General features: G+C 69.1%; 109 protein-coding genes and 1 tRNA gene (1 of these 110 cut by a window edge). 41 read left to right on the plus strand and 69 right to left on the minus strand.

Annotated elements, in window-relative coordinates:
- Positions 1 to 276: 276 nt before the first annotated feature.
- Positions 277 to 353 (minus strand) — tRNA-Ile (locus BDK63_RS04710).
- Between the two features lie 145 nt (positions 354 to 498).
- Here BDK63_RS04710 and BDK63_RS04715 point away from each other — a divergent pair.
- Positions 499 to 1164, plus strand: a complete 666-nt coding sequence (locus tag BDK63_RS04715; RefSeq protein ID WP_343065273.1) for a hypothetical protein — start codon at positions 499 to 501, stop codon at positions 1162 to 1164.
- Between the two features lie 2 nt (positions 1165 to 1166).
- Here BDK63_RS04715 and BDK63_RS04720 read toward each other — a convergent pair whose 3' ends face one another.
- Positions 1167 to 2138 (minus strand): arsenic resistance protein, encoded by a 972-nt coding sequence (locus BDK63_RS04720; RefSeq protein WP_183330223.1) that lies wholly within the window; start codon positions 2136 to 2138, stop codon positions 1167 to 1169.
- Positions 2131 to 3966 (minus strand): ABC transporter ATP-binding protein, encoded by a 1836-nt coding sequence (locus BDK63_RS04725; RefSeq protein WP_183330224.1) that lies wholly within the window; start codon positions 3964 to 3966, stop codon positions 2131 to 2133. The genes BDK63_RS04720 and BDK63_RS04725 overlap by 8 nt, the downstream gene beginning before the upstream one ends.
- A 195-nt stretch (positions 3967 to 4161) precedes the next feature.
- Here BDK63_RS04725 and BDK63_RS04730 point away from each other — a divergent pair, with 195 nt between their 5' ends.
- The 6 genes from BDK63_RS04730 (at position 4162) to BDK63_RS04755 (ending at position 12525) form a co-directional block, all read left to right on the plus strand.
- Positions 4162 to 6339, plus strand: coding sequence for a TonB-dependent receptor domain-containing protein (locus BDK63_RS04730; RefSeq protein ID WP_183330225.1), 2178 nt, complete (start codon positions 4162 to 4164; stop codon positions 6337 to 6339).
- Between the two features lie 178 nt (positions 6340 to 6517).
- Positions 6518 to 7432 carry a LysR family transcriptional regulator gene (locus BDK63_RS04735; RefSeq protein ID WP_183330226.1) on the plus strand — a complete coding sequence of 305 codons (915 nt, stop codon included), beginning with the start codon at positions 6518 to 6520 and terminating at the stop codon, positions 7430 to 7432.
- Between the two features lie 71 nt (positions 7433 to 7503).
- Positions 7504 to 8379: an AEC family transporter gene (locus tag BDK63_RS04740; protein ID WP_183330227.1), complete on the plus strand. Its 876-nt coding sequence runs from the start codon at positions 7504 to 7506 to the stop codon at positions 8377 to 8379.
- Between the two features lie 95 nt (positions 8380 to 8474).
- A complete protein-coding gene (locus BDK63_RS04745; RefSeq protein WP_246385832.1) occupies positions 8475 to 9641 on the plus strand; it encodes a PQQ-dependent sugar dehydrogenase in 1167 nt (388 codons plus the stop codon).
- Positions 9638 to 11125, plus strand: coding sequence for a sensor histidine kinase (locus BDK63_RS04750; protein WP_183330228.1), 1488 nt, complete (start codon positions 9638 to 9640; stop codon positions 11123 to 11125). Before BDK63_RS04745 ends, BDK63_RS04750 begins: the two co-directional genes overlap by 4 nt.
- The gene (locus BDK63_RS04755) at positions 11122 to 12525 is read left to right on the plus strand and encodes a sigma 54-interacting transcriptional regulator (RefSeq protein ID WP_183330229.1); all 1404 of its coding nucleotides are present in this window, start codon (positions 11122 to 11124) and stop codon (positions 12523 to 12525) included. The genes BDK63_RS04750 and BDK63_RS04755 overlap by 4 nt, the downstream gene beginning before the upstream one ends.
- Before the next feature lie 195 nt (positions 12526 to 12720).
- Here the strand turns inward: BDK63_RS04755 and BDK63_RS18630 are convergent, their stop codons facing one another.
- On the minus strand, positions 12721 to 13086 hold the full coding sequence (locus BDK63_RS18630; RefSeq protein WP_183330230.1) for a hypothetical protein: 366 nt from the start codon (positions 13084 to 13086) through the stop codon (positions 12721 to 12723).
- Positions 13087 to 13191: 105 nt separating this feature from the next.
- Complete coding sequence (locus BDK63_RS04765) at positions 13192 to 13524, minus strand: hypothetical protein (RefSeq protein WP_183330231.1); 333 nt, start codon at positions 13522 to 13524, stop codon at positions 13192 to 13194.
- 356 nt (positions 13525 to 13880) lie between these two features.
- Between BDK63_RS04765 and BDK63_RS04770 the strand changes: the two genes are divergently transcribed.
- The 5 genes from BDK63_RS04770 to BDK63_RS04790 all read left to right on the plus strand — a co-directional run bounded on the left by BDK63_RS04770 (position 13881) and on the right by BDK63_RS04790 (position 19310).
- Positions 13881 to 15131: a quaternary amine ABC transporter ATP-binding protein gene (locus BDK63_RS04770; RefSeq protein ID WP_183330232.1), complete on the plus strand. Its 1251-nt coding sequence runs from the start codon at positions 13881 to 13883 to the stop codon at positions 15129 to 15131.
- Between the two features lie 5 nt (positions 15132 to 15136).
- Positions 15137 to 15970 (plus strand): ABC transporter permease subunit, encoded by an 834-nt coding sequence (locus BDK63_RS04775; protein WP_183330371.1) that lies wholly within the window; start codon positions 15137 to 15139, stop codon positions 15968 to 15970.
- A 77-nt stretch (positions 15971 to 16047) separates the two neighbouring features.
- Complete coding sequence (locus BDK63_RS04780) at positions 16048 to 16920, plus strand: glycine betaine ABC transporter substrate-binding protein (protein ID WP_183330233.1); 873 nt, start codon at positions 16048 to 16050, stop codon at positions 16918 to 16920.
- Positions 16921 to 17174: 254 nt separating this feature from the next.
- A complete protein-coding gene (locus BDK63_RS04785; RefSeq protein ID WP_183330234.1) occupies positions 17175 to 17600 on the plus strand; it encodes a universal stress protein in 426 nt (141 codons plus the stop codon).
- Between the two features lie 51 nt (positions 17601 to 17651).
- Complete coding sequence (locus tag BDK63_RS04790; RefSeq protein WP_183330235.1) at positions 17652 to 19310, plus strand: BCCT family transporter; 1659 nt, start codon at positions 17652 to 17654, stop codon at positions 19308 to 19310.
- Positions 19311 to 19386: 76 nt separating this feature from the next.
- Here the strand turns inward: BDK63_RS04790 and BDK63_RS04795 are convergent, their stop codons facing one another.
- The 3 genes from BDK63_RS04795 to BDK63_RS04805 form a co-directional block, all read right to left on the minus strand.
- The gene (locus tag BDK63_RS04795; RefSeq protein ID WP_183330236.1) at positions 19387 to 20109 is read right to left on the minus strand and encodes a 3'-5' exonuclease; all 723 of its coding nucleotides are present in this window, start codon (positions 20107 to 20109) and stop codon (positions 19387 to 19389) included.
- A 3-nt stretch (positions 20110 to 20112) separates the two neighbouring features.
- On the minus strand, positions 20113 to 22026 hold the full coding sequence (locus BDK63_RS04800; protein WP_183330237.1) for a DUF294 nucleotidyltransferase-like domain-containing protein: 1914 nt from the start codon (positions 22024 to 22026) through the stop codon (positions 20113 to 20115).
- Positions 22027 to 22174: 148 nt separating this feature from the next.
- A complete protein-coding gene (locus BDK63_RS04805) occupies positions 22175 to 22558 on the minus strand; it encodes a DUF4168 domain-containing protein (protein WP_183330238.1) in 384 nt (127 codons plus the stop codon).
- Positions 22559 to 22867: 309 nt separating this feature from the next.
- On the opposite strand from BDK63_RS04805, the gene BDK63_RS04810 reads away from it, so the two are divergent.
- Positions 22868 to 23800, plus strand: coding sequence for a DMT family transporter (locus tag BDK63_RS04810; protein ID WP_221202523.1), 933 nt, complete (start codon positions 22868 to 22870; stop codon positions 23798 to 23800).
- On the opposite strand, the gene fdhF is transcribed toward BDK63_RS04810, so the two are convergent.
- The 8 genes from fdhF to BDK63_RS04850 all read right to left on the minus strand — a co-directional run bounded on the left by fdhF (position 23760) and on the right by BDK63_RS04850 (position 35641).
- Entirely contained in the window at positions 23760 to 26738 is a 2979-nt protein-coding gene (fdhF, locus tag BDK63_RS04815; protein ID WP_183330239.1) for a formate dehydrogenase subunit alpha, read from the minus strand. The two genes, BDK63_RS04810 and fdhF, sit on opposite strands and share 41 nt — an antisense overlap.
- A 10-nt stretch (positions 26739 to 26748) precedes the next feature.
- Positions 26749 to 28467, minus strand: a complete 1719-nt coding sequence (locus BDK63_RS04820) for an NADH-ubiquinone oxidoreductase-F iron-sulfur binding region domain-containing protein (protein WP_183330240.1) — start codon at positions 28465 to 28467, stop codon at positions 26749 to 26751.
- A gap of 159 nt (positions 28468 to 28626) precedes the next feature.
- Positions 28627 to 29025, minus strand: coding sequence for a RidA family protein (locus BDK63_RS04825; protein ID WP_183330241.1), 399 nt, complete (start codon positions 29023 to 29025; stop codon positions 28627 to 28629).
- 26 nt (positions 29026 to 29051) lie between these two features.
- On the minus strand, positions 29052 to 29819 hold the full coding sequence (locus BDK63_RS04830) for an Ldh family oxidoreductase (RefSeq protein WP_183330242.1): 768 nt from the start codon (positions 29817 to 29819) through the stop codon (positions 29052 to 29054).
- A complete protein-coding gene (locus tag BDK63_RS04835) occupies positions 29816 to 31576 on the minus strand; it encodes a hypothetical protein (protein WP_183330243.1) in 1761 nt (586 codons plus the stop codon). Before BDK63_RS04835 ends, BDK63_RS04830 begins: the two co-directional genes overlap by 4 nt.
- Positions 31569 to 33158 carry a BCCT family transporter gene (locus BDK63_RS04840; protein WP_183330244.1) on the minus strand — a complete coding sequence of 530 codons (1590 nt, stop codon included), beginning with the start codon at positions 33156 to 33158 and terminating at the stop codon, positions 31569 to 31571. Before BDK63_RS04840 ends, BDK63_RS04835 begins: the two co-directional genes overlap by 8 nt.
- Positions 33159 to 33198: 40 nt before the next feature.
- Positions 33199 to 34191 (minus strand): dipeptidase, encoded by a 993-nt coding sequence (locus tag BDK63_RS04845; RefSeq protein WP_183330245.1) that lies wholly within the window; start codon positions 34189 to 34191, stop codon positions 33199 to 33201.
- Between the two features lie 10 nt (positions 34192 to 34201).
- A complete protein-coding gene (locus BDK63_RS04850) occupies positions 34202 to 35641 on the minus strand; it encodes an aldehyde dehydrogenase family protein (protein WP_183330246.1) in 1440 nt (479 codons plus the stop codon).
- A gap of 94 nt (positions 35642 to 35735) precedes the next feature.
- On the opposite strand from BDK63_RS04850, the gene BDK63_RS04855 reads away from it, so the two are divergent.
- Complete coding sequence (locus BDK63_RS04855; protein WP_183330247.1) at positions 35736 to 36641, plus strand: LysR family transcriptional regulator; 906 nt, start codon at positions 35736 to 35738, stop codon at positions 36639 to 36641.
- On the opposite strand, the gene mtgA is transcribed toward BDK63_RS04855, so the two are convergent.
- The 3 genes from mtgA to BDK63_RS04870 all read right to left on the minus strand — a co-directional run bounded on the left by mtgA (position 36623) and on the right by BDK63_RS04870 (position 39490).
- Complete coding sequence (gene mtgA / locus BDK63_RS04860; RefSeq protein WP_183330248.1) at positions 36623 to 37327, minus strand: monofunctional biosynthetic peptidoglycan transglycosylase; 705 nt, start codon at positions 37325 to 37327, stop codon at positions 36623 to 36625. The genes BDK63_RS04855 and mtgA overlap by 19 nt on opposite strands.
- A gap of 120 nt (positions 37328 to 37447) precedes the next feature.
- Positions 37448 to 38305 (minus strand): S-formylglutathione hydrolase, encoded by an 858-nt coding sequence (gene fghA / locus BDK63_RS04865; RefSeq protein ID WP_183330249.1) that lies wholly within the window; start codon positions 38303 to 38305, stop codon positions 37448 to 37450.
- A 75-nt stretch (positions 38306 to 38380) separates the two neighbouring features.
- Entirely contained in the window at positions 38381 to 39490 is a 1110-nt protein-coding gene (locus tag BDK63_RS04870) for an S-(hydroxymethyl)glutathione dehydrogenase/class III alcohol dehydrogenase (RefSeq protein ID WP_183330250.1), read from the minus strand.
- Between the two features lie 127 nt (positions 39491 to 39617).
- On the opposite strand from BDK63_RS04870, the gene BDK63_RS04875 reads away from it, so the two are divergent.
- From BDK63_RS04875 to BDK63_RS18525, 3 genes are read left to right on the plus strand one after another with little or no spacing between them, the layout of a single operon-like run.
- A complete protein-coding gene (locus BDK63_RS04875) occupies positions 39618 to 40565 on the plus strand; it encodes a LysR family transcriptional regulator (protein ID WP_183330251.1) in 948 nt (315 codons plus the stop codon).
- A gap of 45 nt (positions 40566 to 40610) precedes the next feature.
- Positions 40611 to 40976, plus strand: a complete 366-nt coding sequence (locus tag BDK63_RS04880; RefSeq protein WP_183330252.1) for a hypothetical protein — start codon at positions 40611 to 40613, stop codon at positions 40974 to 40976.
- A 6-nt stretch (positions 40977 to 40982) separates the two neighbouring features.
- Positions 40983 to 41393, plus strand: coding sequence for a c-type cytochrome (locus BDK63_RS18525; RefSeq protein ID WP_183330253.1), 411 nt, complete (start codon positions 40983 to 40985; stop codon positions 41391 to 41393).
- 15 nt (positions 41394 to 41408) lie between these two features.
- On the opposite strand, the gene BDK63_RS04890 is transcribed toward BDK63_RS18525, so the two are convergent.
- The 8 genes from BDK63_RS04890 to BDK63_RS04925 form a co-directional block, all read right to left on the minus strand.
- Positions 41409 to 42215 (minus strand): ABC transporter permease, encoded by an 807-nt coding sequence (locus tag BDK63_RS04890; protein WP_183330254.1) that lies wholly within the window; start codon positions 42213 to 42215, stop codon positions 41409 to 41411.
- The gene (gene ccmA, locus BDK63_RS04895) at positions 42206 to 42973 is read right to left on the minus strand and encodes a heme ABC exporter ATP-binding protein CcmA (RefSeq protein WP_183330255.1); all 768 of its coding nucleotides are present in this window, start codon (positions 42971 to 42973) and stop codon (positions 42206 to 42208) included. The genes BDK63_RS04890 and ccmA overlap by 10 nt, the downstream gene beginning before the upstream one ends.
- Positions 42970 to 43977, minus strand: coding sequence for a PQQ-dependent catabolism-associated beta-propeller protein (locus BDK63_RS04900; protein ID WP_183330256.1), 1008 nt, complete (start codon positions 43975 to 43977; stop codon positions 42970 to 42972). Before BDK63_RS04900 ends, ccmA begins: the two co-directional genes overlap by 4 nt.
- Entirely contained in the window at positions 43965 to 45176 is a 1212-nt protein-coding gene (locus tag BDK63_RS04905; RefSeq protein WP_183330257.1) for an ABC transporter substrate-binding protein, read from the minus strand. The genes BDK63_RS04900 and BDK63_RS04905 overlap by 13 nt, the downstream gene beginning before the upstream one ends.
- Before the next feature lie 74 nt (positions 45177 to 45250).
- Positions 45251 to 45904 (minus strand): hypothetical protein, encoded by a 654-nt coding sequence (locus BDK63_RS04910; RefSeq protein WP_183330258.1) that lies wholly within the window; start codon positions 45902 to 45904, stop codon positions 45251 to 45253.
- Positions 45901 to 46743, minus strand: a complete 843-nt coding sequence (locus tag BDK63_RS04915; protein ID WP_183330259.1) for a quinoprotein dehydrogenase-associated putative ABC transporter substrate-binding protein — start codon at positions 46741 to 46743, stop codon at positions 45901 to 45903. The genes BDK63_RS04910 and BDK63_RS04915 overlap by 4 nt, the downstream gene beginning before the upstream one ends.
- Positions 46744 to 46794: 51 nt before the next feature.
- Positions 46795 to 47274: a c-type cytochrome gene (locus BDK63_RS04920; RefSeq protein WP_183330260.1), complete on the minus strand. Its 480-nt coding sequence runs from the start codon at positions 47272 to 47274 to the stop codon at positions 46795 to 46797.
- A 103-nt stretch (positions 47275 to 47377) separates the two neighbouring features.
- The gene (locus BDK63_RS04925; RefSeq protein WP_183330261.1) at positions 47378 to 49201 is read right to left on the minus strand and encodes a methanol/ethanol family PQQ-dependent dehydrogenase; all 1824 of its coding nucleotides are present in this window, start codon (positions 49199 to 49201) and stop codon (positions 47378 to 47380) included.
- 352 nt (positions 49202 to 49553) lie between these two features.
- On the opposite strand from BDK63_RS04925, the gene pqqA reads away from it, so the two are divergent.
- The 7 genes from pqqA to gfa all read left to right on the plus strand — a co-directional run bounded on the left by pqqA (position 49554) and on the right by gfa (position 56286).
- Positions 49554 to 49625, plus strand: a complete 72-nt coding sequence (gene pqqA, locus BDK63_RS04930; protein WP_119023712.1) for a pyrroloquinoline quinone precursor peptide PqqA — start codon at positions 49554 to 49556, stop codon at positions 49623 to 49625.
- Between the two features lie 104 nt (positions 49626 to 49729).
- Entirely contained in the window at positions 49730 to 50659 is a 930-nt protein-coding gene (pqqB, locus tag BDK63_RS04935; RefSeq protein ID WP_183330262.1) for a pyrroloquinoline quinone biosynthesis protein PqqB, read from the plus strand.
- Between the two features lie 73 nt (positions 50660 to 50732).
- Positions 50733 to 51506 (plus strand): pyrroloquinoline-quinone synthase PqqC, encoded by a 774-nt coding sequence (gene pqqC / locus BDK63_RS04940; RefSeq protein ID WP_183330263.1) that lies wholly within the window; start codon positions 50733 to 50735, stop codon positions 51504 to 51506.
- Positions 51506 to 51793: a pyrroloquinoline quinone biosynthesis peptide chaperone PqqD gene (gene pqqD, locus BDK63_RS04945; protein ID WP_183330264.1), complete on the plus strand. Its 288-nt coding sequence runs from the start codon at positions 51506 to 51508 to the stop codon at positions 51791 to 51793. Before pqqC ends, pqqD begins: the two co-directional genes overlap by 1 nt.
- The gene (gene pqqE / locus BDK63_RS04950) at positions 51786 to 52937 is read left to right on the plus strand and encodes a pyrroloquinoline quinone biosynthesis protein PqqE (RefSeq protein ID WP_183330265.1); all 1152 of its coding nucleotides are present in this window, start codon (positions 51786 to 51788) and stop codon (positions 52935 to 52937) included. The genes pqqD and pqqE overlap by 8 nt, the downstream gene beginning before the upstream one ends.
- The gene (locus tag BDK63_RS04955; protein WP_183330266.1) at positions 52934 to 55486 is read left to right on the plus strand and encodes an insulinase family protein; all 2553 of its coding nucleotides are present in this window, start codon (positions 52934 to 52936) and stop codon (positions 55484 to 55486) included. The genes pqqE and BDK63_RS04955 overlap by 4 nt, the downstream gene beginning before the upstream one ends.
- 68 nt (positions 55487 to 55554) lie before the next feature.
- Complete coding sequence (gene gfa, locus BDK63_RS04960) at positions 55555 to 56286, plus strand: S-(hydroxymethyl)glutathione synthase (RefSeq protein ID WP_246385836.1); 732 nt, start codon at positions 55555 to 55557, stop codon at positions 56284 to 56286.
- A gap of 94 nt (positions 56287 to 56380) precedes the next feature.
- Here the strand turns inward: gfa and BDK63_RS04965 are convergent, their stop codons facing one another.
- From BDK63_RS04965 to BDK63_RS04985, 5 genes are all read right to left on the minus strand, one after another.
- Positions 56381 to 57364, minus strand: coding sequence for a branched-chain amino acid ABC transporter permease (locus tag BDK63_RS04965; RefSeq protein WP_183330267.1), 984 nt, complete (start codon positions 57362 to 57364; stop codon positions 56381 to 56383).
- A gap of 2 nt (positions 57365 to 57366) precedes the next feature.
- Positions 57367 to 58254 carry a branched-chain amino acid ABC transporter permease gene (locus tag BDK63_RS04970; protein ID WP_183330268.1) on the minus strand — a complete coding sequence of 296 codons (888 nt, stop codon included), beginning with the start codon at positions 58252 to 58254 and terminating at the stop codon, positions 57367 to 57369.
- Positions 58255 to 58312: 58 nt separating this feature from the next.
- Complete coding sequence (locus BDK63_RS04975; protein WP_183330269.1) at positions 58313 to 59533, minus strand: ABC transporter substrate-binding protein; 1221 nt, start codon at positions 59531 to 59533, stop codon at positions 58313 to 58315.
- 71 nt (positions 59534 to 59604) lie between these two features.
- The gene (locus tag BDK63_RS04980; protein ID WP_221202524.1) at positions 59605 to 60351 is read right to left on the minus strand and encodes an ABC transporter ATP-binding protein; all 747 of its coding nucleotides are present in this window, start codon (positions 60349 to 60351) and stop codon (positions 59605 to 59607) included.
- The gene (locus BDK63_RS04985; RefSeq protein ID WP_183330270.1) at positions 60348 to 61121 is read right to left on the minus strand and encodes an ABC transporter ATP-binding protein; all 774 of its coding nucleotides are present in this window, start codon (positions 61119 to 61121) and stop codon (positions 60348 to 60350) included. Before BDK63_RS04985 ends, BDK63_RS04980 begins: the two co-directional genes overlap by 4 nt.
- A gap of 438 nt (positions 61122 to 61559) precedes the next feature.
- Between BDK63_RS04985 and BDK63_RS04990 the strand changes: the two genes are divergently transcribed.
- Positions 61560 to 62216 carry a hypothetical protein gene (locus BDK63_RS04990; protein WP_183330271.1) on the plus strand — a complete coding sequence of 219 codons (657 nt, stop codon included), beginning with the start codon at positions 61560 to 61562 and terminating at the stop codon, positions 62214 to 62216.
- 103 nt (positions 62217 to 62319) lie between these two features.
- On the opposite strand, the gene rpoD is transcribed toward BDK63_RS04990, so the two are convergent.
- Positions 62320 to 64170: an RNA polymerase sigma factor RpoD gene (rpoD, locus tag BDK63_RS04995; protein WP_183330272.1), complete on the minus strand. Its 1851-nt coding sequence runs from the start codon at positions 64168 to 64170 to the stop codon at positions 62320 to 62322.
- A 25-nt stretch (positions 64171 to 64195) separates the two neighbouring features.
- Between rpoD and BDK63_RS05000 the strand changes: the two genes are divergently transcribed.
- The gene (locus BDK63_RS05000; RefSeq protein WP_183330273.1) at positions 64196 to 64402 is read left to right on the plus strand and encodes a hypothetical protein; all 207 of its coding nucleotides are present in this window, start codon (positions 64196 to 64198) and stop codon (positions 64400 to 64402) included.
- Positions 64403 to 64410: 8 nt separating this feature from the next.
- On the opposite strand, the gene dnaG is transcribed toward BDK63_RS05000, so the two are convergent.
- A complete protein-coding gene (gene dnaG / locus BDK63_RS05005) occupies positions 64411 to 66252 on the minus strand; it encodes a DNA primase (protein ID WP_183330274.1) in 1842 nt (613 codons plus the stop codon).
- 154 nt (positions 66253 to 66406) lie between these two features.
- Positions 66407 to 66622, minus strand: a complete 216-nt coding sequence (rpsU, locus tag BDK63_RS05010) for a 30S ribosomal protein S21 (protein WP_016416934.1) — start codon at positions 66620 to 66622, stop codon at positions 66407 to 66409.
- Positions 66623 to 66887: 265 nt separating this feature from the next.
- On the opposite strand from rpsU, the gene tsaD reads away from it, so the two are divergent.
- A complete protein-coding gene (tsaD, locus tag BDK63_RS05015; protein WP_183330275.1) occupies positions 66888 to 67916 on the plus strand; it encodes a tRNA (adenosine(37)-N6)-threonylcarbamoyltransferase complex transferase subunit TsaD in 1029 nt (342 codons plus the stop codon).
- Here tsaD and plsY read toward each other — a convergent pair.
- Positions 67913 to 68500, minus strand: coding sequence for a glycerol-3-phosphate 1-O-acyltransferase PlsY (gene plsY, locus BDK63_RS05020; RefSeq protein WP_425485932.1), 588 nt, complete (start codon positions 68498 to 68500; stop codon positions 67913 to 67915). The two genes, tsaD and plsY, sit on opposite strands and share 4 nt — an antisense overlap.
- A 182-nt stretch (positions 68501 to 68682) precedes the next feature.
- Between plsY and folB the strand changes: the two genes are divergently transcribed.
- Positions 68683 to 69048, plus strand: a complete 366-nt coding sequence (gene folB / locus BDK63_RS05025; RefSeq protein WP_183330276.1) for a dihydroneopterin aldolase — start codon at positions 68683 to 68685, stop codon at positions 69046 to 69048.
- Positions 69048 to 69563, plus strand: a complete 516-nt coding sequence (gene folK / locus BDK63_RS05030) for a 2-amino-4-hydroxy-6-hydroxymethyldihydropteridine diphosphokinase (RefSeq protein ID WP_183330277.1) — start codon at positions 69048 to 69050, stop codon at positions 69561 to 69563. The genes folB and folK overlap by 1 nt, the downstream gene beginning before the upstream one ends.
- A gap of 160 nt (positions 69564 to 69723) precedes the next feature.
- On the opposite strand, the gene BDK63_RS05035 is transcribed toward folK, so the two are convergent.
- From BDK63_RS05035 to BDK63_RS05070, 8 genes are all read right to left on the minus strand, one after another.
- Positions 69724 to 70872, minus strand: a complete 1149-nt coding sequence (locus BDK63_RS05035; protein WP_183330278.1) for a tRNA nucleotidyltransferase/poly(A) polymerase-related protein — start codon at positions 70870 to 70872, stop codon at positions 69724 to 69726.
- 3 nt (positions 70873 to 70875) lie between these two features.
- A complete protein-coding gene (glpE, locus tag BDK63_RS05040; protein ID WP_183330279.1) occupies positions 70876 to 71199 on the minus strand; it encodes a thiosulfate sulfurtransferase GlpE in 324 nt (107 codons plus the stop codon).
- Positions 71200 to 71234: 35 nt separating this feature from the next.
- A complete protein-coding gene (locus BDK63_RS05045; RefSeq protein WP_183330280.1) occupies positions 71235 to 72053 on the minus strand; it encodes a symmetrical bis(5'-nucleosyl)-tetraphosphatase in 819 nt (272 codons plus the stop codon).
- Between the two features lie 34 nt (positions 72054 to 72087).
- A complete protein-coding gene (apaG, locus tag BDK63_RS05050) occupies positions 72088 to 72483 on the minus strand; it encodes a Co2+/Mg2+ efflux protein ApaG (RefSeq protein WP_425485933.1) in 396 nt (131 codons plus the stop codon).
- Positions 72480 to 73301, minus strand: a complete 822-nt coding sequence (gene rsmA, locus BDK63_RS05055; RefSeq protein ID WP_183330281.1) for a 16S rRNA (adenine(1518)-N(6)/adenine(1519)-N(6))-dimethyltransferase RsmA — start codon at positions 73299 to 73301, stop codon at positions 72480 to 72482. The genes apaG and rsmA overlap by 4 nt, the downstream gene beginning before the upstream one ends.
- A gap of 159 nt (positions 73302 to 73460) precedes the next feature.
- Complete coding sequence (pdxA, locus tag BDK63_RS05060) at positions 73461 to 74510, minus strand: 4-hydroxythreonine-4-phosphate dehydrogenase PdxA (RefSeq protein ID WP_183330282.1); 1050 nt, start codon at positions 74508 to 74510, stop codon at positions 73461 to 73463.
- Positions 74510 to 75166, minus strand: coding sequence for a SurA N-terminal domain-containing protein (locus BDK63_RS05065; RefSeq protein WP_183330283.1), 657 nt, complete (start codon positions 75164 to 75166; stop codon positions 74510 to 74512). Before BDK63_RS05065 ends, pdxA begins: the two co-directional genes overlap by 1 nt.
- Positions 75167 to 75213: 47 nt before the next feature.
- A complete protein-coding gene (locus BDK63_RS05070) occupies positions 75214 to 77649 on the minus strand; it encodes an LPS-assembly protein LptD (RefSeq protein WP_183330284.1) in 2436 nt (811 codons plus the stop codon).
- 171 nt (positions 77650 to 77820) lie between these two features.
- Here BDK63_RS05070 and BDK63_RS05075 point away from each other — a divergent pair, with 171 nt between their 5' ends.
- From BDK63_RS05075 to BDK63_RS05085, 3 genes are all read left to right on the plus strand, one after another.
- The gene (locus tag BDK63_RS05075; RefSeq protein WP_183330285.1) at positions 77821 to 78837 is read left to right on the plus strand and encodes an aminoglycoside phosphotransferase family protein; all 1017 of its coding nucleotides are present in this window, start codon (positions 77821 to 77823) and stop codon (positions 78835 to 78837) included.
- Positions 78834 to 79508: an N-acetylmuramate alpha-1-phosphate uridylyltransferase MurU gene (gene murU / locus BDK63_RS05080; protein WP_183330286.1), complete on the plus strand. Its 675-nt coding sequence runs from the start codon at positions 78834 to 78836 to the stop codon at positions 79506 to 79508. The genes BDK63_RS05075 and murU overlap by 4 nt, the downstream gene beginning before the upstream one ends.
- 190 nt (positions 79509 to 79698) lie before the next feature.
- The gene (locus tag BDK63_RS05085) at positions 79699 to 80118 is read left to right on the plus strand and encodes an OsmC family protein (RefSeq protein WP_183330287.1); all 420 of its coding nucleotides are present in this window, start codon (positions 79699 to 79701) and stop codon (positions 80116 to 80118) included.
- Positions 80119 to 80192: 74 nt separating this feature from the next.
- Here the strand turns inward: BDK63_RS05085 and coq7 are convergent, their stop codons facing one another.
- The 6 genes from coq7 to phaR form a co-directional block, all read right to left on the minus strand.
- Entirely contained in the window at positions 80193 to 80837 is a 645-nt protein-coding gene (gene coq7 / locus BDK63_RS05090; protein ID WP_183330288.1) for a 2-polyprenyl-3-methyl-6-methoxy-1,4-benzoquinone monooxygenase, read from the minus strand.
- Positions 80838 to 81007: 170 nt separating this feature from the next.
- Positions 81008 to 81349, minus strand: coding sequence for a histidine triad nucleotide-binding protein (locus BDK63_RS05095; RefSeq protein ID WP_183330289.1), 342 nt, complete (start codon positions 81347 to 81349; stop codon positions 81008 to 81010).
- Between the two features lie 32 nt (positions 81350 to 81381).
- Entirely contained in the window at positions 81382 to 82254 is an 873-nt protein-coding gene (locus tag BDK63_RS05100; protein ID WP_183330290.1) for a phosphoribulokinase, read from the minus strand.
- The gene (locus tag BDK63_RS05105; protein WP_183330291.1) at positions 82254 to 82694 is read right to left on the minus strand and encodes an acyl-CoA thioesterase; all 441 of its coding nucleotides are present in this window, start codon (positions 82692 to 82694) and stop codon (positions 82254 to 82256) included. Before BDK63_RS05105 ends, BDK63_RS05100 begins: the two co-directional genes overlap by 1 nt.
- 45 nt (positions 82695 to 82739) lie before the next feature.
- Positions 82740 to 84032 (minus strand): phosphoribosylamine--glycine ligase, encoded by a 1293-nt coding sequence (gene purD / locus BDK63_RS05110; RefSeq protein WP_183330292.1) that lies wholly within the window; start codon positions 84030 to 84032, stop codon positions 82740 to 82742.
- 161 nt (positions 84033 to 84193) lie between these two features.
- Positions 84194 to 84646, minus strand: a complete 453-nt coding sequence (gene phaR, locus BDK63_RS05115) for a polyhydroxyalkanoate synthesis repressor PhaR (protein WP_183330293.1) — start codon at positions 84644 to 84646, stop codon at positions 84194 to 84196.
- A 142-nt stretch (positions 84647 to 84788) separates the two neighbouring features.
- Between phaR and BDK63_RS05120 the strand changes: the two genes are divergently transcribed.
- Entirely contained in the window at positions 84789 to 85502 is a 714-nt protein-coding gene (locus BDK63_RS05120; RefSeq protein ID WP_183330294.1) for a 16S rRNA (uracil(1498)-N(3))-methyltransferase, read from the plus strand.
- Positions 85503 to 85528: 26 nt separating this feature from the next.
- Here BDK63_RS05120 and rloA3 read toward each other — a convergent pair whose 3' ends face one another.
- From rloA3 to BDK63_RS05180, 12 genes are all read right to left on the minus strand, one after another.
- Positions 85529 to 86086, minus strand: coding sequence for a retropepsin-like aspartic peptidase RloA3 (rloA3, locus tag BDK63_RS05125; RefSeq protein ID WP_425485934.1), 558 nt, complete (start codon positions 86084 to 86086; stop codon positions 85529 to 85531).
- A gap of 118 nt (positions 86087 to 86204) precedes the next feature.
- A complete protein-coding gene (locus tag BDK63_RS05130; protein WP_183330295.1) occupies positions 86205 to 87476 on the minus strand; it encodes a lytic murein transglycosylase in 1272 nt (423 codons plus the stop codon).
- A gap of 196 nt (positions 87477 to 87672) precedes the next feature.
- A complete protein-coding gene (locus tag BDK63_RS05135) occupies positions 87673 to 88149 on the minus strand; it encodes a DUF3429 domain-containing protein (RefSeq protein ID WP_183330296.1) in 477 nt (158 codons plus the stop codon).
- 11 nt (positions 88150 to 88160) lie between these two features.
- A complete protein-coding gene (locus BDK63_RS05140) occupies positions 88161 to 89570 on the minus strand; it encodes a DASH family cryptochrome (RefSeq protein WP_183330297.1) in 1410 nt (469 codons plus the stop codon).
- Entirely contained in the window at positions 89567 to 89740 is a 174-nt protein-coding gene (locus tag BDK63_RS05145) for a DUF2256 domain-containing protein (RefSeq protein ID WP_343065275.1), read from the minus strand. The genes BDK63_RS05140 and BDK63_RS05145 overlap by 4 nt, the downstream gene beginning before the upstream one ends.
- Positions 89741 to 89867: 127 nt before the next feature.
- Positions 89868 to 90272 (minus strand): monovalent cation/H(+) antiporter subunit G, encoded by a 405-nt coding sequence (gene mnhG / locus BDK63_RS05150; RefSeq protein WP_183330299.1) that lies wholly within the window; start codon positions 90270 to 90272, stop codon positions 89868 to 89870.
- Positions 90265 to 90534 carry an MrpF/PhaF family protein gene (locus BDK63_RS05155; protein WP_183330300.1) on the minus strand — a complete coding sequence of 90 codons (270 nt, stop codon included), beginning with the start codon at positions 90532 to 90534 and terminating at the stop codon, positions 90265 to 90267. The genes mnhG and BDK63_RS05155 overlap by 8 nt, the downstream gene beginning before the upstream one ends.
- 21 nt (positions 90535 to 90555) lie before the next feature.
- Positions 90556 to 91029, minus strand: a complete 474-nt coding sequence (locus BDK63_RS05160; protein ID WP_183330301.1) for a Na+/H+ antiporter subunit E — start codon at positions 91027 to 91029, stop codon at positions 90556 to 90558.
- Entirely contained in the window at positions 91026 to 92600 is a 1575-nt protein-coding gene (locus BDK63_RS05165; protein WP_183330302.1) for a Na+/H+ antiporter subunit D, read from the minus strand. Before BDK63_RS05165 ends, BDK63_RS05160 begins: the two co-directional genes overlap by 4 nt.
- On the minus strand, positions 92597 to 92944 hold the full coding sequence (locus BDK63_RS05170) for a Na+/H+ antiporter subunit C (RefSeq protein ID WP_183330303.1): 348 nt from the start codon (positions 92942 to 92944) through the stop codon (positions 92597 to 92599). Before BDK63_RS05170 ends, BDK63_RS05165 begins: the two co-directional genes overlap by 4 nt.
- 33 nt (positions 92945 to 92977) lie before the next feature.
- Positions 92978 to 93409, minus strand: coding sequence for a Na+/H+ antiporter subunit B (locus tag BDK63_RS05175; protein ID WP_183330304.1), 432 nt, complete (start codon positions 93407 to 93409; stop codon positions 92978 to 92980).
- A complete protein-coding gene (locus BDK63_RS05180) occupies positions 93402 to 95732 on the minus strand; it encodes a putative monovalent cation/H+ antiporter subunit A (protein WP_183330305.1) in 2331 nt (776 codons plus the stop codon). Before BDK63_RS05180 ends, BDK63_RS05175 begins: the two co-directional genes overlap by 8 nt.
- A gap of 395 nt (positions 95733 to 96127) precedes the next feature.
- Here BDK63_RS05180 and BDK63_RS05185 point away from each other — a divergent pair, with 395 nt between their 5' ends.
- Genes BDK63_RS05185 through BDK63_RS05210 form a run of 6 tightly spaced genes read left to right on the plus strand, consistent with a single transcriptional unit; the run spans position 96128 to position 102010 of the window.
- Entirely contained in the window at positions 96128 to 98938 is a 2811-nt protein-coding gene (locus BDK63_RS05185) for a monovalent cation/H+ antiporter subunit A (RefSeq protein WP_183330306.1), read from the plus strand.
- Positions 98938 to 99279: a Na+/H+ antiporter subunit C gene (locus BDK63_RS05190; protein WP_183330307.1), complete on the plus strand. Its 342-nt coding sequence runs from the start codon at positions 98938 to 98940 to the stop codon at positions 99277 to 99279. The genes BDK63_RS05185 and BDK63_RS05190 overlap by 1 nt, the downstream gene beginning before the upstream one ends.
- Positions 99276 to 100817 (plus strand): monovalent cation/H+ antiporter subunit D, encoded by a 1542-nt coding sequence (locus BDK63_RS05195; protein ID WP_183330308.1) that lies wholly within the window; start codon positions 99276 to 99278, stop codon positions 100815 to 100817. Before BDK63_RS05190 ends, BDK63_RS05195 begins: the two co-directional genes overlap by 4 nt.
- On the plus strand, positions 100814 to 101311 hold the full coding sequence (locus BDK63_RS05200) for a Na+/H+ antiporter subunit E (RefSeq protein WP_183330309.1): 498 nt from the start codon (positions 100814 to 100816) through the stop codon (positions 101309 to 101311). Before BDK63_RS05195 ends, BDK63_RS05200 begins: the two co-directional genes overlap by 4 nt.
- Positions 101305 to 101574 (plus strand): K+/H+ antiporter subunit F, encoded by a 270-nt coding sequence (locus BDK63_RS05205; RefSeq protein ID WP_183330310.1) that lies wholly within the window; start codon positions 101305 to 101307, stop codon positions 101572 to 101574. Before BDK63_RS05200 ends, BDK63_RS05205 begins: the two co-directional genes overlap by 7 nt.
- Before the next feature lie 10 nt (positions 101575 to 101584).
- Complete coding sequence (locus tag BDK63_RS05210) at positions 101585 to 102010, plus strand: Na+/H+ antiporter subunit G (protein ID WP_183330311.1); 426 nt, start codon at positions 101585 to 101587, stop codon at positions 102008 to 102010.
- A gap of 45 nt (positions 102011 to 102055) precedes the next feature.
- Here the strand turns inward: BDK63_RS05210 and hemH are convergent, their stop codons facing one another.
- The gene (hemH, locus tag BDK63_RS05215) at positions 102056 to 103156 is read right to left on the minus strand and encodes a ferrochelatase (protein ID WP_183330312.1); all 1101 of its coding nucleotides are present in this window, start codon (positions 103154 to 103156) and stop codon (positions 102056 to 102058) included.
- Positions 103157 to 103271: 115 nt separating this feature from the next.
- On the opposite strand from hemH, the gene BDK63_RS05220 reads away from it, so the two are divergent.
- Together BDK63_RS05220 and BDK63_RS05225 are read left to right on the plus strand one after the other, a co-directional pair.
- Positions 103272 to 104885, plus strand: a complete 1614-nt coding sequence (locus tag BDK63_RS05220; RefSeq protein WP_183330313.1) for a cryptochrome/photolyase family protein — start codon at positions 103272 to 103274, stop codon at positions 104883 to 104885.
- Positions 104882 to 105280 carry a thiol-disulfide oxidoreductase DCC family protein gene (locus BDK63_RS05225; RefSeq protein WP_183330314.1) on the plus strand — a complete coding sequence of 133 codons (399 nt, stop codon included), beginning with the start codon at positions 104882 to 104884 and terminating at the stop codon, positions 105278 to 105280. Before BDK63_RS05220 ends, BDK63_RS05225 begins: the two co-directional genes overlap by 4 nt.
- A gap of 31 nt (positions 105281 to 105311) precedes the next feature.
- Here BDK63_RS05225 and BDK63_RS05230 read toward each other — a convergent pair whose 3' ends face one another.
- From BDK63_RS05230 to rpsR, 6 genes are all read right to left on the minus strand, one after another.
- Entirely contained in the window at positions 105312 to 105614 is a 303-nt protein-coding gene (locus BDK63_RS05230) for a DUF6482 family protein (protein ID WP_183330315.1), read from the minus strand.
- A gap of 122 nt (positions 105615 to 105736) precedes the next feature.
- Positions 105737 to 106030 carry a hypothetical protein gene (locus tag BDK63_RS05235; protein WP_183330316.1) on the minus strand — a complete coding sequence of 98 codons (294 nt, stop codon included), beginning with the start codon at positions 106028 to 106030 and terminating at the stop codon, positions 105737 to 105739.
- A 102-nt stretch (positions 106031 to 106132) separates the two neighbouring features.
- Entirely contained in the window at positions 106133 to 107521 is a 1389-nt protein-coding gene (dnaB, locus tag BDK63_RS05240; RefSeq protein ID WP_183330317.1) for a replicative DNA helicase, read from the minus strand.
- A 196-nt stretch (positions 107522 to 107717) separates the two neighbouring features.
- Positions 107718 to 108164 (minus strand): 50S ribosomal protein L9, encoded by a 447-nt coding sequence (rplI, locus tag BDK63_RS05245; protein ID WP_183330318.1) that lies wholly within the window; start codon positions 108162 to 108164, stop codon positions 107718 to 107720.
- 15 nt (positions 108165 to 108179) lie between these two features.
- Positions 108180 to 109028, minus strand: a complete 849-nt coding sequence (locus BDK63_RS05250) for a YybS family protein (RefSeq protein ID WP_183330319.1) — start codon at positions 109026 to 109028, stop codon at positions 108180 to 108182.
- 12 nt (positions 109029 to 109040) lie between these two features.
- A protein-coding gene (gene rpsR / locus BDK63_RS05255; protein ID WP_023004506.1) for a 30S ribosomal protein S18 crosses the window boundary here: on the minus strand, positions 109041 to 109186 show its 3' portion. 82 nt of this gene lie beyond the right edge of the window; 146 of the gene's 228 nt are visible here — the last part of the coding sequence; the start codon falls outside the window, past its right edge; the stop codon is at positions 109041 to 109043.

Here is a 109186-nt window from a genome sequence, read left to right on the forward strand (position 1 = left end):
AGGTTAGTTCGTTCATGGCGTCCTCCAATGATCAGAGGTCACCAGTGTGGCCGGCGCCAGTCAGTTCTAGAAGATGGGGTTGCTGGAGCGCTTACGAAAGTCTTGGCAGTAGTCGGCCAGCCTGTCTTGCGGATGACGGCTTTCCAGCTACCAGAAGGGGTCTTAACAATGGTGGCCATGAAAATCTCCAGGGGGCTGAAGGATCGGCACTGTACCGAAACTGTACCCTTGGACCATGGGACTCACCAGCAAGAATTGCTAACTAGCTGATTTTAATGGTGGGCCCAGCTGGACTCGAACCAGCGACCAAGGGATTATGAGTCCCCTGCTCTAACCAACTGAGCTATAGGCCCTTTCAAGGAAGGTGCGGCAGAGCGCCGGCGTATGATAGCGAATGGCGATGAAGGTGGCCATAGCCCTCGCGCCGCTCGCGCCTCCATGGCACCTTCTCCCTCCGCCGTGGTCTTCCTTGGGCCCGCCCCTTCTGGAGATCCGCCGGTGCCACTTCGTTCGCTTGCCCGCTCTCTTTTCCGCTCTCTTTTCCGCTCTCTTTTCCGCTCTCTTTTCCGGACCTCCGCCCTGAGCGCTGGCCTGGTCGCCCTGCTGGCTGCACTCCTGGCTGCCCTTCCGGCAGCGGCCGCCGCCTGGGAGCTGGACCCGGCCCAGTCACGGGTCGCCGCCACCGTGGTGCAGATCGCCCCCGAGGGCCCCATTCCCCGCCAGCACGAGGTGCGCCGGCTGACCGGCGCCGCCGAGGCGGACGGCACCCTGGTGCTGCCGCTGCGGCTGGCCCAGAGTGACGTCATCGAGCGCATGGGGCCGCTGCCGCCCTGGCTCTCGGGCTTCACCGAGCGCCCCATGGCCACCCTCACCACCCGCTTCCCGCCGGCGCGCCTGGAGCGGCTGGCCGTGGGCGAGTCGCTGGTGGAGGTGCTCACGCTCTCGGTGCAGACCGGCAACAGCACCCGAACGGAGCCCCTGGCGGTGCGCTTCACCCGGGAGTCATCTGCGCGTGTGCGGGTCACCAACGCCGAGCGGGTGGCCCTGGACGGCCGCGAGCTGATGGCCGACCCCACCCTGCGCTCGGTGATGCTGCTGCTCGGCTACGAGCAGATCGGCGACGAGGTACCGGTGAGCCTGGATGCGGTGCTGGTCAGGCGCTGAGGTCAGGGTGGCACCGAGCCGCGGCCGGGAATCAGCCGGCCCGGCACCCAGCGCAGGAAGGCCACCATGCCGAAGAGCTCCACCAGCGACTGGAAGACGATCACCACCACGGCGGCCTGCCAGGCCTCGGGCAGCGCCAGGGCGATAGGCAGGACCACGAAGGAGTTGCGGGTACCGAAGCTGAAGGTGAGCGTCCTGGCCGCCGGGGGCGTCAGCCCGAAGGCGCGCCCCAGGCTTCGGCCCAGCAGCGCGGCCAGCAGCAGGTAGGCCACGAAGAGTGGCAGCACCTGCAGCAGTACCCCGCTGACCCCTTCCATGCCGGCGACCTGGGTGGCCGCGATGACCAGCAGCACCGCGGCGAGCAGCGGCACCGGCAACCAGCCCAGCCCCGCCACCAGGCGACGGGCCCCGGGGCGGTGCCTGGCCAGGCATTCGGTCAGCCAGGCCGCTGCCAGCGGGGCGAGGATCAGGCCGGCGAAGGCGGAGAGCAGCGGCCCGCTGATGGCGACCCGGGCCCAGTCGGCCCCCAGGAAGAGCCAAAGGTAGGCCGGAAGGGTCACCAGCTGGAGCACCAGCAGCAGCGGCGTGGCGGCGATGGCGCGCCCGGCGTCACCGCGTCCCAGGTGGGTGAAGCTGATGAACCAGTCGGTGCAGGGCACCAGCAGCACCAGCAGCACCCCGACCTGGACGGCGGGCGCCAGGGGCAGCAGGACCACCAGGCTTCCCACCGCCAGGGGCAGGATCAGGAAGTTGCCGAGCACCAGCGCCGTGGCGAAGCGCCAGTCCTGCGCCGCCAGGCCGAGCCGGCCCAACGGCACCTGGGTGAAGGTAGCGTAGAGCAGCAGGCCGAGCAGCGGCCAGAGCCCCCCTTCCAGAAGCCCGGCGGCCTCGGGGCGACTCAGCCCCAGGCCGAGTCCGGCCAGGATTGCCGCCAGGTAGACCCAGACCTGATGGCGCTCCAGCGCCTCATGCACGGGTGGCGTCGCCCTCGGCGAGGTCCGCCGTCAGCGCCCCGGTCTGCACCCGCCACTGGGCGGCGTAGCGGCCGTCGGTCTCGAGCAGCGTCTCGTGGCTGCCGCGCTCCACCACCCGGCCGCCCTCGATCACCACGATCTCGTCGGCGTGGACGATGGTGGAGAGGCGGTGGGCGATCATGATCACGGTTCGGCCGTGACCGATGCGCCGCAGGGAGCGCTGGATGGCGGCCTCGGTCTCGTTGTCCACGGCGCTGGTGGCCTCGTCCAGCACCAGGATGGGCGGGTCCTTGAGCAGCGCCCGGGCCAGCGACAGCCGCTGGCGCTGGCCGCCAGAGAGGCGAATGCCCCGCTCCCCCACCGGGGTGTCGAGCCCCCGGGGCAGCGCCTGGATAAACGCCCAGGCCTCGGCGGTGCGTGCCGCCTCGATGATCTCGGCTTCCGCGGCGTCCGGCTTCCCGTAGGCGATGTTGTCGCGAACGCTGCCCTCGAACAGGTAGACGTCCTGGCTGACCAGGCCGATGGCGCCGCGCAATGAGGCGAGGCTCACCCCGTCGATGGGCTGGCCGTCGATACGCACCCGCCCGGCGCTGGGGTCGTAGAAGCGCAGCAGCAGCTTGATCAGGGTCGACTTGCCGGAGCCGGTGGCGCCCACCAGCGCCAGCGTATTACCGGCCGGCACCCGGAGGCTGACGTCATCCACCCCCACCTCGCTCGCCGCATAGCGAAAGCTCACCCCCTCGAAGCTCACCTCGCCGCGCAGCGGCTCGGCCAGCGGCGTGGTGGCATTGTCGCGCACGGTGATGGGCACCGCCAGCAGGTCGAGGATGCGCCGGGTGCTGGCCATGGCACGTTCGAACAAGTCGATCACCTCGGCCAGGCCCGTCAGCGGCCAGAGCAGGCGCTGGGTGAGGAACACCAGCACCCCGTAGGCGCCCACGTTGAGGTCGCCGCGCAGGGCGAGCATGCCGCCCACGGTGAAGGTGGCCAGGAAGCCGGCGAGGATCGCCATGCGGATCACCGGGATAAAGGCCGAGCTGACCCGGATCGCCCGGCGGTTGGCCTCCACGTAGGCCTCGCTCACCTCGCGCAGCCGCGCCGCCTCCCGGGCCTCGCTGGTGAAGCTCTTGATGGTGGCGATGCCGGCCAGGTTGTTGGAGAGCCGGCTGGCGAGATCCCCCACCTTCTCGCGCACGTCGGCGTACAGCGGCCCCGCCTTGCGCTGGAAGAAGAAGGCGCCCCAGATGATCAGCGGGATCGGCGTGAAGGCGAGCAGCGCGATCAGCGGCGAGATGACGAAGAACACCGCCCCCACCGCCACCACGGTGACCCCCACCTGGATCAGCGAGTTGGCGCCACCGTCCAGGAAGCGCTCCAACTGGTTGACGTCGTCGTTCATGGTGGCGACCAGCTGCCCCGAGCTCTTCGACTCGAAGTAGGCCATGTCGAGGCGCTGGGCGTGCTCGTAGGTGTCCAGGCGCATGTCGGCCTGGAGCCGCTGGGCCAGGTTGCGCCACAGGATCTTGTAGAGGTATTCGAAGATCGATTCGCCGGCCCAGATGAAGAAGGTGAGCACGGCCAGCATCAGGATCTGTTCCTGCGCCGACTCGAAGCCCAGCCGCGCCACGAAGCTGCGCTCCTGGTTCACCACCACGTCGATGGCCACGCCGATCAGGATCTCCGGGGCGATATCGAAGAGCTTATTGATGATCGAGCAGCTGGTGGCGGCGATGATCCGCCGGCGATAGCCGCGGGCATAGCGCAGCAGGCGCACCAGCGCCTGGAAGCTGTTGGGCGAGGCGGTAGAGGGTGAGGCAGGGGTCGTCATGGGGATTCCTTGTGCTCAGCTCGCGAAGCATAGCCGAGGGCGCCCGCCCCCGGCCAATGTCCCCGGCGGCCGGGAGGAGCCGCGGTGTTGCAGGTTCGGCAACGCGTTGTTGCGTGCCCGGGGCTGTTCGGCGGGGAACTCGGCGGCCTAGAATCCTCGCCGCAACTGAGAATCAGACTCATTCAAGAGGATAACATGTCGCCTGCTCGCCAGCCCCGCCCCGCTCATCCCCTTCGGCCAAACGCCCTGGCCAGCGCCGTCGCCCTGGCCGCCGTTGCCACCCTCCCCGCCTGCCCCCCCGCGGCCCAGGCCGAGGAGAGCTCGCGCCTGGACAATATCGTGGTCACCGCGGCCGGCTTCGAGCAGGCCATGGCCGAGGCGCCGGCCAGCATCGCGGTGGTCACCCGGGAGGCGCTGGAGCAGAAGCGGGTCAGCAGCATTGCCGATGCCCTGCGCGACGTGGAGGGCGTCGACGTGGGCGGTCAGGTGGGCAAGACCGGCGGGCGCAACATCAGCATCCGCGGGATGCCCAGCGACTACACCCTGATCCTGATCGACGGACGCCGCCAGAACACCGCCGGCAGCGTGACGCCCAACGGCTTCGGCGAGACCGCCACCAGCTTCTTCCCGCCGGTCTCGGCCATCGAGCGCATCGAGGTGATCCGCGGCCCGATGTCGACCCTCTACGGCTCCGACGCCATGGGCGGGGTGATCAATATCATCACCCGCAAGGTTGGCGACGAGTGGAGCGGGTCGGTACAGGCCGAAGGCACCTTCAACGAGCACGAGGCCTTCGGCGACAGCCGCGAGACCAGCGTCTATGCCACCGGCCCGCTGATCGAGGAGACCCTGGGGCTGCAGGTTCGCGGGCGTCTCTTCGAGCGCGATGCCTCGAACCTCACCTATACCGAGGCGGATGGCACCGAGGTGCCGGTCAGCCAGCGCGGCCCAAGCCCCGTCGAGGGGGAACTCTACAGCCTGGGGGCCAGGCTGACCCTGACCCCCGGCGAGGATCACGAGCTGTGGCTCGACGTCGAGACCAGCCGGCAACGCTTCGACAACGACGACTGCCAGCTGGGCACCCTGGACGGCCGTGATCGCACCTGCGCGCCCGACCCGGGTGTCGCCAACGGCTATGCCGACGAGCTGCGCTTCGAGCGGGACCAGGTCGCCATCGGCCATACCGGGCGCTTCGCCGCGGGCACCCTGGAATCGAGCCTGATGCGCAATACCACCGAGACCACGGGACGCACCATCCCCGGCACCCTGAGGCAGCCCTATGCCGGCTTCCCCGGCATCGTGGGCGGCGATGATCGCGAGCTCGAGACCACCAACACCGTGCTCGACAGCAAGTTCACCCTGCCCCTGGGCGACCATATGGCGACGATCGGCGGCCAGTGGATGGACTCGGCGCTCACCGACGGCCTCGCCACCGAGGCATTCTCGCAGACCACCTGGGCCCTGTTCGCCGAGGACGAGTGGTGGCTGGCCGAGGACTGGGCGCTGACCCTGGGCGGCCGCTATGACCACCACGACGCCTTCGGCAGCCAGTTCAGCCCGCGCGGCTACCTGGTGTGGAGCGCCAGCGACGACTGGACCCTGAAGGGCGGCGTCAGCCGCGGCTACAAGACGCCGTCGCTCAACGACCTGCACGACGGCATCAACGGGGTGACCGGCCAGGGCACCATCCTGACCATCGGCAACCCCGACCTGAAACCGGAAACCAGCACCAGCAGCGAGCTCGGCGCCCAGTACGACAACGGCGGGGGCTTCATGGCCAGCGCGACGCTGTTCCACAACCGCTTCGACGACAAGATCGCCGCCGGCCCGGACATCGTGGTGAGCGGCGACCCGCGGATTCCCGACGGCGTCTACGCCCAGGACATCAACATCGACGAGGCCGAGACCCGGGGCCTCGAGCTCGCCACCCGCATCTCTCTGTCGGAGCGTGTCAACCTGAGCGCCAACTACACCTGGACCGACAGCGAACAGAAGAGCGGCGCCCAGCGAGGCGAGCCGCTGACCGACACCCCGGAGCACGCCGTCAACGGCACCCTGCGCTGGCAGGCCACGGACCGCCTCAGCACCTGGCTCGCCGGCGAGTACCGCAGCGAGCGCTATCGCGACCGCGAGCGGGTGCGCGGCGCGGCGTCCTACGCCGACCTGGGCGACTTCTCCTCCTATGCACTGTTCCATCTGGGCGGCAGCTATCGGGTCACCGACGCCTTCACGGTCAGCGCCACGCTCCAGAACCTGTTCGACAAGGATTTCGTCGACTACCGCGCCTACGATGGGGGCGCCAGCTACGGGAACGTCTACGCCAACAGCGAGGAGGGCCGTCGGCTGTGGCTCTCCGCCCGCTACGCGTTCTGAGCCTGGCGCCGTCGCCCAACGGCCCCGTTCGTTCCCGCGCCTTCGCTCCGACACCGCACCGCCGGGGCGTTTGCCTGCCGAGGAAGTCATGAGGCTCGGCGACAAATGCCAATGATTTTCATCCGCATGATTGGCTGGCATACTGCCGAGCCAAGGACACCTGCCAACGGTCGCTGCCATGCACGACTTCGACGAACTCAACGCCTTCGCTGCCGTCATGGAATCGCGCAGCCTGACCCGCAGCGCCCGCGAGCTGGGGCTGGCCAAGTCGACCCTGAGCCGGCGCATCAGCCAGCTGGAGGGCCGGCTGGGGCAGCCGCTGCTGCGTCGCCAGGCCAACCGGCTGATTCCCACCGATGCCGGCCTGGTGTTCCATGACTACTGCCGGGACCTGCTGGCCCTGGCGGAGCGCAGCCGGGCGGCCCTGGAGGCGCTGCGCGAGGACGTCAGCGGCGAACTCACCCTCGAGGCGCACTGCGCCCTGGCGCGCTGCTGGCTGGCGCCGGTGGTCACCGATTTCATGACGCAACACCCGGACGTGGCGCTGACCCTGCGCACGCGCGAGACCCTGCCCGAGTCGCCGGACAGCCATGGCGTGCATGTCTGGCTGGGGGCGGCACCGGACATCGGGCTGCGCCAGGAGCCACTGGGCGCCCTCACCCGTGGCCTCTATGCCCACCCCGACTACCTGGCACGCCATGGCTCGCCCCGACACCCCCGGGAGCTGGCCCACCACGCCTGGATCGACCTGCTGGGCAACAGCCGGGGGGGGTTGAGGCTTAGCCATCCCGAGGCGGGCGGCTTCGACTTCCAGCCCCCCCGCTCGCGGCTGCGCGTCGACCTGCCGGTGCTGCACCTGGACGCCATCGCCCGCGGCCAGGGGCTCGGCGTCCTGCCCCACTGGCTCGCCGAGCGACGCGAGGCGGCCCATCCCGGCCAGCTGGTCCGCTGCCTGCCCGAGTGGCAGCCCGCGCCGCTCCCGGTCACCCTGCTCTACGCCTTCGGCCACCAGCCGCGGCGGGTCACCGCCCTGCTCGACTGCCTGCGCCGGGCGGTTCCCGAGGCGTGGCGGGTGCCGGCCCGGGCTGCCTGAGCCCCCTGGCGCTTGCCAGCCTGTCCGTCAATTCAGGACAATGGCGCGCCGCGTCCCACAAGGAAGACCCGATGATCGCCGAACTCTTCGCCGTGATGGCGCCAGTACTGGCCGGCGCCGGCCTGGGCTATACCTGGATCCGCCTGGGCCATCCCTACCCGGTGGAGTTCGTCACCCGGCTGGTCTTCAACATCGGTACGCCGGCGCTGGTGCTCGCCTCGCTCTCCGGCGCCGACATCGACGCCGGCAGCTTCGGCCGTACCATGCTGGCCACCGCCCTGGTGATCACGCTGATGGCCGGCATGGCCTTCGTGCTGGCCCGGCTGCTGCGCCGCGACTGGCGGGTACTGCTGGCCCCCACCATGTACCCCAACACCGGCAACATGGGCCTGCCGGTGGTGCTCTACGCCTTCGGCAGCGCCGGCTTCGTGTTCGGTATCACGGTGATGGTCACCGTCTCGCTGTTCCAGTTCACCGTGGGCTCGATCATGGCCAGCCGGGGCAACCCGCTGAAGACCCTGGTGAAGACGCCCACGGTCTACGCCATCCTCATCTCGCTGGCGCTGCTGCTCACCGACACCGACCTGCCGCTGTGGCTCGACAACAGCGTCGACCTGATCTCCGGCTTCACGGTGCCGCTGATGCTGATCACCCTGGGGGTCTCGCTGGCCAGCATCCAGGTGAGAAGCCTGAAGTCCGGCATCGGCTTCAGCCTGCTGCGCATTCCCCTGGCCGCCGGGATAGCCTGGGGCATCGGCACCCTGCTGGCCCTGCCGCCGATGGCACTGAGCATCCTGGTGCTGCAGATGAGCATGCCGGTGGCGGTGTTCAACTACCTGTTCGCCCAGAAGGCCGGTCGCGAGCCGGAGTACACCGCCAGCCTGGTGTTCTGCTCCACGCTGCTCTCGCTGGTCTACCTGCCGATCCTGCTGGCCGTGCTGATGTAGCCATCGGGAGACAGGGAACGCCCCGCCCCCCTCGGAGTCCCTAGCTGTTGCAAGGCCCATCGCGGGAACCCGATACCGACAAGGGGGAGAACGGAATGCCTGCCAACCTCATGAGACTGCCCGCCGCGCTGCTGCTGGGCGGCCTGGTGGTCGGCGGCCAGGCGCTGGCCGCCGAGACCCTGCCCGAAATAACCGTCGAGCGGATCGAGACCGAGCACCACGACCTGCGCCTGGAGCGCATCGCCTCCGGCCTGGAGCACCCCTGGGCGGTGGCCCCGCTGCCCGACGGTCGCTTCCTGGTCAGCGAGCGCCCCGGGCGCCTGGCGCTGATCGACACGGCCGGCGAGGTCACCCACCTCGACGGCGTGCCCGACGTCAGCGCCAACGGCCAGGGCGGCCTGCTCGACGTGGTGCTGCATCCCGGCTATGGCCAGGGGGATAGCGAGCACGACTGGCTCTACGTCACCTGGAGCCAGGCCGGCAACGGCGGCACCGCCACCACCCTCTCCCGGGCGCGGCTCGACGGCGATGCCCTGGTGGACGTGGAAACGCTCTTCGTCCAGGACCGCTTCTCCGCCCCCGGGCGCCACTACGGCTCGCGCCTCGCCTGGCTGCCCGACGGCACCCTGCTGATGAGCATCGGCGACCGCGGCCGCCAGCCGCCCCGCGCCCAGGATCGCGGCGACCACGCCGGCAGCGTGCTGCGCCTCACCGAGACCGGCGGGGTGCCGGACGACAACCCCTTCGTCGACGATGATGGCGCCCTGGACGCGCTCTACAGTCGCGGCAACCGCAACATCCAGGGCATGACCGTGGCCGCCGACGGCCGGGCCTGGGCCACCGAGCACGGCCCCCTGGGCGGTGACGAGCTCAACCTCATCGAGGCCGGCGAGAACTACGGCTGGCCGGAGGTGAGCCTGGGCGTTGACTACTCGACCCGCCGGCCCATCGGCGAGGCGTCGCTGCCCGGCATGCGCGATGCCGTCCATGTCTTCGACGACCGCTTCGCCCCCTCGGGGCTGGCGGAGGTGCAGAGCGAGCGCTTCCCCGCCTGGCAGGGCGACCTGCTGGCCGGCGGCCTGCGCAGCGAACTGCTCCGGCGCCTGACCCTCGACGGCGACCGGGTGGTCGGCAACGAGGTGATCCTCGACGGCGAGATCGGCCGCATCCGCGATGTCCGCCAGGGCCGCGACGGCGCCCTCTACCTGCTCGACGACTCGCCCCGGGGCAGCCTCTACCGGCTGGTGCCCGCCGACGGATGAGGCTGCGCAACACGATCATCCTGACCGTGCTGGTGCCGCTGTTCCTGATCCTGGTGGTCTTCAGCCTGGTGGCGATCAAGGCGCTGGAGGAGAACGTGCGCTCCAAGCTGCAGACCGAGGTGCAGATCATCACCCACGCCATCGGCACCTCGCTGGGGCATGCCATGGCCGGCGCCTCCCCCGAGTCGATGCAGGAGACGCTGCACTCCGCCTTCTCCTTCCACCGCATCTACGGCGCCTACGTCTTCGCCCCCGATGGCGAGGAGATCTACGGCCTGGGGCTCGGCGAGGCGCTGTTCGAGCCCGAGGACATCCGCGCCGTGGTCGAGGCGGGCGAGCTGACCGGCGACTACCGCCAGCACGACGGCTGGACCTACTACTCGGCACTGATGCCCCTGACCACGCCGGAGGGCGAGGTTCGCGGGGTGCTGCAGGTCAACCGGCTCAACACCGGCATCGAGAACTACACCGGCTTCATCAGCCTGCTCGCCGGCGGGGTCTTCGTGATCGGCGCGGGGGGCATCGTGTTCAGCATCTGGTGGGGGTTCCGGCGCCATATCGAGCGGCCGCTCAATCGCCTGCTGGAGGTGATGGCGCGGGTCGAGGGCGGCGACCGGCGCCAGCGCGCCGCGGTCGGCGGGCCCCAGGAGTACCGCCGCCTGGCCTCGGCCCTCAACGGCATGCTCGATGCCATGGCCGAGAAGGATGCCGACATCGAGACCCGCCGCCTCAACGAGATCGCCCTGGAGAAGCGGCTGCGCAAGTCCCACAAGCTGGCCGAGCTGGGCGTGCTGGCCGCCGGGGTGGCCCACGAGATCGGTGCGCCGCTGACCGTGATCAACGGCCAGGCCCAGCGCCTGGCGCGCCGCGAGGTGATCGGCGACGACGAGCGGACCCGCCTCGGCCGCATCCGCCGCGAGGTGGAACGCATCGTCGAGATCGTGCGCCAGCTGATGGAGCTGGGCCGGCGCCACAACGTCGAGAAGGAGTGGCTGGCCCTGGACGACCTGGCGGCCTCGGCCGTCGCGCTGGTCGAGGAGGCGCTGGAGCGTCGGGGCATGCGCCTGGAGCTGGACCTGCCCGACCCGCCGCCCCGGCTGCTGGCCAACGGGCAGCAGCTGACCCAGGTGCTGACCAACCTGCTGGTCAACGCCACCCAGGCCGAGACGGTTCACCGGATCCGCCTGCGGGCCCGCCAGGAGGAGGACCGGCTGCACCTGTGGTTCGAGGATGACGGCCCCGGCATCGCCGAGGCCGACAAGGCCCGGGTGTTCGACCCCTTCTTCACCACCAAGCCGGTGGGCCAGGGCAGCGGCCTCGGCCTCTCCATGGTCCACCGCATCATCAATGACCACGGCGGGACCATCGGCGTCTTCGACAGTGCGCTCGGCGGCGCCGGCTTCGAGATCGTCCTGCCCCTCGATGACCGCCTCCAGGACGAGACGGCATCCCACGACACCGACCCGAGAGGACGCACCACGTGACCCGGAAGGACCCCGCTCTCCCCTGCCCCATCCTGATCGTCGAGGACGACCCGGCCATCCTCGAGCTGCTCGAGGAGGAGCTCCAGGAGGCCGGCCATGACACCCTGGGCGTCGGCAGCGCCGAGGAGGCCATCGCCACCCTGAGCCACAGCGAGGTGGCGATGGTGATCAGCGACGTCCGCCTGCCCGGCATGAGCGGCATGCAGCTGCTGGAGCAGTTGCGCGCCGAGGGTAGCACGGTGGGCTTCATCGTCATCACCGCCTTCGGCACCATCGACCAGGCCGTGGAGGCGCTGAAGATCGGCGCCGACGACTTCCTGACCAAGCCGCTGGACCTGGAGAACGTCCACGAGGCGGTCTATCGGGTGCGGGAGCATCGCCGGCTGGCCGCGCGCTTCCAGCAGGCGTCGCCACCCGGCCACTTCCACGGGATCATCGGCGAGAGCGAGGCGATGCAGTCGCTGTTCCACGATGCGGCGCGCCTGGCCAGGAGCGATGCCCCGATCCTGGTGCTCGGCGAGAGCGGCACGGGCAAGGAGCTGCTGGCCCGGGCCATCCATGCCGAGAGCCCGCGGGCCGAGGGTCCCTTCGTGGCGATCAACTGCGCCAGCATCCCGGCCGAGCTGATGGAGAGCGAGTTCTTCGGCCACGTGAAGGGCGCCTTCACCGGCGCCAGCGACGCCCGCGACGGGCTCTTCCAGTCCGCCCGCGGCGGCAGCCTGTTCCTCGACGAGATCGGCGAGATGTCACCGGGGCTCCAGGCCAAGCTCTTGCGTGCCCTGCAGGAGAAGACGGTACGCCCGGTGGGGGCGGAACGCGAGGAGCCGGTGGACGTGCGGATCATCGCCGCCACCCACCGCGACCTGGAGCAGGAGATCGAGGCCGGCAACTTCCGCAGCGACCTGTTCTACCGGCTGGAGACCTTCTCGCTGCGCATCCCGCCGCTGCGCGAGCGCGAAGGCGACCTCGAGCGGCTGGTCACCGCGCTGATCGACAAGCATGCCGGCGCCCAGGAGAAGCGCCTGGCGCGCATCGAGCCCGCCGCCCTCCAGGCGCTGCTGGCCTACCCCTACCCGGGCAACGTCCGCGAGCTGGAGAACGCCATCATGCGCGCGGTGACGCTGGCCGAGGCCGGCGAGATCCGCCATGCCGACCTGCCGGAGCGCATCCGCGGGCATGCGGCGGAGCGGCGACGCGACACCGGCGAGGCGCTGGCCGGCCAGCTGGTGGCCAGCGCCCCGGCCCAGGCCTGGCCGAGCCTCGAGGACGTGGAGAAGCGCTATATCCGCAAGGTGCTGGAGGCCACCGGCGGCAACAAGCGGCGCACCGCCGACATCCTGGGCATCGCCCGGCGCACCCTCTACCGCCGCCTCGAGGAGGGCGAGCCCGGCGAGCCGTGAGGCCTCCGGTCTCGGGTCTCGGGTCTCGGAAGAAGGGCGCCATGGGCAGCCGCGCAGAAAAACGCCCTTGCCGTGGGGCAAGGGCGGAAGGGGCGTCAAACGGCCGGCGAAGGCTGAGGGGGATAGCGGCGGGATCGCCGGCCGCGCCATGCGACGCCAGGGGAACATCAAGAAGCACCAACGCTCACCGGAAGCTTACCAGCTGCTGTCCTGGCCCTCGGGCTCCTCGTCGAGCATCGGGTCCTGGGACGGGTCGGTCTGGGTCTCGCCGCTGGGCATCGGCTCGGTGCCGCCGCCGAAGCCGGGCTCATCGGCCGGGGCGCCGGGTTCCGCCGGGCTGGCCGGATCGGCCGGGGCCGCGGGGTCGGCCATGGGGTCGCTGGCGGCAGGGTCTGCCGGCGCGGCCGGATCGGCCGGGGCCGCGGGGTCGCCCGGCTGGGTGGTGGCGGCCGGGTCCTGGGCCTGCGGGTCATGCATGTCGGCAACGGCCAGCGGACCGGTCACGAGGCCAAAGGCCACGCCGAGAATGCCGAGTGCCTTGAGGGATTCCTGGGTCTTCATCCTGCACCTCCATTTCGCGGGATATCGCGGTTGTCGCGAGTGATTGACCGCCGCCGATGGCGGTCGTGGACAAGAACGAGTCGGCTCATCGGTTGGGCGAGCCGGTCACAGGCTGCCGGCTTCCTCGTCCTCCATCATCGGTTCCTGATCGGCCATGGGGTCGTCCATCGGATCGTCGCCCATGCCGCCGCCTTCCATGCCGCCCTCATCCATCGGGGCCGACTCCATCGCGGGGTCCTGGTCCATGGCGGGGTCATCTCCCATCGGCGGCTCCTGGGCCGGCTCCTCCATCGGGGCCTGCTGCTCCATGGGGGGCGGCTCGTCGTCGTTGCCGCACCCGGCCAGCGCCAGGCTGCCCAGCGTCATCGCGGTGATTGCCGCCAGGGCGCTCAGTCGACGACGCCTGCCTTGACGATGATTCAACGGGTCTTGGCTCATTCGGGGTCTCCCTCCCTCCATGTGGTATCAACCAGTGACTGCAGGCGCCGTGCCATCCATGCCAAAATGAAAATAAGCAATTATATATCAATAGCTTGGGATCAACCCTCGGGCGCCCGCCGGCCCCCTGCGGGCCCGGCCGGGGGTGGTGAAAAATGGCACATGGGAACGCCCTGACACACCCGGCGCCACCGGCGGCGGCCCGTCCGTTAAGTTGAATGATCATTCAAGAATCCGTAGGGTAGGTAACCTTTCGCACCCGTCAACGCTGCCGCCTGCCTGCCAGGCTGGTGCGGCAGCGCATCGCATACGACGCCTCCTGCGTCGCGCCAGGGGCTGACAGAAAGGCATCGCCAATGAACGAGAACCGAAACGTCAAGATTCGGGTTCGCAACCTGAGCAAGGTCTTCGGCAGCCACCCGAAGAAGGCGCTCGAACTGCGCAACCAGGGCCTCAAGCGCCCGGAGATCTTCGAGAAGACCGGCCAGACACTGGGCCTCTCCCACATCGACTTCGACGTCTACGAGGGGGAACTGCTGGTGATCATGGGCCTGTCGGGCTCGGGGAAGTCGACCCTGATCCGCTGCCTCAACCGGCTGATCGAACCGACCGAGGGGGAGATCGTCATCGACGGCGAGGACATCCCGACGCTCGACACCAAGGCGCTGCTCGAGTGCCGCCGCCGCCACTTCTCCATGGTGTTCCAGAACTTCGCCCTCTTCCCCCATCGCACCGTGCAGCAGAACGCCGAGTTCGGCCTGGAGATCCGCGGCGTTCCCACCGAGGAGCGCGGCGAGACCGCCCGCCATGCCCTGAAGCAGGTCGGCCTGGAGGGCTGGGAGGACGCCTACCCCAACCAGCTCTCCGGCGGCATGCAGCAGCGCGTCGGCCTGGCCCGGGCGCTGGCCAACGATGCCAGCGTGCTGCTGATGGACGAGGCCTTCTCGGCCCTGGATCCGCTGATCCGCGGCGACATGCAGCAGGAGCTGCTCGAGCTGCAGAATCGCATGCAGAAGACCACCGTCTTCATCACCCACGACCTGGACGAGGCGCTGACCATCGGCGACCGCATCATCCTGCTCAAGGATGGCGAGATCGTGCAGATCGGCACCCCCGAGGAGATCCTCACCCGCCCCGCCGACGACTATGTCCGTCGCTTCATCGAGGGCGTCGACAAGTCCCGCATCCTCACCGCCGAGCACGCCATGCGTCCGGTGCGGGCCACCGCCCGGGAGGGCGACGGCCCGCGCACCGTGCTGCGCCGCATGCACGAGCACAACCTGGACTCCATCTACGTCACCGGCCGTGACCGCCGCCTGCACGGGCTGCTCGAGGTGGACGCCGCCCAACAGGCCGCCCAGCAGGGGCAGGACACCATCCGCGAGGCCATGACCCAGGACTTCCGCCGCGTGACGCCGGACGAGCCGATGCACAACCTCTTCGCGATGTTCAGCGAGAAGGGCTTTCCCATCGCGGTGGTGGACGACGACCAGCGGCTGCTGGGCGTAGTGGTCAAGGGCGCCGTCCTCGATGAGCTGGCCCAGGCCGCCGAAGCGGCCCCGACGGCAGACGCCGACAACGACACCGCAGCGGCAGGAGAACAGTAATGGCGATCGAATTTCCGCGCATTCCGCTGGGCCAGTGGATCGAGGGTGGCCTCGACTGGCTGACCAGCGAGTACTCCGTGGTGACCCGCGGCATCTCACGGGTCACCCAGACCGGTATCGACGGGCTCAACGACGCCCTGATGTGGCTGCCCGAGTGGGGCCTGATGGCGATCCTGGCCGCGATCTGCTGGAGGGTGGCCAACCTGCGCCTGGCCATCGGCGCCGTGGCTGGCCTGGCGGTGATCTGGAACCTTGGGCTGTGGAACCCGATGATCGAGACCCTGACGCTGGTGGTGATCGCCACCCTGGTGGCGGTGACCATCGCCATCCCGGTGGGCATCGCCGCGGCGCTCTCCGAGCGGCTCTACCGCGGCATCATGCCGGTGCTCGACTTCATGCAGACCATGCCCGCCTTCGTCTACCTGATCCCGGCGATCCCGTTCTTCGGCATCGGCTCGGTGTCGGCGATCTTCGCCACGGTGATCTTCTCCATGCCGCCGGCGATCCGCTTCACCACCCTGGGCATCCGCCAGGTGCCGGTGGAGCTGATCGAGGCCGCCGACGCCTATGGCGCCACGCGCCGCCAGAAGCTGCTCAAGGTGCAGTTGCCGATGTCGCTGCCCACGGTGATGGCCGGCATCAACCAGACCATCATGCTGGCCCTCTCCATGGTGGTGATCGCCGCCATGATCGGCGCCGATGGCCTGGGCAGCGAGGTGTGGCGGGCCATCCAGCGGCTGCGCCCGGGGGACGGCTTCGAGGCCGGCATCGCCGTGGTGATCCTGGCCATGCTGCTCGACCGCCTGACCCAGTCACTCCGCAAGCAGCGCAAGTCCTGAGCGTTGAGCGCCGGCCTTGAAACCGCCGGTCGCCACCCTCAGGGTATTAAGTTGAACATCAAGAGAAGGGGAACACGATGAAGAAGCACCCGCTGAACCGTCGCATCCGTCTCGCCGGCCTGGCACTGGCCACCGGCGCCGCCCTCACCGCCGGCGCCGCCCAGGCGCAGGACAAGGGCACCGTTCACCTGGCCTACGTGGAGTGGTCCTCCGAGGTCGCCTCCACCAACGTGGTCCGCGCCGTGCTCGAGCAGGCCGGCTACGAGGTCAACATGACATCGCTCTCCGCCGCCGCCATGTGGCAGGCCATGGGCAGCGGCGATGCCGACGCCATCGTGGCCGCCTGGCTGCCCACCACCCACGCCGACTACCTCGACCGCGTCAGCGACGACGTCGAGGACCTGGGCGTGAACCTGGACGGCACCAAGCTCGGCCTGGTGGTGCCCGCCTACAGCGACGTCGAGACCATCGCCGACCTCAATGACCATGCCGACGCCTTCAACGGCGAGATCATCGGCATCGACCCCGGCGCCGGCCTGATGAGCCTGACCGAGGAGGTCATCGACACCTATGACCTCGACCTGCGCCTGCGCAGCGGCAGCGGCGCCACCATGACCGCCGCCCTGGCCAGCGCCATCGACAACGAGGAGAACATCGTCGTCACCGGCTGGACGCCCCACTGGAAGTTCGCGCGCTTCGACCTCAAGTACCTCGAGGATCCGCAGGGCGTCTACGGCGGTGCCGAGCAGATCCACACCATCGTGCGCCAGGGCCTGGCCGACGACATGCCGGAGGCCCACGCCATCCTCGACGCCTTCGAGTGGACGCCGGAGCAGATGGGCGAGGTGATGCTGATGAACCAGGAAGAGGGCTCCGACCCCTACGAGAACGCCAAGCAGTGGGTCGAGGAGAACCAGGACATCGTGGCGTCCTGGCTCGGCGAGAGCTGAGGTCCATAACGGCCCGCGCGGGCCGGTGAGCAGGGGGAGGCACTCTCGGGTGCCTCCCCCTTTGCGTGGTCCCGCCGCACCCGATTGTGCCGCAGCGCCTGGCCGGGGTCGGGAATTCGCCTCCCGCACTCAAGCTGCGTACAATTATGGTACAAGTATCGTGAAGGGTCGTTGAATCCTCGCCCTGAAGTGGGACTACGCTTCAATACGCGACCTTTGCGCCGCATCATCGCAGCCAAGAGGGAAACGACGTCATGTACAGCAAGATCATGGTGCCGATCGACCTGGCACACATCCCGTTGATCGAGCCCACCCTGCAGACGGTGGCGGACCTGGCGCAGCACTACAACGCCGAAGTGTGCTACGTCGGGGTGACCGCCAATACCCCGGGCAGCGTGGCCCGCACTCCCCAGGAGTTCAGCCAGAAGCTCGAGGCCTTCGCCCAGGAGCGGGCCAAGGTCCATGGCCAGCCGGTCAGCACCCACACCATCGTCAGTCCCGATCCCATCGCCGACCTCGATGACGACCTGATCCAGGCGATCAAGGACGTGGGTGCCGACCTGGTGGTCATGCCGACCCATCCACCGAAGCATATCGACGTGATCATGCCGTCCCACGGCGGCAAGGTGGCCACCCACACCGACGTCTCGGTGTTCCTGGTGCGCCCGACCAAGGGGTAGACCGACCACCCCGGATCCACATTACGACGCTACGCAAGGGAGAGAGCCACCATGGCCAATGACGAGAACGCCAACGAGAAGCCAACGGCTTCCGAGGGCATTCCCGCCCCGGAGGGGGCCGCCAACCTGATCGACACGGACTACGTGATCGGCCAGGACAACATCACCGCTTCCCCCCTGGGGATCGACGTGGACCTGCACGGCAAGGTCTTCATGTTCTCCTCGATCGTGATCCTGCTGTTCGTGATCCTGACGCTGGCCCTGCAGGATCAGATGGAGCCGATCTTCAACAGCATGTTCAGCTTCCTCACCACCAACCTGGGGTGGGTGTTCTTGCTGGGCGCCAACGTCTTCGTGCTGCTGGCGCTGGTGCTGATCTTCACCCCCCTGGGCCGCGTGCGCATCGGCGGCGCCGACGCCACGCCGGACTTCGGCTACGCCGGCTGGTTCGCCATGCTGTTCGCCGCCGGCATGGGCATCGGCCTGATGTTCTACGGGGTGTCGGAGCCGCTGGGCCACTACGGCACCGCCCTGGGGGGGATCTCCCTGGGCGAGGATGGCCTGCGCACCGACTGGGCCCCGCTGGGCGGTGCCGAGGGTGACCAGGCCGGCGCCATCTCGCTGAGCATGGCCGCCACCATCTTCCACTGGGGCCTGCACCCCTGGGGCGCCTATGCCATCGTCGGCCTGTCGCTGGCGATCTTCGCCTTCAACAAGGGCCTGCCGCTGACCATGCGCTCGATCTTCTACCCGATCCTGGGCGAGCGCGTGTGGGGCTGGCCGGGGCATGTGATCGACATCCTGGCGGTGTTCGCCACCCTGTTCGGCCTGACCACCTCGCTGGGTATCGGCGCCACCCAGGCGGCCGGCGGCCTCAACTACCTGTTCGGCATTCCCTCGGGCGACGCCACCCTGGTGCTGCTGATCCTGGGTATCACCCTCGTGGCGCTGGGCTCGATCATGCTTGGCGTCGACAAGGGCGTTCAACGCCTGTCGCAGATCAACATGAGCCTCGCCGCCCTGCTGCTGCTGTTCGTGATCCTGGTCGGCCCGACGCTGATGATCGCCACCGGGGTGGTCGAGAACCTGATCGGCTACGTGACGCACCTGCCGGCGCTCTCCATGCCCTTCGGGCGCGAGGACGCCAACTTCAGCCAGGGCTGGACGGCCTTCTACTGGGCCTGGTGGATCGCCTGGTCCCCCTTCGTCGGCATGTTCATCGCCCGGGTCAGCCGCGGTCGCACCGTGCGCGAGTTCCTGATCTCGGTGCTGTTGATCCCCACCCTGGCCTCGGTGGTGTGGATGACGGCCTTCGGCACCACCGCCATCGACCAGGTGATCAGTGACGGCATCACCGAGGTGCAGGATGCCGCCCTGGAGCTGCAGCTCTTCACCATGCTGGAGTACCTGCCGCTGACCGCCATCACCTCCTTCGTCGGCATCGTGCTGGTGGTGGTGTTCTTCATCACCTCGTCGGACTCCGGCTCGCTGGTGATCGACTCCATCACCGCCGGCGGCAAGGTCGACGCTCCCAAGCCCCAGCGCGTGTTCTGGGCACTGATCGAAGGGGCCCTGGCCATCGCCCTGCTGCTGGGCGGCGGCCTCGCCGCCCTGCAGACGGCGGCGCTGACCACCGGCCTGCCCTTCACCCTGGTGCTGCTGGTGGGCTGCTACGCCATCATCAAGGGGCTGATGAGCGAACCTCGCTGATCCCGGCTCCTCGACGTTCCACAAGGGCGGCCTGCGGGCCGCCCTTCCTGTTGGCGGACCGAACCGCCCGAAGGCCTCAGCTCCACAGCTCCCCGACCGGGGTGTCGGGCGAGTAGTGGGCGGCGATCTGGGCCTGCAGCAGCTCGGCGGTGGCCAGGGCATCGACCAGGGCATGGTGGCCCTGGTAGGGCGGCAGCCCGTAGCGCTCGCGGCTGTTGTGCAGGCGGATCGACACCGGGGGACGGCCCATCCAGCGGCGCAGCCGCGCCAGCACCGACTGGCGGTGGCGGCGCGCCTCCAGCGACATGGTGTCGATCACCGGAAAGCGCAACCCCTCACCCAGGCGGGCCTGCACCGCCGAGTCCAGGAAGGGCCGTTCGATCTGGCGGTAGTGCACCACCACCAGGCGGCCGGCCAGGGCCTCGAACAGCGCGGGCAGGATCGCCTCCAGGTCCGGGGCATGCTCCACCTCGGCGTGGGTGATGCGGTGCAGGGTCACCGACTGGCGATTCAGCGGGCGCGGCGGCCGCACCACCCAGTAGTGGCGGTCGGCCAGGCGGATGCGCGCCAGGCTGAAGGGCACCAGGCCGATGCTGACGATGGCGTGCCGGCGCGGGTCCAGGCCGGTGGTCTCCATGTCCATGGCCACCAGCGGCACCTCGCCGATGGGCGTGTCCGGGGCCGGGCAGCCGGCGGCGAAGTAGCCCTCGAGAAGCGGATGCTGGACCCGTGTGGCCCGGTCGGCCAGGTACTCGGGCCAGGTGGGGACCTGGCGACGGCGGGGGGGAAGGACAAGCATGGGCTAGCCCGGCCGGGGCCGGCCCGCGGCCGGCATGGGGTAGCGGAACTTGAGGAACTTCTGGGCGTTGCTGAGCACCTGGAATGCATCCTTGAGGGTGTGCCGCTCGGCGTCGGAGACGTTCTCGGGCTCGATGTTGTTGTCCGGCGAGCGCTCGTGCTGCAGGTCGATCACCTGGTGGCGAATCCGCGCCATGGCCAGGAATTCCAGGGCATAGCGCAGCTTGTCACTCACCCCCGGCGCCAGCAGCTGGGTGCGGTCGATGTCGTCGAGCCGCTCGAAGCTGTTCTGGGCCCGGGAGCCACAGGCCAGGGCGTGCACCCGGATCAGGTCGGTCAGCGGCGCGGTGCCGCGGCGCTTGAGATTGATCGAGTTGTTGTGCTTTCCGTCCTTCTCCATCACGAAGGTGCGGAAGAACCCCAGCGGCGGCGTGCGGTTGAGCGCGTTGCGCCCCATGGCGGCCAGGAAGCGCGGACTCTGCGGGGCCTGCTCGGCCACCAGGTCCTGGAGCTGCTCAACGAAGCGGTTCTCGCCGTGCACGACGTCCAGGTCGAAGAAGATCGAGCTGTGCAGCAGCCGCTCCGGCGTGGGGTTGGCGATCCAGTCCCGGAAGTAGCCTTTCCACACCGAGAGCGGCTGCCGCCAGCGCGAGTTGGTGGCCATGATGTCGCCCGTGCAATAGGTGTAGCCACAGGCATGCAGGCCGTCGCTGACGATCCTGGCCATCTCCAGGAAGTAGTCGTCGTGGCGGTCGGGATCGAAGTCGTCGGCCAGCACCAGGGCATTGTCCTGGTCGGTGACGATGGACTGCTCGTTGCGCGCCATGGAGCCCATGGCCATGAAGCAGTAGGCCACCGGCGGCGGCCCCAGCGCCTCCTCGGCGAGCTCCAGCAGGCGCCGGGTGAAGCTGCGGCCGATGGTGGAGAGGGCGCTGCCGATCATCCGCGAGTCGGCACCATCCTCCACCATGCGCACGAAGGCGGCGCGCACGTCCGGCGCCAGCTTGGCGAGGCCCTCGGTCGTGGACTGGTTGAAGATGTTGCTGACCAGGTAGAGGCTCGAGTGGGTCTCGTAGCGGATGATGTCGGAGAGGTGGACGATGCCCACCGGATGGCGGCGGTGCATCACCGGCAGGTGGTGGATGTTGTTGCGCAGCATGGTGAGCATCGCCTCGTGCACCGACTCGTCGGACTGGATCGCCACCAGCCGGTCGCCCACGATCTCCCCCACCGGCGTCTCGGGGCCGCGCCCCTGGGCCACCAGGCGGCGGAAATCGCTGTCGGTGAGGATGCCACGCACCTGCCAGGCGCGCTCCTCGCTGTCGCGGAAGGTGTAGCGGGGGTTGTCGCCGGGCTCGTCCAGCACCAGCACCGCCGAGGCGCCGAAGTCGCCGACCAGGCGCGCGGCCTCCTGGACGCTGGTGGTCGCCTCCACCATCACCGGGTAGCGGGTCAGCAGCTTGCGCACCCGGGTGATCATCATGTCGTTCTGCTTCTTGTGCTGCTCCACCGCGGACTCGAGGCGCGGGCGCTCCAGCTCGACGAAGTCGGCGAAGTGCTCGTCCTCCTCGCAGAGCCGCTGGAACAGCGCCTCGGGGATGAAGTAGATCAGGGTGTCCTCGAGGGCCCGGGCGGGAAAGCGCACCCGGTGGTTACGCAGCAGGCTGAAGTGGCCGAAGATGTCGCCCTCGCCCAGGCGGTTGTAGAGGTCGCCGTTGCGGCGATAGACCTCCACCGCCCCGCTGCGGATGTAGCCCAGCTCGTGGATCTCCCGGTCGAGGAGCAGGATGTCGGTGCCTGCCTTGTAGTAGGCCACCTCCACCTCGCCGGCCACCGCATCGAGCAGGTCGTCGGAGATGCCATCGAAGGGCGGGAAGCGCCCCATGTGCTGGCGGATCTCCAGCAGTTCGACTTCCATGTGTCACGCTCCCGGCGTCAGGTGGCTCGCTGAGCCAAGTCTGGAAGCTCGCCGGGGCGCTGTAAAGCCGGCGCCCATGCGAAAACGGCCACCCCGAGGAGTGGCCGTTCGCGCTGCCGATGGGAGTCGGCGTCAGGGAGTGACCGTCTTACGACTGGGCCATCTCCTGGACGCGCTGCATCAGCTCGGGATCCTGCTGGATCGCCTGGCCGATGGCGTTGAAGGTATCCACGTCGAGGCCGCTGTCCTCGACCACCTCGACCATCCTGTCGTTGGCTTCCATGCGCACTTCCTGCTGGGAGGCTTCATCCTCGGCGGCGTGCAGGCGCTCGGTATACTCCTGGGAGATCACGGCGATCTCCTGGGAGGCATCGGCGAACTGCTGCAGCTGCTGATCGGAGAAGTCCTGGGCGGGAGCGGCAGCCTGCGGCTGTTCGGTGGCTGCGGCCGGGTCCTGCTGGGCGTGGGCGGCGGCGGACATCAGGCCGGCGCTGAGCAGGGCAGCCGAGAACAGTGCAGTCATCCGTTTCATGAATACCTCCAGGGTGTTGCGTGTGTGTGACCAGTGTGACGACCTCGGGCGCCCCGCGTTCAGAATTTTCGTGTAAAAGTTGGCAACGGAAGGCATCTCTTTCCTTACAGGCGTTGGCATCTTGCGACAGGGTAAGCCACCACTCCGCCGCGAGGCCCGTCATGCCAGGCCCTGCCGGGTCAGCCACATGATGCAAACGCGATGCATTACGCTGCGAAGAAAGTGGCCCGTCCCGAGGGGGACTTTGCGAAACCCGGCCGGCGCAGTATCGTCAGGGGCTCTCTGGAACCCCTGACCTGGACGTCTGCCATGCCTGCCACCCCCTCCTCCCGGATGGCCACCCTGTGGCTCGCCGCCATGCCGCTGCTGTTCGTGGCGCTGTGGAGCACCGGCTTCATCGGTGCCAAGTTCGGCCTGCCCTACGCCGAACCCTTCACCTTCCTGTTCATCCGCTTCGCCCTGACCCTGGCGCTGCTGGTGCCGCTGGCCCACTGGCTCTCGGGCGAGTGGCCGCGGGGCGCGCGGCTGTGGGGGCATATCGCCGTCTCCGGCCTGCTGGTGCATGGCGCCTACCTGGGCGGGGTCTTCTATGGCATCTACCTGGGCATGCCGGCGGGGCTCGCCTCGCTGCTGGTCGGCCTGCAGCCGCTGCTCACCGCCGCCCTGGCCGGCCCGCTGCTCGGGGAGCGGCTCTCGCTGGCGCAGTGGCTGGGGCTGGCGCTGGGGCTGGTGGGCATCACCCTGGTGCTGGGCAGCAAGCTGGACCCCGGCGAGGCGCTGTTCCAGGGCTTCGGCCTGGGCGCCCTGGCCGCGGTGAGCGTCGCGCTGGCGGGCATCTCCTGCGGCACCCTCTACCAGAAGCGCTACTGCACCGGCATGCCGCTGCTCTCCGGCACCGTGGTGCAGTACCTGGCCGCCGGGATCCTGCTGGGGATCGGTGCCCTGCTCTTCGAGGAGCGCAGCGTGGAGTGGACGCCCACCTTCCTGCTAACCCTGGGCTGGCTGGTGCTGGTGCTGTCGATCAGCGCCATCCTGCTGCTGATGGCGCTGATCCGGCGGGGCGAGGCGTCCCGGGTGGCCAGCCTCTTCTACCTGGTGCCGCCGGTGACGGCGCTGCAGGCGTGGTGGCTGTTCGACGAGCGGCTGCCCCTGCCGGCGCTGGCCGGCATGGCCATCGCCATCGCCGGCGTGGTGCTGGTGGTCAGGGGGAAGCCGGCGACAGGCGGCAGGCCGCGTACTTGAACTCCGGGATCTTGCCGAAGGGGTCCAGGGCCGGGTTGGTCAGCAGGTTGGCCGCCGCTTCCACGTAGGCGAAGGGCACGAAGACCATGCCCTCGGGCATGCCCGGGTCGACTCGCGCCGCCAGGGTGATCGCGCCGCGCCGGGTGGTGATGGTGATCGGCGTGCCAGGCGCCACGCCGAGCCGGTGCAGCTCCCCCGGCGACAGGCTGGCCGACGCCTCGGGCTCGAGCGCGTCGAGGACGCTGGCCCGCCGCGTCATGGCGCCGGTGTGCCAGTGCTCCAGCTGGCGCCCGGTGGTCAGCACCGTGGGGTAGTCGGCGTCGATCGGCTCGTCCGGCGGCAGCGGCCGGGTGGGCGAGAACGTCGCCCGGCCGCCAGCCCGGGGGAAGGCGTCGGAGAACACCACGTCATCCCCCGGCGCATCGTCGGCCGGGCACGGGTAGGTCACCGAGCCCTCGCGCTCCAGGCGCTCCCAGGCGATATGGTCCAGGGAGTGCATGCCCTGTTTCATCTCGGCAAACACCTCGCGCGGGTGGGCGTAGTCCCAGGCCAGCCCCAGGCGCCGGGCGATCTCCTGGATGATCCACCAGTCGGGTTTCGCCTCCCCCGGCGGGGCCACGGCGGCCCGGCCCAGCTGCACCTGGCGGTTGGTGTTGGTCACCGTGCCGTCCTTCTCGGGCCAGGCGGTGGCCGGCAGGATGACGTCGGCGAACTGGGCGGTCTCGGTGACGAACAGGTCCTGCACCACCAGGTGTTCCAGGGCGGCCAGCGCCTGGCGGGCGTGGTGGAGGTCCGGGTCGGACATCGCCGGGTTCTCGCCGAGGATGTACATCCCCTTGATGGTCCCGGCCAGGATGGCATCCATGATCTCCACCACGGTGAGCCCGGGCTCGGGGTCGAGCTCGGCGTTCCAGAGCTCCTCGAAGGCGGCACGCAGCTGGGCGTCGCCCACCGGCTGATAGTCGGGCAGCACCATGGGGATCAGGCCGGCATCGGAGGCGCCCTGGACGTTGTTCTGGCCGCGCAGCGGGTGCAGGCCGGTGCCGGGGCGGCCGGTCTGGCCGCAGGCCAGCGCCAGCGAGATCAGGCAGCGGGCGTTGTCGGTGCCGTGGACGTGCTGGGAGATGCCCATGCCCCAGAAGATCATCGCCCGCTCGGCGGTGGCGTAGGCGCGGGCGATCTCACGGATGGCCTCGGGGGACACACCGCACAGTCCGCTCATCGCCTCCGGGGTCATGTCCGCCACGCTGGCCCTGAGCGCCTCGAAGCCCTCGGTGTGGGCGTCGATGTACGCCTGGTCGTAGAGCCCCTCGCTGACGATCACGTTGAGCATGGCGTTGTAGAGCGCCACGTCGCCGCCGGGGGTGAAGCGCACGCTGCGCCAGGCGTAGGCATCCAGCGCCTGGCCGCGGGGGTCGAGGATGATCAGCTTGGTGCCGTTTCTGGCCGCCTGCTTGAAGTAGGTGGCCGCCACCGGGTGGTTCACCGCCGGGTTGCAGCCGGTGAGGATCACCACGTCGGCCTCGAGGGCCTGCATGAATGACGCCGTCACCGCGCCGGAGCCCAGGCACTCCATCAGCGCCGCCACGGAACTGGCGTGGCAGAGCCGCGTGCAGTGGTCCACGTGGTTGGAGCCGAAACCTGTGCGCACCAGCTTCTGGAACAGCCAGGCCTCCTCGTTGGAGCACTTGGCGCTGCCGAAGCCGGCCAGGCCATCGGGACCCTGGGCCGCCTTGAGGTCGGCGAGCCCGCCCGCGGCGGCGTCCAGCGCCTCCTCCCAGCTCGCCTCGCGGAAATGGGTCAGCGGCCGGGCCGTATCGAAATCGGGGTCGAGCCCCTTGGGCACGCCCGGCCTGCGGATCAGTGGCTTGGTCAGCCGCGCCGGGTGGTTGGGGTAGTCGAAGCCGAAGCGCCCCTTGACGCAGAGCCGGTTCTGGTTCGACGGCCCGTCGCGGCCCTCGACGAAGAGAATGCGCCCAGGCCCCGGGGCTGTTCCGGCGACAGGACTGCGGGGAGGCGCTACAAGTCCCTCCCTGGAGGCTACCTCGGCCATCCCTGGTCCTCGGACCTCCCCTTCGTCCTGCCCCCGGTGCTCCTCGACGTGTGGTACGTCATCCTTCACATGGTAGGTAAGCTGGCAGCCCACCCCGCAGTAGGGGCAAACGGAGTCGACGGTGCGGTCGGCCACCGCCGAGTCGCCGCGGCCCGCCTCGTCCACCAGGGTGGCGGGCATCAGCGCCCCGGTGGGGCAGGCCTGGACGCACTCGCCGCAGGCCACGCAGGTACTCTCCCCCATGGGGTCGTCGAAATCGAAGACAATCTTCGCCGCCGCCCCGCGATGGGCCAGCCCGATGACGTCGTTGCCCTGCACCTCGCGGCAGGCACGCACGCAGAGGCCGCACTCGATGCAGGCGTCGAGGTTGACGCTCATCGCCGGGTGGCTGGCGTCCTGCCCCCCGGCATGGGGGAGCTCGGCCGAGCGTTCGGCGACATGGTGAACCGTGGGCGCCGCCCGTTCCGCGCGGGCGGGCAGGCGTGCCTGCACAGCGGTGGCGTCGATGGCCAGGGCGTCGGCCATGGCCCAGAAGTGGCTGGAACGGTCGGGGCCCGCCTCTCGTGCCGGCTGGTCGGCGAGCAGCAGCGCCATGACGCCCTCGCGCGCCTCCCGGGCACGCTCGGAGCTGGCACTCCTCACCACCATCCCGGGAGCCGCCTCGCGGATGCAGCTCGCCGCCAGCACTCGCTCGCCCTCGATCTCGACCATGCAGGCCCGGCAGTTGCCGTCGGCCCGGTAGCCGGGGGCGTCCTTGAAGCAGAGGTGCGGGATGGTCTCGCCGGCGCGCCGGGCCACCTGCCAGAGGGTCTCGCCGGGAAAGGCGCTGATCTCAGCGCCATCCAGGGTCAGGGTAAAGCTCTCGTTCACGCTCGGGTCGCTCATCTCTGCCTCCCTACCCCTTCACGATCAGGTTCTGGGCCGCGAGCTCGTCGCGGAAGTCCCGAAGCAGGCTCAGCACCGGGTTGGGGGCCGCCTGGCCCAGGCCGCAGATGGAGGCATCCATCATCACCCGGGAGAGCCGCTCGAGCTGCTCGACATCCCAGGCGTCGCGCTCCAGCAGGGTCAGCATCTTCTCGGTGCCGACCCGGCACGGTGTGCACTGGCCGCAGGATTCGTCGGCGAAGAAGGCCAGCAGGTTGGTGGCCACCGCACGCAGGTCATCCTGGTCCGAAAGCACTATCACGGCGGCGGAGCCGATAAAGCAGCCCGCCTCCTGAAGGGTATCGAAGTCCAGCGGAATATCGGCCTTGCTGGCCGGCAGGATCCCCCCGGAGGCGCCCCCCGGCAGGTAGCCGGCGAGGCGGTGACCCTCCTGCATGCCGCCGCCATACTCTTGCAGCAACTCGTTCAGGGTGATCCCGGCCGGGGCCAGGTGCACCCCGGGGCGCTTGACCCGGCCGGAGAGCGAGAAGCTGCGTAGCCCGCGGCGGCCATGGCGGCCCTGGTCGGCGAACCAGTCGGCGCCCTTCTCGTGGATCAGCGGGATCCAGTAGACGGTTTCCACGTTGTTGACCAGGGTGGGACGGTCGAAGAGCCCCTTCTGGGCGACGAAGGGCGGGCGGTGGCGGGGCTTGCCGGGCTTGCCCTCCAGGGACTCGATCAGCGCCGACTCCTCGCCGCAGATGTAGGCGCCGGCGCCACGACGCAGGATCACGAAGTCCGGCGCGACCAGGCCCGCGGCGACCAGCTCATCGATGGCCTCGCACAGCACCCGATGCAGGCCGGGATACTCGTCGCGAAGGTAGATATAGAGCGCGCAGGCCTCCACCGCCCAGGCACTGATCAGGGCCCCCTCCAGGAAGCGGTGCGGCTCGCGCTCCAGGTAATGGCGGTCCTTGAAGGTGCCGGGCTCGCCCTCGTCGGCGTTGATCACCGCATAGCGCGGGCCGGGCTCGGCGCGCACCGCCTGCCACTTGCGGTAGGTGGGAAACCCCGCCCCGCCAAGGCCCCTCAGCCCCGAACGCTCGAGTTCGTCGATCAGCGCCTCGACGCTCACCTCACCGTCGCGACACGCGGCCAGCAGGCGGTAGCCGCCGGCGCCGCGGTAATCGGCCAGGCGCTGCCAGAGGATCGCCTCGGGATGGAAGTGGCCGGTATCCACCACCGCCTCCACGCCCTCGGCGGTGGCGAAGAGCACGTGGTGGTGGCCCACCTCCGCCACCGGCGCGGTGTCGCAGCGCCCCATGCAGGGGGCGCGCACCACGCGCACCGTCTCGGGGGCGAAGCCGGCCGCGAGGCGTTCGCGCAGGGCTTCGGCGCCTGCCAGCTGGCAGGAGAGCGAATCGCAGACCCGCACCGTGACCTCCGGCGGCGGCGACTGGTCGTCGTGGACCACGTCGAAGTGGGCGTAGAAGGTGGCCGTCTCGTAGACCGTCGCCATGGGCAGGGCCATGTAGGCGGCCAGCGCCCGCAGTTCCGCCAGGGAGAGGTGGCCATGGGCATCCTGGAGGGCGTGCAGGTGCTCGATGAGCCGGTCCCGCTGTCGCAGGCCCGGGTCGGCGCGCTCGTCGCCCAGCAGCATGCGCAGGGCCGCCAGCGCCACCGGCGGCAGGTCGCGTCCGCGCGGCTTGCCGCGGAAGGGACGCTTGGGATTGACGATCGATTCTGTCATGGCGGGCTCGTTGTAATGCTTGTGAGGTGGCGCGATGTCGACAGCTTGCCGGCCCTTGGCGGGCGACGACGGCCATCATCGGCATGGTGTCACCCGCCCGACATCAGGACAATGGCTGGGCAACGGGCCGGTGAGCGAATGGATACGAGGATGTCGCGCTCAGCACAACTCGCCGTCAACGGTTTCCTGCATGACAGCATAGGCCACCATCTCGACGAGCATCTCCTCCCGGGCGAATCCCGAGACGATGATCGCCGCGCGATTGGGGTAAGGCGCGCTGACGTACTCGGCATAGAGGCGATTGACCGTGGCCAGGTCCTCGCGACGGGTCACGTAGATCAGCACCTGGGTCAGGTTGGCCATGCTGCCGCCGGCACACGCCAGGGTGTGACGGAGGTTCTCCAGGGTCTGGCGGGCCTGGGCCTCGATCCCGCCGTCGACGACGGCCCCGTCGGCGCCGATGGGGATCTGGGCGGTGAAGAGGATGCCATTGCCGATGACGGCCCACTCCAGCGGGGCCTTGGCGGCATAGAGGTCGGTGGCGACGGGTTGGATCATGGAAGCGTCTCGTGAGGATGAAGGGATCAATCGTTGTCGTGGTCGCCGGCACCGGCACCGCCCCGGGAGGCGTCGCTGGACTCCACCAGGATGCGGTGCGCCAGAGTCTTGAGGCGCGCCCAGATGGCATCGTCCACCTCGATGCCTTCCTTGAGGGCCAGCTGTCGACAGGCCAGCAGCTCCGACTCGGGATGATGGGCCAGCAGGTCGAGGTCGTGGTCGGCGCCCAGGGAGGGCAGCAGCTCCACGTGGTTGGCCATCACCAGGGTGATGCCGTCGTTGGGCTCGTTCTCCTCGGGCACGTCGCGCACCGAGTAGACGCGCACCTCCGGCGTGGCATGGCCCGCGCGGAAGGCCACCACCTGCTCGGTGAGGGGCATCTGGGCATTGCGCCAGAAGGCGGTGATGTTCATGCCACGCCCGGCCAGCCGCGATAGGTAGCCCATGATCAGCTGGCGATTGTGACAACGGCGTATCTTGACCACCGAGAGACCACGGGCACGCGCCTTGGCAAAGCCGAGCTCGGTGGCCAGGCTGATGCTTCGCAGCACGCTGTGGCCCTGCCCGTCGAGCACCGCCAGGTCACCATCCTGGTAGATCAGCCGCGGCCGTGCCTCGGGATCCTCCTCGAGGAGGTAGTCCAGGCCCCGGTTGAGCTGCTCGACGCCGTGCAGGCCGTGACACTGCATCCAGGCGACCATGTCGGCGGCATCGGCGGCATCCCCGTCTTCGAAGCCGATCCCGCTGAAGGCCTTGCGGCACAGGCCCTGGAGTTCGTTGTAGGAGACGATCATTGTGCTGCCACTCCCGTACGCCCGTGGATGGAACCGGCTTCCCCCGCCCGTGCGGGCTCGAGGGGGAAGCTCCAGTCGTCAAAGTCGGCGAGGTCCTGCGGCTCGGCATTGAGCTCCTCGACCAGCGGCGCGCCCTGGAAGAGGGTGATCCGCACCCAACGGTCCGACTTGGGGTCGAAGCGACTGGCCCCGAAGAAGGAGAGCTTGGTGCGCAGCAGATGCATCGGCTTCATGTCGCGATGCCAGAGGTTGGCGTGGATATCGCCGTAGGGCTCCCTGACCAGGGTCTGGATGCGGCGCACCACCTCCTTGTGGCGGGGATGCTCGAGCAGGAAGTCGACCACCGTGGCCCGCGGATGACGCTCGAGGAAGTCACATAGTGCCTGGTGGGTACGCGCCACGCGCGGGCCGATGGCAATGGGCATCTCCTTCTCGGCGCCGGGCTCGGCATGGCGCACCCCCAGCCTCGGCTCCTCCTTCTCGGCGGAGCGATACCAGAACCAGTAGGCGCCCTCGCGGCTCGCGTAGTCATGGGCCAGCGCCCAGCCATAGTGGGTCTCGATCAGCTGACGCAGGCGCATCAGCGGCATGTCAGGCTCCAGGTCGAGGTTCTCCGCCACCCCCATCCGGTCCTCCAGGGCGTCGACCTGGTCCGGATAGAGCTCGATCAGCAGGGTGTTGATCAGCTCCTGGGCCTCCAGCGGCAGGGTGCGGGCGCTCCACTCCACCAGCTGCTGCCAGATATCGGCCTCCAGCGGCACGCTGGCAAGCCAGGTCAGCACGTCGGGCAGCGCGGCGACCGTGGCCGCATTGCGCTCGGCCTGTTCGGCGTCCTCGGTGACGGTCTCATCGAGATGCTGCATGGCACGGCGGGTCAGCGCGATCAGACGCTCGCGCTCGGCCTCCTCCGGTGCCTGACGCAGGGCCAGGGTCAGGGCCGTCTCGCGCTGGGTGACCCACTGGGCAATCAGCTGCGGATGGTTGATCAGGAAGGGCGCCATGCCGAGCCCGGTGGAGTTGCCGATCCCCAGGTAGCGCCGCAGTTCAGTGGCCAGGCGACAGGCGGTGTCCGGTGAACGACAGGCCGCGAGGTGCTCGACCTGCTCGATGGAGAAGTGCCGCAGCAGGTAGACGCCGGCCATCTGCGCCGAGAAGGGCCGCCGGAAGTCGGGGTTGTCCAGCAGGCGGGCGAAGTCGGCGATACCGAACTTGCCGTTGCCGTAGACCGCCGTGGTCCGGTAGAGGTAGCCGACCCGGGTCAGCCAGGCGGGATCGGGCTGCTCGCCGCGGGCCAGGGCCTCGGCGAAGTGGGCGAAGTTGCGCAGGCTCTTGTTGGCCCGCGACAGCACCAGCACCCTGGGATGCTGACGCCCCGCTTCCTGTAGCGGCACGTTGGCGGCCATCTGCGCCAGCAGGCTGTCATCGACGTCGCCCTCCACCAGGCCGAAGGTCACGTCCCAGGCCTCGGCGATGACCCGGTCGGAGCGGCGTGCGTCGTCCAGCGGCTGGGCGAACATCACGCCGTGGTAGCGGCCATGGGGCGTCTGCAGCCGGTAGATGGCCGTGCCATGGCCCTCGGCATCCAGGTCGAAGCGCACCCGGCTGACCTGCCAGCGCTGCCGGGCCATCTGACGCACCAGGCTACGCACGAAGCTCAGCCGGGTGGCATGCAGGCTGCCGAGCCGCTCGAGCCGCATCACCTCATCGGCGGAACGCAGGCCGAGCGGTGCCGCCGAGACGAGATCCGCACTAGTCATTGACGATCACCTTGGGCCGGGTGGTGAGGCCCTGCTGACGCGCCATGGCATAGGCGGCCTGGGGGCCAGCCCACAGCGACGGAAGCAGCACCAGCGAGACCGGAATCGCGGTGATCACGATGAACTGCTGCAGCACGCCGATCTGTCCCGAGCCCATGTAGAGCAGGATGGCCGCCATCAGCGACATGGCCACGCCCCAGAAGACACGCACCCCGACATGGGGACGGTCGTGACCGGTGCAGACCACGGCGATGGCATAGCTCATGGAGTCGCCGGTAGTGGCGACAAAGATCGTGGTCAGCAGCAGGATGGCCAGTGCCATGAGCATGCCACCCGGCAACGCCTGGGCCACGGTCAGGGTCGCCACGTCGAACTGGAAGTTGTTCAGGGCCTCGGTCAGTTCGATCGCGCCGGTCAGCTGGAAATGGATCCCCGAACCGCCGAGCAGGGTAAACCACACCGTCGTGGCAATGGGGGCCATGACCGCCACGGCGAGGATCATCTGGCGGATGGTGCGGCCTCGCGAGATGCGCGCCACGAAGATCGCCATCAGCGGGCCATAGCCGATGAACCAGGCGAAGAAGAATACCGTCCACCACTGCATCCACCAGGCCGGGGCGGTTTCCGAGGTCATGGTGGCCATGGCCAGGAAGGAGCTCACGTACTCGCCGAAGCCCTGGAGGTAGGCATTGGTCAGGAAGAGGGTGGGGCCGAAAATGAAAATGATGGCCGCAATGGCCAGCGCCAGGAAGACATTGAACCGGCTGAGCAGCTGGATGCCGCGGTGGATACCGGTCGCCGCGGAGGTGACATAGAGGGCACCCAGCACGATCAGGATCACCAGCTGGGTGCCATAGCCCTCGGCGACGCCGACCAGCTCATGCAGCCCGAAGCTGACCTGGGTCGCCAGGAAGCCGATCGGCCCCACGGTGCCCGCCACCACGGCGATCACGCAGCAGGCATCGACCACCCCACCGAGCCAGCCGCTCATCACGCGCTGCCCGAAGACCGGATAGAGCAGGGTCCGCGGCTGCAGCGGCAGGCCCTTGTCGTAGTGGGAGTGGGCAAGCACCACGGCGGTCAGCGAGCCCAGCACGGCCCAGGCCAGAAAGCCCCAGTGCATGAACGACTGCGCCAGCGCGCCGGCGACGGCCTGCACGGTTCCCGGCTCGCTGTCGAAGGCCGGCGGCGTGACCACGAAATGGTAGACCGGCTCACCGGCAGCGAAGAAGACGCCGCCCCCGGCCAGCAAGGTACACATGATGATCGACAGCCACTTGAAGGTACTCAGCTCCGGCGTGTCGAGACCGCCGACCTTGGCACTGGCCGCCGGCGACACGGCCAGGCCCATGGCAATGAAGAAGGTCAGCAGCAGCAGCAGCTGGAAGTAGGAGCCGAGGATGGCGGCGGTCCAGGCGAAGCCGTCACCGATGGCAGAGGCGACACCCTCCACGTCGATGATCGACAGCACGACGAACAGCACGACGAAACCGACACTGAGCCCCAGGACGACGGGGTCGCCGAAGCGGTTGATGAGGCCGGTACTCGGCCTTTCCGAGGTATGGTTGTCAGGCGTACTCATGATGTTTTCCTTGTTATTGGAGGAACCGTCAGGTGGAGTCTCAGCCGGCGACAGGCGACGCGGCACGTTCCAGCAGTGCCAGCCAGTTACGGCCCATGATGCGTTCGATCTCGGTGTCGTCGAAGCCGCGCTGACGCAGCCCGTCGATCAGGTTGGGGAAGTCCCGGCTGTCGCGCAGCCAGGGCAGCGGGCGCGGCCAGCCGGCGTTGCTGGCACTCCCCTCGCCGTAGTCCATCTCCTTGGACCAGCGTCCGTTGCGCATCCATTCCAGCACCGAGACGGGCTGCGCCTGGCAGAGGTCGGTGCCCAGGCCCACATGGTCGATGCCCATCAGGTCAACGGTCCGCGCGATCATCTCGCAGTAGGCCTCGAGGGTGCAGTCCGGGCCATCCTTGAGGTGGAAGGGGTAGGCCGAGAAGCCCAGCAGGCCATCGCACTCAGCGATCGCCGCAAGCACGCGGTTGGACTTGTTGCGCTTGGCCGGGTGGAAGAACTCGGGATTGGCGTGGGAGATGATCACCGGGCGTTCGGAGAGCTCGATGGCCTCCAGCGTGGAGCGCTCGGCACTGTGGGACATGTCGATGACCATGCCGACCCGGTTCATCTCGCGAATCACCTGCCGACCGAAGCGGGTGATGCCGCTGTCCTCGCTCTCGTAGCAGCCACAGGCCAGCAGGCTCTGGTTATTGTAGGTCAGCTGCATGATCAGCAGGCCCAGTCGACGCATCACCGCCACCATGTCGATGTCGTCCTCGATGGGCGAACAGTTCTGGGAACCGAGGAAGACACCCACCTTGCCGGCGGCGCGGGCACGCTCGATGTCACCCGGCTCCAGTACCGGCATGATCAGGTCGTGATGCTGCTCGAAGCGGCGGTTCCATTCGCCGAGCCGGGAGAGGGTCTCGCGGGTGTTCTCGTGATAGACCAGCGTCGCATGCACCGCATCGAGGCCGCCCTCGCGCATCTGCTGGAAGATCTCCCTGGACCAGTTCGAGTACTGCAGGCCGTCGACGGTCAGTATTTGCTTGGACATGGAGCGCTCCTCAAGCCTTGACGTAGCAGGTCTTGACCACGGTGTAGAACTCGCGGGCATAGCGACCCTGCTCGCGGGGACCGAAGCTCGAGTCCTTGCGCCCCCCGAACGGCACGTGGTAATCGGTGCCGGCGGTGGCCAGGTTGACCATCACGCAGCCGGTCTCGGCGCGGGCCTTGAAGGCGTTGGCCAGTTTCAGGGAGTCGGTGATGATGCCGGCGGTCAGCCCGAAATTGGTGTCGTTGAGGGTCTCGATGGCCTCCTCGGCATCCGCGACCCTGATCACGCAGGCGATGGGGCCGAAGACCTCCTCGCGGTTGATCGCCATATCGTTGGTGGTGTCGGTGAACAGGGTCGGCGCCATGTAGTAGCCCGGGGTCTCTCGCTCGAGACGCTCGCCCCCATAGGCCAGCATGGCGCCCTGCTCGCGGGCCCGCTCGATCCAGGCCAGGTTGGATTCGAGCTGGCGGGCATCCGCCACCGGGCCGATCTGCACGCCCTGTGCCAGGGCATGGCCCACCGTCGCCCGGTCCAGCCGGGCGATGAGCTTCTCGACGAAGGTGTCGTGGACCGCCTCGGTGACGATCAGCCGCGAGGAGGCCGTGCACTTCTGCCCGGTGCCGGAATAGGCGCCGGCGAAGGCTGCCTCCACGGCGAGGTCGAGGTCGGCATCGTCGGCCACGATCAGCGCGTTCTTGGAGCCCATCTCCAGCTGGCACTTCACCAGGTTGCCGGCGGTGGCGGCCGCCACGCGCCGTCCCACCTCCAGTGAGCCGGTGAAGCTCAGGGCATGGATGTCGGGGCTCGAGATCAGGGCATCGCCGACGCTGCCGCCGGGACCCATCAGCAGGTTGAAGGTGCCGGGGGGCAGCGCCTGGCGGCTGATGATCTCGGTCAGCGCCCAGGCACTGGCCGGCACCAGGTTGGCCGGCTTGAACACCACCGCATTGCCGAAGGCCAGCGCCGGGGCGATCTTCCATACCGCCGTGGCCATGGGGAAGTTCCAGGGGCTGATCACGCCCACCACCCCGACCGGCTCGCGGCGGGTCTCGATCTCGACGCCGGGGCGCACGGAGTCCACCCGCTCGTCGAGCTGGCGCAGCACCTCGGCGGCGTAGTAGTGAAAGAACTGTGCCGAGCGGTAGACCTCGCCCACCCCCTCGGCCAGCGGCTTGCCCTCCTCGCGGGAGAGCAGGTGGCCCAGCTCGTCCTTGCGGGCGACCAGCTCGTCGCCGATGGCCATCAGCAGGGCATAGCGCTGCTCCAGGCCGCTCCTGGCCCACTCGCGCTGCCCCTGCCGGGCCGCGACGACGGCCTCGCCGACCTGGGCGACGCTGGCCTGGGCGTAGTGGCCGATCAGGTCATTGGTGTCCGAGGGGTTGTGGTTGGCGATGGCGCTCTCGCCCTCGCGCCACTGGCCGGCAATGAAAAGCGGATGGGACTGGGACATGGGATACCTCCTGGATAGCGTTGACGCCATCCTAGGAGAGCCACCAAGATAAGGATAATCAATAAATTCGATGAAATAATCAGGATAACTTACCATGCTGCCCGAACTTAAGCTCCAGCCGCTGCGCTGCGTGCTGGCCATCGCCGACCAGGGCGGCTTCCACGCCGCGGCCAGGCACCTGCATCGCAGCCAGCCGGCGATCTCCATGGCGGTGCGCGACCTCGAGGAGCGCCTCGGACAGCCCATCTTCGAGAAGGGCAACGGCAAGGCCGCGCTGACGCCCTTCGGGCAGTGGTGCCTGCCGCGCTTTCGCGAACTGGTCGCCCACCACGACCGGGTCAGCCGCGACGCCCTGGCCATGGCCAGCCACCAGGCCGGGCGTGTCGACATCGCCACGGTGCCCTCGGTGGCCAGCCGCCTGATGCCCGGTATCCTGGCGAGCTTCGTGATCGACTACCCGGGCATCGAGATCAACCTGCAGGATGGCCACTCCGAGCTGGTGAGCCAGAGGGTGCTGAGCGGAGAAGTGGAGCTGGGCATCACCAGCCTCTGGCAGGCCGAGGAGGGGCTCGACTTCATCCCGCTGCTGCACGACGAGATCGGCGTGGTATGCCGGGACGACCATCCCCTGGCCGGGCGCGACCGCCTGCACTGGCGCGAGCTGGCCGGACACGCCCTGATCCGCAACGGTACCTCGCGGCTGCTCGAGGGCTCACCCGCCGCCGAACTCCTCGAGCACAGTGCCCTGTACATCTCCAACATGATTTCGCTGACCGCCATGCTCGAGGCGGGCATCGGCATCACGACCCTGCCGCGCCTGGCCTTCCAGGAGGAGCATGTTCGGCTGCGCTTCGTGCCGCTGGCGGAGCCCCGGCTGGAGCGCCGAATCGGGCTGATCTGCCGGGCCGGCGTCAGCCTGTCGCCGGCGGCAGCCGCAATGCGACACCATGTGATGGAGAATCTGGAGGAACAGGTGGGGCTTCAAAGCCGCTCGAGATAGGCCGGCCCACCGAGGTTGTTCATCTGCTGGCGGATCCAGGCGCTGCGCCGCTCCACGTGGGCGCTGGGCCGGGCCGCATCCCAGCCCCGCGGATTGGGCAGAATGGCCGCCAGGCGGCTGGCCTGGGCGGCGCTGAGCTGGCCCGCCGAGACGCCGAAGTAGTTCTGGGCCGCGGCTTCCAGGCCGAACACGCCGCTGTCCCACTCGGCGATGTTGAGGTAGACCTCGAGGATGCGCTGCTTGGGCCACAGGCTCTCGATCAGCAGGGTGAACCACGCCTCCAGTCCCTTGCGCAGCCAGCTGCGGCCGGTCCACAGGAAGAGGTTCTTGGCGGTCTGCTGGCTGAGGGTGCTGGCCCCGCGCAGTCTCCCCCCGGCCCGGTTGGACTCCCACGCGCGGCGCATCTCCACCAGGTCGAAGCCACGGTGCTCGGGGAAGCGCTGGTCCTCGGCGGCGATCACCGCCAGCTTGGCATGGTCGGACAGCGCCTCCCAGGGTTGCCAGCGGTGCCGGAGCTCGATGGGCTCCCGGGCGACCCAGGACTGCACCTTGCGCTCCACCATCACCATGGAGCCGAACACCGGCGCCTGGCGGAACAGCAGCACCAGCAGCACCGAGAGCACCACGAAGCCCAGCAGCGCCCGCCACGCCCAGCGCCACAGCCGGCGTCCCCAGGCCCTGATCATCCCGCGTCCCACTATCGCTCGACCCACTGTCACTCGCCCCCGCCAACCCGACGCCAGGCGGCCAGTATACGGGCTCGTTCGGCGGCAAGGGAGGCAAGCGAGCGGTGCATCCTCAACGCGCTAGCGTTGCCTGTGCAGCCGTTCGGCGTGATAGCGCAGGTGGTCCTCGATGAAGGTGGCGATGAAGAAGTAGCTGTGGTCATAGCCGGGCTGGCGACGCAGGGTCAGCGGATGGTCGTGCTCGGCACACACCGCCTCGAGCCGTTCGGGCCTGAGCTGCTCCTCGAGGAAGTCGTCGGCCTCGCCCTGGTCGATGAACAGCGGCTGGCTGGAGGCGCCGCGGGCCACCAGCTCGCAGGCGTCATACTGGGTCCACTTCCCCCGATCCTCGCCCAGGTAGCCGGTGAAGGCCTTCTGGCCCCAGGGGCACTCCGTGGGATTGACGATGGGCGCGAAGGCCGACACCGAGCGGTAGTGGCCGGGCCGGCGCAGGGCCATCACCAGGGCACCGTGGCCGCCCATGGAGTGACCGCTGATCGACTCGCGGCCGTTCACCGGGAAGTGCTGGCGTACCACCGAGGGCAGCTCCTCGGTGACGTAGTCGTACATGCGATAGTGCGTCTTCCAGGGCGCCTGGGTGGCGTTGACGTAGAAGCCGGCGCCGGAGCCGAAGTCATAGCTGTCATGCTCGCCGGGCAGGTCGGTGCCCCGCGGGCTGGTATCGGGGCAGACGATGGCGATCCCCAGCTCCGCGGCGATGCGGTGGGCACCGGCCTTCTGCATGAAGTTCTCGTCGGTGCAGGTCAGCCCGGAGAGCCACCAGAGCATCGGCACCCGCTCGGTCTCGGCCTGGGGCGGCAGGTAGATGGCGAAGACCATCTCGCAGTCCAGCGCCCGGGAACGGTGACGGTAGCGCTTGTGCCAGCCGCCGAAGCTCTTGTTGGCCGATACCAGCTCCAGGTTCTCGGTCATGGTCATGGATCATTCTCCTGGAGACCGGGGCGACCCGGCCTCCGTCTGACGGCGAAGGGAAAGGCGCGTGTCACTCGCGACTCAATAATGGAGTACGGTACGGATGCTCTTGCCGGCATGCAGCAGGTCGAAGGCCTCGTTGATCTTCTCGAACGGCATGTCGTGGGTGATGAAGTCATCGATGTTGAGCTCGCCGTTCATGTACTGCTCGACGTAGCCGGGCAGCTGGGAGCGCCCCTTGACGCCGCCGAAGGCGGAGCCCTTCCAGACCCGGCCGGTGACCAGCTGGAACGGACGAGTACAGATCTCCTCGCCGGCCCCGGCCACGCCGATGATGATCGACTCGCCCCAGCCCTTGTGGCAGCACTCCAGCGCCGAGCGCATCACGTTGACGTTGCCGATGCACTCGAAGGAGTAGTCGACCCCGCCGTCGGTCAGGTCGACGATGACCTGCTGGATCGGGTCGCTGTACTCCTTGGGATTGACGAAGTCGGTGGCACCGAACTGCTCGGCCAGGGCGAACTTGTCGGGGTTGACGTCGATGGCGATGATGCGGCCGGCCTTGGCCATCACCGCCCCCTGGATCACGGCCAGGCCGATGGCGCCCAGGCCGAACACCGCGACGGTGGAACCCGGCTCGACCTTGGCGGTGTTCATCACCGCACCGATGCCGGTGGTCACACCGCAGCCCAGCAGGCAGATCTTGTCCAGCGGCGCCTCCTTCGAGACCACCGCCAGGGAGACCTCGGGGAGCACGGTGTATTCGCTGAAGGTGGAGGTGCCCATGTAGTGGTGCAGCATCTTGCCGTCCAGCGAGAAGCGGCTGGTGCCGTCGGGCATCAGGCCCTTGCCCTGGGTGGCACGCACCGCACCGCACAGGTTGGTCTTGCCGGAGAGGCAGAACTTGCACTGGCCGCACTCGGCGGTATAGAGCGGGATGACATGGTCGCCGGGGCGCACGCTGGTCACCCCCTCGCCCACCTCCTGGACGATGCCGGCCCCCTCGTGGCCCAGTACCGCCGGGAAGTTGCCCTCCGGGTCGGCGCCGGAGAGGGTGTAGGCGTCGGTGTGACAGACGCTGGTGGCGGCGATCTGGACCAGCACCTCGCCGGCCTTGGGACCCTCGACGTCGATCTCGACGAGCTCCAGGGGCTTGCCCGGCTCCAGGGCGACGGCGGCACGTGATTTCATGGCGATATCCTCATTGACGATGGACAGAAGGTGGAACCAGTGTAGGCAATGCCCTGGCATGGGATAAACTGCATTAAAGACATGACATTATTGTCCATCAACAACAATCCTTCCTCACGAGGTGGCCATGCAACGCTGGGACAGGGTCGAGGCATTCGTCGAAGTGGTGCGCCTGGGTACCTTTGCCGCCGCCGCTCGGCAGCTGAAGGTATCCAACTCCCATGTCAGCCGCCTGGTCAGCCAGCTGGAGGCCCAGCTGGGGACCACCCTGCTCTATCGCACCACCCGCCAGATTCGGCTGACCGATGCCGGATCCCTCTACTACGAGCACTGCCACCACCTGTTCGACGGACTGCGAGATGCCGAGGCCGCCATCAACGACCTGCAGGCGCAGCCCCGCGGCGTCCTCAAGCTGACCTCGGCCACCACCTTCGGCGAGCGCTTCGTGGCCCCGCTGATCAATGACTTCATGAGGCTCAATCCGCAGCTCGAGGTGCGCTTCCATTTCACCAACCGCCAGGTGGATATCATCAACGAGGGCTACGACATTGCCATTCGCATGGGCACCCTGAAGGACTCGACGCTGATCGCTCGGCGGCTCTGCGAGCGCCACGAGTATGTCGTCGGCTCGCCGAACTACTTCGCCCGGGTGCCGGTGCCGCACACCCTCTCGGAGCTCTCCCGGCACCGCTGCCTGGTCGGCTCCCGGGACCACTGGCGCTTCGACATGCACGGCGTGCGGCGCGAGGTGCGCGTCGAGGGCCCCTGGGAGGGCAACTCCGGCCCCGCCCTGCTCGACGCCGCCCTCAAGGGGCTGGGGCTGGCCCAGCTCCCCGACTACTACGTGGACCCCTACCTCGCCAGCGGCGAGCTGATCTCGGTGCTCGACGCCTACCGCCATGACGACACCGCGGTATGGGCCGTCTATCCTCGCCATCGCCACCGCTCGCCCAAGGTCTACCAGTTCATCGACTACCTGGTCGAGCACATCGAGGAGCTGCTGCCGGTGCGCCGAAGCGCCAGGCTTGACTCCCCGACGACCAACACGGTGGAAAAATCCGGCAAGGTGCCATAGCTTGAAAGGGTAACGAAACTGGAGCTTTCACTCTCCGAGGTCCTGATGAAGCGCATCCTCTTCCCGTCGGGCGGTGCCCGCTCCGCCGCCCTTCCCCTGCTGGCCCTCTCGCTGCTCGTGAGCTCCCTGGCCGTGGCCAACGACTATCCGACGGAGAGCCGGGTCGACTACGTGCTGGGCTGCATGGCCGCCAACGGCAACACCTACCTGACCATGCAGAAGTGCTCATGCAGCATCGACGTCATTGCCGAGCACCTCAGCCACGAAGCGTATGAACAGGTCGCCACGGTGATGAGCATGCAGGACCAACGAGGCGAGCTGGGCGTGCTGTTCCGTACCGAGCGCGGCATGCAGGACCAGGTACAGGCCCTGCATCAGGCCCAGGCCGATGCCAACCTGCGCTGTTTCTGACGCCCCGTGGCACGCCTCCTGCCCCCATCCCAGCGTCGACTCCTGACGGGCATCGCCCTCTCGGCGGCCCTGGTCGCGCCCCCTGCGGCGGCCGATGACGCCGACCGCATCCAGGGGGAGCGGCTGTTTCGCAGCCAGTGCGTGGGCTGCCACAGCCTGGCCCCCGGCGTGCATATTGCCGGCCCCAGCCTGAACGGCCTGATCGGTCGTCCGGCCGGGAGCCTTCCGGGCTTCGGCTACTCGGCTACCCTGGAGGCCGCCGACTTCGACTGGAACGCCGAGACCCTGGATGCCTTCCTCGCCGCCCCGGCGGAGTTCCTGCCTGGCAACCGCATGGTGCTGTGGGGGCTCGCCGAGCGGCCCCGCCGGCAGATCATCCGCTACCTCGAGGCCCTTGCGGCCGACGCCGAGCCCTGAGCCCCCGTCTCGCGTTCAGTCCCCGCCGCCCTTGCGCGCCATCAGCCCGCGGGAGGGGTTGTAGCCGAGGATCGCCAGCGCCAGCAGCACCAGGGTCACCGCCACGCTGATCAGGATCGCCTCCGGATTGACGCGCTCGTAAAGGGCGAAGCGGATCATCTCCACGGCATGGGTGAAGGGATTGAAGGCGGCGATCTGGTAGACCAGGTGGCTGCCTTCGCGAAGTCGCCACAGCGGGTAGAGGGCCGACGAGAGGAAGAACATCGGGAAGATCACGAAGTTCATGACCCCCGCAAAGTTCTCCAGCTGGCGCACGAAGGTGGAGAGCAGCAGCCCCAGGGCCCCGACCATGAAGCCGGTGACCAGCAGCGCCGGCAGGACCCACAGGTAACCCATCGGCGGCGCCTGGATGCCGTACCACCAGGCGATGGCCAGGAAGACGTAGACCTGCACTGCCGAGACCAGGGTGCTGGCCAGCAGCTTGCAGACCAGCAGGTACCAGCGCGGGAAGGGGCTGACCAGCAGCACCCGCATGCTGCCCATCTCCCGGTCGTAGACCATGGAGAGCGAGCTCTGCATGCCGTTGAACAGCTGGATCATGCCTACCAGCCCCGGCACGATGTAGACCTCGTAGAGGATGTAGGTCTGGTAGGGCTCGGTCATGGCCACGCCCAGCGCCATGCGGAAGCCGGCGGCGAACACGAACAGCCAGACCAGCGGCCGAACCAGGGCGGCCAGGAAGCGGCTGCGCTGGTGCAGGAAGCGCAGTAGCTCGCGCCCCACCACGCCGCGCAGGCAGTGCAGCCATGGCATCAGTCGCATGGCGCCTCCTCGCCGACCAGGCGGTCGAAGGCCTCGCCCAGGGTGGCGACGCCGAGCCGTGCGGTGAGCGTGGCGGATGTGCCGTCGGCCAGCAGTCGCCCGCGGTGCAGCACCAGCACCCGATCCCCCGGGCGCACCTCGTCGATCAGGTGGGTGGCCCAGAGCACCGCCACGCCCTCCTCGGCGCAGAGCCGATGGGCGTGCTCGACCAGGTCGCGCCGCGAGGCCACGTCGAGCCCCACGGTGGGCTCGTCGAGCAGCAGCAGCCGCGGCTCGTGGAGCAGCCCCCGGGCAATCTCCACCCGGCGGCGCTGGCCGCCGGAGAGCCGGCGCACCCGGGTTCGCCGGCGATCGGCGAGGCCCACCCGGGCCAGCTGGGCCTCGGCCCGGCGGCGCGCCTCGCCGGGGCCCATGCCGTGCAGGGCGGCATGGTAGGCGAGGTTCTGGGCCACGCTGAGATCCAGATCCAGGGTCGGCTGCTGGAAGACCACGCCGATGCGCGCGTGGGCCTTGACCGCCTGGCGTCTCACGTCGAAGCCGCCGATGCGGATCTCGCCCTGGCGCCGATCATGCAGCCGGGTGATCAGCGAGAAGAGCGTGGTCTTGCCGGCCCCGTTGGGGCCCAGCAGCACGACGAACTCCCCGGCCGCGATGGCCAGGGAGATCGCCTCCAGCACCGGCCGGCCGCCATAGGCGAAGCTCAGGTCCTGGACCTCGAGGGCAGGTGCATCCCCATCCCTGGTGGGCGAATCCTTCACGGTTCGACGATCACCCCCCAGGGGAAGCGCCCCACCGGGATCGAGCGGGTCGCCCGCAGGCCATCGACCTCGATCACGGTGACGTCGCCGCTCACCCCGTTGGTGGTATAGAGGCGGCTCTCGTCACCGTTGAGGGCCAGGTGCCAGACCCGCTGCCCGACCAGGATGGTATCGAGCACCTCGTAGGTCTGCTGGTCCACCACCGCCACCCGGTTGGAGGGCCCCAGGGCCACGAAGGCGTAGCGCCCGTCGGAGGTCAGGGCAACCCCCACCGCCTGGACCGTCTCCCGGGGTACCCCCGGCACGTCGAAGCGGATGGTGTGCTTGACGTCGAAGGTCTCCTGCATGTCGAGGATCGACACCGTGCCGGCGATCTCCGCCGAGACCCAGGCCTCTCGACCGTCGTGGGTGAACTCGACGTGGCGCGGCCGCGCCCCCACCAGGCGATGGTGGACCGCCTCCATGCGCTCGGCATCGATGATATGCGCCATGTTGGAGGTCTCGGTGGTGGAGACCAGCCAGCGACCGTCGGGGCTGATGCCGAGCCCCTCGGGCTCGACCCCCACGGGGATCTCGGTGACCAGGGTCCGGGACTCGTAGTCGAGCACCGAGACGATGTTGTCATCCTCGTTCGAGACATAGATGTAGGGGCGGTTGGGATCCACCCGAATCACCTCGGGATCGTCGCCGGAGGCCTGGCTGCGCACCACCCGGAGGCTCTCCAGGTCGATCATGTCGATGGACTCGTCGTCACCCACCGCGACGAACAGTTCGCTGCCGTCGCTGGAGAAGGCCATGGAGCGCGGCCGGCGGCCGACAGGGATGGTCTCCACCACCTCGAGGCTCTCGCCGTCGATGACCGAAATGGTGTTGTCCTTCTCATTGGAGACAAAGATGCGTTCCGCCTGGGCCGCCAGCGGCAGTGCCAGCAAGCCGCCCAGGGTCAGCCCGAGCAGGCCATGTCGGGAAGCGGAGAACCAGCCCCGCGGAGTCAGAAGCGACATTGTGATTCCCCCTCATCGGCGCCGAGTGCATCGAGTGGTGTACGAGGATGCAGGTAGCCCTCCTGGGGCGAGACCGACGCCACCATGCGCGGGCCGGTGATCAGGATCGGCTGGCGAAGCTGGTGGTTCCAGGTGCGGTAGCTGACCGGGAGCCCGAGGTAGCCGGCAAGCTCGAACTCCTCGCCGAGCATGTACTCGAGCACGACCTCCCGCTCGGCGGAGCCGGTGCGCGCCGCCGCCTCCCCCAGCGACCGCACGGCGAGCCAGGCGCCGAAGTCGCGCGGCGTCATCCAGCGGTCGGCCAGCTTCTCGAAGCGCCGCTGCAGCTGTACCGCGCCCCAGGACTCGTGGGCGCGGTACCAGGCGGTGGCGATCAGTCCCTGGGTCCCCACCACCGGGCGTGGCTCCCAGGTCTGGTAGGGAAAGTACTCGCCGAAGTAGTCGGTCTCGTCGGCGACCACCAGGACGTCGTGGTCCGGGAAGTCCTGCACGAACACCGGGATCTCCCGCTGGATGGCATGGAAGCCCCCCTCGGCGCGACGCGCCATGGGGTCGTGGGGCCACATCCTGTCGCCGACGATGCGATGACCGTAGCGCTCGGCCGCGGCGCGCAGCGTCTCGGCGAGCCGGCGATCCTCGTCGGTGTTGCCGTAGACCAGCGCCCAGCGCTCCCACTGCTTGTAGCCGAGGAACTGGGCCAGCGCATCGGCCAGCATCCGCCGGCTCGGCGTGGTGTGATAGAGGTTGGGGTGGCAGGCCTCCCCGCGCAGGGCGTCATCCGGCGCCCAGGCGTTGAACACCACCCGGTCGCCCAGGGCCGGATGCCCCATCACTGCCTGCAGCGCATCAAAGGGCAGCCCGCTGATGATCCAGTCGACTCCCTCGTCGATGAGCTGCTCCAGCGCCTCACCGACGTCGTCTCCCAGCGCCACCTCGGCCTCGTGCAGCACGAACTCCTGACCGAGAAACTGTGCCGTGGCGTTGTTGTCGTTGATGCCGAGCCGGGCCCCCTGGCGGCCCTCGTCGTCGAGAACCGGGTCGAGCACCGAGAGCGGCTCCCGGTCGTCCGGCCGTTCCATGCCCAGGTAGCCCAGGGTCAGGGTGTCGGGGGTGTCGGCAGGCAGCGCCACCGACCAGCCCAGGCCGATGACGATCCCTCCCACCGCCAGCCAGCGGGGGGGGAGTGGCAAGGTTGTCATGCAGGCTCCTCAGGCAGCTCGATGCCGCCGCTGTCGTGGTCTTGTCGTTGTTATCACGTGCCCGCGCACCGCTGCTAGGGCATCCGCTCCATGATCACTCGCACCATCCGGCCGAGTCGTTCCTCCAGCAGGTAGGGCTGCTCGCACATGGCCGGCAGCGCCTGCTGGCGCTTCTGGAAGGTGCGCTGCTCCCAGAACAGCCCTTCCGAGAGTCGCTCGATGTCCGCCGGATCCGCCGCGTCGTCGGCGCGCAGCGCCTCCAGGTCATCGACCATGCCAGAGATGGTGTCGAGCCTCGCCATCTGGGCCCGGGCCGCCTGGCGGGTAGCCGCGATGGCCCGGCCGCGCTGGCGGTCGGTGAGCTCGAACAGCCCGGCGAACAGCAGCGTCAGCCGCGCTTCTGCCTCGTCATCATCCACCGAGGCAACGAAGTCGCGCACCCGCGTCAGCGCCTGCTCCTCGGGGGTGTCGCGAGCCGTGGCAAAGCGCGCCACGCGACCGACCTCCTCGTCCTCCCACCAGCGCTGCTCCAGCTCGTCCAGCGAGGGGCCAGTCCAGATGGTGCCCCAGGCAAGCTCCGGAATCAGGCGCTGGACGCACGGCCAGTCGGGAGGACCGGCCGCCGCACGCTGTGCCTCGACTGGCGTTCCGGAGAGCAGCAGTCCGGTGGCGAGCGCCAGGGCCAGCAGCGAGGACATGGCACCCGCCGGAAACCGCGCGGGGCTCATGACTCATCTCCCGCGCCGGGCGACAGCAGTCGACCGCGGCGGTCGAGCAGGGGCACTCCATACTCCGCGAGGATGGCGTGGATCTCGTCCTGGCGGCGGTCGATGAAGTCGTTGATCCAGTCCTTCCAGTGGGGCTCGCCGCGGCGGATCCCCATGGTGATGCGGTAGTCCAGATGCGCACCCGAGTCGTCATCGACCAGGGGAATGACCCGGAGCGGTGGTTCCTGACGGGCAGCGTAGTACCCCGCCAGCGGCCCCCACAGCACGGCTCCCTCGGTGCGGCCGGACATGACATCCTCGATGGCGTCGCGCACCGGGGCACGGACCCGGGTATCGACCATCAGGGGATAGCCCTGGAGGGTGGCGCCGGTACGGCGCAGGGGCACCAGGGGGGGCGTCTCGGTCACCACGCCGATACGTCGCCCCTGCAGCAACGGGTCCGTCAGGCTTTCGACCCGGAGGTCGGAATCCTCGGGCACCACCAGGGAGTAGACGGAGCGATAGACCTCGTTGGAGTTCTGCACGAACTCATAGCCGGCCACGGCACCGATCATGACGTCGCAGACCCTCAGCTCCAGGGTGTTGCGCACGAATCCCATCACCTGAGGGGACCAGACATAGGCCAGGGGTACGCCCAGGTCCTCGGCCATCAGCTCGGCGATACGGTTCTCGAAGCCCTCGCCCGCCTCGTTGCTGAAGGGCAGGTTGTTGCCATCGGCACAGACTCGCAGCGCCTCGCGCGCCTGGCGCTCCGGCAGGTCGGCCACCGCCGGCACAGAGGCACCGCCGAGAAGCAGCGCGACCAGCAGCGGCCAGCGTCGCAGAAATGTTCCACCCATGCGTCCTCCGGGTCCGGATAGGAAAACCAGGCCAGGCGCTAGCCCTCGTCCCTAGTCATCTTGGTTGCCATCACCGCTTTCCGCCTCATCCTGCATCGACTCGATGATCTGGGGACGGCCTCGACCCAGCCCCCCCTCGCCGCGAGCCAGCATGTAACTGAAGATGTAGGGGATATTGCGCATCACGTAGGGGTCGTCAGCGAAGGAGGGCATCACCTGGCCCGGCTGCACCTCACGCCCCGCCGCCACGGTGCCGGCAAAATCGGCCCAGCCGCGGCGCTCTGCGGCGCGGATCAGGCTGGGCGCGAAGGATGAGCCGAGCCCATCCGGACCATGACAGGCCATGCAGGCCCGGGTGTAGACGATGTAGCCTTCATAGGTGTTGGGGTCGACCTTGCCGTCCTCGACCACGTAGTCGCCTGGTCGATAGGGCGCTTCCCCCAGTTCCTGCGCCGCCGTGGCGGGGACAAGCAGCAGGCCCAGCAGGGCGACAGCCAGGGCAGGCCAGTAAGTGCGCTGGAATACCATCATGCAATCGGTCCTTATCGGGGCACCGGGGCGGTGCCCCGGAGTCGGATAGGTCGACGGGGCATGGCACTTCGTCCATGCCCCGCCGGGGAGCATCAAGCCGGTCTCAATCTGGCAGGGCGAAGACCGTCAGCACCCCGCCCAGCTTGGTGTAGTCACCCAGGGTCGCGAAGGCGCTAACTGCCCCCAGGCCCTCCTCGGGATCCTCGAGCCCCGCCGCCAGGCCGATCCCGGCCCAGCCGCCGACCCCGGAGAGCACTCCGACGTACTGCTTGCCCTCGTGCATGAAGGTGTTGATGTTGCCGATGATGCCGGAGGGGGTCTTGAAGCGCCACAGCTCCTCGCCGGTCTCGATATCCACCGCCTTCACGTGCCCCTCGAGGGTGCCGTAGAAGGCCAGGTCGCCGGCCGTGGCCAGGGCACCGCTCCACACCGCAAAGCGCTCGTCGACCTCCCAGACCACCTCACCGGCCACCGGATCCCAGGCGATGAAGCTGCCCAGTCGGCCTTCCATCTCGCCGTTCTGCGTCGGCGCCGGCATCATGGTGAGCGTCGCCCCCACATAGGGCTGGCCCGCCACGTAGTCGGTCTCGTAGGGCTCGTAGTTCATGCAGATCCGGTTGATCCCGGCGTAGAGGAGCCCGGTCTTCGGCGAATAGGCGCTGGGCTGCATGTTCTTGGCGCCCATGGCGGTAGGACAGATGTCGGTGGTGTTGACGTTCACCCCCTGGCGGTAGGTGCTGTAGGCCTCGTTGACGTTGGGACGGCCGGTCTCCAGGTCGTAGCTGTCGGCCCAGTTGGTCTCGGGGGCAAACTTCTCGGCCACCAGCAGCTCACCGGTCTCGCGGTCCAGCAGGAAGCCGAAGCCGGTGCGATCGATGATCGCCAGCCCCTTGCGCTGCTCGCCGTTGAATTCGACGTCGATCAACTGGTTCTCGTTGACCCCGTCATAGTCCCATTCGTCGAAGGGCACCTTCTGGTAGACCCACTTGGTCGAGCCGTCGTTGGGATCACGGGCGAACACGGTGATCGCCCACTTGTTGTCTGCCGGCTCGCCATCCTTGGTGCGCTGGTCCGGGTTCCAGGTGCCCGGGTTGCCGGTGCCGTAGTAGATCAGGTCGAGGTCGGGGTCATAGGTAACCCAGCCCCAGGGGGCACCGCCGCCGCGCTCCCACTCGCCCTCGGGCCAGGTGCTCACCCCGAGATCGGCCTCGCCGATGGGCTCGCCCAGCATCAGGGTGGTGTCGGGATCGATCAGCACCTCGTCATCCGGGCCGGTGGAGTAGCCGCGCCAGGCCATCTCCCCGGTCTCGACATCATAGGCCGTGAGGTGGCCACGGATGCCGAACTCGCCGCCACTGATGCCGACGATGACCTTGTCATGGACCACCAGGGGCGACATGGTATTGGTCTCGCCGACGGTATGATCGCCATTGCTGACATCCCAGAGCAGCTCACCGGTCTCGGCATCCAGCGCGATCAGGGTGTTGTCGGACTGGCCGAGGAACAGCCGCCCGTCGGCATAGGCCAGGCCACGGTTGACGGTATCGCAACACATCACCGGGATGACCCGGGAGTCCTGGTCGGGTTCGTAGCTCCAGATGACTCGCCCCTCGTCCTCCAGGTCCAGGGCGAACACCTTGTTGGGGAACGGCGTATGGATATAGAGGCGTCCGTCGCCGACATAGAGGGGCCCGCCCTCGTGGCCGCGCAGGACGCCGGTGGAGAACTGCCAGACCGAGCGCAGCTCATTCACGTTGTCGCGGTTGATCTGGTCGAGCTGGCTGTAGCGATTGCCCTGGTAGTTGCCTAGCTGGGTGGGCCAGTATTCGGGGTTGTCCTGCAGTTCAAGCAGGTTCTGGTTGGCATGGGCAGCGGCTGCCGAGAGCATTCCCGCGGCCACTGCCGTGCTGAGGACTTTACGAAGCATGGCGTGTCTCCGAAATCGCGCTGAAAGGTGGCCAAGGTTGGGCACACCCGTTGTTTTGGTTGTCCTGATTCAGGCGTTGACAAGAGAAGGTCTAGCACATCTTTCGTCGCCGCCTGCCCTGCCCGGAGGAATTACGCCCCCATTCGGTGCAAAAGACTTTTGCCTCTCAGCAATAAAGCCACCTCATCCCTGCTGGGGCGCCTGGTGACGGAGCATCGACGGCTCGGGGACGCGGTGTCAGCTCTCCTCCCGGCAGTCTTCGACCTTGGTCGCAAGGCAGATCTCGCCGGGCATGCTTCAATGAGGGGTGGAGGACAACAAGACCCCATCTGCCACGCGAGGAGGACCCCCCATGTGGACCAAGCCTGCCTATCAGGATCTACGCCTCGGCTTCGAGGTGACGCTGTACATTTCCAATCGCTGACCTTCATCGGAAGGTGCTACCGACACGGCTGACGTCGCCCCAGGGTGCGTCGGCCTTTTCTTTGCGCCTGCGCCGGCAGGCCGACCCGGACCGGGGAGAGTGACATGCAGGTATTGGTGCTTGGCGCCGCGGCGGGGGGCGGCTTTCCGCAGTGGAACTGCAACTGTCGCCTCTGTCTCGGCGTGCGCCGCGGGGAGCTCGCCGCCAGGCCGCGCACCCAGTCCTCGATTGCCATCAGCAGCGACGGTGAGCGCTGGCTGCTCTGCAATGCCTCTCCCGACATCCGCACCCAGCTGGCGGCGAACCCTGAACTTCACCCCCGGAAGGTGCCTCGGGACAGCGGCGTCGCCGCCGTCCTGCTGGTCGATGGCCAGATCGACCACGTCACCGGGCTGCTGTCGTTGCGCGAGGGGTGCCCGCTCGACGTCTGGTGCACGCCCAACGTCCATCAGGACCTGAGCAGCGGCTTCCCGCTCTTCCCGATGCTAGAGCACTGGCAGGGCGGCCTGGCCTGGCAGTCCATCGGGATCGACGAGGCTCACCTGGAGGCCACCTTCGAGGTGCCGGCCTGCCCGGGGCTGAGCTTCACCGCCGTGTCCCTGACCAGCAATGCCCCGCCCTACTCGCCGCGGCGAGGAGCGCCCACGCCGGGCGACAACATCGGCCTGCTGATCGAGGACAGGCGCCAGGGGACGCGACTCTTCTATGCCCCGGGCCTCGGCCAGCTGGACGACCGGGTGCGAGGCTACCTGGCCCGGGCCGACTGCGTGCTGGTGGATGGCACCCTGTGGCACGACGACGAGCTGATCCGGGCCGGCGTCGGGCAGGCGACCGGGCGAGACATGGGCCATCTGGCACTGGCCGGCGAGGATGGGCTGCTGGAGGAGCTCGGTGCCCTGCCGGCGGCGACCCGCCGGGTTCTTATCCATATCAACAACACCAACCCGATTCTCGATGAGCGCTCCGAGGAGCATGCCACCCTGACCGCGGCAGGCATCGAGGTGGCCCACGACGGCATGCGCCTGAAGGTGTGAACCCTCGGGTCATTCCCGCCGTCTCACGCAGCAAGGGGCCTGGCCCGATCAGGCCCATCAGAAGGAGTCCCGCATGACTCGCATCGCGTCGACGTCAGCCCAGGAAGAGGCCATGAGCCCGCCTGACTTCCGCGAGGCCCTGATGGCCAAGGGCGCCTACTACCACATCCACCACCCCTATCAGGTCGACATGGCCGAGGGACGCGCCACCCCGGAACAGATCCGCGGCTGGGTGGCCAACCGCTTCTATTACCAGATCAACATCCCCCAGAAGGACGCCGCCCTGCTGGCCAACTGCCCGGATGCCGCCTTCCGCCGCCGCTGGATCCAGCGCCTGCTCGACCACGATGGCCATGACGCCGACGGCGGCGGCATCGAGGCCTGGCTGACCCTGGGCGAGGCCGTAGGACTCTCCCGCGACGAGCTCTGGTCCCAGGAGCATGTCCTGCCGGGAGTGCGCTTCGCGGTGGATGCCTACGTCAACTTCGTGCGCCGCGCGGACTGGCGCGAGGCAGCGATCTCCTCGCTCACCGAGCTCTTTGCCCCGGAGGCCCACCGCAGTCGCCTGGCGACCTGGCCGACCCACTATCCCTGGATCGACGCGGCCGGCTACGGCTACTTCCGCAAGCGGCTCACCGAGGCGCGACGGGACGTGGAACACGGGCTCGAGGTGGCCCTGGCCGTCTGTACCACCCGGGTGGCCCAGGATCGTGCCCTGGAGATCCTGCAGTTCAAGCTCGACGTGCTGTGGTCGATGCTCGATGCCATGACCCTGGCCTACCAGCTCGGCCGACCGCCCTACCACACCGTCACCGACCAGCGGGTCTACCATCGGGGGGTGTCGTGATGGCGGCCGCGATACGCGGGACCAGTGTCTGCCGCCTGCGCCCGGGCTGGCGCCTGCAGTGGGAAGAGGCCCAGCAGCGCCATGTGCTGCTCTATCCCGAGGGCATGGTGCAGCTCAACGACACCGCCGGCGCCATCCTCGGCGAGCTCGACGGCCAGCGCGATGTGGAGGCCGTGATCGGCCTCCTCGAGGCACGCTATCCCGAGGCACCGGCAGGGGCCATCGGCCAGGACGTCCACGACTTCCTCGTCGAGGCCGCACAACAGGGATGGATCCAGCATGACTGACCGCTCCGATACCGCCGCCATCAACGCCCACAGCGGGGCGCCGCTGTGGCTGCTCGCCGAGCTCACCTACCGCTGCCCCCTGCAGTGTGCCTACTGCTCCAACCCGCTGGATTTCGCAGGTGTAAGGGAGGAGCTGTCCACCGAGGAGTGGCTCGACCTCCTGGCCCAGGCCCGCGAGATGGGCGCCGTGCAGCTGGGCTTCTCCGGGGGGGAGCCCCTGGTGCGCCAGGACCTGGAGCAGCTGGTGGCCGAGGCCCGCCGGCTCGGTTTCTATACCAACCTGATCACCTCGGCCCAGGGCCTCGACGAGGCACGCATCGCCGCCCTGCGCGATGCCGGGCTCGACCATATCCAGATCAGCCTGCAGGCCTCCGACCCCGACGTGGCCGCGGCGGTGGCCGGCTCCCCCAAGGCGCATGCCAGGAAGCTGGCCATGGCCCGGGCGGTGAAGGCCGCCGGCTACCCCATGGTGCTCAACGTGGTGCTGCACCGCCATAACATCGACCAGCTCGATGCCATCATCGCCCTGTGCGACGAGCTCGGGGCCGATGCCGTGGAACTGGCCAACTGCCAGCTCTACGGCTGGGCCCATCTCAATCGGGCGGGGCTGCTGCCGAGCCGCGAGCAGCTCGAGGCCGCGGAGGCGACCACCGTCCGCTGGCGGGAGCGGCTCGCCGAGAAGGGCCGTGCCATGGACCTGCTGTTCGTGGTGCCCGACTACTACAACGATCGACCCAAGGCCTGCATGGGGGGCTGGGGCTCGATCTTCATGACCGTGGCCCCGGACGGGGCCGTCCTGCCCTGCCACAGTGCCAGGTTGCTGCCGATGACCTTTCCCAGCGTCCGCGACAGGCCGCTGCGCGAGATCTGGTACGACAGCGAGGCCTTCAACCGCTACCGCGGCGATGCCTGGATGCAGGAACCCTGCCGAAGCTGCGACGAGCGCCATCGCGACGTCGGCGGCTGTCGCTGCCAGGCCTACCTGCTGACCGGCGATCCTGCCGCCACCGACCCGGTCTGCTCGCTCTCCCCTGATCACCACCTGATAGAGGCGGCCCGCCGTGAGGCCGAAGGTGGCGTCGGCACGGTCGGGGAACTGATACCGCGCAACGTCCACGAGTCGCGGGTCTTCTGCCGCTCATGAACGAGGCGGTGTCGGCCGATGATCCGGAGGAGGCCCTGCTGGAGGCGGGATTGCCCCCCGGCAGTCGCTGCGCCATTCGCCGCCTGTCCAACGGCCTGAGGATAGTGGCGGCGGAGGTTACCGAGGCCCGGCAGCTGCGCCTGGTGGGCGCGGTGAGCGTCGGCTATCTCGACGAGCCTGCCGACTGCCGAGGGCTCGCCCACCTGCTCGAGCACGGGCTCTTCCTCGGCTCCGCCCGCGCCCCCGCCGAGGGCGAGTTCGCCGCCTGGATCGGCGAGCAGGGTGGCCGCTACAACGCCCACACCGACGAGAGCGTCACCGACGTCCATCTCCACCTGCCGCCGGAGGCCGCCGACGAGGGGCTGCAGCGACTCATCGACCTGCTCGGCCAACCGCGCCTCGACGCCGAACGCCTCGCCCGGGAGGTTGCCGTCCTCGACGCGGAGTTTCGGGCGCGGCTGGCCGACCCGGCCCTGCATCGCCTCGCCGCCCTGGGTCGGTTCTTCCGCCCCGACCACCCTGCCCGGCTCTGTCATGCCGGTCACCGCGGCACCCTCGGCGGCACACCCCGGGCGCTCGCGGCCAGGCTTGCCGCCTTCCATCGTCGCCACTATCGCAGCGAACGGATGGCTCTGGCGATGCTGGGCCCGCTGCCCCTGGAGGAGCAGCTCGCCCTGCTGGCGCGCCACGGCGCCCGGCTGCCTTCGGGAGGCGGCGCCCAGCCCCCCCGCGTCTGGCGCTGGCGCGACCCCGCCGCGCTGGCCTGGTGCCCACCGACGCCACCGCCTCCCGATGGCGGCACGCTGCTGGAGCTGATCTGGCCGCTTCCCGACGCCGTCGCCCGAGCCGGACAGCGCCAGCTCACCGCCCTGGCGGCGCGACTGGCCGATGGCCAGCTGGCGGCCCGGCTGCAGGCCACCACCAAGCTGCAGGACCTCGCCGTCGACCTGGCCCCCGAGGGTACCGGCGCCGCCCTGGCCATGCGCCTGTCGCTGGAGGCGCCGGTGCCCGACCTGGCGGCCCTGCTGGCGGTGTGCCGGCAGGCGCCGGGGCACGCCCTCGAGGAGCGGCTACCGCCACCTGCCCCGACGCCCATCGACCTGGATGCCTGGCCGCGTCGCCGGGCGTGCCGGCTCGCCACCGATCCCGCCTCGCCAGCCGACGCCACGCCACTGGCCCCCTGGCTTGCCGGTGACCGATGCCGCGTCCTGTGGCGATGCGCCCCGGACGCAAGTGACTCCTGGTCGACCCTGGATGAGACGGGGACCCACTGGGGCCCGCTCGCCTTGCCTGTCGAGTCTCCCGGGTCCAGCTCGCCGGGGCACCTTCCCCCACCCCTGCCGCTCTCCCCCGGGCCAGCACCCGAACCACCGCCGGCCGGGAGGGCCAGCCCGGGATGCCTTCGCCGCGACACCCGCCTCACGCTCTGGTGGGGCGGGCCGGCCTGGCCGCTCCCCACAGGCGACGCCACCTGGTGCCTGGGCTGGGCCGCCGACCCGAGCGGCCACGAGGAGCGGCTCAGGCGCTGGCATCGACGCACCCTCGCGCTGCGCCAGGCCGCCGCCGCCCAGGGGCTCAGCCTGGACCTGGCCTCGGATGCCGATGGCGACTGGCTCATGGCCCGGGGCAATCCCCGACGGATCGTCTCCCTGGTGGCGCAAGCGCTGGCCGCCTGGTCGACGGAACCCGGCGATCATCACGAGGACGCACCGGCGCAGGGTCTGCTCGCCAGGGCCCTGCTGCAACAGCTGGAGACCGGGCCTGCCGTCGGCGAGCCCGCCCCGCACCTGCTCGGCTGGGCCAGCGGCGAGCTTTGCCCCCGGGAAGTCGTGCAGGACGCGGAGCGTTTCGCCGACCTCCTGGCGGCGCCGGCCGGCACTACCCAGGCGGCGGCCGCCAGGGTGGAGGCGGATGGCGAGTCCTGGCTGCCCCCTCAGGGCGAGGAGCGTGCGGTGATGCTGGAGGTGAGGGGCGCCGACGCCAGTCCACGCAGCCGCTGGGTGCTCAAGCTGCTGGCCGCCTGCCACGACGCCGCCTTCCATCATGAGATGCGCCAGCGCCATGGCTTCGGCTATGTGGCGGCGGTACGCTATCGCGAGGCCGCGGGCTGGCCCAGGCTCGGCTATGTGGTGCAGTCCCCCTGGGCCAGCGTGACCGAGCTGCGGCGGGCGATCGAGGACTTCCTCGTCCGGCGCAGCGAGACACTGGCTCGGCCGGACGCGACCGAACTGGCGCGCCTCAAGCGTGGCATGCTGGCTCGATACGGGGTGCCCGAGACCCACCGGGAAGCCATCGAGCGCATCTGGCAGGTCCTGCGGCGGCACCGCGGCCCCGACGAACCGGAGGGCTGGCTAGCCCCCTGGGAAGCGGAGCTGACGGTGCTGGCAGGGCTCGGCGTCGACGACCTGGCCCTGCAGGCCCGCGCCCTGGCGGACGCCGCCCTTCCCCGCCACTGGTGGTACCACACGCCCCCCTCCCCGCCATTGCCTGACAGGAACGCACTAGTGTTCCCTAGGGACAATCCCCCCTCGCGGCGCCACCTAGACTGACAGCAGTGCACGCCCCAGTTCCCTGGAGCCAATGCGATAACAACAATGGCCACACGAGGTGAACGACCATGCTGACACGACTGAGTCTGAACGAGGAGCGCAAGCCCATGAGCCTGATGGATACCCTGAAGCGCTGGTTCGGGGGGCAGAGCGCACCCTCCACCGCAGCCAGCCAGCCCCGGGACACCTCGGCGGCTCCCTCCGTCGCAGCGAGCACCCCGGCAACACCGAACGCCAGCGTCCGGATTCACCCCGCGGTGGATGGCGGCCTGAAGGCCGGCAGCGACAGCTTCAGCGGCGGCACCCTGCATTGCCACTGCGCGAGCGACCGGGTCGAGGTCAGCGTCACCTCCCAGTGCGCCCACAATCACGTGTGCGGCTGTACCAAGTGCTGGAAGCCGGAGGGTGCCCTCTTCTCCATGGTGGCCGTGGTTCCCCGCGACAGCCTCAGCGTCACGGCCCATGAGGAGAAGCTGGAGATCGTCGATCCCTCGGCCACCATCCAGCGGCACGCCTGCAAGGCGTGCGGGGTTCACATGTTCGGCCGCATCGAGAATACCGACCACCCCTTCCACGGACTGGACTTCATCCATACCGAGCTCTCCGACGATGACGGCTGGGCCGCACCGGAGTTTGCGGCCTTCGTGTCATCGATCATCGAGTCCGGTGCCAACCCGGAGAACATGGACAAGGTGCGTGGCAGGCTGAAGGAGATGAAGCTGGAACCCTATGACTGCCTCTCGCCGCCCCTGATGGATGCCATTGCCATCCATACGGCCAAGGCCAAGGGCATCCTCTAGTACAGGCCGAAGCATGACAGGTCCTACACGACGAAGGCGCCCCAGGGGGCGCCTTCACCGTTTGGCATACCGGAATCGCCAGCGAGCGGTCCGCCTACTTGAAGTTCTTGCGGTAGGACTTGAGGATCTCGCCAACGATGCCACTGCGGAAGCTCAGCACGCAGATCACGAAGATCACCCCGAGGATCGGTCCCACCCAGTTGCCCAGCGGCGACTGGGCCAGCAGGTGCTGCAGGCTGACCACGATGCCGGCCCCCACCACCGGACCGAACAGGGTGCCCACTCCGCCCAGCAGGGTCATCAGGATCACCTCGCCGGACATGTGCCAGTGGGCGTCGGTCAGCGAGGCGAGCTGGAACACCACCGTCTTGGTGGAGCCGGCAAGGCCGGCCAGGCCCGCGGAGAGCACGAAGGCCACCCACTTGTAGGCGTCGACGTTGTAGCCCAGCGAGACCGCCCGCGGCTCGTTCTCGCGGATCGCCTTGAGCACCTGGCCATAGGGCGAGTGCACGGCACGCTGGATGATCGCGAAGCCGAACAGGAAGATGGCGAACACGAAGTAGTACATCGCCAGGTTGCTGCGCAGGCTGATCACGCCGAACAGGTCGCCCCGCGGCACCCCGTGCAGACCGTCCTCGCCGCCGGTGAAGGGCGACTGGACGAAGACGAAGAACACCAGCTGCGCCAGCGCCAGGGTCACCATGGCGAAGTAGATGCCCTGGCGGCGAATCGACAGGGCGCCGAACACCGCGCCCAGCGCCACGGCGGCCAGGGTGCCGGCGAGGATGCCCAGCTCCGGCGTGAGCGCCGGGTGGCTCGACAGCAGGTAGCCGGTGACATAGCCGCCGATGGCCAGGAAGGCGGCGTGGCCGAAGGAGAGCAGCCCCGCATAGCCGAGCAGCAGGTTGAAGGCGCAGGCGAACAGCGCAAAGCACAGCACCTTCATCAGGAACACCGGGTAGGCCACGAACGGGGCCACCAGGCCGATGCCGATCAGCACCAGGTAGAAGACGTTGCGGCGCATGTCGGCACGGCGCTGGCGCTTCATGGACGGCGTCAGGGTCTGGGTCGCAGACATGGTCATGCCTCCTTGCCGAACAGGCCGGCGGGTCGGGTCAGCAGCACCAGGATCATCACCAGGAAGATCACGGTGTTGGCCGCCTCGGGATAGTACACCTTGGTCAGGCCCTCGATCAGGCCCATGCCCAGCCCGGTGAGCACGGCCCCCAGGATCGAGCCCATGCCGCCGATCACCACCACGGCGAAGACCACGATCAAGAGGTTGGAGCCCATGGTGGGCGATACCGGGTAGAGCGGTGCGGCCAGCACCCCGGCGAAGGCGGCCAGCGCCACGCCGAAGCCGTAGGTCAGGGTGATCAGCAGCGGCACGTTGACGCCGAAGGCCTGCATCAGCGCCGGGTTCTCGGTGCCGGCACGCAGGTAGGCGCCGAGCCGGGTGCGCTCGATCATGTACCAGGTGAAGAAGCACACCACGATGGCCGCCACCAACACCCAGGCACGGTAGGTGGGCAGGAACATGAAGCCCGTCTGGAAGCCGCCCTGCAGCGCCTCGGGAGTCGGGTAGCGAGCCCCGGAGACGCCGAAGAAGTTGACCAGGGTCCCCTCGAAGATCAGCGCCAGGCCGAAGGTCAGCAGCAGGCCGTAGAGGTGATCCAGGTGGGCGATGCGCCGCAGCATGGTCCGCTCGAGCAGCATGCCGAACAGGCCCACCACCAGCGGCGCGAGCAGCAGCGCCGCCCAGTAATTGATGCCCAGGTAGCGCATGCCCAGCAGGGTGGCGAAGGCCCCCAGCATATACATGGCGCCGTGGGCGAAGTTGACGATCTTCAGCAGGCCGAAGATCACCGCCAGGCCCAGGCTCAGCAGGGCGTAGAAGGCGCCGTTGATCAGGCCCAGCAGCAGCTGCCCCATGAACACTGCCAGGGGCACCCCGAATATCATCGTCATGTCAGGAATCTCCCGTCAGAGGGGCGGCGGCCGCAGCCGCCGCCGGGTCGTGCACGCTTCAGTTCTGGACCAGCTGGCACTGGCTCTCGGAGAGCGGACGATAGGCCTCTTCGGCGGGAATGGTGGCGAGGATCTCGTAGAGGTCCCACTCATGCTCGGAGGCCTCCGGCGACTTCACCTCGGCCAGGAACATGTCGTGGACCATGCGGCCATCCTCGCGGACGCGACCGTTGCGTGAGAAGAAGTCGTTGATCGGCTTCTCGCCCAGGGCCGCACGCACCGCCACCGGATCGTCGGTGCCCAGTTCGGCCACGGTATCCAGGTAGTGCTTGGTGCTGGAGTAGATGCCGGCCTGGACCATGGTCGGCATGCGCCCGACGCGCTCGTAGTAGCGCTCGGCCCACTCGCGGGCCTCCTCGTCCATGTTCCAGTACCAGCCGGTGGTCAGCAGCAGGCCCTGGGTGGTCTCCAGGCCCATGGCATAGACGTCATTCAGGAACACCAGCAGGCCGGCGAGCTGCTGCCCCGACTGGACCACGCCGAACTGGCTGGCGGTGTTGATGGCGTTGACGGTATCGGCGCCGGCATTGGCCAGGCCGATGATCTTGGCGCCCGAGCCCTGGGCCTGGAGGATGTAGGAGGAGAAGTCGTCGGTCGGGAACGGGTGACGCACGCCGCCCACCACCTCGCCGCCATTTTCCTCGACCACCCGGGTCACGTCGCCTTCCAGGGCGTGGCCGAAGGCGTAGTCGGCGGTCAGCATGAACCAGGTGTCGCCGCCCTGATCGACGATCGCCTTGGCGGTGCCGTTGGCCAGCGGATAGGTGTCATAGACCCAGTGGATATGGTTCGGGGTGCAGTGCTCGTTGGTGATGCTGGAGGCAGCGGAGCCGGAGACGATGCCCAGGCCGTTGTTCTCCTCGATCACCCGGGTCGCGGCGATGGTCACCGACGAGGCCACCAGGCCGGCCACCAGGTCGACGTTGCGGGTATCGAACCACTCGCGCACGGTGTTGGCGCCCACGTCGGCGCTGTTGCGGTCGTCGGCGCTGAAGACCTCGATCGGCGCGCCGTTGATGCTGCCGCCGACGTCCTCGACCGCCATGCGCAGCGCCTCGAGGCCGCCCGGACCGGCCAGGTCACGATAGGTGCCGGACATGTCGGCCAGGTAGCCGATACGGATCTCGCCGTCGCTCATCTCGGCCTGGGCGCCGGTGGCCATCAGGGTGGCCGCGGCCAGGGCGATGCTGCTGGTGAGGGTCTTCTTGATGAAGGTCATGTGGGTCTCCTCGCCCCGAAGCGGGGCTCTTGTTGTTGTTGCCGGTAGTGAATCTGCGTGACCGAGCCGGCTCAGACGCCGAGCAGGGTGTGCAGGTGCTCGCGCTTGCTCGGCAGCTCGGCCGCCGAGATCTCCTCGACGATCAGGCCGTGGTCCATCACGAAGTGGCGGTCGGCCAGCGGGGCGGCGAAGCGGAAGTTCTGCTCCACCAGCACGATGGTCATGCCGCGTTCCTTGAGCTTGACCAGCACCTGGCCCAGCGCCTGGACGATGACCGGTGCCAGCCCCTCGGTGATCTCGTCGAGCAGCAGCAGCCGCGCCCCGGTGCGCAGGATCCGCGCCATGGCCAGCATCTGCTGCTCGCCCCCGGAGAGCCGCGTGCCTTGGCTGCGCCGACGCTCGTAGAGGTTGGGGAACATCTCGTAGATCTCGTCGATGGACATCCCGCCGGAGCGCACCGTGGGCGGCAGCAGCAGGTTCTCTTCGACGTCGAGGCTGGCGAAGATCCCGCGCTCCTCGGGGCAGTAGCCGATCCCCAGCCGCGGGATACGGTGCGCCGGCATGCCCAGCGTCTCGGTGCCGTTGATCATGATCGAGCCGGTGCGCCGGCCGACCATGTTCATGATCGCCTTGAGGGTGGTGCTGCGCCCGGCGCCGTTGCGCCCCAGCAGCGTCACCAGCTCCCCGCGCTTCACGTCGAAGTCGACGCCGTGGAGGATGTGCGACTCGCCGTAGAAGGCGTGCAGGTCGCGCACGCGCAGCATCTCGGCGCCGTCGCGGTCCTGGTACTCCATCAGGCTCTCGGCTGGCTGGTTCATGCGCTGGCCTCCTCTTCCGCCGCTTCGCTGCCCATGTAGGCCTCCTTGACCCGCGGGTCGGCGGAGACCGTGGCGTAGTCGCCCTCGGCCAGCACCGCGCCGCGGGCCAGCACGGTGATGCGGTCGCACAGCCGGCTGACCACGCTGAGGTTGTGCTCCACCATCAGCACGGTGCGCCCGCGGGCCACGCGGCGGATCAGCTCGACGATGCGGTCGACGTCCTCGGCGCCCATGCCCTGGGTCGGCTCGTCGAGCAGCATCATGGTGGGGTCCATGGCCAGGGTGGTGGCCACCTCCAGCGCCCGCTTGCGCCCGTAGGGCATCTCCACGGTGAGCACGTCGGCGTACTCGCGCAGCCCCACCTCCTCGAGCAGCTCGATGGCGCGGTCGTTGAGGTGGTCGAGGGTGCGCTCGGACTTCCAGAAGTGGAAGGAGGTGCCCATGGGACGCTGCAGCGCCACGCGCACGTTCTCCATGGCGGTCATGTGGCCGAACACCGCGGAGATCTGGAAGGAGCGCACCAGGCCCAGGCGGGCGATCTCGTTGGCCTTCATGCCGGTGATCGGCTTGCCGCGGTAGAGGATCTCGCCGCGGGTCGGCGGCAGGAACTTGGTGAGCAGGTTGAAGACCGTGGTCTTGCCCGCCCCGTTGGGGCCGATCAGGGCATGGATATGCCCCTCCTGGACCTGCAGGTTGACATCGTCCACGGCGGTGAAGCCGCGGAATTCCTTGGTCAACCCCCGAGTCTCGAGGATGAACTCCTGGGTCATGTGACGTCCTCTCGGGATCACCATCGGGCGATCCGCCGTTGATGCGGTTGTCGTTGTTGTGTGCCGTTGTCGTTGTTCTGGCCATTCCGGCATCGGGAGCGGCAGGGGCGGCGCTGCGGTAGCAGGGCGACCCTCAGCACTTTACGTTAACGTAAGCTAGAGGACTCGGCGGCAGTCGGCAATAGGCGTGAGGGTCGAACTCGACCAATGGTGTAGAGCCCGAGTTTTCAGTAGTTTGCAAACAAAATCGCCCTGCCGAGGCAGGGCCTCCCACCCCGGCGCCCCATCGAATTGATGTGCAAGGCTTTTGACCGAGGCACCGCGGGACAGGCAGGACCGATCCAGCACGCCACCGGGGGTCGGAGGATGGGCAAGGCGTGGGCATGACGGTACAATGACATACGCTACTGAATGTCTCCATTGGAATCGCCGCCTCCCATGCCCCCCTACCTGCCGCCCGGCCACCCCTGGCCGATCAGCTTTCGTGCCACCTGCCTACGCGCCACGCTCTACATCCTGCTCATCGCCGCCCTGGCCCAGGGCGTCTACGTCGAGGCGCTGCACTTCCCCGAGGTGCGCTTCTCGGAGTCCGGCTTCACCGAGCTCGCCCAGACGGCCGTGCTGGCGCTCTCGACGCTGCTGCTGCTCTACGTGAGGGTCGGGCTGCGCGAACTGCCACAGGTGAGCCTGCTGCTGCTTGCCTTCGTGGCGAGTTCCCTGGTCCGCGAGCAGGATGTCCATCTGGACACCTACGTCTTCGACGGCGCCTGGCAGTTGCTGGTGACGCTGATCATCCTGCCGATGCTCTTCCGGGTGATCCGTGAGCGCCAGCGCTTCGTGGAAGAGTTCGCCAGCTACGCCAACAGCTTCTCCTTCGGCTTGTTCGCCGCCGGCTTCCTGACCACCTACGTCTTCTCGCGCCTCTACGGCCGCAGTGCCCTGTGGGAGGCGATTCTCGCCGAACGCTATGTGCGCACCTTCAAGGATGCCGCCGAGGAGGTGGTGGAGCTGCTCGGCTATGCGCTGATCCTCATCGCCGTGATCGAGCTGACCCTGCTGGCCCGTCGCTGGGCCCTGGCCCGCCGCGCCGGCTGACGCGCGCCGGCGTCAATTCGCCGCCGCAACAAGGAAGAAAGCCCCCGCAGGCACTGCCTGCGGGGGCTTGTCATTTGCCGCGGCCCTGGGCCGACGGACGTGACTACTCGTCGAGGAAGGAGCGCAGCGGCTCGGAGCGGCTGGGGTGGCGCAGCTTGCGCAGCGCCTTGGCCTCGATCTGGCGGATCCGCTCGCGGGTGACGTCGAACTGCTTGCCGACCTCCTCGAGGGTGTGGTCGGTGTTCATGTCGATGCCGAAGCGCATGCGCAGCACCTTGGCCTCGCGGGCGGTCAGCCCGCCGAGCACATTGCGGGTCGCCTCGATCAGGCCCTCGCCGGTGGCCGAGTCGAGGGGCAGGATCATGGTGCCGTCCTCGATGAAGTCGCCCAGGTGGGAGTCGTCATCGTCACCGATGGGCGTCTCCATGGAGATCGGCTCCTTGGCGATCTTGAGCACCTTGCGCACCTTGTCCTCGGGCATCTCGAGCCGCTCGCCGAGCTCCTCGGGGGTGGGCTCGCGGCCCATCTCCTGGAGCATCTGTCGGGAGACCCGGTTGAGCTTGTTGATGGTCTCGATCATGTGCACCGGGATGCGGATGGTGCGGGCCTGGTCGGCGATGGAGCGGGTGATCGCCTGGCGGATCCACCAGGTGGCGTAGGTGGAGAACTTGTAGCCGCGACGGTATTCGAACTTGTCCACCGCCTTCATCAGGCCGATGTTGCCCTCCTGGATCAGGTCCAGGAACTGCAGGCCGCGGTTGGTGTACTTCTTGGCGATGGAGATCACCAGGCGCAGGTTGGCCTCGACCATCTCCTTCTTGGCCCGGCGCGCCTTGGCCTCGCCGATGGAGAGGCGGCGGTTGACCTCCTTGATCTCGGTGACCGGCAGGCGAACCATCTCCTCCTCGAAGGCGATCTTGCGCTGGGCACGGGCGATGTCGGCGCGCAGCGGCTCGAGGCGGTCGGCATACTTGGGATGGTCGGCGGCGAAGCGGGTCAGCCACTCGGGGTCGGACTCGCTGCCCGGGAAGGCCTTGATGAAGGTCTTGCGCGGGATGCGCGCCTTCTTGACGCACAGCTGCATCACCGCCTTCTCCTGGGCGCGCACCTGCTCGACGCTGATGCGCACCTGGTTGACCAGGCGCTCGAAGTGCTTGGGCACCAGCTTGATCGGCGAGAACAGCTCGGCCAGGCGCGCCAACTCGTCCTGGGCCTCCCGGGAGTGGCGTCCGTGGGCGGCGATGGCGGCCTGGGCCGCGGCATTCTGCTCGCGGATCTGCTCGAAGCGCGCACGGGCCTCTTCCGGATCCGGGCCACCCTCGTTGCTGGTGGAATCGTCCTCCTCCTCGTCGTCGGAGCCGTCGCCGTCCTCGTCGAGGTCATCGCTGACCTCGGGCTCGGGCACCTCGGCCTCGGCCACGCCCGGAATGCCCTCGTCGGGGTCGATGAAGCCGGAGAAGAGGTCGGAGAGACGGCCGGGCGCCTCCTCGTCCTGGGTGGTGTCGTAGGCATCGAGGATCGACTCGACCGCACCGGGCAGGTAGGCGAGCGCGGACATCACCTCGCGGGTGCCCTCCTCGATCCGCTTGGCGATCTCGATCTCGCCCTCACGGGTCAGCAGCTCCACCGTGCCCATCTCGCGCATGTACATGCGCACCGGATCGGTGGTGCGACCGACGTCGCTCTCCACCGCCGCCAGGGCCGCCACGGCTTCCTCGGCGGCAGACTCGTCCGTGGAGTGATCCGACATCATCAGGGTGTCTTCATCGGGGGCCTCCTCGACGACACTGATACCCATGTCGTTGATCATGCCGATGATGTCTTCCACCTGATCGGGGTCGGCGATATCCTCGGGTAGATGGTCGTTGACCTCGGCATAGGTCAGGTAGCCCTGTTCCTTGCCGCGCGCGATCAACTCCTTCAGACGTGACTGCTGCTGCGCATTTCCAGCCATAGAAACCCTATCTCGACGAAGAAGAATGAAGCACCTGAAGCGCTGGGTGGAGAAAACTCGTGAAGCCGAACAGTATAGCGGCAGAAAGCACCTTTCTGCCAGTTCGATCTATTTGCGCGGTCACTCAGGTGTGTTAGGTTGTCAGGTTACGCCGGTGCCGGGCGATTCCCCCTATATGGTGATGGTAGGAGAAAAATCAACCTCGGTGCCAACGAGGATGGTGCATTTTTGACCTTCCGGTCAGCCGTGCAGTTCGGTGAGCAGTGCCATCAGCCGCTGCTTCTCCTCCCGCGACAGCCGCTCCCCGGCCTTCTCCCTGGCCAGCAGGGCATCGATCTCCTCCTGGGGAGAGCGGCGCTGCCGATGGCGACTGAAATGCGCGACCAGGCCATCCAGTTCGGCCCCCCTGGCCGACCTGGGAATGAGCAGCTCGCGCCGCGCCAGCGCCGCCAGCCGCTCCCCCTCCGGACTGCCGTGGAAGTGCGCCAGCAGCACCTGAGCGCTGCGATAGCGTCCGGCTCGCAGCAGGCGGACCACCTCGCGGCATAGCCGCCCATCGGGATCCTCCTCCGGGCACCACGCCTCCTCTTCAGGCAGCCGTTCCACCAGCGACGGCTCGTGGACCAGCAGCTGCAGGGCCCGCGCCACCAGGCTCAGCGAGCCAGGCCCCGGCCCGACCGGCGACCCGGATCGCTCCCCGCGAGGCGGGGGCCTCTCCGGGTCCGGCATCCCGTCGCCACCGTCCGGCACGAACGCCGGCTCGGCGGGAGGTGGCGCCGACTGCGCCATCAGCGCGGCGAAGCTTGACTGGTCGACGCCGGTGCGACGCGAGAGTTCACTGAGCATCAGCGATTTCAGCACGCCCTCCGGCAGCTTCCCGAGCGCGGCCAGCACCTGGCTGGCGTAGCGCTCGCGATCCTCGACCCTGGCCAGGTCGCGCCCGGCCGCCGCCTGGTCGAAGAGGAACTCCGACAGCGGGCTGGCGCAGGTGATCCGGTCCTCGAACGCCTCGGGCCCCTCGCGGCGCACCAGGGTGTCCGGGTCCTCGCCCTCGGGCAGGAACAGGAAGCGCGCCTGGCGCCCGTCGATCATCAGCGGCAGCACCGTCTCCAGGGCCCGGGTGGCCGCCTGACGGCCGGCACGGTCACCGTCGAAGCAGAACACCACCTCGCTGACCAGGCGGAACAGCCGGGTCAGGTGCTCCTCGCTGGTGGAAGTACCCAGGGTGGCCACGGCGTTGCGGATGCCGAACTGCGCCAGGGCCACCACGTCCATGTAGCCTTCGACGATCACCAGGCGCTCGAGCCGGTGGTCCGCCTGGCGCGCCTCGTAGAGGCCGTAGAGCTCGCGCCCCTTGTGAAACACCGGGGTCTCCGGCGAGTTGAGGTACTTGGGCTTGGCATCGCCCAGCACCCGGCCACCGAAGGCGATGGTACGCCCCTTGATGTCGCGGATCGGAAACATCACCCGGTCGCGGAAGCGGTCGTAGGTGCGCCCGCTCTCCTCGCGATGCACCAGCAGCCCATACTCCACCTGTACCGCCTCGCCGATGCCGCGCTCGCCGAGGTGGCGCTTGAGCGCCTCCCACTCGTCCGGGGCGTAGCCGATGCCAAACACCTGCTGCACCTCGGGGGAGAGGCCACGACGTGCCAGGTACTCCCGGGCCCCCTCGCCTTCCGGCATCTTCAAACGCTCGCGGAAGAAGGCGGCCGACAGCTCCAGCAGGTTGACGCCCTCCTTCCGCTTGCGCTCGCGGGCCTGGGCCCGCGGGTCGTCGGCGCCCTCGCGGGGCACCTCCAGGCCGAGCCGACCGGCCAGCTGCTCGACGGCCTCGGGGAAGCGCAGCTTGTCGTACTCCATCAGGAAGCGCAGGGCATTGCCGTGGGCGCCACAGCCGAAGCAGTGATAGAACTGCTTGTCGGCGCTGACGGTGAACGACGGCGTCTTCTCCTGGTGGAACGGGCAGAGGCCGGAATAGTTGCGTCCGGCCTTCTTCAGCTTGACCCGCTCGCCCACCACCTCGACCACGTCGACGCGGGCAAGCAGGTCATCGATGAAGCGCTGGGGTATCGGTCCGGCCATGTCGCGGGATCACCTCACGGAAGCGATGCGACGTCTGGGCCGCCGGCGCGGGGCACCGCCGGCCCGGAAAAAACAAGCGGCCACCGGATGGCGGCCGCTTGGCGTCCCTCTTGAGACCGCCCGGGCCCGAGGCCCCGGCCGTCTCCAGTACGGATCAATAGAGCCGTTCGAAACGCTTGCGCTCGCGCTGAAGCTTCTTGGCGTGGCGCTTGACGGCAGCGGCCGCCTTGCGCTTGCGCTCTGCGGTCGGCTTCTCGTAGTGCTCGCGACGACGCACTTCGGAGAGAACACCGGCTTTTTCACAGGAACGCTTGAAGCGACGCAGCGCGACGTCAAACGGCTCGTTATCACGTACTTTGACAGAAGGCATTAAGCACTCACCTACCTTAGGTAACTAGAGTTCGGTTAGTACGCACACCCCTGCGGGTGGCAGCTGCCGCGACAACGACCGACGGCCCGTATCTCGTCTGGCGAGCAGGGCGAGTCGGTGTCATGCGGATAATCGCCACCTGGGTGCACGACCCAGTCTTGCAGCGCACAGTAGTCTAGTCGCGCCCCGGGGCCTTTGCAAATGCTTTCCACCTCCGAACCACGTAGAATGCCGGCTGACTTCCGCACGCTGACGAGCCGACACCATGCGCGTACTGGGCATCGAGACCTCCTGCGACGAGACCGGCGTCGCCCTCTTCGACAGCGAGCGCGGCCTCGTGGCCGATGCGCTCTACAGCCAGATTGCCATGCATGCCGAATACGGCGGCGTGGTGCCGGAACTGGCCTCCCGCGACCATACCCGCCGGCTGCTGCCGCTGATCCAGCAGGTACTCGACGAGGCAGGCCTGGCCCGCACCGACCTCGACGCCATCGCCTACACCGCCGGGCCCGGCCTGGTGGGCGCGCTGATGGTGGGCGCGGCCACGGCCCACGGCATGGCTCGCGCCCTGGGGATCCCGGTGCTCGGGGTGCACCACATGGAGGGCCACCTGCTGGCCCCCATGCTGGAGGAGAACCCGCCGGCCTTTCCCTTCGTGGCCCTGCTGGTGTCGGGCGGCCATACCCAGCTGGTCGAGGTTCGCGGCCTCGGCCGGTACACCCTGCTCGGCGAGTCCGTGGACGATGCCGCCGGGGAGGCCTTCGACAAGGCGGCCAAGATGCTCGGCCTGGACTACCCCGGCGGCCCCCAGGTGGCGAAGCTGGCCGAGGGCGGTGACCCGCAGCGCTTCCGCTTCCCGCGCCCGATGACCGACCGCCCGGGACTGGACTTCAGCTTCTCGGGCCTCAAGACCCACACCCTCACCGCCATCCGGGCGCTGGAGGCGGAGGGCTCGCTGGACGAGACGGCCCGGGCCGACGTGGCCCGCGCCTTCGAGGAAGCGGTGGTGGACACCCTGGTGATCAAGTGCCGCCGCGCCCTGGACCAGACCGGGCTCAAGCGCCTGGTGGTGGCCGGCGGGGTCAGCGCCAACACGCGGCTGCGCGAGCGACTGGAGCGCGAGTGCGAGAAGCGCGACGCCCGGGCCTACTACCCCCGCGGACGCTTCTGCACCGACAACGGCGCCATGATCGCCTATGTGGGCGCGCAACGCCTGCTGGCCGGCGAGCGTGACGAGATCGGCGTGATGAAGGCGGTTCCGCGCTGGCCGATGGATACGCTGCAGGCACCCTAGAGCCCCGGCTCGTCGCCGCGGCCGAGGCGCTGGATGTTGAGCACGTGGCGCACCAGCACCAGCAGGGTGAAGCCGATCACCACGATGACGTAGTCCGGCGCCAGCCACAGGCTGGCCAGGGGGGCGGCGGCGGCGCTGGCCAGGGAGGCGATGGCGGCGGTGCGCATGCGCCAGGCGAGCAGCACCCAGAGGGTGGCGCACACCAGCGCCACGCCGGGGGTCAGCACCAGCATCACGCCGAAGGCGCTGGCCACCGCCTTGCCCCCCCGGAAACGGTGCCAGGCCGGGTAGCTGTGGCCCAGCAGCACGGCCAGGCCGACCAGCCCCTGGGCCCAGGGCGGCAGCGCAAGCAGCATGGCCAGGCCGAGCACCGGCATGCCCTTGACGGCATCGACCAGCAGGGTAGCCAGCGCCAGGCGCCGGCCGTGAAGCCGCAGCACGTTGGAGAAGCCGGGGTTGCAGGAGCCGGCCAGGCGGGGATCCCCCACCCCGGCCAATCGGCAGACCGTCAGCGCGCCCAGCCAGCTGCCACTGAGATAGCCCAGCGCCATCAGCGGCAGGATCAGGTCGAGTGGCGCCTCCACGGCCGGCCCTCCTGTGATCGGGAAGAGCTCATTCTGCCAGCCGCCACGGGGGGCTGCCCAGCCATGGCGCGATCCGACACGGTGTCCCCCGCCGCACGGCTCGCGTACAATCGGCGCCAACTGGCCCGGCGCGGCGCACCGCCCGGAGGACCATGCCCACTCTCATGCCCGGAACCATCCCCATGGATCTAGTGCTGATCGAGGCCCTCGGCGTCGACACCGTGATCGGCGTCTACGACTGGGAGCGCACCATCACCCAGCGCCTGGTGCTCGACCTGGAACTCGCGACCGACATTCGCCCCGCGGCGGCCGACGACGACATCGCCCTGACACTGGACTACGCCGCCATCAGCGAGCACATTGCCGACTTCGCTGCCCGCCATGACTTCGCCCTGGTGGAGACCTTTGCCGAACGCCTCGCCGACACCCTGCGCCAGGCGTTCGGCATCGCCTGGCTGCGGCTGACCGTGCGCAAGCCCGGCGCCGTATCCGCGGCCGCGGCGGTGGGGGTGCGTATCGAGCGCGGCACGCGACCGGAGGCGACCTGATGGCGCGGGTGACGGTCAGCATCGGCAGCAATATCGAGCGCGAGCATCACGTGCGAGCCTGCCTCGACGCCCTGGCGGCCGCCTTCGGCGACCTGGCGATCTCGCGGGTGTTCGAGAGCGAGCCGGTGGGCTTCGAGGACGGGCGCAACTTCTACAACCTGGTGGTGGCGTTCGACAGCGACTGGCCGGTGGGAGAACTGCAGGCCTGGTGCAAACGGCTCGAATACGCCAACGGCCGCCGCCAGGGAAGCCCCAAGTTCAGCCCCCGCACCCTGGACATCGACCTGCTCACCGTGGGCGAGCTGACCGGTGACCAGGACGGCGTCGAGCTTCCGCGGGACGAGATCCTTCACCACGCCTTCGTGCTCCAGCCCCTGGCGGAGCTGCTGCCCGAGGCGCGCCACCCCCTGAGCGGCAGGACCTATCGCGACCACTGGGCGGCATTCGATGACGTCGACCAGCAGCTCTGGGCGGTGGACTTCCACTGGGCCGGCCGGCAGGTCTCCCGCGCCTAGGAGCCTATCGGACTTAACGCTGATCTACTGCGAGATCCGGTCTTTCGGCCAATTTCATTCGATCTGACTCGTTAAATAGCGGGCTATTCGCCTCATCAGATCGATAAACTTGTCTCGAAATCCGAATCTCTCGCTACGATCGGTCAAATCCGACAGGCTCCTAGTCTCCCTGAAGGGCGGCATCGATGGCCGCCCGGCGGCGCCGGGCGAGCTCGTCGCCCAGCGCCCGCCCCTGGAACCCCTCCTCCACCAGCGCCCTGGGCAGCACCTGGGCGGCCAGCCGCCAGGCCAGCGCCAGGTCCTCGGCCAGCGCCGGCGCATCCAGGCTGACCAGGCTGAGCAGCGGGGCGACCCGCTCGCCGCGGCGCCAGGCATCGACGGCGTCCAGCCAGGCCAGCACCCGCGCCCCGTCCGGCGCCTGCGCCTCGGCCTCCTCGCGCAGGGCTCGGGTCAGGGCCGCCTGGCGAGCCAGGGCGACGTGGGCCCTGGGCAGCCGCAGCCGCTCGGCCAGGGCGCTTCGCGCCGACTCGTCCAGGTGCTCGACCAGCCGTGCCCAGCGCCAGCGCACCGTGGCCGAGGCATCGATCTCCTCCGGCAGCCGGTGCAGCCGGGCCAGCGCCTCGTCGAGGGCCTCGCGATCGGCAACCAGTTCCGGCATCAGCACCGCCAGGGCCCCGCACTCGTCCAGCGCCTGGAAGTAGACCTCGGGCCAGGGCTCCGAGAGCGCCTTCTCGGTCTCGGTCCAGACCCGTTCGGCCACCAGGTGGGTGAGCTCGCCGCTGGCGGCGAGTTCGGCCATCAGGGCCCGGGTCTCCTCGGCGATGGTGAAGCCGAGCCCGGCATAGCGGGCCAGGAAGCGAGCGGTCCGCAGCACCCGCAGCGGATCCTCGACGAAGGCCGGCGAGACGTGACGAAGCCGCCGGGACGCCAGGTCGGCCAGGCCGCCATAGGGATCGATCAGCTCCCCCTCGGGGGTCTCGGCCATGGCGTTGAGGGTCAGGTCCCGGCGCGCCAGGTCCTCCTCCAGGGTCACCTCGGGGCTGGCGTGCACCTCGAAGCCGGTATAGCCGTGGCCGGCCTTGCGCTCGGTACGCGCCAGGGCGTACTCCTCATGGCTCTCGGGGTGCAGGAAGACCGGGAAGTCGCGCCCCACCGGCCGGAAGCCGCGTCGGCGCATCTCCTCGGGCGTGGCCCCCACCACCACCCAGTCGTGGTCGTAGACCGGCCAGCCGAGCCGCGCATCGCGTACCGCCCCGCCCACGCAGTAGACCTCGAGCCCCTCCACGGCCGGATCCGGTGGCGAGCCCATCGCTCAGCGCTCCACCCGGTCGGGGTGACGCAGCTGCCACTCGGTAAAGCCGCCATCGAGGCTGTAGACCTCGGCGAGGCCCTGCCCCGCGAGCCAGGCGGCGGCCTGCTGGCTGGAGTGGCCGTGGTAGCAGACCACCACCACCGGACGCTCGGCCGGCGTCTCGTCGAGGAAGGCGCCGACGCTGTCGTTGTCCAGTCGCCGGCTGGCGGGAATGTGGCCCTGGGCGAAGCTCATGGGGTCGCGGATATCGACCAGGGCCAGGGCGCGACCGTCGTCGAGCCAGGCCTGCAGGGTCGGGATATCGAGGTGGCGGAAGGTCGTCATGGGACTCTCGTCGTCGGGGGATGGTCGGGCATCGCTCAGCGCCGGCGGCTGGGCACGCTAGTGCGCTCACCGCTCTCCAGGTCCAGGGCCGTCAGGCGACTCCCCCACACGCAGCCGGTGTCCAGCGCCTCGGCGCGGACCCGGCGCCTCGGGGTCTCGCCCTGCAGGGCCGCCCAGTGGCCGAAGAGCAGCCAGGGGTCATCGGCACGCGGATACTGGAACCAGGGGGAGAAACCCGGCGGCGCGCTGTCGAGCCCCTCCTTGGCGGCAAAGTCCAGGCAGCCGTCGGCATCAATGAAGCGCATCCGGGTCAGGACGTTGACGATCGCGCGCAGCCGGTCGATGCCGTCCAGGTCGTCTCGCCAGCAGGCCGGCGCGTTGCCATACATGCGCTCGAGGAAGGTCCCCGAGCGCTCGCTGCCCAGTACCGCCTCGAGCTCGGCGGCAAGCCCCGCGGCCTGGGCCAGCGACCACTGCGGCAGCAGGCCCGCGTGGGTCATGACCACCTCCTGGCCTCGGCGCTCATGGACCAGCAGCGGGCGGGACTGCAGCCAGTCCAGCAGCGCCTCGCGGTCCGACGCGGCCAGGATGGCGTCCAGGGTATCCTTGCGGTTGAGGCCCGCACCGCCGCGGGCCACCGCCAGCAGGTGCAGGTCATGGTTGCCGAGCACCGTGGTGGCGGCATCGCCCAGCGCCATCACCTCGCGCAGGCAGGCAAGCGAGGCCGGGCCACGGTTGACCAGGTCGCCGGCCAGCCACAGCCGGTCTCGCCGGGGGTCGAAGTCGAGGGTCTCCAGGAGGGCAACGAACTCGGCATGGCAGCCCTGGAGGTCGCCGATGGCATAGGTGGTCATCAAGGCTCCCTGTTCAGTGTCTCACGCAGCGGACTCAATGCACCTGGTTGGGGCCGGCCAGGCGGAAGGGGGCGATGGGCACCTCGAAGGGGCGCTGGCTGGCGGTATCGACACAGGTATAGTCGCCCTCCATCACTCCCACCGGCCCGTCGAGGATCGCCCGGCTGGTGTAGCGAAAGCTCTGCCCCGGGCCGATAACCGGCTGCTGGCCCACCACGCCCTTGCCGCGCACCTCCTGCACCTTGCCACTGCCCTGGGTGATCTTCCAGTGGCGGGCCATCAGCTGGATACTGTGCCGCGAGGCGTTGTGCACGGTCACCGTGTAGCTGAAGACGTAGCGCGACTCGTCCGGCGAGGACTCCTCCTCGCGGAACTCGGGCAGGACCTCGACCCTGACCTCGCCGGTGCGGGCCTCGGGCAGCATCGTCATCGGTGTCCCTCCTCGCCGCCGGCCACGGCCAGGTGGTTGGCGATACGCACGAACTCCTCCACGGTGAGGGTCTGGGGGCGGCGTGACGGATCGATGCCCAGCGCCTCCAGCGACTCGGCGTCGATGCGGCCCTTGAGGTTGTTGCGCAGCGTCTTGCGGCGCTGGCCGAAGGCCTCGCGCACCAGGCTGAAGAGCAGCGCCTCGTCGGCGGCCGGGTGGGGCAGTTCGGCATGGGGCGTCAGCCGCACGATGGCGGAATCCACCTTGGGCCTCGGCACGAAGGCCTCCGGCGGCACCACGAACAGCGACTCGACCCGGCAGCGGTACTGGGCCATCACCGAGAGCCGCCCCCAGTCGGCTCCGCCCGGCGCCGCGGCCAGCCGCTCCACCACCTCCTTCTGCAGCATGAAGTGCATGTCGGCGATGGCGTCGCCGGCCTGGAGCAGGTGGGCGATCAGCGGCGTGGAGATGTTGTAGGGCAGGTTGCCTACCACTCGCAGCGGCTGGCCCTCGCCGCGCAGGGCGCGGAAGTCGAACTTGAGGGCGTCGCCCTCGTGGATCACGAAGCCGGGATGGTTGAAGAACTGGACCCTGAGCCCGGGAATCAGGTCGCGGTCGAGCTCGATCACCTCCAGGTGGCCATCGGCCGCCTCGAGCAGCGGTTCGGTGAGGGCGCCCTGGCCGGGGCCGATCTCCACCAGGCGCTCACCGGGGCGCGGGGCGATGGCGCGCACGATGCGCGAGATGACGCCCGGGTCACGCAGGAAGTTCTGGCCGAAGCGCTTGCGGGCCCGGTGGACCGGGGGGCGAGATGCCATTCAGGGGTGTCCTTCTATCACTAGAATCTTGAATACTTTCCTGGAAACGGAGCTTTCCCGGCGACAGGCTTATGAGCAGGCGCTGTGAATACTTCCCTGTACGCTACCGATTCCTTCCCTGGAATAGGACCTGCTCTTCAGCCTATCCCCGGCGCTCCTCTAAACTGGCTGCAAACGGCGGGCGGCCATATCGGCGGCCAGGGCCACGGCCACCCGCAGGCTGCCGGGATCGGCGCGGCCGCTGCCGGCCAGGTCCAGGGCGGTGCCGTGGTCCACCGAGGTGCGCGGGAACGGCAGCCCCAGGGTGATATTGGCGGCTTGGCCGAAGCCGGCATACTTGAGCACCGGCAGGCCCTGGTCATGATACATGGCCAGCACCGCGTCGACCCCCTCGAGGTGGCGCGGGGTGAACAGGGTATCCGCGGGAAGCGGGCCGTCAAGCCGCAGGCCCTCGTCGCGCAGGGCCTCCAGCACGGGGAGGATCACGTCGATCTCCTCGCGGCCCAGGTGTCCGCCCTCCCCGGCGTGGGGATTGAGCCCGCACACCGCGATGCGCGGCGCCTCGATGCCGTACCAGCGCACCAGGTCCGCCGCGAGGATGCGCAGCAGGCGCGTCAGCCGCGGGGCGGTGATCGCATCGGCGACCTCGCGCAGCGGCAGGTGGGTGGTGGCCAGGGCCACCCGCAGCGCCGGCGAGCCCACCCAGCCTGGCCGTGTGGCATGCAGGGCGACATCGGTGGCGAGCATCATCACCACCTCCTCCACCCCGCAGGCGTCGCGCAGGTATTCGGTGTGGCCGCTGAAGCCGGCGTAGCCGGCATCGAGGATCACCCCCTTGTGCAGCGGCGCGGTGACCATCCCCGCGGCGTGGCCGGCGCGACAGGCGCTGATCGCCACATCCAGGGTCTCGAGCACGTAGTCGGCATTGGCGACCTCGAGCCTGCCGGGGCGGGCGGGGGCGCGCAGCGACACCGGCCACACCAGCAGCTCACCGGGCCTGGCCGCCGGCACGGGGTCGCCGGGCGAAAGCGGAACCAGGGCCAGGCCGATGCCCAGGGCGGCGGCGCGCTCGGCCAGCAGCCCCGGGTCCCCCACCGCCACCAGGCGACCCGCCGGGCTGCCCTCGGCGGCCAGCCTCACGGCAAGCTCGGGGCCGATGCCGGCGGGCTCGCCGGTGGTCAGCGCCAGGAGGGGGCCGGGGTCGCCCATCAGCGGCCGTCGAGGCGGTTGTCGACGAAGGCCTGGGAGCGGATCTCCTGCAGCCAGGCCTCCAGCTCCTCGTTGGCCTTGCGCTGGAAGAGCGCCTGCTGCGCCTGCTGGCGGCCGACGTTCTCCTGCTCCATGAACCGCTCCACCTCGCGCTCGGAGAGGTTGACGCGGCTGCCCACCCGGCGCTGCTGCAGGTCGCGCAGCACCATCTCGCGGCGGATCTCCTCGCGCACGGCGGACAGCGTCAGGCCGTCGGCCTCCAGGGCGTCGGCAAACTGCTCCAGGGTCATGCCGTTGTTCTCGGCGATGGCGCGCACCTGGCGGTTGAGCTCGGTGTCATCGATGGAGAGCCCGGCCTCGCGGGCCATCTGCAGCTGGATCTCCTCGACGATCATGCGCTCCAGCACCTGCTCGCGCAGGATCCGCTCCGGCGGCAGGTCGATCTGCTGGGCGGTGAGCTGGCTGCGGGCCTGGGCGATGCGCTCGTCCAGTTCGCTCTGCATGATGGCGCCCTGGTTGACCACCGCGACGATGCGATCCAGCGACTGGCGCTCCATGGACTGGAAGCTCTGGGCCTGTCCGGCCAGCGGCAGGCCGCCCAGGCACAGGGCCATCAGCAGGCCGGCTCCCAGCCTGGCGGTACGTCGACTGCGCATTGGGTTGTTTCCTCTCATCGTTCCTCTCTAGCTGGTGGCGACCCGGATCAGAAGGCGGTGGAGCGATAGCCCGGGATGGCCTCCTCGAAATAGCTGTCGGCCTCGCGGCCCACGCCGCCGAGCCCCTTGAACACGAAGCGCAGGAAGATCCCGCGATCGGTGAAGTCATCCGCCACGCGGGCCGTGTCGTTGTCGTCGATCCACTCCCGCCACACCAGCTGCAGACCATAGCAGCAGTCGTTCCACTGCACACCCGCCAGCTGCTCCAGGGCGCGGTCGTTGGTGTTGTCGTAGAGGAAGCGGCCGATGAGGTCGACGCGGTGGCTGGCCTTCCAGGCGAACGACAGGTCGAACTCCTCGCGGTTGAAGTCGCGGAAGTCGTCGTCGCCCGGCTCCACCGAGGGATCGAAGCCTTGGAGCTCCCAGCGGTAGCCAAGGTTCAACGCGTGACCCGCCGGCGAGCGGTAGTGCAGGTCGACACCGGTGCGCTCGGTCTGCTCCAGGTTGTCGTCGTAGAGCCACTGCCAGCGGGCCCGCCAGCGGTCGGTGACCTGCCAGTCGGCGCGGGTCACCAGCGGCGAGCGGTCGCGGGTGGCGCGATACCAGTCCGCGTAGCTGCGCTCGCGGTCCGGCAGGGTGTCGGGATCGCCGTTGATGTCGATGGTGCGGTCGTCGAAGTAGATCGCCTGGCCCACCCCCACCGACAGGCGCTGCCGGCCGCGAGCATCCTCCAGCAGGCGCGACTCCACCCCCAGGGAGAGCCGGTTGAGGTCGCCGACCCGGTCGCTGCCCGAGAAGCGGTGCGGCGACCAGAGCTGGTTCCAGGAGAAGGCGCGCTCGCTGGCGTCGAAGTCGGGGAACTCGGACTGGTCCCGGGCCGGCACGTAGGCATAGTTGACCCGGGGTTCCAGGGTCTGGCGGTAGCCGCGTCCGCCCAGGTCGAGTTCCCGCTCGAAGACCAGGCCGCCATCCACCGAGGCCACCGGTACCTCGCGGGTCAGGGAGGTGTCGCGGTCGGTGTCGCGGTTGCCGTAGTCGAGCTCGTAGGCGGTGGCCAGCCACTCCAGGCGCGGCTCCAGGTGCCCCCAGCTCTCGTCGAAGCGCCAGCCGGTGGCCGGCGACAGATGCAGCCGGGAGCCGGTGGCGGACTCGCGCAGCGGTACGCGGTTCTCGTCCACGTCGCGCCAGAAGTAGGTGTAGTTCGAGCGCCACTGCTGGTAGAAGCCGGTGTCCTGGGCCCAGCGGGCGTCGGCGGAGAGGCTCGGCAGCCGGTAGAAGGGCTTGTCGCGGTCGGCCAGGGGGTCGTCGAGCTTCTGGAAGCCCTGGGCCCGGGCGTCGAGGCGCCAGGTGTCGCCGCGATAGTCGATCTGCGCCAGCCGCGACATGGCCGAGGTGTTCTGCTCGGCGAAGTCGCTGCCGAAGTCGTCGAAGTAGCGACCGTCGCTGGCCGCCCCGTAGCGCAGCCGGTAGCGGCTGCGCGGGTTGAGGGTGCCGGCATGGCGGTAGTCGACATACCAGCGGTCCTCGCCCTCGAAGCGCCGCGCGGCGTCGTTGGGGTTGTCGCTGGAACCGCCGTCGTCGCTGCCCAGGAAGGCCCCCTCGACCTGGCCGGCGCCACTGGGCAGCAGGTAGCGATACTCGCCGCCCAGCAGCAGGCCGCGGTCGGTGATCCAGCGCGGCGTCAGGGTGGCGTCCTGGTTGGGCGCGATGTTCCAGTAGAAGGGCTGAGCGTAGTCCAGGGCGTCGGTGGAGAGGCCCACCGCCGGCCACAGGAAGCCGGTCTGGCGCCGGTCGTCGATGGGAAAGCGCACCCAGGGCCAGTAGAAGACCGGCACCTTCCCGACCTCGAGCCGCGCGTGGCGCGCGGTGCCGAAGCCGCTCTCGCGGTCGAGCACCACGTCGCCGCCCACCAGCCGCCAGAGGTCGTCACCCGGATCACAGGTGGTGAAGCTCGCCGAGGTGAGCCGGTAGCGGCCATCCTCGAGGCGCTGCAGCTGCTGGGCATCGCCGCGCAGGTGGCGGTCATGGATCACGTAGTGGGCGTTGTCGATGCGCGCCGCATCGCTGACCAGGGAGAGCTCGGCGGCCTCGCCGCGCACCAGCAGGTTCTGGTCGCGCAGCGCCAGGGGGCCATCGGCGAAGGCACGCTCCCGGCTGCCCGGCACCCTGACCCGGGGCGCCTCCAGCTGGGCCGTGTCACGCCTCAGGATCACCTCGCCGCCGAGGATGGTCTCGCCGTCCTCGCCGTAGCTGGCGGATTCCGACTCGCTGCCGACACGGCCGCCCTCGGGCGCCGGCAGTCGGTAGTCGGGCATCACGTAGACGCCGCGACACAGGGCATCGGCGGGGCGCTCCGCGCCCCAGGGGCGGAAGTCCAGCCGTTCGCCCGGCAGCGGGTCGGGAGGCGCCGCCGCCAGCGGGGCGCTGGCCAGGCCGCAGGTCGCCAGGCCGGCAAGGGCCGTCCATGAGAGTCGCTTGCCCATGTTCCTCGATGTCCTTGGCGGGGTGAATCGGTATTATACAGGCCGCACCCGACCTGTCCTGCCGGCGGGTGGGCGAGGGGTCGGCGCTGCGCTCAGCATGCGGCGCGCCCCGGCGGCCGTCAACCGACGCGCCATGACGATATCCACCACGACCAGGGAGCCCGCCCCATCATGTCCGATGCCGACCCGTCGCGATTCGACTCGCTCCGCCAGTGGGCCGCCGAGCGCCATGGCCTGCCCCCGGAGGCGGTCGACCTGCGCCTGGCCGCCGGCGACGCCAGCTTCCGCCGCTACTATCGGCTCCACCTGCCGGACGGCAGCACTCGCATGCTGATGGACGCGCCGCCGGCGCGGGAGGACAGCCGTCCGTTCGTGGCCATCGCCCGGGACTGGGCCGCCGCCGGCCTGCCGGTACCGGCACTGCATGCCGTCGATCTGGAGGCCGGCTTCCTGGCCCTCGACGACCTGGGGGATACCCCGCTGCAGGCGCGCCTGGTGGGCGAGGCCGAGACCCTGGCCTGGCACGAGCGTGCCATGGCGCTGATCCACGTGCTGCAGCACCGCACCACGCCGGCCGGGCTGCCAGGCTACGATGCCGCCCTGCTCGCGCGGGAGCTCGACCTCTTCCCCGAATGGTGCCTCGAGGCCTGGCTCGGGATGCCCGCGCCGCCCGGCTGGGAAACGCTGCGCGAGGCGCTGATCGCCTCGGCGCTGGCGCAGCCGGTGGTCACGGTGCACCGCGACTTCGACGCCATGAACCTGATGGTCCAGGGCAGCGAGCTGGCGCTGATCGACTTCCAGGACGCGGTGGCGGGCCCGATCACCTACGACCTCGTCTCGCTGCTGCGCGGGCGCTACTGCCGTTTCGATGTCGGCCGCTTCGCCGCCTGGGTCGAGGCCTTCCGCCGCCGCGCCGTCGAGGAGGGGCGCCTGCCGGTCGGGGTCGAGCCCGCGGCCTTCCTGGCGCAGGCCCAGGCCATGGCCGCCCAGCGCTCGCTCAAGGTGCTGGGAATCTTCTGTCGGCTGACCCTGCGCGACGACAAGGCCGGCTACCTGGCGCGGCTCCCGCACTTTCTCGCCCACCTGGAGGACAGCCTGGCCGGGCTAGACGGCCACCACGCCTTCAAGGCCTGGCTGGCCGAGGCCTTCCGCCCGGCCCTGCGGGAACGCTTGGGAGACAGGCCATGAAGGCGATGATCCTGGCGGCCGGGCTCGGCACCCGCATGCGACCGCTCACCGACCACTGCCCCAAGCCGCTGCTGCCGGTGGCGGGCCGGCCGCTGATCGTCCACCACCTGGCGCACCTTCGGGCGGCGGGCATCCACGAGGTGGTGATCAACGTCAGCTACCGGGCCGAGCAGATCATCGCGGCGCTGGGCGATGGCCGCCAGTACGGCGTGCACATCGCCTGGAGCCGCGAGGAGACGCCGCTGGAGACCGGTGGCGGCATCCGCCAGGCGCTGGCCCTGCTGGGCAAGGCGCCCTTCCTGCTGGTCAATGGCGACGTCTGGTGCGACCTGGACCCGGCCGCCCTGCCCCCGCTGGGCGACGACCTCGCCCGCCTGGTGATGGTCGACAACCCGGCCCACCATGCGCGGGGCGACTTCCACCTGGATGCCGCGGGCCGCGTCCACGCCGAGGGCGAGCCGCGCCTCACCTTCGCCGGCATCAGCCTGCTCGACCCGGCGCTGGTGGCCGACGAGCCGGAGGGTGCCTTCGCCCTGGCACCGCTGCTGCGGCGCGCCATGCAGGATGGCCGCGTGGCCGGCCACCACCACCGTGGCCACTGGGTCGACGTGGGCACCCCGGCGCGTCTCGCCGAGCTCGACCGGCGCCTGCGCCCAAGACATACCTCCTAGAGCGAGAGGCGCCGGGGACAGGTCGGAGAGGGGGTCCGAGGACCAGGGACGGCCGAGGTAGCGTACAAGGAAGTATTAACAGCGCCCCCTCGCAGGCTTGTCGCCGGAACAGCCTTGAGCGATGTGCGGGGCTTGGCAACGACTGCTATGCTGCCGCGATTTGCCGACAATCGAGAAGGAATCCCGAATCATGAAAGCCAGCGTGAAATGGACCGACGGTCGTCAGTTCGTTGCCGAGAGCGGTAGCGGCCACAGCGTGGTGATCGACGGACCACCCGACCACGGCGGCCGCAACACCGGCCCGCGCCCCATGGAGATGCTGCTGATGGGCCTGGGCGCCTGCACCTCCTTCGACGTGCTGGAGATCCTCGAGAAGTCCCGCGCACCGGTCAGCGACTGCGTGGCGAGCCTCGAGGCGGAGCGCGCCGACAGCGTGCCCAGCGTGTTCACGAAGATCCACGTGCACTTCACCGTGACCGGCAAGGGGTTGAAGGAGAAGCAGGTGCAGCGCGCCGTGGAGCTCTCCGCCGAGAAGTACTGCAGCGCCTCGATCATGCTGGTGAAGGGCGGCGTCGACATGACGCACTCCTTCACCATCGTCGAGGAGTAGCGCGGCTGCCCGAAGTCCAGCGGCTGACCTGGCGACAGGTCTGCGAGGGGGCGCTGTGAACCCCTCCCTGGGCGCTACAGACGGTAGACGCTGGTGGTCATCACCTTCGACATCAGCTTCATGCCGAACTTGACCGGCACCGGAAAGCGGGCACCGCCGGCCTCCAGCGCCAGCTGGGCATGGTGGGCCTCGTCGATGGCCATCTGGCGCAGCACCGCCCGGGAGCGCTGGTCGCCCGGCGGCAGCCTGACCAGGTGATCCTCCAGGTGGCGCCCCACCTGCTCCTCGGTGGCGGCCACGAAGCCCAGGCTCACCCGATCCCCCACCGCCCCGGCCACGGCGCCGATGCCGAAGGAGGCTGCGTAGAACAGCGGATTGAGGACGCTGGTGCGGTCATGGAGCTCCTCGAGCCGCTCGTCGCACCAGGCCAGGTGGTCGATCTCCTCCTGCGCCGCCTCCTCCATCTGGCCGCGCACCTCCGGCAGCTTGGCGGTGAGCCCCTGCCCCTGGTAGAGCGCCTGGGCACACACCTCGCCGGTGTGGTTGATGCGCATCAGCCCGGCCGCATGACGGCGCTCCTCCTCGCTCATCGGCGCATCCTGGACATCGGCCGTGGCCGGCGACGGGCGCGAGGCCTGAGCCGCATGGGGCACGAGGCTACGCAGCACGGTGTCGAACTGGTGGATCAGGTTGTCGGTACGGGAGAGATGGCGATTCATGGCGGCCTCGTCGCGTCCAGCTCCGGAAGGGATGGCCCATTGTAGCCGAGGGAGGCAGGTCACCAGAAGCAGCGCCCACAACGCCCGACGCCACCTTGCGGTGGCGTCGGAGGGAACAGCACCCGATGCGTCGAACGCCTGGGCTCGCGCGGTGACCCGCAGTGCGCCGGCTAGCCAGCCGGCCAAGTGAAGCGTCGACCGCCCATCAGGTGCATGTGGATATGATAGACCGTCTGGCCGCCCAGGTCATTGCAGTTCATCACCACCCGATAACCCTCCTCGGCGAAGCCACGCTCCCTGGCCAGCCGGGCGGCGACGTACTGCAGGCGGCCGACCAGCGCCAGGTCACCCTCCTCGAGGTCGTTGAGGGTGGCGATATGGCGCTTGGGGATGATCAGGACATGGGTGGGCGCCTGGGGATTGATATCGTTGAAGGCCAGCACCTCGTCGTCCTCGAAGACGATGTCGCCGGGGATCTCGCGGTTGACGATCTTGCAGAACAGGCAGTCCATGGCATGGCTCCTTCGTTGCGATGGGTGAGCGCTCAGCGGAAGCGTCGCTGGCCCAGCAGGTGGCGTACCAGTGGAGCCAGGATCAGCTCCATGGCCAGCGAGAGCCGCGAGCCCGGCACCACCAGGGTATGGGGGCGGCTCATGAAGGCATCCTGGATCATCGCCAGCAGGTAGGGGAAGTCCACCGTGGCCGGGTCCCGGAAACGGATCACCACGAAGGACTCGGCGTCGGTGGGGATATCCTGCACCTCGAAGGGGTTGGAGGTGTCCACCGTGGGCACCCGCTGGAAGTTGATGTGGGTACGCGAGAACTGCGGCTGGATATAGCGCACGTAGTCATCCATGCGCCCCAGGATGGTGTCGATCACCGCCTCCTGGGAGTGGCCGCGCAGCTTGATGTCGCGGTCGATCTTCTGGATCCACTCCAGGTTCATGGTCGGTGCCACGCCCACCAGCAGGTCCACGTGGCGGGCGATGTCGTGCTCGGCGGTCACCAGGCCGCCATGGAGCCCCTCGTAGAAGAGCAGGTCCGTGCCGTAGGGCAGCGGCTGCCACTCGGTGAAGGTGCCGACCCGGTAGCCGGCCTCGATCATCTGCTTGTCTTCGGCGTGGATGTAGTGGCGATAGGTGCCGCTGCCCTGCTCGCCATACTCGAGGAACAGCGCCTCGAGCTCCTCGAGCAGGTTGGCCTCTACGGCGAAGTGGGAGAGCTCGTCCTTGCGCTCCGGCTCCTCGCGGAAGATCCGCCCGAGCTCCTCGCGGGTATAGCGATGGAAGGCGTCGCCGTCGACAAAGGCGGCATGCACGTCCTCGCGGGCGAACATCCGCTCGAAGGTACGCTTCACCGTGGTGGTCCCGGCCCCGGAGGAGCCGGTCACGGCGATGATCGGATACTCCCGGGACATCAGGCGCCCCCCGCCCGGGCGATGGCCGCCGTCACCGCCTCGGGGACCGACACCGGACGCCCGGCGGCGGGGTCGACGAGCATCACGTTGAGCCGCGCCGTGGCCACCGGCCGGCCGCCCTCGGCATGCCGCACGCGATGGTAGACGCTGATCGCCTTGCTCCCGGGCGCGGGAATCGCGGTCTCCACCACCAGCGCATCGGGCCAGCGCGCCTCGGACTGGTACTGGATGGCCAGGTCCGCCACCACACTGGGGTAGCCGCCCATGTCCCACTCGGTGAGCCCCAGCGCCGCGAAGGCCTGGATGCGCGCCTCGTGGAGCAGCGATACCAGGGTGTCATGCCCCAGGTGGCGCCCGTAGTTCATGTCGGTGACGCGCACCGTCAGCGGGTGGCGGTGGACGATGGCGGCTTCGGGAAACTCCAGCCTGACGCGCTCCATGCTTGCCTCCTGCGTGTTGCTCTTGTTGTGGCTCGAGGCCGGGATTCAGCGCTCGCCGCGCTCGCGTGCGATGGCCCGGTGGGCGATATCATGCCGGTAGAGGACGTCCGGCCAGCGGATCTCGGCCACGCCACGATAGGCCTGGTCGCGGGCGGCGCCCACGCCCTCGCCCAGGGCGGTGACGCACAGCACCCGCCCCCCGGCGGTGACCACCCGGCCGTCCTGCTCGGCGGTTCCGGCATGGAAGACCTTGCAGCCGGTGGCCTCGGCGGCCTCGACGCCCTCGATGGCATCGCCCTTGCGGTAGCGGCCCGGGTAGCCCCCGGCGGCCAGCACCACCCCCACCGCGGCGCGGGGGTCCCACTCGCACGCCTTGCCGGCAAGCGCCCCGGAGGCCCCGGCCAGACAGAGCTCGGCGAGGTCCGAGGTGAGGCGCATCATGATCGGCTGGGTCTCGGGGTCGCCGAAGCGGCAGTTGTACTCGATCACCTTGGGGTTGCCTGCGGCGTCGATCATCAGGCCGGCATAGAGGAAGCCGGTGTAGGGGTGGCCCTCCTCGGCCATCCCGCGCACCGTGGGCAGGATGACCCGCTCCATGACCCGGGCATGGACCTCGTCGGTGACCACCGGCGCCGGCGAGTAGGCGCCCATGCCGCCGGTATTGGGGCCGGTGTCGCCGTCTCCCACCCGCTTGTGGTCCTGGCTGGTGGCCATGGGCAGCACGGTCTCGCCGTCCACCATGACGATGAAGCTCGCCTCCTCGCCCGCCAGGAACTCCTCGATCACCACACGGGCCCCGGCGTCGCCGAAGGCATTGGCCTCGAGCATGTCGCGCACCGCGGCCTCGGCCTCGGCGAGGGTCATGGCCACGATGACCCCCTTGCCGGCCGCCAGGCCGTCGGCCTTGATCACGATGGGCGCCCCCTGCTCGGCGAGGTAGGCGAGGGCCGGGGCCACCTCGGTGAAGGTCCGGTAGTCGGCGGTGGGAATGGCGTGGCGGGCCAGGAAATCCTTGGTGAAGGACTTGGAGCCCTCCAGCTGGGCGGCGCCCGCGGTGGGGCCGAAGATCGAAAGCCCCGCCTCGCGGAAGCGGTCGACCACGCCGAGCACCAGCGGCGCCTCGGGGCCGACGATGGTCAGGTCGATGCCCTCGTCCCGGGCGAAGGCCACCAGGCCGTCGAGATCGTCCACCGCGATGGCGACGTTGGCCAGGCCCGGCTCCCGGGCGGTGCCGGCATTGCCGGGCGCCACGAAGACCCTCGCCACCCGCGGAGACTGGGCGACCTTCCAGGCCAGGGCATGTTCGCGGCCACCGCCGCCGATGATCAACACCTTCATCCGTTACACCTTGTTCTGCAGACCGAAAACGAGCGACGCGGGGCGATGACCGACGGCGATCCCTACCCCGATACCCGATGGCGATCGCCGACGGGCCGCGCGAAATGTCGCGGCATTATGTCAGAAAGCGGCGAGGCCCGCCCTCCTCCCTGCCGGGCGCATCACGGCTTCTCGTCGTCGTCCTTGGTGCCGGCCTGGCCGATGGTCTTCTGCCAGAACTTCATGTTCTCCTCGGCCAGTTCGCGCATCAGCTCCATGGGGGTGTGGCGCATGGCCTGCTGCCACTGGTCCTGCACGCGCTTCTGCTGCTCCAGCATCAGCTGGGTGCCCTGTTCCAGGTAGCGCGCCAGCGGCAGCGGCTGGGCCATGTCATAGACGCGGATGAACTGGGCCAGCAGGTCGTTGGAGAAGACCTCGGCCTCGCCATCGGCCTGCTCCTGCTCGATGATGATCGAGAGCAGGATGGTGCGAGTGAGATCCTCGCCGCTCTTGGCATCCTCGACCCGGAACGGCACCTCGTCGAGGATCAGGCGACGCAGGTCTTCCAGGGTCACATAGCGGCTCTGTTCGGTATCATAGAGCCTGCGGTTGGCATACTTGCGAATCACGCGCACGGCGCTGCTCCTTGTCATGGCGTCCGCGCCGGGACGGGTATCGCGACCGGTGCCGGCACGGCGGCAGGGAAAACCCCTGTCATGATGAGTATTGTGCACCGCGACACCATCCATGCAAGGAAAGCGCAATCAACGAGGCCCCATGAACCTGATTCTGCTCGCTCCGGAGGAGATCACCCACGACCGGCTCGCCCGGGTGCGCGACCCGCGCCGCCTGGCCCACCTGCGCGAGGTGCACCGCGCCCGGCCCGGCGACCGTCTCACCCTCGGCGTGGAAGGCGGCGGCATCGGCCGGGGGGAGCTGCTCTCCCTGGACGAGCACGAGGCCCGCTTCGCCCTGGAGGAGATGGGACAGCCCCCGCCGCCGGCACTGCCGGTCCACCTGGTGCTGGCCCTGCCCCGGCCGCGCATGCTGGCCAGGAGCCTCGAGCATGTGACCGCGCTGGGCGTGAAGCGGATCACCCTGCTGCACACCCGGCGCGTTGAGAAGAGCTACTGGATGTCCCCGGAGCTGGCCCCCCAGAAGATCCGCACCCACCTGGTGCTGGGCCTGGAGCAGGCCCGGGACACGCGGCTGCCCGAGGTCGAGCTGGCGAAGGGCTTCCGGCCCTTCGTCGAGGACCGGCTTCCCGACCTGCTGAAGGGCCGGCGCGGCCTGCTGGCCCACCCCGGCATGCCCCGGGCCTGCCCGCGCGGCATCGAGGACCCCACGCTGCTGCTGGTGGGGCCGGAGGGGGGGTTCATTCCCTGGGAGGTGGAACGACTGCTCGAGGCGGGCTGCGAGGGCATCCACCTGGGGCCACGCATCCTGCGGGTGGAGACCGCGGTCACCGCCCTGCTGTCACGGCTGTTCTGACCCGTCGCCGCCGGGCGCGCCCGGGGCTACTCCTCGTCCGGGTCATGCTCGACCAGCGGGGCGTCCTCGTCGCACTCGGGGCGCTGCAGGAAGGTCTCGCGCACGTCGAGCAGGCCCAGGTGGCTGATGGTGCGTCGCCCCAGCAGCAGCGGGTAGTTCATCTCCTCGCGGTCCCGCAGGCTGAACTGCTCCTCGTAGACGGTATCGCCCATGCAGACCTTCATCAGCACCACCGGCCGCTCGTCGCGGCCACCGGCTCCCCGCACCCGCAGGTCCCGGTAGAGCGGCAGTTCCAGGGTCTGGGAGAAGGCCTCACCGCTGGCGATGTCCTCCAGCTTGAGCCGGAAGCTCACCCACTCCTCGCCGTCGCGCTCGAAGGTCTCGATCTCCCGGGCATCCAGCGACGAGGTCAGCGCCCCGCTGTCGAGCTTGGCCTTCACCGCCACGCCCCAGGGCTCGATGGTGGCCCGCTCCACCCAGCCGAACACCTTGTCGTCGGCACTGGCCTGGGCCATGCCGGCCAGCAGCCCGGCAGCCAGCGCGAGGGGGCGCGCCATCCGGCGCGTCGAGGCAGCGAAGTCCATGGGTGACCTCCTTTGAGGGTCAGGGGAAAAACGCAACAAACGTGCAGATTGACCGCCTGGGAGGCCGGGGGTTCCCCGCCTGGCGCACCGGGCGGCAGGCCCGGCGCGCCGGCCAGCCTCAGCGCTCGAGGCGCTCCAGCAGCCGTACGGTGGCGAAGCCGTCCGGCGTGACGCCGATCGACTCCTGGTAGGCGCGCAGGCCACGACGGGTGTTGGGCCCCAGGATCCCGTCGGGCGTCCCCACGTCGAAGCCGCGGGCATTCAGCGAGCGCTGCATCTCGCGCACCTGGTCACGGCTCAGCGGCTGCTCGTCCCGCGGCCACCCCTGCACGATGCCCTCGCGGCCGGCGATCTCGCTGGCCAGGGTGCCCACGGCCAGGGCGTAGCTGGTGGCATTGTTGTAGCGCAGGATCGCCCGGTAGTTGGGCCCCACCAGGAAGGCGGGCCCGCGGGCACCGGCGGGGGCGATCACCGAGGCCTGGTCGAAGTCGGGCAGCGTCCCTCCCCCGACCGGGCGCACCCCCTGCGCGTGCCACGCGTCGCTGGCGCGGCGAGTCGACAGCTCCGTCTGGGCGTGATCGAACCCCGCCGGCAGCTGCACCTCGACGCCCCAGGGCTGGCCCGGCTGCCAGCCGGCCCGGGCCAGGTAGTTGGCGGTGGAGGCCATGACATCGGGGATGCTGTTCCAGATGTCCCGGCGGCCGTCGCCGTCGCCATCCACGGCGTAGGCCTCGAAGCTCGAGGGGATGAACTGGGTATGCCCCATGGCCCCGGCCCAGGAGCCGATCATGCTGCCCGGGGCGATATCCCCGGCGTCGATGATCCGCAGGGCCGCCAGCAGCTCGCCCCGAGCGAAGTCGCGGCGCCGCCCGTCATAGGCGAGGGTGGCGAGCGCCTCCAGGGTCGAGAAGTCGCCGAAGTTGCCGCCGTAGTTGCTCTCGATGCCCCAGATCGCCACGACCACCTCGGCCGGCACGCCATAGCGCTGCTCCATGCGCCGCGCCGTGTCACGATGCTCGGCCAGCCGCTCGCGACCGGTGGTCACCCGCTGGGCAGAGACGGCGCTGTCGAGGTACTGCCAGATCGGCCTCACGAACTCGGGCTGGGAACGGTCGAGCTCGATCACCCGGGGCCGGTAGCGCACGCCGTCCAGGGCACGGGCCAGGGTCGCCTCGGTGATGCCCTCGGCGCGAGCCTGGCGGCGGAAGCCGTCCAGCCAGGTGGCAAAGTCGGCGGGCGGCTCGGCCTCGCCGCGGGGAGTGGCGGCTGCCTCCTGCACCGGGTCGGCCGAGGCCTCGTCGCGATCGGCGGCAGTGGCCTCGCGGGTCGGGCCGCTCTGGCAGCCGGCGAGCAGGGCCAGCATCAGGGAGGTAGAGAGGATCCGTTTCATGGTGACTGCTGCACTCCTTGGCAAGGGACAGGCCGATCATGTCGCAGTTTTGCCGGCGTCACCAGCCCGATCTCACGCCACGCCAAGCCACCGGATCACCAGCCCGTGACAGGCCGCCGCGCTCAGGGTCGCAGTTTTGCCGGCGTCACCAGCCCGATCTCACGCCACGCCAAGCCACCGGATCACCAGTCCGATGTCACGCCACGCCGAGGCGCCAGATCACCAGGCCGTGGCAGGCCACCACCACCACGGTCAGCAGGGTCCGCAGCGACTGGAACCAGTCCGGCAGCAGCTCGCGGCTCCCCCGCCCGCATTCGTGGAGTCGCACCAGCAGGAAGCCGGCGACCAGCACCCAGGCCCCGGTCAGCGGATGCAGCAGCAGCGCCGGCCAGGCGATCAGGCTGGGCACCATGCTGAGCAGCAGCCGGGCGCGGAAGCCGTCACTGCCGGCCGGCTCCAGGGACATCGCCACGCCCCACTGCACGCCGCCCAGGAAGGAGAGGATCACCGCGCTGTAGGCGAGGAAGGCAGGAATGGCCATGGCCTGCCAGGCCACCGGCGCCAGCCAGGCCGCCGCCGCACCGGCCAGGAACGGCAGCAGGCCGGCGAGGCCCAGGGCCAGGGGCAGCCGGCCATCACCCGGCAGCGGGGAAGACGTCTCGAAGGCGGGCATGTCAGGCTCCCTCATTCGTCGGGTTCTGCGGTCTCGTGGAGCGGCAGCAGACTATCCTGCCAGCGCGCCGGCACCACCAGCGGCAGGGGGAACCGCTCGGGCTCCACCCGCCAGGGCTGGTGGCGCGCCTGCCCCTCGGGCAGTTCGGCCAGCGCCGGCTGCCAGTGGGCCACGTAGTCGCCCCGGGCATCGTACTGCTCGGCCTGGCGGAGCACGTGGAACCAGCGCTCCCGGGTATCGCGGCCGACACCGGCCACGTAGCGCCAGTTGCCCCAGTTGCTGGCCACGTCGAAATCCACCAGGCAGTGCTCGAACCAGGCCGCACCGAGGCGCCAGTCGCCCCCCAGGTCCTTGACCAGGAAGCTGGCCACGTTCTGTCGTGCCCGGTTCGATAGCCACCCGGTGGCCGACAGCTCATGCATGGCGGCATCGATGAAGGGCACGCCGGTCCTGGCGGCTGCCCAGGCGCGAAAGGCCGTTCCCGGCGCCGGCAGCGAACGGGCGCCGAACAGCCCCCTGCCCTCCTGACGCGCCGCCCAGTGGAAGAAGTCACGCCACAGCAGCTCGAAGATGACCCAGTCGCTGGACTCCCCGGCGCCATGCTCGGCCTGCCAGGCGCGCACGGCATCATGCACCTGGCGAGCCGACAGACAGCCCTGGGCGAGCCAGGGCGAGAGCCGGGTGGAGAAGTCGGCTCCCCGCAGGCCGTTGCGGGTCTCCTTGTAGCGGCCCACGGCGCCGGTGTCCCACAGGTAGTGCTCGAGCCGAGCGAGCCCCTCGGCCTCGCCCCCGGCAAAGCGGAAACCGCCGCGCTCGTCGGGGCGCCAGCGCGCCGCCTCGTCGCAGATGTCGCGCAGGGGGGGCAGCCCCCGGGGCGCCTCGTCGGGCCAGTGGGGCAGGGTGACCGGGGCGGCGGACGCCGCCGGGATCGGCACCCGGCCTTCCACCCGCCGGCGGAAGGCCGAGAAGCTCGGGGGCAGTGCCTCGACGGCCATGGGCAGCGCCGCCTCGTCGAACAGCAGCCCCCCCTCCAGCTGCAGCAGCTCGACGCGGTCGCCGAGCCGGCCGGCCAGGGCCACCACCGCCGCGGCCTCGTCGCTGCCCGCGTCGCGACGCACCCGCACCTGGCAGGCGCCGTGCCGCTCGGCGAGGCCGGCAACCACCTCCACCGGGTCTCCCACCCGCACCAGCAGGTCACTGCCGCGGCGCAGCAGCTCCCCGCGCAGGGCGATCAGGCTCTGCCAGAGGAAGGCCAGACGCGCCGGCCCGATGCGCGGCACCTCGAGACCGGGCAGCGGTTCGAGCCAGGCGGGATCGAGCACATAGACACACAGCAGCTGGCGGGGCGGGGTCTCGAACTGCAGCAGCGGATTGTCGGCGAGCCGCAGGTCCTGGCGCAGCCAGGCGATCGCCAGGGTCATGCCGCTGTCCCGGCTTGGCGACGCGCCGCGCGCCGGCAGCGCTCGCTGCAGTAGCGGACCTCCTCCCAGCAGCGCGCCCACTTGCGTCGCCAGGCGAACGGCCTGCGGCAGTGGCGACAGGGCTTGCTGGGCAGGTGAGGCTTGCGGTGCATGGCGGTAACCTCGCTCATTCATGGACAATGAATCGATTATCGTACAATAGATGTACAAGATAAAGCCTCGCATCACTCCATCACCGCTCCCGAAACGCAAGAGGCCACCCGAAGGTGGCCTCTTGCGGACGACGCTGGCAGCGACTCAGGAGGGGTCGCTCTCCTTCGGTTCGCGCCGGGCATTCGCCTCGGTCTCCATCCCGCTCTTGAGCTCGTGGGTCAGCGGGTCATAGTTGGGTCGCAGTTCGTCCTTGACGGTGCCGCTCCACAGCTTGGAGCCGACGAAGTAGCCCGCCCGGCCGATCACGTGCGCCGCCACCGGGGCGGTCATCAGGATGAACACGATGATGGCCAGCGCGCGCGCCACCACATCGACCTCGCCGAAGTGCAGCGCCACCGCCAGCATGATCAGGATCACCCCGAGGGCCGCGGCCTTGGTCGTGGCGTGCATGCGGGTCAGCAGGTCGGGGAGGCGCAGGATGCCCAGGGCAGCCAGCAGCATGAACAGCGCGCCCGAGAGGATGAAGACACCCTTGATAAACTCAATCATCGCGGGGACCTCCACGTTCCAGGAAGCGGGCGAAGCCGATGGCGGCCAGAAAGCCCATCAGGGCGATGACGATGGCGGCATCCAGGAAGCTCGACACATCGGACTGGATGGCGGTGAGCCCCACCAGCCCGACCACGATGCTGGCGAACAGCTCCAGCGCCACCACCCGATCGGGCAGGCTCGGGCCGCGCACCACCCGCACGAAGGCCAGGATCAGGGCGAGGGCCATGAGCACCTGGCTGATCAGGATCACGATCTCCATGTCGGTACCTCGCGGGCAGGCTCAGCGAAACAGTTCCAGGGCACGGTATTCCATTTCCTTGAGGTTGCGGCGCAGCTCCTCCTCGTCATCGAGGAACATGGCGTGGATATAGAGCACCTTGCGGTCGTCCGAGACGTCCAGGCTGAGGGTGCCGGGGGTGAGCGAGATCAGGTTGGCCACCATGGTGATCTCCAGTTCGGTACGGGCGTCCAGCGGCATGGCGATCACCCCGGGCTTCATGTGCCAGGGCGGGGTCAGGATGTCGAAGCCCACCTTGAGGTTGGCCATCAGCAGCTCCTTGATGAAGAAGCCGAGGAAGCCGAGGATTCGCGGAATGCGCGCCGGGTAGCCCTGGAGCGCCTCCACCTGGGGCTCGATCAACACCAGGGTGATGTAGCCGAACACCAGACCCACCGTCAGGTTCAACCCGGTGAAGTCACCGCTCAGCACCACCCAGGCCAGCGCCAGCAGCAGGTTCCAGATGGCTCCGGTCATGGGCTCACCTCCTCGAGCGGCATCTCCAGCAGGGCCTCGGTCACATCGGCCCCCTGCCCCAGCACGGCATCGATGTAGCCCTGGGGGTTCATCAGCTGGTCGCCGATGACGGTCATGATCACCATCAGCGGCTGGGCGAAGACGCCGATCAGCAGCGACATCGCCGCCAGCACCCCGACCGGCAGGGTCATCAGCCACAGGCTCGGCTTGACCATGCGGCTGTCGTCACCCACCAGCACCTCGCGCTCCGGCACCAGGTTGTCCTCCGGCAGCGACTTCCAGAACACCTCGTTCCAGATCTTGACCATGGAGTAGAGCGTCATCAGGCCCACCGCCAGGGCGATGCCGGTGACCACGTAGGCCTCGGCCTCGATGCCGGCGCGCACGATCACGAACTTGGCGAAGAAGCCCGAGAGCGGCGGGATGCCGGCCAGCGAGAAGGCCGAGAGGAAGAAGGCCACGGCGAGCCAGGGGCGCTCCCGGTAGAGCCCGCCCATCTTCTTCAGCTGGTAGGTGCCCTGCAGGCGCCGGGTGATGCCGCTGATCAGGAACAGGTTGGTCTTGACCACGATGTTGTGCATCACCGCGAAGATGCCGCCGGCGATGGCCAGGGGGGTGTAGAGCGCCAGGCCCAGGAGCATGTAGCCGATCTGGCTGACGATATGGAACGACAGGATGCGCCGGAACTCGAACTGGGCCGCCGCCCCCAGGACCCCGGTGACCATGGTCAGCGCCGCCCCCCAGATCAGCAGGTCCTGGGTGTAGTCCAGGGTCTCGTCGAACATCAGGGTGAAGACCCGGAACAGCGCATAGACCCCGACCTTGGTCAGCAGGCCGGCGAACAGCGCCGATACCGCCACCGGCGGGGTGTGGTAGGAGGCCGGCAGCCAGAAGAACAGCGGGAAGGCCGCCGCCTTGATGCCGAAGGCCACCATGAACATCACCGCCAGCACCTCGACCATGCCGCGGTGCTCCGCCTCGTGCAGGCGCAGGGCGATATCGGCCATGTTGAGGGTGCCGACCATGCCGTAGAGCAGGCCGACGGCGGTGAGGAAGATCACCGAGGCCAGCAGGTTGAGGGTGACGTACTTGATGGCCCCCTCCATCTGCGCCTTCTCGCCGCCGAGGATCAGCAGCGCGAAGCTGGCCACCAGCATCACCTCGAACCACACGTAGAGGTTGAAGATGTCGCCGGTGAGAAAGGCCCCGGCGACACCCGCCAGCAGCAGGTGCATCAGCGGGTAGAAGCCGAACTTCTCGTGGTCCGGCCCGGTGGACGCCAGCGAGTAGACCGACAGCACCAGCCCGATCAGCGCGGTCAGCACGACCATCACCGCGCTGAGCATGTCGGCCACCAGGGTGATGCCGTAGGGGGCCTCCCAGCCGCCCATCTGGATGGTCACGTAGCCCTCCTGGCGGACCGAGGCGAACAGCCACAGGGCGATCACCAGCAGCGCCAGGTTGCCCGCCACCGCGGTGAAGCGCTGCATCGGCCGGGAGCGCCAGAAGAGCAGCGAGATGGCACCCGACAGCAGCGGGAGGAGGACGGGAAGTGCGACTTCGGGCCTCACGTGTCGGTATCCTTCATCTTGTCCAGGTCATCGGCCTTGACGATCTCGTAGGCCCGGCGGATCAGCACCACGGCGAAGGCCAGTACGCCGAAGGCGATCACGATGGCGGTCAGCACCACCGCCTGGGGCAAGGGGTCGGCCACCACGCCGGGCGGGGCCAGCATGCCCTCGGGGATCAGCGGCGGGGCGCCACGGGTCATGCCCGCCGAGGTGAAGATCAGCAGGTTGGCGGCGTTCGACAGCAGCATCAGGCCGATCACCAGCTTGACGATCGAGCGGCGCAGCATGAGGAAGATCGCCGCGGCGTAGAGCAGGCCGATGGCCACGGCCATCAAGGGTTCCATAGGGCGTCTCCTGTCAGGGGGCGCGGGGCGGTCTCAGGGCTCATCCTTGTCCACCTCCATCAGCGTCATCACCATGGTCACCACCGAGCCCAGCACGGCCAGGTAGACCCCGATGTCGAAGATCAGCGGCGTCGAGGCCTTGAAGTCGATGCCCGGAATGGTCCACCACTGCGCGGTCAGGAAGGGCTCGCCGACGAACCAGGCGGGCACCACCGAGATCATGCCCAGCAGCAGCCCCATGCCGACCAGGTCCCGCGGGTCGACCATGCGCAGCACCTCCTTGGTGGCGCTGACCCCGAAGGCGAACAGGTAGAGGGTGAAGGCCCCCGCCGCCACCAGGCCGGCGATGAAGCCGCCGCCGGGCTCGTCGTGGCCACGCAGCAGCAGGAAGATCGAGAACAGCAGCTGCAGCGGCATCAGCAGCCGCGCCGCGGTATTGAGGATGATGGTGCCGGACTTAACCATCGGCGGTCTCCTTGGCCGGTGCGGGCTTCTTGGGCTTCTCCGGGGCGCGCAGCTTGAGCATGGCGAAGACCCCGATGGCGGCCAGGGCCAGCACGAAGATCTCGCCCAGGGTATCCAGCGAGCGATAGTCGACCAGGATCACGTTGACGATGTTGCGGCCGTGGGCCAGCGGCGCACTGTTGTCGATCATGTAGCCGGAGATCGGGGCAAACTGGTCGATGCTCCAGGAGGTGAGGATCAGCAGCGTGATCAGCCCGCCCATGCTGCCGGCCACGGCCACGTCACGCACCCGCTCCAGCGGGGTCGAGAGGCTGGAGAACCTGGGCAGCCGGAACAGCACCAGCACCAGCAGGATCACCGTCAGCGTCTCCACCAGCAGCTGGGTGATGCCGAGGTCGGGGGCGCTGAACAGGATGAAGGTCAGGGCGATGGAGAAGCCCATGATGCCCACCGACACCACGGCCCCCAGCCGCGAGCGGGCGATCGTCGCGAACAGCGCCCCCATCACCATCATCCCCACCACGATCGCCTCGTGGAACTGCACGTCCAGCCGGAAGGCAAACTGGGGGGCGTGGCGCAGCAGCAGTGAATTGCCCACCAGGGCGATCAGGGTGACGACCATCACCAGGATGTAGTTGCGCATGTAGCCGTTCTGCAGCACGCGGGTCTGCCACTCGGAGACCACCACCACGCCATCCATGAAGGCGTCGTAGCCCGCCTCCGGTCCCCGGGCGATGAGCGGATCGAGGCGGGCAAGGCGCGCGCGCACCCGGTCCCAGCGCCTGAACAGCAGGTAGCCCAGCGCCAGGCTCACCAGCGACATCAGAAGCGGCAGGTTGATGCCGTGCCACAGCGACAGCTTGACCGCCACCGGCGCCCCCACCACGGCACTGGCCGCGGCCGCGAGCAGCCCGCTGCCGGCCAGCACCGGCACCAGGCCCAGCAGCAGCGAGAGCAGCGCCAGCACCGCCGGCCCCAGCAACATGGAGGCCGGCGCCTCGTGGGCCACCCGCGGCGTCTGGCGACGCTGCCCGAAGAAGGGCCGCAGGGCCACGATGGCCGCCACGGCGATGGTCAGGATCGCGGCGGCGAAGGCCAGCAGCACGACCAGCGGCCGCCAGGCGCTTGCCTCGAGCACCGACTCGAACATCAGCTCCTTGCCGATGAAGCCGAACAGCGGCGGCACCCCGGCCAGCGACAGCGCGGCGATCATCGCCACCCCGGCGGTCACCGGCATCAGCACCCGCAGCCCCCCCATGGCGGTGACGTCCTTGGTCCCGGTCTCGTGGTCGAGGATGCCGGCCACCATGAACAGGGCGCCCTTGTAGAGCGAGTGCGCCAGCAGGAAGGTGACGAAGGCGATCAGCGCCCCCTCGGTGCCGATGCCCAACAGCATGGTCAGGGTGCCCAGCGCCATCACCGTGGAGTAGGCCAGCAGCTTCTTGATGTTGGTATGGCGGATCGCCAGGAAGGCGCCGGTGAACATGGTCAGCGCCCCCACCACCGACAGCGTCACCGTCCACATCTCGGTCCCGCCCAGGCTCGGCTGCAGGCGGGCCAGCAGGTAGATGCCCGCCTTGACCATGGTCGCCGAGTGCAGGTAGGCCGATACCGGGGTGGGCGCGGCCATGGCATTGGGCAGCCAGAAGTGGAAGGGAAACTGGGCCGACTTGGTGAAGGCCCCGAGCAGCAGGCAGATCAGCAGCGGCGTGTAGAGGTCGTGCTCGCGCAGGACGTCGTCCATGGCGTTGAGCTCGGCGAGCGACCAGCTGCCACCGGCGATACCCAGCATCACCAGGCCGGCCATCAGCGCCAGGCCCCCCGCCACGGTGACGAAGAGCCCCTGCCGGGCCGACTTCCGGGCCTCCAGGTCGGCATGGTTGAAGCCGATCAGCAGGTAGGAGGTGATGCTGGTCAGCTCCCAGAAGACGAACAGGGTGATCAGGTCATCGGCCAGCACCAGGCCCAGCATCGACACCATGAAGGCGAGGATCGCCACGTGGAAGCGCACCAGGTCCGGGTGGCCCTTGAGGTAGCCGCCGGCATAGATCAGTACGAAGGTACCGATCACCGTGACCAGCAGGGCAAAGAGCAGCGACAGGCCGTCGACCACGAAGGTCAGGCTCATGCCCAGCGCCGGCACCCAGTCGAGCACCAGGGTGATCACCTCGCCGCCCATCACGGCGGGAAGCTGGCCGAAGAACCACAGCGCCAGCAGCGCCGGGTAGGCGGCCAGCACGAAGCTGGTCCGATCGCCGAACCAGCGATGGAAGAGGGGCGCGGAGGCGGCCAGCGCGAACCCCGACAGCACGGCGAGTTGCATCACACGAAGCTCTCCTGGTCTGGATCGTCCACGAGGGGACTGAGGACGTCTCGGCGGGAACTGACCTGGGTCAGCATTCGCCTAATGGATGACGCAGCGCAACACCCGACGGCCTTTTTATCGATAGTGAAAGCCTATAGACTCACGCCGGCGAGTGGCAAGAAAGGGCGTTACCACACCTTAAACGAAAGGCGGCATCTTATCATTAGTGAATGATTATCCTGCCGTTTCCGGGGCGACCCCTTGTCGCACGCCAGCGCCTCGACGAGGCTCCCTCCGTCGAGGAACGACGAGCCAGGCGGTGACGTGGCTGCCTGGGCCACAGCGCACCCTGCTCCCCCGGTGCCCGGCCTGGCCAATTGCGCTTCCCCGCCATTGCGTGGACGAGCTGACCAATGGCACTGCTGTGGATACCCCTCCTCACCCTCTTCGGCGCCCTGGTGCCGGTATTCACCACCCGCCACGGCCGCCGCGCCTGCACCCTCGCCACCCTCGTCGCTCCCCTGCTCGCCCTCGGCCTGGTGCTGGCCCAGGCACCGGCCGTGCTCGACGGCGAGGTCATCACCTTCACCCTGCCCTGGATGCCGCTGCTGGGCCTGGACCTGGCGCTGCGCATCGACGGCCTGACCCTGCTGTTCGCGCTGCTGATCCTCGGCATCGGCAGCCTGATCCTCTACTACGCGGGCCACTACCTGGCCGCCGACGAGGACGACGGCCGGTTCCTCGCCTACATGATGCTGTTCATGACCGCCATGATCGGTATCGCCATGGCCGACAACCTGCTGCTGCTGTGGCTGTTCTGGGAGCTGACCAGCATCACCTCCTTCCTGCTGATCGGCTTCTGGGGCCATCGCAGCGATGCCCGACGTGGCGCCCGCATGGCGCTGGTGGTGACGGGTGCCGGGGGCCTGGCGCTGCTCGCCGGCCTGCTGCTGATCGGCGAGGCGGTGGGCAGCTTCGCCATGGGGGAGGTGCTGGCGGCGGGTGACGCCATCCGCGCCTCCTCCCACTATCCGCTGATCCTCGCCCTGGTGCTGTTCGGCGCCTTCACCAAGTCGGCCCAGTTTCCCTTCCACTTCTGGCTGCCCCATGCCATGGCCGCGCCCACCCCGGTATCGGCCTTCCTCCACTCGGCCACCATGGTCAAGGCCGGCGTCTTCCTGATGGCGCGGCTCACCCCGGCGCTGGGCGACAGCCAGCTGTGGGCGATATCGCTCTCCCTGGTGGGCCTGGCGACCATGCTCTACGCCGCCTGGTTCGCCCTGCTGGAGCGCGATCTCAAGGGGATCCTGGCCTTCTCCACGGTGAGCCACCTGGGGCTGATCACCCTGCTGCTGGGGCTGGGCAGCCCGCTGGCCATCGTCGCCGCGGTGTTCCATATCTTCAACCACGCCACCTTCAAGGCGGCGCTGTTCATGAGCGTGGGCATCATCGACCACGAGACCGGCACCCGCGACATCGACCGCCTGGGGGCCCTGTGGTCGATGATGCCGATCACCGGCACCATGGTGATCCTGGCAGGCTCGGCCATGGCCGGCTTCCCGCCCTTCAACGGCTTCCTCTCCAAGGAGATGCTCTTCGAGCAGAGCCTGGTCAACAACGTGCTGGGGGCGCTGAGCGCGCTGATCCCGCTGCTGGTGATGCTGGCCGCCACCCTCTCGGTGGCCTACTCGCTGCGGCTGATCTGGAGCCTGTTCTTCGCCGCGCCCAAGCTGACCCGGGAGCAGAAGGCCCAGCCGCCCCTCAAGGCCCATGACCCGGCCCGCGGCATGCTGGCGCCCGGCCTCTTCCTGGCGGCCATGAGCCTGGCGGTGGGCCTCTTCCCCATGACCCTGGCCGCCCCGCTGGTCAATGCCGCCAGCCTCGCCGTGCAGGGCGACACCTCGCCGCTGCTCGCCCTCTCCCTGTGGCACGGCCTCAACCTGCCGCTGGCCATGAGCCTGGTCGCGGTGATCGCCGGGGGGCTGGTGCTGCGCCAGCAGCGGCGCCTGGCCGACATCGCCGCCCTCTTCCCCGCCCGGGATGCCAGCCGGGTCTTCGAGGCGGCGGTGCTGCGGGTGATCAAGGCGGCCCTGTGGCTGACCATGCGCCTGGAGAACGGCTCGCTGCAGCGCTACCAGGCCCTGCTGGTGCTCACCGCCCTGGCCATGGTGGGCGTCGGGCTGGCCAACCTCGAGACGCTCACCGGCGAGCGCGGCCTGCAGCCGCTGGACGGCATGCTGGTGCTGGGCGCCGCCCTGATGACCTTCGGCGCCATCGGCAGTGCGCTGAGCCATCGCTGGCGGCTGGTCTCGCTGCTGATGCTCTCGGTGGTGGGGCTCACCGTCTCGCTCACCTTCGTGCGCTTCTCCGCTCCCGACCTGGCGATGACCCAGCTGTCGGTGGAGGTGGTCACCATGATCCTGCTGATCCTGGCGCTGTTCTTCCTGCCCCAGCGCCCGCCGCTGCTGGTGTCGCGCCGGCGCATCCTGCGCGACCTGGTGCTGGCGACCGCCCTGGGGGGGGTGGTGGCGATGCTCAACTATGCGCTGCTGACCCGCGAGACGATCTCGATCGCCGACTACTTCCTGCGCGAGAGCGTCCCGGGGGGCGGCGGCACCAACGTGGTCAATGTCATCCTGGTGGACTTCCGCGGCTTCGATACCCTGGGCGAGATCACCGTGCTGACCCTGGCGGGCCTGGCCACCTTCAAGCTGCTCAACCGCATGAAGCTGTTCATGCCGGCGGGCAACCTCGAGGGGATCCGCTGGTCGCGCCACCGCTATCCGATGATCCTCGCCGTGGTGGCGCAGATCCTGCTGCCGCTGGCGCTGCTGGTGTCGGTCTACATCTTCCTGCGCGGCCACAACCAGCCCGGCGGCGGCTTCATCGCCGGCCTGATCACCGCCGTGGCACTGATCCTGCAGTACATGGCCCGCGGCCACGACTGGACCCGCGAACGGCTGCCGCTCTCCTACCCGGTGGTGGCCGTGTCCGGCCTGGCCATCGCCGTGGCCACCGGCCTGGCCAGCTGGCTGTTCGGCTACCCCTTCCTGACCTCCGCCTTCGGCCACTTCCACCTGCCGCTGATCGGCGAGTTCGAGCTGGCCTCGGCGATGCTCTTCGACCTCGGCGTCTACCTGGCCGTGGTCGGCGCCACCCTGATGATCCTGATCAACCTGGGCCGTGTCACCACCCTGCACCGTCCCCGCCTGGAGGAACGCTGATGGAAGCCCTGTTCTCACTGGTCATCGGCGTGCTGACCGCCAGCGGCATCTACCTGCTGCTGCGCGGCCGCACCTTCCCGGTGATCGTCGGCCTGGCGCTGCTCTCCTATGCGGTGAACCTCTTCCTGTTCTCCACCGGCGGCCTCAACACCCACGCCGCGGCAGTGATCGGCGATTCGATCACCCCGGCCGACCCGCTGCCCCAGGCGCTGGTGCTGACCGCCATCGTGATCGGCTTCGCCATGACCGCCTTCGTGGTGATTCTGGCGATCCGCGCCCGCAGCGAGCTGGGCAGCGACCACGTGGACGGCCAGCAGGGCGAGGCGGGGGACTCCCGATGAGCCAGCACCTGATGATCCTCCCGATCCTCGTGCCGCTGATCGGCGCGCTCGTCCTGCTGCTGCCCACCCGGGCCGGCGACCCCGCCCAGCGACGCCTCAGCGTCGGGCTCTGCGTCGCCCAGCTGCTGGTCGGGGGCTGGCTGTTCGCCCAGGCGGCCGGGGGCGAACTGATCTTCTATGCCCTGGGCAACTGGCAGGCCCCCTTCGGCATCGTGCTGATGCTCGACCGGCTCTCCGCCCTGATGCTGCTGCTCACCGCCGTGCTGGCGCTGGGCTGCGTGATGTTCGCCTGCGCCGGCGACGACACCCGGGGCAGCCACTTCCACGGGCTCTTCCAGCTCCAGCTGGTGGGGCTCAACGGCGCCTTCCTCACCGGCGACCTGTTCAACCTCTTCGTGTTCTTCGAGATCCTGCTGCTGGCCTCCTATGCGCTGCTGATGCACGGCGGCGGCAAGGAACGGGTGGGCGCCGGCCTGCACTACGTGATCCTCAACCTGGCCGGTTCAGCGCTCTTTCTGGTGGCGCTGGGCGTGCTCTACGGCGCCACCGGGACCCTCAACATGGCCGACATGGCCCGGCGCCTCGGCGCCATGACCGGCGACCAGACCGCCCTGGTCACCGCCGGCGCGCTGCTGCTGGTGGTGGTCTTCAGCCTCAAGGCCGCGCTGCTGCCCCTCTACTTCTGGCTGCCGCGCACCTACTCGGCCGCGCCGGCCCCGGTAGCGGCCCTGTTCGCCATCATGACCAAGGTGGGGCTCTACGCCATCCTGCGCGTGCAGTCGCTGATCTTCGTCGACACCCCCGCGGCAGAGGCGATTACCACCTGGCTCTGGTGGTCGGGCCTCGCCACCATCGCCCTGGCCGGCATCGGCGTGCTGGCCGCCCGCGACCTCCGGCCGCTGATCGCCTACCTGGTGCTGGTCTCGGTGGGCACCCTGCTGGCCGGCAAGTCGCTGGGCTCCACCGAGGCGGTGACCGCGCTGCTCTACTACCTGCCCCACACCACCCTGGTGTGCGGCGCCCTCTACCTGATCGCCGAGCTGATCGGCCAGCAGCGCGGCAAGGCCGGCACGCGCCTGGTGCGCGCCCGTCGCCTCCACCAGCGCCAGCTGCTGGGCGGGCTCTTCCTGGTCTCGGCGGTGGCGGTGGCGGGCCTGCCGCCGCTGGCAGGCGCCCTGGGCAAGCTGCTGATGATGCAGGCGGCGGAAGGTGTCGCGCGGCTATGGTTCTGGCCGCTGCTGCTGCTGGCGGGGCTGTGCGCCCTGATCGCCCTCTCCCGGGCCGGGTCGGTGTTCTTCTGGGCCAGCTACAAGGGCGAGGTCGCGGCCGGCCGGGTCAGCCGGGCCCAGCTGGCCGGGGTGCTCTGGCTGCTGGCCACCGCTCCGCTGCTGGTGGGGTTCTCCGGCCCCCTGAGCAGCTACACCCTGGCGACGGCCGAACAGCTGGCCGACCCCGCCACCAAGATCACCCGGCTGTTCGGCGAGGAGGCCATGCCGGCGACCTCCCTGGCGCTCGGCCGCGAGGAGGAGACCCCATGAAGCCGCTGGGCCGATTCCTGCCGACTCCCACCCTGTCGCTGGTGCTGCTGGTGGTCTGGCTGCTGATGGCACGCAGCGTCGCGCCCGGCCAGCTGCTGCTCGGGGCCTTCCTCGCCGTGGGCATCCCGCTGCTCACTCGCCGCTTCTGGGACCCGCTGCCCCCGGTCAGGCACCCGATCAAGCTGGCCTGGTTCGTGCTGGTGGTGCTCTACGACATCGTCAAGGCCAACCTCCAGGTCAGCCTGCTGATCCTGACCCCCCGTCGCGAGCCCCACCCCGGCTTCGTGGAGTATCCCCTCGAGGTCAAGGAGCCGCTGACCATCACCCTGCTGGCCAACACCATCACCATGACGCCGGGCACCGTCTCCACCAACATCCGCCTGGACCGCTCCTCGCTGCTGATCCACGTGCTGGACATGCGCGAGGAGCAGGCCCTGGTGCAGGAGATTCGCGAGCGCTACGAACGCCCGCTCAAGGAGATCTTCGAATGCTAGATACCGCCCTGATGATCAGCCTGGCGCTGATCGTGCTGGCGCTGGCCATGAACGTCTATCGCCTGGCAATCGGGCCGGACATCCCCGACCGGCTGCTGGCCCTGGACACCATGTACGTCAACTCCATCGCGCTGATCGTGCTGCTGGGCCTGTGGCTCAACACCAAGACCTACTTCGAGGCGGCGATCCTGATCGCCATGCTCGGCTTCGTCAGCACCATGGCCATCTGCCGCTACCTGCTGCGCGGCGACATCATCGAGTGAGGAGCCCGACATGACGTTCTACGTGATCGCCGAGGGCGTGATCGCCTTCCTGCTGGTGGCCGGCGGCATCTTCGCCTTCACCGGCTCGCTCGGCATGCTGCAGTTCAAGGACTTCTTCATGCGCCTCCACGGCCCCACCAAGGGCACCACCCTGGGGATCGGCTGCGTGCTGATCGCCTCGATGCTCTACTTCACGATCACCCAGCGGGAGCTCCACGTCCAGGAGCTGCTGATCACCCTGTTCCTGTTCATCACCGCCCCGGTGACCGGCCACATGCTGGCCAAGACCGGCCTGCACATGCACCTGCGATTCCTCACCAGCACCCGCGGCTCGGTGCCGGAGTTCCGCGACGAGGACGTGGGGCAGAGCCGGGTGGCACGCCCCGCCAAGGCGCGCCACCCCTGGCGTTCGCGGCAGCGCAGGCGACGGCCGTGACGGCCGCCACGACGCGAGGGCCCCGCATGGCGGGGCCCTCCTTCGTCAGGGGCGCGGCGCGACCCAGCCGCCCAGCTCGTTCTCGATGATCGCCAGCAGCGCGGCGATGTGGTCGTCGCGGTCGTTGAGGCAGGGAATGTAGGTGAAGGTCTCGCCGCCGGCCGCGAGGAAGGCGTCGCGGATCTCCTCCTCGATCTCCTCCAGGGTCTCGACGCAGTCGGAGGAGAAGGCCGGTGAGACCACCGCGATATGCTTCCTGCCCTGGCGGGCCAGCTCGGCCACGTGCTCCACGGTCTGGGGCCCCACCCACTCCTCGGGGCCGAACTGGGACTGGAAGGCCGTCTGGATGGCCTCCCCCTCCCAGCCCAGCGCCTCGCGCAGCAGCCGCGTGGTCTTCTGGCACTGGCAGTGGTAGGGGTCGCCCTCCATCAGGTAGCGCTTGGGTACGCCGTGGTAGGAGGCCACCAGGACCTCCGGTGGCGTCTCGGCGGCGGCATAGCCCTCGCGGACCGAACTGGCCAGGGCCTCGATGTAGCGGGGGTGCTCGAAGTAGGCCGGCACCGTGCGGAAGGCGGGCTGCCACTTGAGGGTCATCAGGGTGCGGAAGGCCTGGTCGTTGGCGGTGGCGGTGGTCGGCGAGGCGTACTGGGGATAGAGCGGGAAGAACAGGATCCGCTCGCAGCCCGCCGCCTGCATGCGCCGGAGCACGCTGTCGGTGGAGGGGTTGCCGTAGCGCATGCAGAAGTCGACCATCACCTGGTCGCCGAACCTCGCCGCGAGCCCCTCGGCCACCTTGCGGGTCTGCTCGCGGGTGATGGTCAGCAGCGGGCTCTCGTCCTTCTCGGTATTCCAGATGCTCCGGTAGGCCTCGCCGGACTTGAAGGGGCGACGCGACAGGATGATCAGCTGCAGCAGCGGCTGCCACTTCCAGCTGGCGTAGTCGACCACCCGCTTGTCGGAGAGGAACTCGCTCAGGTAGCGACGCATCGACCAGTAGTCGGTGGCATCCGGCGTGCCCAGGTTGGCCAGCAGTACCCCCACCTTCGCCCTGGCCACCGGGGGGTGGTCGGACGGGGCGTGGGCCAGGCGTCCGCTGCCGGGCGTATCCTGGTCGGTCGGTTGCGTCTCCACGTGGGCTGAGGTCATGCGCGAGGTTCCTCCGGGTCGATGGTGGGCGATGCCGACAGTCTATCAGGAGTGTCGCCGGGAGGCCGGATGAAGTTGTACTATGGGAATAATTTGTACAGTTTTAGGTAAAGCCATGCCTGTTCCCCTGGTGCTGGTGCTCGGCGACCAGCTCAGCCACGACCTGGCCAGCCTCGCCGCCCTGCCCGACGGCAGCGTGGTCGCCCTCTGCGAGGTGGCCGCCGAGGGTCGCTACGTGCCCCACCACCCCCAGAAGATCGCCATGATGCTGTCGGCCATGCGCCACTTCGCCGAGGAGCTGCGCGAACAGGGCCTGCGCGTTCACTACAGCGCCCTGGACGACCCCGACAATACCCAGGCGCTGATCCCGGAGGCCGAGCGGCTGGCGACCCTGTATGGCTGCGACGAGATCCGCGTGGTGCGCCCCGGCGAGTGGCGCCTCTGGCAGGCGATGGGCGAACGCGAGACGGCCCCCCTCCCCTGGCGGCTGATCGAGGACGACCGCTTCTATACCACCCCGGACGACTTCGCCGCCTGGGCCGCCGGCCGCAAGTCGCTGCGCCTGGAGCACTTCTATCGCGAGCAGCGCCGGCGCAGCGGCCTGCTGATGGAGGGCAGCTCTCCCGCCGGCGGCCAGTGGAACTACGATCACGACAACCGCGAGCCGCTGCCCGCATCGCCGACCTTCCCCGACCCGCCCCGCCATGGCCGGGACGCCACCACCGAGGCGGTGCTGGCCCTGGTCGAGGAGCACTTCGGCGACCATTTCGGCCGCCTCGACGTCTACGACTGGCCGGTGACCCGCCGCCAGGCGCGGGTCGACCTGCACCACTTCCTGCGCCACGGCCTGCCCGACTTCGGCCGCTACCAGGACGCCATCAGCGACGACGCCCCCTTCCTGTTCCACTCCCGGCTCTCGGCGGCGCTGAACCTCGGGCTGCTCTCGCCGCGGGAGGTGTGCGAGGCCGTCGAACGCGAGTACCTCGAGGGCCGCGCGCCCCTCAATTCGGCGGAGGGGTTCATCCGCCAGGTGCTGGGCTGGCGGGAGTACGTGCGCGGGCTCTACTGGACCCGCATGCCCGACTACAAGCGCGGCAATGCCCTGAAGGCCACCCGCGGGCTGCCGGCCTGCTACTGGACGGGCGACACCGAGCTGCGCTGCCTGCAACGCGCCATCGAGATGACCCGCGATCATGCCTACGCCCACCATATCCAGCGGCTGATGGTCACCGGCAACTTCGCCCTGCTCTGTGGCGTGGCGCCGGAGGCGCTCTGCGACTGGTACCTGGCGGTCTACGTGGACGCCTGCGAGTGGGTGGAGCTGCCCAATACCCTGGGGATGGTGCTGCATGCCGACGGCGGCCTGATGGGCTCCAAGCCCTACTGCGCCTCGGGCAAGTACATCGACCGCATGTCGGACCACTGCCGCCACTGCCGCTTCGACCCGAAGCGGGTGACCGGCGAGGATGCCTGCCCGCTCAACAGCCTCTACTGGCACTTCCTCGAGCGCCATGCCGACGCCCTGTCGGGCAATCCGCGCATGAAGCTGATCTACGGCTCGCTCTCGCGCATGGGCGACGAGAAGCGGCAGGCGATGCGGGAGCAGGCCGAGACCTTCCTGGCCGGGCTGGAGAGCACCCCGGCCTGGCACGATGACGGCCGGGGGCAGCGCGGCCTCCATCGGGCCGGCTATTCGCCTGATCCCCAGCCCCGCGAGGAGAGACCATGAGCCGACGCGACACCCTCAACGCCCACGCCCCGGTCACCCTCTACCACGATGGCCACTGCCCGCTCTGCCAGCGGGAGGTGGCCTGGCTGTCGCGCCACCCGCGACGAGAGCGGGTGGCGCTGGTGGACATCCAGGCACCCGGCTTCGATGCCGAAGCGCTCGGAAAGACCTTCGAGGGGATGATGGGCCGGCTGCACCTGAGCGACGCCCGGGGGCGCTGGTTCATCGGCATGGACGCCAGCCGCGCGCTCTATGCCGTGCTCGGCTACCGTCGGCTGGTGTGGCTGAGCACGCTGCCGGGGCTGGCAGGCCTGATGGATGCGGGGTATCGATGGTTCGCCCGCCGCCGGGTGCGCCTGGGGCGCTGGCTGGAGAGGCGGCGGCGGAGGTCGTGAGCGGCGAGGGCGCCGCCCCGCAGGGGCCGGGTCAGAAGACCAGCGGCATGCGCGAGGTCAGCGGGTCCTGGTAGTGGGCGTCGCGGCCGATCACCTCGTCGTGGGGCACCTGCTGCACCAGGTAGGCGCGATGGATGCCGGCGCGCTTGAGCTCCAAGTAGACGTCGTCCAGCGAGCGGAACAGCACCGGCTTGCCCTGCCGGCTCAGCATGTGGCGCTGGCCCTCGATGTCCTCCAGTTCCACCTGGTAGAAGCGGCTACCCGCATGGCTGATCACGCGAATCTCGTAGTTGTCGTGGCGGGCCGCAAAGGCCTTGAGTTCCTTGATTTCCATGGTTCCCTCCAATGGTCATGGATCGGATGCAGTCCGGGCACAGCCTGGCCGTGCCCGATGACATCCGAATTAACATACCGTGTCGCTGATGTGACCGCGAGCGCCGGGGAGGGTTCCGGAGGTCACTGGTAGGTCGAGGGGTCGATCGCCTTGCCCAGGGAGTTGCGGTCGACCCACTTGCCGGCCTTGGTCTCCTTGTAGCGGAACACCACCCGGTCGCCGACCTGCACCGGCAGTTCGGCGTCCTCGGTCTGGTAGCTGTAGGCCTCGCCGTCCACCACCAGCTGGTAGCGGTAGAGGTCGGGCATGCCCAGCCACTCCTTGAAGGGTCCCTCCCGCTCCATCGACTGGAGCTCGCCGCGCGCCTCCAGCTTCGGGGTGCGCTGCCGATTGCCGCGCCGGAATCCGCCTGCCATGGTGCCTCCTTCCTGTGGGTCTAGCTGCTGAGTCGAGGGGTGGGGATTATACGGCCCTGCGCGCCGCGCTCAAGTCGCGACCGACGGCGGGCGACTCCCGGCCTACTCGCCGAAGGTATCGCCGTAGCTGTCCGGGGCCAGGTCCTCGAAGCGGGTGTACCTGCCGATGAAGGCCATGTGCACCGTGCCGATGGGGCCGTTACGCTGCTTGCCGATGATCAGCTCGGCCAGCCCCTGGTTGTCCGGGTTGTCCGGGTTGTAGACCTCGTCGCGGTAGACGAAGGCGATCACGTCGGCATCCTGCTCGATGGCGCCGGACTCGCGCAGGTCCGACATCACCGGTCGCTTGTTGGGTCGCTGCTCCAGGGAGCGGTTGAGCTGGGAGAGCGCCACCACCGGGCAGCCGAACTCCTTGGCCATGCCCTTCAGCGAGCGCGAGATCTCGGAGATCTCGCCGGTGCGGTTCTCGGAGAAGCCGGGGATCTGCATCAGCTGCAGGTAGTCGATCATCACCAGCCCGATGTTGCCGTGCTCGCGCACTACCCGCCGGATGCGCGAGCGCATCTCGTTGGGCGACAGCGCCGCGGTATCATCGATGAACAGCTGCTTGTCCTTGAGCAGGTTGACCGCCGAGGTGAGCCGCGGCCAGTCCTCATCCTCCAGCTGGCCGGTACGGACCCGGGTCTGGTCGATACGCCCCAGCGACGAGAGCATGCGCAGCATCAGCGATTCGGCGGGCATCTCCATGGAGAACACCATCACCGGCCGGTCGCTTGCGATTACCGCGTGCTCCACCAGGTTCATGGCGAAGGTGGTCTTGCCCATGGAGGGGCGCCCCGCGATGATCACCAGGTCCGAGGGCTGCAGGCCGGAGGTCATCTCGTCCAGGTCGCGGAAGCCGGTGGAGAGGCCGGTCATCTCCCCCTGCATGTTGAACAGCTCGTCGATGCGATCCACCGCCTTGGCGAGCAGTTCGCTCATGCCGATGGGACCGCCCGACTTGGGACGCTCCTCGCTGATCTGGAACACCAGCCGCTCGGCCTCGTCGACCAGCTCGTCGGCGGGCCGCCCCTGGGGACTGAAGGCCCCGTCGGCGATCTGGCTGGCGGCGCGGATCAGCTTGCGCAGGGTGGCCCGCTCGCGAACGATGTCGGCATAGGCGCGGATGTTGCTGGCGGATGGCGTGTTGCGGGCCAGCTCGGCCAGGTAGGCCAGGCCGCCCACGGTATCGAGCTGGTCGCGCCCCTCCAGCGCCTCGGAGAGGGTCACCACGTCCAGCGGGCGCCCGCCCTCGGCGAGCCCCGCCATGACGTTGAAGATCAGGCGGTGCTCATAGCGGTAGAAGTCATCCGACACCAGGCGGTCGGCGACGTTGTCCCAGGCCTGGTTGTCGAGCATCAGCCCGCCCAGCACCGACTGCTCCGCCTCCAGCGAGTGGGGCGGCACCTTGAGGGCGGCGGTTTCCTGGTCGTGCTCGAGCATCTCGTTCATGGCGGTGCGGGGCCCCTAGGTGAAACTGGGGGAACATTCTACCCCAGGCGGGCGCCTCTCCCTATCCCGCCGAGGCAAGGGACGGGAGCGGGGCTGCCCGGCAGGCACAAGGCAAAAAGGGGCGCGAGGGAGATTCCCTCGCGCCCCTGATCCGACCGCCCCGGGAGGCCCGGGGCGTCTGGCGGGCAGGCTGGCCTTACTCGGCCACCACCACCACGCGCACGACGGCGTCGACGTCAGCGTGCAGGTGCAGCTGGATGTCGTACTCGCCGGTGGCGCGGATCGGGCCTTCCGGCATCCGCACTTCGCTCTTGGCGACGTCGATGCCGGCGGAGGCGATGGCCTCGGCCAGGTCGCGCGGGCCGATGGAGCCGAACAGCTTGCCCTCGTCACCGGCCTTGGCGACCAGCGAGAGCTCGATCTCGTTGAGCTGCGCGGCGCGGGCCTCGGCCTCGGCCTTTCGCTCGGCGGCCTGGGCCTCGAGCTCGGAGCGCTGGGCCTCGAAGGCCTCGATGTTGTCCTTGGTGGCCGGCACGGCAAGACCGTAGGGCACCAGGTAGTTGCGGCCGTAGCCCGGCTTGACGGTGACCTGGTCACCGAGGCCGCCCAGCTTGCCAATGTTGTCGAGCAGAATGACTTCCATCTCGTAAACCTCTTGTCAGTCGCGGCTGGCCACGCGTCCGCGGAAGTCCGCGAAGACGTCGATGAAGGCCAGCAGCAGCACGATCAGAATCATGGGCCAGGTGGTGATCAGCAGCACATAGAAGGCGACCAGCCACAGCCCGTTCATCCCTTTAACACCGATGAAACCATGAACCAGCGCGATGCCGGCGACGAGCAGCGGGATCCACAGCAGCATGCCGAGGGCGGGCAGCCCCAGCACCATGCCGGCCACCCCGAGCACCGCCAGCACGGCGAGCTCCCGGGGCGCCAGGCGCAGCGCGTGGAACTCCTCGCGGAAGCCGCCGGGGTTGAAGAGCCCCGCCTGCCAGCTGCGCGCCAGTGCCAGGCAGGCCACCGCGGCGATCAGCACCACGAGGCCGGTGATCCCGCCGATCAGCAGCCCCGCCAGCTGCTCGGTATCGAGCCCCTGGCGGGTCAGCTCGCCGAGCAGGCGGTCGACCTCGGGGGCCTGGCGCAGCTGCTCCAGCATGGGCCCCGCGCCGCCGGGCGGCAGGAAGACCCCGAACTGGATCATGCCGGCGCCGACCAGGGCGCCGACGATCAGCGCCTCGCTCCAGCGCATGCGCGAACGCAGCACAACCGCCATCAGGGTGACCAGCAGCACGCTGGACAGCGGGATGACGTCGCCCTGGGTCCACCACCAGCCCGCCGGCAGCGCCGCGGCGACGATCACCGGCAGGGCCGGTGACAGGCCGCGACGCAGCGTGACCAGGGCGGCAATGGCCGCGCCCAGCCAGAACAACCAGGGGACGAGCGTGGCAATGGCCGCCCCGCCTGCGGCGTGGGGCGTGCCTCGCATCATCCAGCGGGCAATCGGCAGCATCACGCCCGGTTCTTACTGGTGGCTGTCGGTGTAGGGCAGCAGCGCCAGGTAGCGGGCACGCTTGACAGCGGTAGCCAGCTGACGCTGGTAACGGGCCTTGGTCCCGGTGATACGGCTGGGTACGATCTTGCCGGTCTCGGTGATGTAGGCCTTGAGCG

The sequence above is a fragment of the Halomonas campaniensis genome, assembly GCF_014193375.1.
Classification (GTDB): Bacteria; Pseudomonadota; Gammaproteobacteria; order Pseudomonadales; family Halomonadaceae; genus Halomonas; species Halomonas campaniensis.

What these genes read in the sequence shown, in the direction of transcription:
- BDK63_RS04725 (WP_183330224.1), bottom strand. Translation starts at nt 3,966, where the DNA reads ATGACGACCCCTGCCTCACCCTCTACCGCCTCGCCCAACAGCTTCCAG.
- BDK63_RS04730 (WP_183330225.1), top strand. Translation starts at nt 4,162, where the DNA reads ATGTCGCCTGCTCGCCAGCCCCGCCCCGCTCATCCCCTTCGGCCAAAC.
- BDK63_RS04735 (WP_183330226.1), top strand. Translation starts at nt 6,518, where the DNA reads ATGCACGACTTCGACGAACTCAACGCCTTCGCTGCCGTCATGGAATCG.
- BDK63_RS04740 (WP_183330227.1), top strand. Translation starts at nt 7,504, where the DNA reads ATGATCGCCGAACTCTTCGCCGTGATGGCGCCAGTACTGGCCGGCGCC.
- BDK63_RS04745 (WP_246385832.1), top strand. Translation starts at nt 8,475, where the DNA reads ATGCCTGCCAACCTCATGAGACTGCCCGCCGCGCTGCTGCTGGGCGGC.
- BDK63_RS04750 (WP_183330228.1), top strand. Translation starts at nt 9,638, where the DNA reads ATGAGGCTGCGCAACACGATCATCCTGACCGTGCTGGTGCCGCTGTTC.
- BDK63_RS18630 (WP_183330230.1), bottom strand. Translation starts at nt 13,086, where the DNA reads ATGAAGACCCAGGAATCCCTCAAGGCACTCGGCATTCTCGGCGTGGCC.
- BDK63_RS04765 (WP_183330231.1), bottom strand. Translation starts at nt 13,524, where the DNA reads ATGAGCCAAGACCCGTTGAATCATCGTCAAGGCAGGCGTCGTCGACTG.
- BDK63_RS04770 (WP_183330232.1), top strand. Translation starts at nt 13,881, where the DNA reads ATGAACGAGAACCGAAACGTCAAGATTCGGGTTCGCAACCTGAGCAAG.
- BDK63_RS04780 (WP_183330233.1), top strand. Translation starts at nt 16,048, where the DNA reads ATGAAGAAGCACCCGCTGAACCGTCGCATCCGTCTCGCCGGCCTGGCA.
- BDK63_RS04785 (WP_183330234.1), top strand. Translation starts at nt 17,175, where the DNA reads ATGTACAGCAAGATCATGGTGCCGATCGACCTGGCACACATCCCGTTG.
- BDK63_RS04790 (WP_183330235.1), top strand. Translation starts at nt 17,652, where the DNA reads ATGGCCAATGACGAGAACGCCAACGAGAAGCCAACGGCTTCCGAGGGC.
- BDK63_RS04795 (WP_183330236.1), bottom strand. Translation starts at nt 20,109, where the DNA reads ATGCTTGTCCTTCCCCCCCGCCGTCGCCAGGTCCCCACCTGGCCCGAG.
- BDK63_RS04800 (WP_183330237.1), bottom strand. Translation starts at nt 22,026, where the DNA reads ATGGAAGTCGAACTGCTGGAGATCCGCCAGCACATGGGGCGCTTCCCG.
- BDK63_RS04805 (WP_183330238.1), bottom strand. Translation starts at nt 22,558, where the DNA reads ATGAAACGGATGACTGCACTGTTCTCGGCTGCCCTGCTCAGCGCCGGC.
- BDK63_RS04810 (WP_221202523.1), top strand. Translation starts at nt 22,868, where the DNA reads ATGCCTGCCACCCCCTCCTCCCGGATGGCCACCCTGTGGCTCGCCGCC.
- fdhF (WP_183330239.1), bottom strand. Translation starts at nt 26,738, where the DNA reads ATGAGCGACCCGAGCGTGAACGAGAGCTTTACCCTGACCCTGGATGGC.
- BDK63_RS04820 (WP_183330240.1), bottom strand. Translation starts at nt 28,467, where the DNA reads ATGACAGAATCGATCGTCAATCCCAAGCGTCCCTTCCGCGGCAAGCCG.
- BDK63_RS04825 (WP_183330241.1), bottom strand. Translation starts at nt 29,025, where the DNA reads ATGATCCAACCCGTCGCCACCGACCTCTATGCCGCCAAGGCCCCGCTG.
- BDK63_RS04830 (WP_183330242.1), bottom strand. Translation starts at nt 29,819, where the DNA reads ATGATCGTCTCCTACAACGAACTCCAGGGCCTGTGCCGCAAGGCCTTC.
- BDK63_RS04835 (WP_183330243.1), bottom strand. Translation starts at nt 31,576, where the DNA reads ATGACTAGTGCGGATCTCGTCTCGGCGGCACCGCTCGGCCTGCGTTCC.
- BDK63_RS04840 (WP_183330244.1), bottom strand. Translation starts at nt 33,158, where the DNA reads ATGAGTACGCCTGACAACCATACCTCGGAAAGGCCGAGTACCGGCCTC.
- BDK63_RS04845 (WP_183330245.1), bottom strand. Translation starts at nt 34,191, where the DNA reads ATGTCCAAGCAAATACTGACCGTCGACGGCCTGCAGTACTCGAACTGG.
- BDK63_RS04850 (WP_183330246.1), bottom strand. Translation starts at nt 35,641, where the DNA reads ATGTCCCAGTCCCATCCGCTTTTCATTGCCGGCCAGTGGCGCGAGGGC.
- BDK63_RS04855 (WP_183330247.1), top strand. Translation starts at nt 35,736, where the DNA reads ATGCTGCCCGAACTTAAGCTCCAGCCGCTGCGCTGCGTGCTGGCCATC.
- mtgA (WP_183330248.1), bottom strand. Translation starts at nt 37,327, where the DNA reads ATGATCAGGGCCTGGGGACGCCGGCTGTGGCGCTGGGCGTGGCGGGCG.
- fghA (WP_183330249.1), bottom strand. Translation starts at nt 38,305, where the DNA reads ATGACCATGACCGAGAACCTGGAGCTGGTATCGGCCAACAAGAGCTTC.
- BDK63_RS04870 (WP_183330250.1), bottom strand. Translation starts at nt 39,490, where the DNA reads ATGAAATCACGTGCCGCCGTCGCCCTGGAGCCGGGCAAGCCCCTGGAG.
- BDK63_RS04875 (WP_183330251.1), top strand. Translation starts at nt 39,618, where the DNA reads ATGCAACGCTGGGACAGGGTCGAGGCATTCGTCGAAGTGGTGCGCCTG.
- BDK63_RS04880 (WP_183330252.1), top strand. Translation starts at nt 40,611, where the DNA reads ATGAAGCGCATCCTCTTCCCGTCGGGCGGTGCCCGCTCCGCCGCCCTT.
- BDK63_RS04890 (WP_183330254.1), bottom strand. Translation starts at nt 42,215, where the DNA reads ATGCGACTGATGCCATGGCTGCACTGCCTGCGCGGCGTGGTGGGGCGC.
- BDK63_RS04900 (WP_183330256.1), bottom strand. Translation starts at nt 43,977, where the DNA reads ATGTCGCTTCTGACTCCGCGGGGCTGGTTCTCCGCTTCCCGACATGGC.
- BDK63_RS04905 (WP_183330257.1), bottom strand. Translation starts at nt 45,176, where the DNA reads ATGACAACCTTGCCACTCCCCCCCCGCTGGCTGGCGGTGGGAGGGATC.
- BDK63_RS04910 (WP_183330258.1), bottom strand. Translation starts at nt 45,904, where the DNA reads ATGAGCCCCGCGCGGTTTCCGGCGGGTGCCATGTCCTCGCTGCTGGCC.
- BDK63_RS04915 (WP_183330259.1), bottom strand. Translation starts at nt 46,743, where the DNA reads ATGGGTGGAACATTTCTGCGACGCTGGCCGCTGCTGGTCGCGCTGCTT.
- BDK63_RS04920 (WP_183330260.1), bottom strand. Translation starts at nt 47,274, where the DNA reads ATGATGGTATTCCAGCGCACTTACTGGCCTGCCCTGGCTGTCGCCCTG.
- BDK63_RS04925 (WP_183330261.1), bottom strand. Translation starts at nt 49,201, where the DNA reads ATGCTTCGTAAAGTCCTCAGCACGGCAGTGGCCGCGGGAATGCTCTCG.
- pqqB (WP_183330262.1), top strand. Translation starts at nt 49,730, where the DNA reads ATGCAGGTATTGGTGCTTGGCGCCGCGGCGGGGGGCGGCTTTCCGCAG.
- pqqC (WP_183330263.1), top strand. Translation starts at nt 50,733, where the DNA reads ATGACTCGCATCGCGTCGACGTCAGCCCAGGAAGAGGCCATGAGCCCG.
- pqqD (WP_183330264.1), top strand. Translation starts at nt 51,506, where the DNA reads ATGGCGGCCGCGATACGCGGGACCAGTGTCTGCCGCCTGCGCCCGGGC.
- pqqE (WP_183330265.1), top strand. Translation starts at nt 51,786, where the DNA reads ATGACTGACCGCTCCGATACCGCCGCCATCAACGCCCACAGCGGGGCG.
- BDK63_RS04955 (WP_183330266.1), top strand. Translation starts at nt 52,934, where the DNA reads ATGAACGAGGCGGTGTCGGCCGATGATCCGGAGGAGGCCCTGCTGGAG.
- gfa (WP_246385836.1), top strand. Translation starts at nt 55,555, where the DNA reads ATGCTGACACGACTGAGTCTGAACGAGGAGCGCAAGCCCATGAGCCTG.
- BDK63_RS04965 (WP_183330267.1), bottom strand. Translation starts at nt 57,364, where the DNA reads ATGTCTGCGACCCAGACCCTGACGCCGTCCATGAAGCGCCAGCGCCGT.
- BDK63_RS04970 (WP_183330268.1), bottom strand. Translation starts at nt 58,254, where the DNA reads ATGACGATGATATTCGGGGTGCCCCTGGCAGTGTTCATGGGGCAGCTG.
- BDK63_RS04975 (WP_183330269.1), bottom strand. Translation starts at nt 59,533, where the DNA reads ATGACCTTCATCAAGAAGACCCTCACCAGCAGCATCGCCCTGGCCGCG.
- BDK63_RS04980 (WP_221202524.1), bottom strand. Translation starts at nt 60,351, where the DNA reads ATGAACCAGCCAGCCGAGAGCCTGATGGAGTACCAGGACCGCGACGGC.
- BDK63_RS04985 (WP_183330270.1), bottom strand. Translation starts at nt 61,121, where the DNA reads ATGACCCAGGAGTTCATCCTCGAGACTCGGGGGTTGACCAAGGAATTC.
- BDK63_RS04990 (WP_183330271.1), top strand. Translation starts at nt 61,560, where the DNA reads ATGCCCCCCTACCTGCCGCCCGGCCACCCCTGGCCGATCAGCTTTCGT.
- rpoD (WP_183330272.1), bottom strand. Translation starts at nt 64,170, where the DNA reads ATGGCTGGAAATGCGCAGCAGCAGTCACGTCTGAAGGAGTTGATCGCG.
- BDK63_RS05000 (WP_183330273.1), top strand. Translation starts at nt 64,196, where the DNA reads ATGAAGCACCTGAAGCGCTGGGTGGAGAAAACTCGTGAAGCCGAACAG.
- dnaG (WP_183330274.1), bottom strand. Translation starts at nt 66,252, where the DNA reads ATGGCCGGACCGATACCCCAGCGCTTCATCGATGACCTGCTTGCCCGC.
- rpsU (WP_016416934.1), bottom strand. Translation starts at nt 66,622, where the DNA reads ATGCCTTCTGTCAAAGTACGTGATAACGAGCCGTTTGACGTCGCGCTG.
- tsaD (WP_183330275.1), top strand. Translation starts at nt 66,888, where the DNA reads ATGCGCGTACTGGGCATCGAGACCTCCTGCGACGAGACCGGCGTCGCC.
- folB (WP_183330276.1), top strand. Translation starts at nt 68,683, where the DNA reads ATGGATCTAGTGCTGATCGAGGCCCTCGGCGTCGACACCGTGATCGGC.
- folK (WP_183330277.1), top strand. Translation starts at nt 69,048, where the DNA reads ATGGCGCGGGTGACGGTCAGCATCGGCAGCAATATCGAGCGCGAGCAT.
- BDK63_RS05035 (WP_183330278.1), bottom strand. Translation starts at nt 70,872, where the DNA reads ATGGGCTCGCCACCGGATCCGGCCGTGGAGGGGCTCGAGGTCTACTGC.
- glpE (WP_183330279.1), bottom strand. Translation starts at nt 71,199, where the DNA reads ATGACGACCTTCCGCCACCTCGATATCCCGACCCTGCAGGCCTGGCTC.
- BDK63_RS05045 (WP_183330280.1), bottom strand. Translation starts at nt 72,053, where the DNA reads ATGACCACCTATGCCATCGGCGACCTCCAGGGCTGCCATGCCGAGTTC.
- apaG (WP_425485933.1), bottom strand. Translation starts at nt 72,483, where the DNA reads ATGACGATGCTGCCCGAGGCCCGCACCGGCGAGGTCAGGGTCGAGGTC.
- rsmA (WP_183330281.1), bottom strand. Translation starts at nt 73,301, where the DNA reads ATGGCATCTCGCCCCCCGGTCCACCGGGCCCGCAAGCGCTTCGGCCAG.
- pdxA (WP_183330282.1), bottom strand. Translation starts at nt 74,510, where the DNA reads ATGGGCGACCCCGGCCCCCTCCTGGCGCTGACCACCGGCGAGCCCGCC.
- BDK63_RS05065 (WP_183330283.1), bottom strand. Translation starts at nt 75,166, where the DNA reads ATGCGCAGTCGACGTACCGCCAGGCTGGGAGCCGGCCTGCTGATGGCC.
- BDK63_RS05070 (WP_183330284.1), bottom strand. Translation starts at nt 77,649, where the DNA reads ATGGGCAAGCGACTCTCATGGACGGCCCTTGCCGGCCTGGCGACCTGC.
- BDK63_RS05075 (WP_183330285.1), top strand. Translation starts at nt 77,821, where the DNA reads ATGTCCGATGCCGACCCGTCGCGATTCGACTCGCTCCGCCAGTGGGCC.
- murU (WP_183330286.1), top strand. Translation starts at nt 78,834, where the DNA reads ATGAAGGCGATGATCCTGGCGGCCGGGCTCGGCACCCGCATGCGACCG.
- BDK63_RS05085 (WP_183330287.1), top strand. Translation starts at nt 79,699, where the DNA reads ATGAAAGCCAGCGTGAAATGGACCGACGGTCGTCAGTTCGTTGCCGAG.
- coq7 (WP_183330288.1), bottom strand. Translation starts at nt 80,837, where the DNA reads ATGAATCGCCATCTCTCCCGTACCGACAACCTGATCCACCAGTTCGAC.
- BDK63_RS05095 (WP_183330289.1), bottom strand. Translation starts at nt 81,349, where the DNA reads ATGGACTGCCTGTTCTGCAAGATCGTCAACCGCGAGATCCCCGGCGAC.
- BDK63_RS05100 (WP_183330290.1), bottom strand. Translation starts at nt 82,254, where the DNA reads ATGTCCCGGGAGTATCCGATCATCGCCGTGACCGGCTCCTCCGGGGCC.
- BDK63_RS05105 (WP_183330291.1), bottom strand. Translation starts at nt 82,694, where the DNA reads ATGGAGCGCGTCAGGCTGGAGTTTCCCGAAGCCGCCATCGTCCACCGC.
- purD (WP_183330292.1), bottom strand. Translation starts at nt 84,032, where the DNA reads ATGAAGGTGTTGATCATCGGCGGCGGTGGCCGCGAACATGCCCTGGCC.
- BDK63_RS05120 (WP_183330294.1), top strand. Translation starts at nt 84,789, where the DNA reads ATGAACCTGATTCTGCTCGCTCCGGAGGAGATCACCCACGACCGGCTC.
- rloA3 (WP_425485934.1), bottom strand. Translation starts at nt 86,086, where the DNA reads ATGGACTTCGCTGCCTCGACGCGCCGGATGGCGCGCCCCCTCGCGCTG.
- BDK63_RS05130 (WP_183330295.1), bottom strand. Translation starts at nt 87,476, where the DNA reads ATGAAACGGATCCTCTCTACCTCCCTGATGCTGGCCCTGCTCGCCGGC.
- BDK63_RS05135 (WP_183330296.1), bottom strand. Translation starts at nt 88,149, where the DNA reads ATGCCCGCCTTCGAGACGTCTTCCCCGCTGCCGGGTGATGGCCGGCTG.
- BDK63_RS05140 (WP_183330297.1), bottom strand. Translation starts at nt 89,570, where the DNA reads ATGACCCTGGCGATCGCCTGGCTGCGCCAGGACCTGCGGCTCGCCGAC.
- BDK63_RS05145 (WP_343065275.1), bottom strand. Translation starts at nt 89,740, where the DNA reads ATGAGCGAGGTTACCGCCATGCACCGCAAGCCTCACCTGCCCAGCAAG.
- mnhG (WP_183330299.1), bottom strand. Translation starts at nt 90,272, where the DNA reads ATGATTGAGTTTATCAAGGGTGTCTTCATCCTCTCGGGCGCGCTGTTC.
- BDK63_RS05155 (WP_183330300.1), bottom strand. Translation starts at nt 90,534, where the DNA reads ATGGAGATCGTGATCCTGATCAGCCAGGTGCTCATGGCCCTCGCCCTG.
- BDK63_RS05160 (WP_183330301.1), bottom strand. Translation starts at nt 91,029, where the DNA reads ATGACCGGAGCCATCTGGAACCTGCTGCTGGCGCTGGCCTGGGTGGTG.
- BDK63_RS05170 (WP_183330303.1), bottom strand. Translation starts at nt 92,944, where the DNA reads ATGGAACCCTTGATGGCCGTGGCCATCGGCCTGCTCTACGCCGCGGCG.
- BDK63_RS05175 (WP_183330304.1), bottom strand. Translation starts at nt 93,409, where the DNA reads ATGGTTAAGTCCGGCACCATCATCCTCAATACCGCGGCGCGGCTGCTG.
- BDK63_RS05180 (WP_183330305.1), bottom strand. Translation starts at nt 95,732, where the DNA reads ATGCAACTCGCCGTGCTGTCGGGGTTCGCGCTGGCCGCCTCCGCGCCC.
- BDK63_RS05185 (WP_183330306.1), top strand. Translation starts at nt 96,128, where the DNA reads ATGGCACTGCTGTGGATACCCCTCCTCACCCTCTTCGGCGCCCTGGTG.
- BDK63_RS05190 (WP_183330307.1), top strand. Translation starts at nt 98,938, where the DNA reads ATGGAAGCCCTGTTCTCACTGGTCATCGGCGTGCTGACCGCCAGCGGC.
- BDK63_RS05195 (WP_183330308.1), top strand. Translation starts at nt 99,276, where the DNA reads ATGAGCCAGCACCTGATGATCCTCCCGATCCTCGTGCCGCTGATCGGC.
- BDK63_RS05200 (WP_183330309.1), top strand. Translation starts at nt 100,814, where the DNA reads ATGAAGCCGCTGGGCCGATTCCTGCCGACTCCCACCCTGTCGCTGGTG.
- BDK63_RS05205 (WP_183330310.1), top strand. Translation starts at nt 101,305, where the DNA reads ATGCTAGATACCGCCCTGATGATCAGCCTGGCGCTGATCGTGCTGGCG.
- BDK63_RS05210 (WP_183330311.1), top strand. Translation starts at nt 101,585, where the DNA reads ATGACGTTCTACGTGATCGCCGAGGGCGTGATCGCCTTCCTGCTGGTG.
- hemH (WP_183330312.1), bottom strand. Translation starts at nt 103,156, where the DNA reads ATGACCTCAGCCCACGTGGAGACGCAACCGACCGACCAGGATACGCCC.
- BDK63_RS05220 (WP_183330313.1), top strand. Translation starts at nt 103,272, where the DNA reads ATGCCTGTTCCCCTGGTGCTGGTGCTCGGCGACCAGCTCAGCCACGAC.
- BDK63_RS05225 (WP_183330314.1), top strand. Translation starts at nt 104,882, where the DNA reads ATGAGCCGACGCGACACCCTCAACGCCCACGCCCCGGTCACCCTCTAC.
- BDK63_RS05230 (WP_183330315.1), bottom strand. Translation starts at nt 105,614, where the DNA reads ATGGAAATCAAGGAACTCAAGGCCTTTGCGGCCCGCCACGACAACTAC.
- BDK63_RS05235 (WP_183330316.1), bottom strand. Translation starts at nt 106,030, where the DNA reads ATGGCAGGCGGATTCCGGCGCGGCAATCGGCAGCGCACCCCGAAGCTG.
- dnaB (WP_183330317.1), bottom strand. Translation starts at nt 107,521, where the DNA reads ATGAACGAGATGCTCGAGCACGACCAGGAAACCGCCGCCCTCAAGGTG.
- rplI (WP_183330318.1), bottom strand. Translation starts at nt 108,164, where the DNA reads ATGGAAGTCATTCTGCTCGACAACATTGGCAAGCTGGGCGGCCTCGGT.
- BDK63_RS05250 (WP_183330319.1), bottom strand. Translation starts at nt 109,028, where the DNA reads ATGCTGCCGATTGCCCGCTGGATGATGCGAGGCACGCCCCACGCCGCA.